Source organism: Salinivibrio sp. MA351 (assembly GCF_001996065.1).
In the GTDB taxonomy this organism is placed as follows: domain Bacteria; phylum Pseudomonadota; class Gammaproteobacteria; order Enterobacterales; family Vibrionaceae; genus Salinivibrio; species Salinivibrio costicola.
In genome coordinates this window covers 115,343-230,685 of the sequence record NZ_MUFG01000001.1, presented here as the reverse complement: position 1 = coordinate 230,685, position 115,343 = coordinate 115,343, and the positions used below count along the sequence as shown (strand labels likewise).

Here is a 115,343-nt window from a genome sequence, read left to right as displayed (position 1 = left end):
CTTTTCTAGCTCCCTTTTCATATTTTTTTGTTGTTTGAGATCGCGCGTGGTCAGACGGGCAATAAAAAAGCCCACCGCGATACCGATGACGAGAAAGATCAGGCTATTAATCCAGGCCATAACTGCTCCTTGTGCTCTCACATTGACTGAACACCCTGGGTATCCGGGAGTCAGTCAGGGCAAGCGAAATCACTTGCCTACGTATAATAATATCGTACATCTGCTGGTGGCTTAGCAAGATGAAACGTGTGTTCACTATACATGCCAGATCGCGAACGTGGTACTCCTATACGCGCGTATTTCTCTTTCTCGCTCGCGTGTTACTATGAAAACGATGGCGATAACCAACGAGGCTTTCAAGGAATGACGCCCTTAGAACATTATAATAACGATCTGACCCACCACCATTTTATCGAAGACCCCGCGCAACGTATGGCGGTCGAGAAACTCGATGAGCTCTACCACCGTTTACTCGCTCATCCCATCACCTCCACTACGCCGGAAAAGCGCAGCTGGTTGCCTTGGCGAAAGCGCGAACCGGCCTCTGTAACCCCAGTAAAAGGCCTATACTTTTGGGGCGGTGTGGGACGCGGGAAAACCTATTTAATGGATACGTTTTTTCATGCACTCCCTTTTGATAACAAAATGCGCATGCACTTTCATCGCTTTATGCATCGGGTACATCAAGAGCTAAGAATACTGGATGGCGAAGCGGATCCATTGCCGCAAATCGCCGATAAGTTTGCACAAGAAACCCGCGTGCTGTGTTTTGACGAATTCTTTGTCTCGGACATTACCGATGCCATGATCTTAGGGACCCTGATGGAAGCGCTATTTGCCCGCGGGATCACCTTGGTCGCGACCTCAAATATCGTGCCTGATGAACTGTATTGGAACGGGTTACAGCGCGCACGCTTTATGCCCGCCATTGATTTAATCAACCAGCACTGTGAGGTAGTCAATGTTGACTCAGGCGTTGATTATCGCCTGCGTACTCTGACCCAAGCGGCTATTTTTTATCACCCGCTTGGCGATACTGCTACCGAGACGATGCAGGCGTATTTCAAAAAACTCAATGGGGAAGGGGGGCAGCGCGACCAAGTGATAGACGTAAATAACCGCCCGCTACATACCATTGAAAATGGCGATGGCGTGGCGCATTTTAGTTTTGCTGAGCTGTGTCAGTCCGCTCGCAGTCAAACCGACTACATGGAAATTGCGCGGCTTTATCACACGGTATTAGTCGCTGACATGCCGCAATTACACAGTACACAAGACGATGCTGCGCGTCGGTTTATTGCGCTGGTAGACGAGTTTTATGAGCGTAGCGTCAAACTCATTATTTCAGCGGCGGTGCCACTCGATAGCCTCTATGATGGCGACCGTTTAGCGTTTGAGTTTAAGCGTTGCCAGTCACGCCTGATTGAAATGCAAAGCCATGACTATCTCGCATTGCCTCATTTGCCCTAAGGCTGTCTGCTGGCGAACAGTCAAACAATAACCAACTGAGAAAAACGGCGGAATTTTTTTGCGAAAAGGAGGTGATTTTTTCTCCACTCTTCCCTATAATCTCGCGACCCACCGTTACTGTTGAAAGGCTTTGGCCGGGTGTACCACCACTCGAAGGGGTGATGTATGGACGCTTAACAGTGGGAGCTTAGGCTCCTGAAGTGAAACTTATTAATCGGGTAATTATTAGCATGAAAACTTTCGTTGCTAAACCAGAAACTGTAAAACGCGACTGGTTCGTTGTAGACGCTGAAGGCAAAACGCTAGGCCGTCTGGCCACTGAAATTGCAACGCGTCTGCGTGGCAAGCACAAGCCAGAGTACACGCCTCACGTTGACACTGGTGACTACATTGTTGTTATCAACGCTGAAAAAGTGGCTGTAACTGGCCGCAAAAAATCTGACAAGATGTACTACAGCCACACTGGCTACATTGGTGGCATCAAGTCAATCAGCTTTGAAAAACTGATCGCGCAAAAACCTGAGCTGGTGATTGAAAAAGCCGTTAAAGGTATGTTGCCACGCGGTCCTCTAGGTCGTGCTATGTACCGTAAACTGAAAGTTTACGCAGGTTCTGAGCACAAGCACGCGGCACAACAACCGCAAGTACTAGACATCTAAGAGGAATAAAGCAATGGCAGAACAATACTACGGCACCGGCCGTCGCAAAAGCTCCGCAGCTCGTGTCTTCATCAAGCCGGGTAGCGGCAACATCGAGATCAACAAGCGTTCTCTCGACACTTACTTCGGTCGTGAAACCGCTCGCATGGTTGTTCGTCAGCCACTTGAGCTGGTAGAAATGACTGAGAAGCTTGACCTGTACATCACCGTTTCTGGTGGTGGTATCTCTGGTCAAGCAGGCGCAATCCGTCACGGCATTACTCGTGCCTTGATGGAGTATGACGAGTCACTACGTCCTGCACTACGTGCAGCTGGCTTTGTGACGCGTGATGCGCGTAAAGTTGAGCGTAAGAAAGTGGGTCTTCGTAAAGCACGTCGTAGCCCGCAGTTCTCGAAGCGTTAATCGACGTTATCGTCAGATTTGCTACAAAAAGCCTGGTGTTCACGCCAGGCTTTTTTTATGCAATTTTTTCTGATGTAAAAAGGTAGGGCATTACCTCTTTATTCCCTTTTAAAACAGTGTATAAGCGCGCACTTTCCAACATTTTTATTACCCTTTACATAATTCTGTGCACACCGCTCACATTTGTTACAAAAAGGTAGCTTTATCTTGTCAAAAAGTAGGGTTTTCTCTATCATCTAGCCGACGTAATAGCAGCTAAGATTTAATCGAACTGATCCCAGTCAGCCGTTATTACATATTCGTTTTTAAGTAAGCCGTACGCTCCATGGACGCAAAGGACAAAATAAAAATCCAAGCGGGAGCACATGGGAGAATGTTGGATGAGCAATGCGCCAGTGAATACCGGCCGACGCCGCTTCCTGACTGCGACGACGTCAGTTGTTGGCGGTTTAGGGGCCGTAGCAGTTGCCGTGCCTTTTATTAAGTCATGGAACCCAAGCGCGAAAGCCAAAGCGGCGGGCGCGCCGGTCGAAGTCGATATCAGTAAGCTGCAAGACGGACAAATGATCCGTGTCGAGTGGCGAGGAAAACCTGTGTGGATTGTGCGCCGTAGCGACGCCGTGGTTGAGGAGCTTTCAAGCTTTGAAGACCAATTGCGCGATCCGCAATCAGCACAGCCGCAACAACCGGAATATGCAACCAACCAGCTCCGCTCTATTAAACCTGAAATTTTTGTCGCGGTTGGTATATGCACCCATCTTGGTTGTTCACCAACCTATCTACCAGACAGCTTCAGTGAGCAAGTGAGTGGAGTGAAAGCCGGGTTCTTTTGTCCGTGTCATGGGTCAAAATTTGACATGGCTGGACGTGTCTTTCAAGGCGTACCTGCACCACTTAACCTGGTCGTTCCACCTTATATGTACTTGGACGACAAGCGAGTGCTGGTGGGACAAGATGAGGGGGCTGCGTAATGGAAAGTTTTGCTAACTGGATTGAGAAACGCCTTCCCGCGATGAATGCGTATCGCAAGCACATGACCGAGTACCCAATGCCGAAGAACTTTAACTTCTGGTATATGTTTGGTGTGCTCGCGATGATTGTTCTGGTTAACCAAATTGTTACCGGGATTTGGCTAACCATGAACTACAACCCTTCAGCGGAAGGTGCGTTTGCCTCTGTTGAATACATCATGCGTGATGTCGAGTACGGTTGGCTGCTCCGATATATGCACTCCACTGGGGCCTCGGCGTTCTTCGTGGTGGTGTACCTGCACATGTTCCGCGGCCTCATTTATGGCTCGTACCAGAAGCCGCGTGAGCTACTGTGGCTGTTTGGGATGCTGATCTTCTTGGTGTTAATGGCAGAAGCCTTTATGGGCTACCTGCTGCCATGGGGACAGATGTCTTACTGGGGGGCACAGGTTATCATCTCCTTGTTTGGTGCGATTCCTGTGATTGGTGATGACTTAACGCTTTGGATCCGCGGTGATTACGTGGTATCAGGCGCAACCTTGAACCGCTTCTTTGCGCTTCACGTGGTAGCCTTGCCGATTGTCTTGCTGTTGTTAGTCGCGTTGCACGTGCTAGCGTTGCACGAAGTGGGCTCTAACAACCCAGATGGTATCGACACCAAACTGCCTAAAGGCGAAGCGGATGACGATGGCCAGCAGTCACAGTTTACGTTCCACCCTGATTACACCAAAAAATATAAGATCATCGACTCGATTCCTTTCCATCCATACGGCACGGTGAAAGATCTCATTGGCGTGGGTGTGTTTGGTATCTTGTTCGCGTATGTGATTTTCTTTAACCCTGAGATGGGCGGTTACTTCCTTGAGCCACCGAACTTTGAGGCCGCGAACCCGCTGAAGACCCCTGAGCATATTGCTCCGGTTTGGTACTTCACGCCCTTCTATGCAATTTTGCGTGCGATTCCTGACAAGCTGATTGGTGTTATCGCCATGGGTGCGTCGATTGTGGTGCTGTTCTTGTTGCCATGGTTAGATCGTTGTCGCGTGCGTTCGTATCGCTACCGTAGCAAACTGCACTTGGCAAACATTGTGCAATTTGTGATTGCGTTTGTAGCTCTCGGCATTCTGGGCGCGTTGCCAGCGACTCCAACGTACACCTTGCTGGCGCAGATCTTCAGCTTCTGTTACTTCATGTTCTTTGTGCTGTTGTTCTTCTACAGCAAAAATGAGGCAACAAAACCGCTACCAGAGAGGGTGACATTCAAATGAGAAAATGGATTGTAATCTTGTGCGCGCTGTTGCCCTCTTTGGCAATGGCCGCGGGCGGTAACGTTCACTTGGACGACGCCAACAACGATTTAACGGATAAAGCCTCATTGCAACGTGGCGCAAAAATGTTCATGAACTACTGCTTCGGCTGTCATGCCACGCAGTATCAGCGCTATCAGCGTGTCGCAGAAGATCTGAACATTCCACAAGACTTGATGGAAGAACACCTGATTGTCGACAAGAATGCGGACTATGGTGAGTTAATGACTAACGCCATGAGTCAAGAGTCGGGTGCACAGTACTTCGGTGCGCCAGCGCCTGACTTGACGCTGGTCGCGCGTGTACGTGGTACTGACTGGATCTATACCTATCTGCGTTCATTCTATGTTGACCCATCGCGTCCGTTTGGCGTGAACAATACGGTATTCCCTAACGTGGGCATGCCGCATGTGCTTGAAGAGCTTCAAGGCACGCCTCGTAAGGTTTACGAAACACGCATGGTGGATGGTGAGCCGGTTGAGGAATTTGTCGGTCTGAAGTCTGACGGTAACGGCGAGCTGAGTAAGGGCGAGTATGATAATGCCGTCCGAGACTTGGTCAATTTCCTCGAGTATTCCGGTGAGCCGGTGAAGCTTGAGCGCCAGCAACTCGGTTGGTGGGTGATCGGTTTCTTCGTGGTATTCTTGATTTTGGCTTACTTCCTCAAGAAAGAATATTGGCGCGATGTGCACTGATCGGTTAATCTAGTGTGTTGCTAATCCGCAATGGGGACTTGTAGTCCCCATTGCTTTCTATTGATATTGAACATCCTGGAGGGGTTGATGGCTGTTGCTGCCAATAAACGCTCGGTGATGACGTTATTCTCTGACGCATCTGATTTATATAGTCATCAGGTACGCATCGTCCTCGCAGAGAAAGGTGTCAGTGTAGAAATCGAGCTGGTGGATCCGAATAATCTGCCAGAAGATCTGGTTGACTTAAATCCTTATAACTCTGTTCCAACCTTGATTGACCGTGAGTTAGCGCTGTATAACGCAGACATCATCATGGAATACTTGGATGAGCGTTTCCCTCACCCGCCATTGATGCCGGTTTATCCTGTCGCGCGTGCACAAAGCCGCTTGATGATGTATCGCATTAAGCGTAACTGGTATACCTTGGTGGATCAGATCATGCAGGGCAGTGCGGATGAGGCGGATAAAGCCCGTAAGCAATTACGTGAAGAGCTCCTGGCTCTGGCGCCTGTCTTTGCCGAAGATCCTTACTTCTTAAGTGAAGAATTTAGCCTTGTTGATTGCTACTTAGCGCCACTTTTATGGCGTTTACCTGCACTGGGTATCGAACTGACCGGTCAGGGCTCGAAGCAAGTCAAAGACTACATGACGCGTCTGTTTGAGCGTGATTCGTTTCTCGCCTCACTGACAGAAGCTGAACGTGAAATGCGACTAACAGGTCAATAATGTCTACATCTGAATTTGCCATGACACCGCGCCGTCCTTATTTGGTTCGGGCGTTTTACGACTGGTTACTGGACAACGATCTCACGCCACACATTGTGGTCGATGCGACCTTACCAGGAACGCAAGTACCGTTTGATTACGTTAAAGACGGGCAAATTGTACTGAACATCGCCCCGCGAGCAGTCGGTAATCTTGAACTCAGTAACGAGCATGTGTGTTTTAACGCGCGCTTTGGCGGTAAACCGCAGCAAGTGATGGTGCCAATGGCAGCCGTGCTTGCACTGTATGCGCGTGAAAATGGCGCCGGGACCATGTTTGAAATGGAGCCTGCCTACGCCAACGCTGATGACGAGATGTTCGAGGACGAGACGTTCGAGCCGGCACCGACCGAAGAGGACGAGCCATCGCTTGTCTCTGTTGACAGTGTTGACGATCCAGACGCACTGCCACAGGCCGATGACGAACCAGAAGCGCCAGCGGCGCCGAGTAAAAAAGGCAAGCCGACGCTTACCGTGGTGAAATAACCACTTGGCAGGTTAAACGATGACAAAAAACCAGCACCTCGATGCTGGTTTTTTTTATGTGTTACGCGCGCGGCAGGCGCAGTGCAAGCGCGCCCGCAACCGAGCACCCTCGCACTAGGGCTAGACAGCGAGGACTAGTGACGCTCGGTCATGATCTCGCGTGAGAATACCTTCTCACAGTACTTGCAGCAGAGCTTCACATCGTCGGCCTCCGTGAGCACTCGGAATGAGCTATCGACAGCCGGCTCGCCATGGGTAATGCAGTTAGAGTTTGGGCAGCTAAACACCCCTTGAATTACCTCAGGCAATGTCAGCGGCAGCTTGGCGACCACTTGATAATCTTCAATTTGATTCACCGTTGCCTGTGGCGCGTACAGGGCAAGCTGACTGGCTTGATCTTCGCTGATCACCACGTTCTCGATTTTGATCAAATCTTTACTGCCGAGCGCCGACGAAGGCAGATTCAAACCAATGGTGATCCGCTGATCGCTACCATGCATTTGAAACAGGTTTAAGATCTTAAAGCCAATGTGCGCGGGGATATGATCAATCACAGTGCCGTGGCAGATCGCTTCGACTTGTAGTTTATTATCCGTGCTCATTTTGCAACTCCTTCAACCTGTTCATTTAACACCAGCGCGAGTAGAGCCTCTCGGGCATACACCCCATTTTCTGCTTGCTCAAAGTAATACGCGTGCGGGGTTTTATCGACATCAACGGTAATTTCATCCACGCGTGGCAGCGGATGCATCACCTTCATATTCGGCTTGGCATCACGCAGCATGCCGGCACTTAAAATAAACGCTGATTTAATGTGGGCGTATTCTGACTCATCAAAGCGCTCTTTTTGCACCCGTGTCATGTAAAGTACATCTAACTCAGGCACCACATCGCTAATGCTACTGTGTAGGCTATAAGGGTGGCCGCCCGCGGCAAGCTCATCAAGCAGGTGCTCTGGCATGGCGAGTGCATCCGGGGCGATGTAAAAGAAGCGGTTGCCCTCAAACTTTGATAACGCCTGGGTCAGCGAATGCACGGTACGGCCATATTTGAGATCCCCCACCATGGCGATATTTAAGTTATCCAAGCGGCCCTGGGTTTCGTAAATCGAGAACAAATCGAGCAAGGTTTGGGTCGGGTGCTGATTCGCGCCGTCGCCACCGTTCACCACCGGCACGCCTTCAGAAAACTCAGACGCTAATCGCGCAGCGCCTTCTTTTGGGTGACGCATGACAAAGCCATCAACGTAAGAAGAAATCACACGGACCGAATCGGCCAAGGTTTCGCCTTTTTTGCCTGACGAGGTATTGCCGCCGTCGGGAAAGCCAATTACCGAGCCGCCAAGGCGCTGAATCGCGGTTTCAAAGGACAACCGCGTGCGGGTTGACGCTTCAAAAAAGCAGCTAGCAATCACTTTATTTTTTAACAGCGTCGGGTTCGGGCGGGCTTTAAGTTCGCCCGCCGTGGCAACGATTAACTCTAGCTCGTCGCGGCTGAGCTCGGGAATGGAAATAATATGTTTGTGATAAAGCGTATTGGCCATAACGCGAGTCCCTTTCTTTGCAGTGTGCTACAGGCAAAAAAAAACCTCCGAAACGGAGGCTTTTACGATCACGACCAATGCGAATGCCGTCCCGCGATGGGGCGGATAAATCGCTGTTTGTGGGTGGAATAACCAACATAACTTCTGGCCGTGTAGTGAAATCTGGCCGAATTATACGCCCCTATTTGTGCTGTGCAAGCAAAAGTGCAATCGTTTACGCGCTTGCTTTGACGAGTGTGGCAATCATCACAGCCTTGATGGTATGGAGGCGGTTCTCGGCTTGATCAAAGACGATCGATTGCGCTGATTCAAATACCGCGTCGGTCACTTCCAGGCCATTGAGCCCGTATTGATCGGCAATTTGTTTACCCACGCCGGTCTCGTCATTATGAAACGCGGGCAAGCAGTGCATGAACTTGGCATCTGAGTTCTCGGTAGCGGCCATCAAATCGGGGTTGACTTGATAAGGCGTGAGATCTGCCACCCGCTGCGCCCAAACCGATTCTGGCTCGCCCATCGACACCCAGATATCGGTATAAATAAAATCACAGCCTTTCACCGCCGCCGTATCTTCCGTGAGTGTGATCGTTGCTCCAGTACTGGCGGCAATATCTTGGCAGGTGGCAATCAAATCCGCCTCAGGCCAATAGGCTTTAGGACCAATCAAGCGTAAATCCATCCCCATTTTGGCCGCGCCCACCATCAACGAATTGCCCATGTTATTGCGCGCATCACCCAAATACGCAAAGGCGATTTGATTGAGCGGCTTGTCACTGTGCGCTTGCATGGTGAGTAAATCCGCCAGCACTTGAGTGGGGTGAAAGTCATCGGTAAGGCCATTCCACACCGGCACACCAGCATGGGCGGCTAAGGTTTCCACCACCTCTTGACCAAACCCACGATACTGAATGCCATCGTACATTCTCCCTAACACCCGCGCGGTGTCCTTCATGGTCTCTTTATGGCCAATTTGGCTGCCGCTGGGGCCGAGATACGTGACTTGTGCGCCTTGATCAAACGCCGCCACTTCAAACGCACAGCGGGTGCGGGTTGAGGTTTTCTCAAAAATCAGGGCAATGTTTTTGCCCGTCAGCTGTGGGGTTTCCTCACCACGGGCTTTGGCCGCTTTAAGGGCGGCGGCATCATCAATCAGATCGTGGATTTGCTGAGGTGACAAGTCGAGTAAGGTGAGCAGTGATTGCTGGTAGAGGTCGCTTTTCATATTTATTCCTAAATTACCCGCCTAATTGAATATTAAATCGATATTTGTGTTTAATTATTCTTTTATGGTAAAGCGCGTGTCAGCAAGATGCAAGCGACAAATCCGAGCGTAAAGGCCATCAATTAACCATTAACACACCGTTTTGAAGGTTTTCTGACCGCAGGAGGGGGATTTAATCAAGGACTGACAATGCTGATAAATTGGCGACAAACGACACAATCCTTTTACCGCCTTATAGCGAGGGAATGACAGGGCAGTGCGGCGAGTGCGAGATAGTGTTTCTGTCCTCAAGGGCAACGACACTATTAGGAAGGAGAACACCATGAAAACACACAACCAAGCACTGACTCTGAGCGCACTGATGATGATAGTTGGCCTAGCGGGCCCGGCAATGGCGAATGACGAGCCGATGCAGCCTGCAGACGGCCAGCCAGCGGTGACTTGCCCTGAAGGTGGCACGGATTGCGACACCCAGCCAATACCAGAAGACGACAACAGCGCCTGGCCACCGGAAGAAGAAACCTGGCCCGCCGATGACAACAGCGAAGACCCCGCCATGCAGTAAGTGGTGTCACACAACTCAGTAAGCAAAGCATGAGTGCCGTCACACTGGCGGCGCTTGTTTTGCCACCACTGCGCTAAGTGCTCAAAAACCATACTGAATTGACCCCCCTTACAACTAGACACCCTGTTTGCCTTCCCCTATAATCCCAATCCACTCGGCCCCTTAGCTCAGTGGTTAGAGCAGTCGACTCATAATCGATTGGTCCCCAGTTCAAGTCTGGGAGGGGCCACCAGATTCTAGAAGGTTAGTAAGCGTAGTGTTTACTAACCTTTTTTTGTACCTGACGATTTTGGGTCAGGTAATGGGTCAGGTAAGCCCCGATCACGCACTCTTCCCTATCTTCTCCCAATACTAATTCGAATACTACGCTGTTGCCAAATGTGTCCTTCTGGCGGATAAATCTCTCCCATAGAGCACAAAGATAGATTGAACTCGCAAACCAAACATAAGTAACTTAAATTACACTTTTAGATAAGTTCTTATACATTCACGACAAAAGTGAGTTATAGTGAACTTATATGATGAGGCGAACTTAAAAGTGACAAAAGTACACTAAAAGGCACTTATGAAAAAAGGCAAGATGGTAAAGGCACAACCTATGCCTGATTTGAATACCGAGTTCAGTATGGAAACGCTGGGGAGCGCTATTCGCTCAAAGCGCACCGATAGAGGCTGGCGTATTGATGATCTCGCTTCAAAAGCCAATTTATCTCGCAGAACAGTCATGAAGATAGAAAAAGGCGATACCAGTGTCACCTTTGCCAATGTACTTGTCCTCATGGACATCTTAGGGTTGTCTTTACGCCTTATCGACCTAAACCTATTTGCTCGTCCACATAGCCAAATAATCTCCCAAGCGGAAAACAGCGTGATAAGCAGTGAGGACGGTTGGTATGAGTAAGTTACAACAGTTAGATGTATTTATCGGTACGAATACCAAAATTGGCCGTTTGATTCTCCCCGTCGGAACAGAAACAGAGTTCTCATTCATCTATGAATATGAATGGAAACACACGGGGTTCCCGATTTCACAACACATCCCTTTCGTTGATCAGGCTTCGCCACGCAGTATCGAGAACTATCTTAGAAACCTCCTTCCTGAAGGAGAAGCCTTTGAGGAAATGATACAAAACACCACCATCTCCAAAAGCAACACGTTCGGACTAATTCGTAAGCTTGGTGCGGAAACATCTGGTGCATTATCTTTTCGAGTGCCAGGTTCGGAGCCTCAAGAAACCAGCTTTAGACCTGTACCTAATGAGGCGTTGGTAGACCGATTAGAGCGTAACTTAGCGCCATTGGTTTATTGGGATGGCAAGGTTCGCCTTTCGGTTGCAGGTGTGCAAAATAAGTTAAACGTACTTAAGCGCGGCGATGAATGGGGGTTTGGGGAAGGCAAATTAAGTTCAAACTACATTCTGAAGTTTGAAAGCGGTAAAGCACAGTGTATTGCTGTTAATGAGTTCTTCTGCATGACATTAGCCAAGCTAGCTGGTTTGGACGTCGCTAATGTTGAGTTAACTCGCATTGGGAAGACGAGGACACTGAGCATAGAGCGGTTCGATCGAGCCTATATCGCGACTCGTGATGTCGTTCAACGAAAGCATGTGATTGATGGTTGTCAGGCAACTGACTTACCTCCAGGCTACAAATACGAGCGTCAGAATGGGGATGAAGGCGATGGCGTGTATATGCGTGATGGCGTTTCTTTCCCGCGTCTACTGAGCGTCAAAACCATAGACACGGTAACCACCAATCTAAAACTTACCCAATGGATGCTCTTTAATCTCGCAACGCTAAACTATGATGCTCATGGTAAAAATATTAGCTTCTTCGTCACCCCTAAAGGCCTAGAGCTGACTCCTTTTTATGATTTAGTGAACATAGAAGCTATTGCTCAAGAGGGAGCAAAGCGCAATTCGCGAAGCGGTAAATTGTCTGCTGATGAGGGGCGGGCCGCCAGTATCCCTCAATATTTTGCAATGTCGATTGGCGATTGGGAAAGTGAAGACTTTCAAAATCCGCCGAAAGGCAACTTCCAACGTCCTATCACCAGCTATGATTTAGCTGAATTCGGCGCTCTGCTGGGTTATTCAGGCACCAAAATGGCGGCCATAATGGTAGAAACCGTTGGTGCTATAAAAAATGCGCTGAAGGAAGCGGTTGACCTTACCGAAGCTCAAGGAATCGACGATGGGGAACGTGAACACATAAAGCTGTGTGTGTCACTCATCCAAACAGAGTGTGCATACTTGCTAACGCAAGCCGACGGTGTGCCAGAAATGAGCAAGCTTCTTTAATGGCAAATGCAGAGTAACCAAACTCGACAAGTGCGGCCTGATGATTTTGTCACGACTTCTGTTCAGGGGTCGAGCTCAGTATGCATTCCCACGCAGGAGCGTGGGAACGAGTAATAGAGATCCAGGGCAGTAAAGTCACAGTGAAAAAACGCAGCCCCACGGCTGCGTTTTGTTTATCTCACTCAATGAAACCAAGCCTGTGTTATTGAGTCGGCTCAATGGTCAGTGGCTCCCAGGTCGCCATGGCATTGCCGCCGGCGCCGTATTGGTCTGGGTATGCACGGCCTTTAAGCAGGGTGTAGTACACATCAACAAAGTCATCATCGTTGGTCAGCCAGCCGTCGGGGATGGCTTCGATGATTTTTCCGGTGATTTGCGTGACCACGCCATAGGCTTGCGCTTCCAAGTCGGGGATCGCGGCTAGGATATCACTCGCCACCTCGTTAAGTTTCAGCGCCAGCTCTTTGTAGTTGGTGCCGTCGTCTTGCTCCATTAAGATCACGTCTGCCGCGCCCCAGCGATAACGATCCCAATGGATCATCACTTGGTTGGGGTAATAGGTGGTTTTGTCGTAATCCAAATACGGCATATCGACAATGTCGAGCGTCGGTTCATCGCGGCTGGGGTTCACGCCGGTGACAATGGCATACACTTCCGCCGCGCCTGAGATCCAAGGTTCTTGGTCATCTTCAAGGCGAATCGTTTTCAGCACTGTGGTGTGAATGGGTTGTGGCTCCGCCGCCATCATTGGGGCGCTGCGACGGACACGTGGCGCAGGATTTTGCTCCGCGAGGGTGCGGCGCATCACTTCTAGGCCAGCTTTGAGGGAGGCTTTGCCATTGGTATCGACAACCAAAACAGGACGGTCAGGCATTTGATAGACGTCTAGCCAGAGGGTGTTGCCCTCGGTGTCAAAGGCCTCAATTTGGGTCCAGCTTTTTTCATCACCGGCCGGCTCAAAGGCAAACAAAGGCGCTTGGCCGGCTTGCCAACGCGCGAGCATGCTTGGGTCGGCTAAGCGTACTTCGAGCAGTTGGTCGGCGACGTCTTCGACCCCTTGCGCCTCACGCAATGCACGGTCAGCGCTGTGCAGCTGAGTATCCAGGCTGCGTTTACTGCGTGAGCTGTGCGCTTGAGGCTGTGTCAGTGCCGATAAGGGGGCATTTAAGCCATAACTATTAATATTGCGCTGTAGCGTTGGGGCAATTTGCGCATAGTCTTGGCTGAGCTGTTTGGCGGTGTCGCGTTTTATCTCTACCACGTTGTTATCTGCGCTACCGGCAAAAGCGGGGGTGAAAACCTGAGAAAGGCCGGCGAATAGCAGCGAGATCAGTATTTTTTTATTCATCGCATGTCCTCTTGTGTACTTCAACTGACGTTAGCTAGGGCTAACGCTTTGTATCTTGCGATGCTTGTCTTTAAACACGCTATCTCAAATAAAAAGAGCTGTGAGTACAGTTCACAAAAAAACTGAAACTCTAATTCGAAATTAGTCATTTTTGGAATTGGAGTAAATACTCACTAATGAAAAAGAATGAGATTTCCAGTAATCAGTCGGTATGAATGTTGGCAGTTTTAACCGTAACTGATTGATTGGTGAAATGAAGCGATGAGAGGGAGTGGGAAAAGAACCATCAATGTTGTAGGCCGTGCGGGTAAGCCATAAACACGATAGCAGACGGTAAAAGGTGGGAGAGAAGAGCGTGGGGAGAGAACCGCCAGCATTGCACTGGCGGTGTTGAGTGCTTAAATGCCGTCGCGTTCTAGCGGACAGCTCATGCAGCGTGCACCGCCTCGGCCTCGACCGAGTTGGTCGCCGGGAATAGAGAGCACTTTAATGCCGGCTTTATCATATTTTTCATTAGTGTAGGTATTGCCTTCGTAGCCAATCACGACGCCTGGACGCACGGTCAGCACGTTGTTGGCATCGTTCCATTGCTCACGCTCGGCGGCATAGCTGTCGCCGCCGGTAGTAATGATGTTTAACGGGCCGACATCCAGCGCTTTTTCAATCGCGGTGAGGTAGCAAGACTGTGCTTCCACGTTAAGGCTGTCTTCCCCTTTACGGGTTAAGCGCCAGCAAGGCAAATCAGGGCGCATCACCGTGGGGTAGACTGAGAAAGTATGGATATCCATGTGGGTCATCACGGTATCCAGGTGCATGCATGAGCGGTTTTTCGGTAATTGCACCGCAATCACTTCTTTGGCTTGACCGCTAAACAGTAGGCTACGCGCTAGCTGTTCAACCCCTTGAGGCGTGGTGCGCTCGGACATGCCAATCAAAACCGCGCCGCGGCCAATGACCAGCACGTCGCCACCTTCAATCGCGGCGTTGTCGTAATCGCGGACCTCATCACCGAGGTAATTGACAAATTGGCTTTGCGCGAACTCAGGATGCCAGCGGTAAATGGCGCGCAAGTGATTGGTCTCTCGCTGGCGGGCGGATTTCGCCATTGGGTTGAGTGAGACGCCGCCATACACCCAGCAGGAGGTATCGCGGGTAAACAGATGGTTGGGCAGCGGCTCAATCACGAAGTCGGTTTTGTCGTGCATCGCTTGCATCATCGAGGATGATTGCACGGGTAAATCGATATAGCTTAAGCCACCGAGCAGAATGTCCGCGAGCGTGTTGTGGTCGATATCGGCCATGTAGGCGCGCACATCGTTGGCAAATTGATAGCCAAGACGGTATTGGTTGAGCTGGGTGTCGAGCAGCCATTGCTTGGCATCAGGTTCGGCTAATGTCTCAACCAGTAAGTCGTGCAGTAAGTGCACCTGCACGCCTTGATCCGTGAGTGTGCGGGCGAACATATCATGCTCTTCGCCGGCACGCTCTACCGCCAGAACATCATCAAACAACAAATCGTGGCAGTTAGATGGCGTTAGGTGGTTTAACGCTCGTTCAGGGCGATGAAGCAGAACGCGCTTCAGTTGCCCAACTTCGGATCCAACGTAAAACTCACTCATGGTAGGTCCTCTTTTTCCTTAATACGGGCCAGGCAATGAGACAAACAGCGCCTTGCACATCCGGGATGTGTGCTCACCGATAAGGTGGGAATGCGGGCCGTTTGCACAGGGTGGGCGTGTCTCATGTCCTCCTTGGATGGTCGAATAATGACAACCTTCCGAGGGGAGATCAATGTTACAAATCACTAACAATCTCGCCAAACTAGCAAGGTCACAGAAAATTCATCAACTTGGCGGTTTTATCGTCAGCTTTGCGGTGAGCGAACGTGGCATTTTTGCCGAAACCGTGCCATATTGCGCCCGTATTCATTTTCTGGAGTCGCGCTTATGTCACAGGCTGAACTGATTGAACAACAACACCAAGAAACGCGCATGATTATCGAGGAGCTTCTTGCCGACGGCAGTGATCCGGATGCGTTATATACCATTGAGCACCATTTATGCGCCGATACCTTTGCGGCGCTGGAAGATGCGGCGGTCGAGGCCTTTAAAATGGGCTTTGAGGTAGCAGAGGCTGAAGAGCTCGAGCTGGAAGAGGGCGGCACGATTGTTTGCTTTGATGCGGTCATGGAAACCGCCTTGAATGCCGAACGTATTGATGAGCAGGTAGAAAAGTTGGTGGCGTTGGCCGATAAGCACAACATTGATTACGACGGCTGGGGTACCTATTTCGAGTCGGATGAAGACGAAGAAAGCCCAGAAAGCGAGTAAATTTACTCGCACCAGTAAGCCTCAAAAAGCCACGTTCGCGTGGCTTTTTATTTGCCTGAACTTGTTTACAGCACCTTTATCATGGTGACTTCACAGCTGTCGTGACCGGTGTTTCCCATCCTAGGACACGGCACAAAACCGAGTGACTGATACAAGGTAATGGCGGCGGTGAGGTTGGCGGTGGTCTCGAGGTAGCAGCGCTGATAGCCCCATTCTCGCGCCGTATCCATCGCCTTGACGGCTAACCGCTTTGCGATGCCTTTGCCGCGTAATGCTGGCAGAAAGTACATCTTCTGTAGTTCACACACACCATCGTGCCCAGGCAAAGGGGCGACACCGCCACCGCCGAGGATCACTCTATCTGCTTCAATCACCCAATAGGCGGCATGCGGGTGCGTATATTGTTCGCTGAGATAATCGAGGGTGGGATCGGCCACGCTAAATCCGGCATCGGCACTAAGACCATGTTCGGCCGAAACGCGACGAATGACATCGGCAATGGCAGGGTTATCGCTCGGCGCAATTAAGCGCACGTCGAGGGACGCAGGGGCGTGTGAGTCAGCCTTGCGTAAATTTTGGGGGCAATCCTTAGCCATTAATACACTCCGGATAATAGATTTATCGACAATCTATCTCACTGAGATGGCTTTCACAACTCAATCGCGATACAGGCAAGGCGGCGATCATTGCGCGTTGTTCGGCGTCACTATCCCCGGTGTGGTTTTAGTGGTGGTGGCCAAGGTGCACCGGCGCGGGTTTTACCCCATGACGGCGCTGCCAGATTTTTTCATGGAAAAAGTAAGCCAATGTATTGATGCTTGGCTCAACCAGCGCTAATGCACCACCGACTAACCAATCACCGCTGATCAAATAGCCGACCAAGAAAGCGACGTTAAAGTGGATCACCGCAAAGCTGGCGGTTTTAATCACCGGACGCGCTTGACGGCTTAGTTTCCAGATTTTTTCATGAAGGTAAAAGGCACCCGTGTTGACCGTTGGCTCGGTCATGGCAATTAAGCTACCTAAAATGATATCGCCGGTGAGCACATACGCGACCGTAAAGGCGATCGAAAAGTGGATAGCGGCAAAACTGAGTGTCTTTTTCATGGTGTAGCTCCTTCGCGGCAACACGCGTTTAATCAACAATGACAGTATGTACGGTTCATGTCGATAAATAAAAACGGTTCTCACTATCTTTTAGATAGAGAAGGGCTATCAAAGGCGATCAGTGCTGGTACAACAACCGTTGAGAAAGTGACCAAGCCAATTGTGTGCTGGTGTTGGGCATAAAAAAAGCCACGCCGATTGGCGTGGCTTATCACAGGGTATCGGTAAGACCGATGAACTATAACGCAGCGATGGTGACCTTTTGCTCACCGAGCTTGGTTAAGGTGTCACGATAGCCATCGAGCTTTTCACGCTCTTTCGCTACCACGGCTTCGGGCGCTTTAGCGACAAAGCCTTCATTGCCAAGCTTACCTTCAACACGCTTGATCTCACCTTCGATTTTGGCGATCTCTTTGTCCAGACGCGCCAGTTCGGCATCTTTATCAATCAAGCCCGCCATTGGGATCAAGATCTCAGCGCTGCCAACCAAGGCAGACGCACAGGCCGGTAGCGTTTCGCTGCCGTCCAGTACCTTGAAACTGCCCAGTTTGGCCAGTGCGTTTAAGGTGGTGCTGTTGCTGCTCGCACGATCAGCATCACGTGAATCGGCGGCTTTTAGCATTACGTCAAGCGGTTGGCTTGGCGCAATATCGTACTCAGCACGTAGGTTACGGATGCTGACGATAAACTGCTTCACCCACTCAATGTCTTCTGACGCTTGGGTGTTCACGTGGCTTTGATCAAATTGCGGCAGAGGCTGCTGCATAATGGTGTCGCCTTCCACGCCGTTTACCAGCGGTTTAACGCTCTGCCAGATCGCTTCGGTGATGTAAGGGATCACAGGGTGCGCCAGACGCAAGGTTTTTTCCAGCACGGTGATCAAGGTATAACGGGTGGCACGCTGTTGTGCGTCGTCACCTTTCCACAGCACCGGCTTGGTCAGCTCCAAGTACCAATCGCAGAATTGATGCCAGATAAACTCATACAAGACGCCCGCCGCCATATCGAGACGGTAGTTGTCGAGGTGGGTGTTAAAGTCTTTGGCCGCTTGTTGGAACTGAGACTCGATCCACTGATCGGCATTTGAGAAGGTCATCTCGCCGCCGTTCATGCCGCAATCTTGCGCTTCGGTGTTCATCAGCACGTAACGGCTGGCGTTCCAAAGTTTGTTACAGAAGTTGCGGTAACCTTCCAGACGCTTCATGTCCCAGTTGATGTCACGGCCGGTAGAGGCCAGTGCCGCCAAGGTAAAGCGCAAGGCATCGGTGCCGTGGGCGTCGATGCCGTTTTCGAAGGTTTTGCGGGTCGCCTTCTCGATTTTTTCAGCCAGCTTAGGCTGCATCATGTTACCGGTGCGCTTGGCAACCAGATCATCAATACCAATGCCGTCAATCATGTCGAGTGGGTCAAGCACGTTGCCTTTCGACTTCGACATCTTGGCGCCACTTTCATCGCGAATCAGGCCGGTCATGTAGATGGTTTTGAACGGGACTTGTGGCTTGCCGTTTTCATCTTTGATGAAGTGCATGGTCATCATGATCATGCGCGCCACCCAGAAGAAGATAATATCGAAGCCTGACACCAATACATCGGTAGGATGGAAGGTTTTCAGTGCATCGGTATTTTCTGGCCAGCCGAGGGTGCCGAATGTCCAAAGCGCCGATGAGAACCAGGTATCGAGCACGTCTTCGTCTTGGCGCAGCGCGACGTCGTCGCCAATCTGGTTGTCACGACGGACTTCGTCTTCATCGCGGCCCACATAGACGTTGCCTTGGTCGTCATACCAGGCAGGAATGCGGTGACCCCACCAAAGCTGACGCGAAATACACCAGTCTTGTACATCGCGCATCCAGGCAAAGTACATGTTTTCGTATTGCTTGGGCACAAACTGAATGTCGCCATCTTCTACCGCTTTGACTGCCGGCTCGGCGAGCGGCGCGGTGCGCACGTACCATTGGTCGGTCAGCATCGGCTCAATGACCACGCCACCGCGGTCGCCATAAGGGACGGTCAGATCGTGATCTTTGATTTCACCCAGCAAGCCGAGCGTGTCAAACTCGGCGACGATCGCTTTACGCGCCGCAAAACGTTCCAAACCTTGGTAGGCGGCTGGAATGTCGCTCGCGTAGGCGGTGCTTGGCTGGCCTTTGTGATCAAACACTTCTGCGTGCTCGCGGATATCCGCGTTCAGGGTCAAAATGTTGATCATTGGCAGCTGGTGGCGCTGGCCGACTTCGTAGTCATTAAAGTCGTGCGCGGGAGTGATTTTTACACACCCGGTGCCTTTTTCCATGTCGGCGTGTTCGTCGCCCACGATCGGGATACGACGATTCACCACTGGCAGTAACACGTGCTGACCAATCAGATCTTTGTAGCGCGGATCGTCTGGGTTTACCGCAACACCGGTATCGCCCAGCATGGTTTCTGGACGGGTGGTGGCAACGACAATGTAGTCTTTACCGTCTGCGGTTTTGGCACCATCAGCCAGTGGATAACGGAAATGCCACATGTGGCCTTTCTTGTCTTTGTTTTCCACTTCCAAGTCCGAAATCGCCGTGTGCAGTTTCGGATCCCAGTTCACCAAGCGTTTGCCGCGATAAATCAAGTCTTCTTTGTGCAGGCGCACAAACACTTCTTTTACCGCATTGGAGAATCCTTCGTCCATGGTGAAACGTTCGCGATCCCAGTCGACAGAAGCTCCCAAGCGGCGCAGCTGTTGGGTAATGGTACCACCGGATTCGCCTTTCCATTGCCAAATTTTGTCAATAAACGCGTCACGGCCGTAGTCGTGCTTGGTTTTGTTTTCTTCGGCTGCGATCTTACGTTCCACCACCATCTGCGTGGCAATACCGGCGTGGTCGGTCCCCACTTGCCAAAGGGTATTTTTACCTTTCATGCGCGCGGCACGGGTCAGGGTATCCATGATGGTATCCTGAAACGCGTGGCCCATATGCAGGCTACCGGTTACATTCGGAGGTGGGATCATGATGCTAAAGGCATCTTTGCTGGTATTACCATGAGGTCGGAAATAGCCCGCCTCTTCCCAGCGCTGATACAGCGCTTTTTCAATTGATTGTGGATTATATGTCTTTTCCATAGCGCTCTTGAAAGATCGTCAAGGGTTGGGCGATTGGTCGATGGCCAAGGTATGAAGTTGCAGGCCTGCCAGTCGGTATGCTTTATATCGGTGACGCGCGTGCTGTTTAAGCGTCTCATCGCAAGGGACGAAGTCTACCACTTGTGCAAACGAAGGCGCAAAATTTGATGCCTCTGTCGCCAAATTGATTAACACACTGCGATGACCTGTATGGCGCACACCTGGCCAGCCTATTTCCACCGGTGCGCCGCCTCGCGGCCCTTCACCGACCAGATTATGGGGCACGAAGGTATCTGGGTCACGTTGCCATAAAGCGTCATCCAATTGATGCGCTTGGGCTTGGTCCTGTGCAGCCAGATAAATGCGTTGCCCTTGTTGATAGTAGTAAAAAGCCAAATCAATGGCCGTGTCTATCAGTATTTGTTGTTCACGCGCTTGCTGCTCAGGTGTCAGCCCCAGGCTGTTGCTGTCGTCTGCCGGCTCGGGCGGCGACAAAAGATAAAAGGTGGCGGTGGGCATATACGCTCCTAAATGTGAGAAACGGCCTCCGTCCCAAAAGCGGGGTGTCCGGGTAGCGCGGAGCCATCAACATAGCCGATTGTGCGTGCAGACACCAGTGCCGGATAAAGTTTCAACAAAAAAGGAGGCCGGTGGGCCTCCTGTTCGTGGTTACTCTTCCAATTCAAGCCCGGAGCGGTTGAGTAAAAATTGCACCAGCAGAGGAACGGGACGGCCGGTGGAACCTTTTTCTTTGCCGCCGCTTTTCCAAGCAGTCCCAGCGATGTCTAAGTGTGCCCAGTTGTACTTTTTGGCAAACCGAGACAAGAAGCAGCCCGCGGTGATGGTGCCACCGCCTTTACCACCAATATTGGCCATATCGGCAAAGGGGCTATCGAGTTGCTCTTGGAACTCATCCGTCATTGGCAAGCGCCATGCGCGATCACCCGCTTGCTCTGAGGCACTAATAATATCGTGCGCCAAGGGGTTCTGGTTAGCAATCAGGGCGCTGATGTGATGGCTCAGTGCCATAATGCACGCGCCGGTGAGGGTTGCCACATCAATCACACACTCTGGCTCATAACGCTCTACATAGGTGAGGGCATCACAAAGTACTAAGCGACCTTCGGCGTCGGTATTGAGCACCTCGACCGTTTGCCCTGACATGGTCGTCAGGATGTCACCTGGACGGTACGCTTGGCCGTCTGGCATGTTTTCACAACCGGCGAGCACACCCACGACATTGATAGGTAGGTTGAGCTCGGCCAAGGCACGCATCACCCCAAATACCGATGCGGCACCGCCCATGTCGTACTTCATCTCATCCATACCGGCACCGGGCTTAATGGAAATACCGCCCGAGTCAAAGGTGAGGCCTTTGCCGACGAGCACAATCGGTTTTGCCTCTGGATCAGGGCTGCCCTTGTACTCCATGATCGACATCATCGATTCATTTTTTGAGCCACGGCCAACCGCAAGATAGGAATGCATGCCCAGCTTGTCCATTTCTTCTTCACCGATAATACGGGTGGTGACCGCATCATAGTCATCGGCTAAACGGCGCGCTTGCGAGGCAAGATAGGCAGGGTTCGCCACGTTCGGTGGCATATTACCCAAATCTTTACAGGCATTCACACCAGAAGCGATCGCTAAGCCATGCGCGATGGCACGCTCACCCAGGTTTAATTCACGACGCGTTGGGACGTTGAACACCATTTTGCGTAATGGGCGACGAATTTCTGGCTTAACACTTTTAAACTGGTTAAAGGTGTACAGACTGTCTTTGGTGCTTTCAACCGCTTGACGTACCTTCCAGTATGTATCACGGCCTTTAACATGTAGCTCGGTTAAAAAGCAGACCGCTTCCATCGAGCCGGTTTCATTGAGGGTGTTGATGGTTTTTTTGATGATTTCTTTGTATTGGCGCTCGCCGAGCTCGCGCTCTTTACCACAACCCACCAGTAATACGCGCTCAGATAACACGTTCGGAACATGGTGTAGCAGGAGCACTTGGCCGGGTTTACCTTCAAGATCACCGCGGCGCAGCAGGGCGCTGATGTAGCCGTCGCTGATTTTGTCGAGTTGCTCGGCCACGGGGGACAGGCGGCGAGGCTCAAACACGCCAACGACAATACAGGCACTGCGTTGCTTTTCGGGGCTACCGCTCTTTACACTGAACTCCATTTGTACTCCTAGATCCTAAAGACAATTGAGACCAAATGTTGGATAATGCCGCCACTATATGTTGTTGAACGCGCGTTGATGCGTCCAGATCAGCCGGCGGTCAACAAATGGCCGAAAGATTAGAAAACAACTAATTAACCCAGAAACTATAGTTATTCGAGTAAAAAAACAAGTTTTCCATAGGTGCCTTCGCTTTGATAATTGTTCGATATTTGATCCGGGAGACAGTTAAAACACAAGTTGCCGTTTTATTTGTGTTGTTTCTGGTCTTTTTCAGCCAAAAATTTATCCGTGTGCTCGCCAGTGCCACGGAAGGATCGATCCCGGGGAATCAGATCATTACCTTAGTCGGTTTATATATGCCGTCGATGGCAATGCTGATGTTACCTTTGAGCTTGTATATCGGCATTTTGATTACATTCGGGCGGCTCTATGCTGAGAGTGAGATCACGGTCATGAACGCCACTGGGATTGGCAATGAGTTTCTGATCCGCGCTGCGCTGTATCTCGCGATTATCACCGGATCCGTGGCGGCGTTTAACTCGCTTTGGCTAACGCCATGGGCCAATAACCAAGAGCTCGAGGTGATGGAGCAATTAGAGGCCAAATCCGGTTTAGAATTGTTGGTGCAAGGGCAGTTTCAAAGTGCGCCATCGGGTGAGGCGGTGATTTTCGTCGATAATATCGAAGATGATGGTAAAACGCTCAAACAGGTATTTGTCGCTCAGCCCGTCCCCCAAGGCTCTTTACTGCCGAATGTGGTGGTGGCCGATAAAGGCTATGTGTCTGAGCTGCCTGACGGTCGACAAGTCTTGGATTTGTTAGAGGGAACCCGTACCGAGGGCGTACCGACTCAGCTTAACTATGGTGTAACGACCTATAAAAACTATCAGGTATTGATTGGTCAGCGCGAAGTGCGTGAAAAAAGTCGTGACTGGGATGCGATGCCAACCTTGCAGTTGGTTGGTGAATCAAGTTTGAAGGCGCGCGCCGAACTGCAGTGGCGTATTTCCTTGGTATTGTGTATCCCCTTGATGACCATGATTGTGGTGCCGTTATCGGCGGTGAACCCGCGTCAGGGACGCTTTGCCAAACTCTTCCCCGCGATAATGATTTATCTGGCCTATTTTTTATCGATCAGCGCGGCGAAATCCGCGGTAGAAGATGGCGATCTGCCCGCACAAATTGGCCTGTGGAGTATCAATGTGGCCGCCTTATTACTGGCCGTGATCCTCGCCAGCTGGGATTCGCTACCGGTGAGAAAACTCAAAGCTAGCTTAAAAGGATCTGCCTGATGTTTCGCATTCTTGATTGGTATATTGGCCGGACTCTGATAGGCACCTCGTCACTGTGTTTGGCGACCTTGGTGGGATTGTCTGCGATCATCAAGTTTGTCGAGCAGTTACGCTCGGTCGGTGATGGTACCTACACCATGGGCAAAGCGATTTTGTATGTGTTGCTCAGCATGCCGCGCGATATTGAAATGTTCTTCCCCATGGCGGTTTTGCTGGGGGCATTGATTGGCTTGGGAATGCTGGCCTCAAGCTCAGAGCTGGTGGTGATGCAGGCCGCTGGGGTGTCGAAACTCCAAATTGGCTTATCAGTGCTTAAAACGGCCATACCGTTAATGTTGATTGTGATGGTGCTGGGCCAGTGGGGCGCACCGGATGCACAAAAAGCCGCTCGTGAGCTGCGTGCCATTGCCAAATCAGGCGGAAACGTGATGTCGGTGCGGCGTGGGGTTTGGGCGAAAGATGGCGACGACTTTATTTATATCGCCCGCGCAGATGAGCAAGATACGCTGACCGGTGTGAGCATTTGGAAGTTTGATGGCCAGCAAACCATGACCAATGTGGTGTTTGCTGAGCGTGCTGATTACCTCAATAAAGACAGTTGGATGCTTAAAGATGTGACCATTACGCGCATGCAAAATCAAACCGCGCTGAGCAATGTAGAGCAGGATGAATTGGTTTGGAATACCACACTGACGCCTGACAAATTAGCGGTGGTGACGGTGAAACCCGAAGAGCTACCGCTATCGGGTTTGTATAGTTATGTGTCGTACCTTAAAGCGTCACAGCAAGATGCGTCACGTTATGAGCTGGCTCTGTGGCGCAAAGCGGTACAGCCGCTGTCGATCGCGGTGATGATGCTGTTGGCGCTGAGTTTTGTCTTTGGCCCTTTGCGAAGTGTCACCATGGGTGCGCGGGTGCTATCAGGGGTGATTTTTGGCTTTGGCTTTTATATCGCCAACGAAGTCTTTGGGCCGATGAGTTTGGTGTATCATCTCCCTCCGGCCATTGGTGCTATCACCCCAAGTGTCATTTTTCTGGTGATCACCTTGCTGTTACTGAGACGCAAGCTGTAGCGCTGAAAGTAAACGCTTAGCGACAAGGTAAGGTGATGACATCAGTGCTTTGGCAAATCAATCGCGAGCGTGAAGAGATTAAAAAAGGGCCGATAACATATCGGCCCTTAGTTTATTTGATCATTCTCTAAGTGTAGTTTAGAAGCTGTAGCTCATACCTAAACGAACATCGCGCCCAGGCTCAGGCATGCTACTGCCGCTGTTTAAGGTGAACGAGCTGTGCTCGCTGTATTCCTTGTCGAGCAGGTTGTTGACCGCCAATGAAACCGTGAGCCCTTGGTAGGCCGCTGGTTGCCACTGTGCGCGCACATCATGCACTACATAGCCAGGCTTCTCGTGTTTACCTTCTGGCACATCGGTCAGCCTTTCCACTCCGGTAAGGGTATATCCTAAGCTCACATCGGTATCGACTAGCTGATATTGCGTATCCCACACCCAAGTGTTACCGACTGACGCGCCAATTGCCATGGCGTCGCCTAAAGGATCGCCATTTTCATCTTCCATGTCGACGTAGCTATAGCTCAAACGGGTATCGAGTTGCTTGAGCATCCAGTTAACACTGGCTTCGACGCCTTGGCTCGTTACATCACCCTCTAGGTTGTAAAGGTAATTCGGGTCACTGTGGCGATCATACGCTTGGTAGTTTTCTATTTGGGTATTGAATCCTGTCAAGGCAAGGTTGAGCGTATCTTGCTCGGCTAGCATCCCATAACCTTGCCATTCAACCCCGATTTCAGCTTGTTTAGCGTGCTCGGGTTTTAAGTCTTTATCTACTGCAACGGCACCGCCAGTCAGCAACACTTCACGTGTTTTGGCACCGCGTACGGCTTCACCGTAACCGGCATGGAGACGCAGGTTGTCAGTGGCTTGATAGCTCAGTTGTAGGTTCGGTGATACTTCACTGCCATCGATCTCACCTGCTTGGCCATAATCGGTGTGGTAATCATCAAAACGGGCACCCCAAGCAATGCCAAGGTCGCTGATTGTCATTCGATCTTGCAAGAAAACACCAATGTTTCTGGCTTTGTCTTGGCTGTTAGGACCATTCGCTTCTTCATAATCGATATTGTCGGTTTTTTGCTCGAACATATCGATGCCAGCGGTGAGGTCATGCTGCAAAGCACCGGTATTGAAACGCATACGATTACGAATATCACCGCCAATATTGCGTGAACGGCTGAATGTCTGGCTCTCAATGCGATCAAGGTCGAGGGTGTTTTGATAGAGCTTGGTGGTCAGTTCAATCCAGTTAGAATCCGGCGCCCAGCGATGTTGGAAAGAGAAGGTTTCGCGCTCGGTTTCTTGATAGCTCTGTGACTGACGGCTGAATTCAGGCATGTGCGCACGGATAAAGTAATCGCCCTCATCCGTCCGACGTTCGGCGCTAACACGAACATCATGATCACCGTGCTCAAGAAGCGAAAGCTTGACCAAGTAGCTTCGCTGTTGGCTGGCAGTAGCAGGTTGTAAATCACCACCACCGTGACGATAGTCGTCACTATTGCGACCTTTCATGTAGGCAAGAATGCCCAGTGATTCGCCAAGGCGACCATACACAGCGGAACTGCCCGAGGTCGCATTTGCCGCGCTTTCGTGGCCGGCGGAAAAACGGGCACCGATATCTTGCCCTGCGCGAAGCATGTCTTGCGCATCTTTGGTTTCAAAGCGGACGCTACCTCCTAATGCGCCAGGGCCACTATCAGCGCTAGCAGGTCCGGACTCTACGCCAACACGTTTGAGCAATTCAGGCTCAATATTTAAACGCCCTTGGTGATGGAACAGGTAGCCACCTTGAGCTGCACCATCAACGGTAATGTTGAGGTTGGTATCTTCAACACCGCGCAGATAGACCTTTTGTCCGGTGCCAATCCCGCCGCCGACGTTAATGCTGGCGGTATCGCGGAACATGTCTTCTAGATCTTGTGCCTGACGTGCTTCAAGCGCTTCGGCATTAACCGCTATTTTGCCTTGTAGGCTGTCAGCGGTGACAGTCACTGTCTCGACCGGCTTTGGGTCTTGAGCATGAGCGGGCAGACTGAGCGTTCCCGCGGCGATAAGAGCAAGGGTGAGCGGTCTTAAACGTAAATGCATGTCATACTCCTATGCAAATAGTTCTCATTTGATTGTGGGGGGCGGAACTATATCAAGGCGAGATCAAAATAACCAATAAAATCACATTAAAAATGCGTATTGTTACGATTATCATCTGCCTATGTTGCTAAATGGATAGACTATGTGACGTGTTTGTTTTTAATAAGAAAATAGAGAGGCAATCAGAAAGCTAATGCAGGTGCTATGCGGTGGAAACGGACGAGAAAAGAATGAAGACGGAAAATAAGAGGGCCAGCAATCATGCCGGCCCACGCAAAAGAATACGTCTTTTAACGTTAATCTTTTTTAGATTGAGGCGCATCTAGGTATTCAAACGCCTTAACCACGCCTTCTACACCGCGTATATTGCGCGCTATCTCAACCGCTTGGTCCGCTTGTGATTGGGTGACGGCGCCCATTAAAAACACTTCGCGGGCTTCAGTGACCACCTTGATATTTACCGCGCGTAACTGGTCATCGGCGATAAAGGCTGCTTTGACTCGGGTCGTTAGCCAGCTATCCGTACTGATATCGGCCAAGCCAACCATTGGCGTTTCACGGACTTCGTTATAGACAACATCGACGTTATCCAGGGCTCGGACCCGTTCAACCAGTTGCTGGGTGAGGGCCTGGTCGGTGCTTTGCCCGACTAACAGAACTTGCCCTTGAAACGATGCCGCTTTAACGCGAAGCTTATTTTTGAACGGGGCTTTGTTCACGATCCCGGCGGTATTGAGACCAATTTGGGTATCGTGCCACTCTTCTCCGGTCGTACGAGGATCGGAGGAATAAATGGCGGAACACGCTTGCAGCGTCAGTGCCAATATCAAGGTCATGATAACGCGCATGAATTATTCTCCGTGAGAAGGAAAGAGGACTTGGTCAATCAGGTCACACAAGCAATGGACAGTGAGTAGGTGTCCTTCTTGAATGCGCGCGGTACGTTGCGAGGGGATACGGACTTCGACATCACGCTGGCCAAGCAACCCGGCCATTTCGCCGCCGTCTTTCCCGGTTAACGCAATAATGGTCATATCACGGGTCACGGCAGCTTCCATCGCTTTGATGATGTCTTTACTGTTGCCGCTGGTGGATATAGCCAGAAGCACATCGCCCGCTTGCCCTAGCGCTCGTACTTGTTTGGAGAAGACTTCATCGTGGCTGTAGTCGTTGGCCACTGCGGTTAAGGTGGTGGTGTCTGTAGTGAGTGCCAAAGCCGGTAAGCTGGGACGCTCAGTCTCAAAGCGATTTAACAGGCAAGACGCAAAATGCTGGGCATTCGCGGCGGAACCGCCATTACCACAACACAAGATTTTGTTGCCGTTAAGTAGGCTTTGCACCATTACTTGTGCCGATTGTGATAGATACTCGGGAATCGCTTCTGCGGCCGCGATTTGGGTTTGAATACTTTCGGTAAAGCTCTCTTTAATGCTCTCTAGCATGACTTACCCTTGAACAATGTTTTGAATCCAGTTGACCGCCTCAACGCTGCCATCAAAGGTGACAGCGTCAAAGCGAAATTCGGTTTGCATACTTTTGATGCCGCGGCATTGCATCCAACGCTCAGCGGCGAGAATTAAACGACGTTGTTTGGTGGCGGTAATGCTCGCCGCCGCACCACCAAAGCCGTGCCCGCGCCGGAAACGCACCTCGACAAACACCAAGCAACTGCCATCGCGCATCACAAGATCAATCTCGCCGCGACGACTATGTGCGTTTTTATCAAGCAGACTCAGCCCGTGGCGCATCAGGTATTGGCAAGCGTGTGCTTCGTAAGCCTGTCCTGTTGCTTTGGACTGAGGCTGTTTCACTGCGCCTCTCCGCGAGATTCCGTCTCAACAGGCTCAATGGCGGTTTGACCAAATCGCGCCCAGTCTAGCTGACGGTGGATAATACACTGATCGGCGAGTGAGAGTTGCCCCGTTTGACCATTTAGCTGATAACCCGGCTGGGCTTGCATTTGTGGTAGCCCCTTCAGCAGCTGGTACGCATCCATTCCCAAGGCATGTAAGCGCGTGATGTTGTTACTTGGCGATGGATGACGCTGTTGATAGCTTTTATACGCATCGCTTTGGGCGTGCACTAATAAAGGAATATCACTGAATTCGATGCCTTCAAGCTCGGCTAATTGGCCCATGCCATCGGCGCGGTTATTGCTGCGCGAGCTTGCATAGAGTTTCGGCGGTAAGACATCGGGATTAATCGTGACTTCAATAAAGGGTTTTAATAAGGTCAGCTCAGCGGCACCGGCCACCATATAAACGGCGTCGATATCGCGACGGCTGCGGGCTTGCGATTGTAAGGGTAAGTCGGTGAGTTTTTTTAGTTGTGAAATGCGGCGCTGACTGGCGTCTAAGCCAAAGATATCACGAATGCGTGCTTGCATTTTATCACGATCGCCGAGAGGCGCTTGCTCAACGTCTGTACCGGTGAGTGACTGCCAGCGGGCGGAAAATGCATCACGGATCCGTTGACCAAAGGCGGAGTTAGGGTAGAGCGCTAAGGGGAACTGATACCCCTGCTGGTGAAAACGGTCGGCGGCTTGCGCGGCTTCTTGCTCGGGTGACAAGGTGAAGTAGCACACACCTTGCGTATAATTATCATCAGTGGGCTGGTTAAGCGCCAATAAAGGCACTTGGCCGGCGAGCGCGTCACTGACTGCGGCGACTTTATGTTTCTGCAGTGGCCCCACCACGAAGTCGATGCCGTCATCACGGATACGTTGCGTGAGCGCATCGACATCCATGGCGTTGGTATCGTAAAAGCGCACACGAGGGCGTTGATCTGTTTTCGCATCAAGCATGGCTTCAATAAAGCCATCACGAATGGCATCCCCTTGATCAGCAAATTTATCCGTCAGTGGTAGCATGACCCCTACATTAGTGGGTTGTGTGATGGTCAGTGCTTGGATATCGGCCAAATTATCGGGTAAATACTGGTTCGCGGGGTGCGTAGGGTGCGACGCCAAGTAGGCATCTAATTGGCTTTGCATCTCGGCCAGATCGCGGGTGTAGCGGCGCGCGATGTCCAACAAGGTGACCCAACCGGCAAGGATGTCATCATCACTGGATTGAAGCTGTTTGATCTCGCGCTGGTTGAGCGATTGTAAATCTTGCCACAGCGTGTTCCATGCTTGCTGAGCTTGGTCGGATTCAATATAGCTGGCTAACCGGTGCTGATTGTTGACCGCGTCCAGGGCATTGCCTTGCTGACGCGCAATTTTGGCTTTTTGCTGATAAAAGCGGACATATTGCCCCTCGGTGAGCTGCCAATCAGGGGATAAGGCCAACGCTTGATCGGCTTGGGTTAGCTTGCCGGTTTGTGCCAAAAAGCGCCCACGCGCGAGTGTCCATTCAATACGCTGGTCCGTATTAAGATTGCGCTCAGCCAAGCGCTGCAGCAGCACATCCGCTTGGTTCAATTGTTGCTCGTTAATCAGCGCTTTTATCGCCAGTAAAAACCAGTCATTCTGCTTTTCACCTTGGCTGGTTTCTGCCTGCAACAAATAAAATGTCGAATTTTCCGTTGCCGGTTGACTGATGACATCACGCGCAGTTGGCGTGGTGGACGGCGCACTACAAGCCGCTAAAGCCAATGCTAAGGCTACAGGGGTAATAAGTCGTGTTACACTTTGACGCTTCTGGGTAAGTTTAACCATGAACATATTTCAACCGTGACAACGTTGCCCCTATCTTAATCGCCGAAGGGTTGTTAAACAAATGACTGATGCAAATCTATCCGACCATGCTCACCCCACGCTGTATATTGTGCCAACACCGATTGGCAATTTGGCTGATATTACCCAGCGTGCTCTTGATGTTTTAGCCAGTGTCGACGTGGTCGCGGCCGAAGATACGCGTCATACGGCTCGGTTGCTATCGCATTTTTCGATTAGTGCGAAAACTTTTGCGTTGCATGAGCACAATGAACAGCAGAAAGCCGCTGCATTGTTAACGCGCCTGCAACAAGGCCAGTCGATTGCATTAGTCTCTGATGCTGGCACCCCCTTGATTAGCGATCCGGGATATCACCTGGTCACCCAATGCCGTGAGGCGGGTGTCAGAGTGGTCCCATTGCCTGGCGCCTGCGCGGTAGTCACCGCATTAAGTGCATCGGGTTTGCCTTCAGACCGTTTTAGTTTTGAAGGGTTCCTGCCTCCTAAGACAAAAGCGCGACAAGATACGTTCCGTGAATTGGCCGATGATCCGCGTACCTTAATTTTCTATGAGTCACCGCACCGTATTCGTGACAGCTTGGCGGATATGCGCGAGGTACTGGGCGACGCGCGTCGTGTGGTGTTGGCGCGCGAACTAACGAAAACCTTTGAAACCATCCATGGGGCACCGTTGGGTGAACTCATTGAGTGGTTGAGTGAAGATCCTAACCGCTTACGCGGAGAAATGGTGTTATTAGTCGCCGGCCATCGCGCAGATAAAACGGCTTTGCCAACCGCGGCGTGTCATGCGCTGGGTCTATTGGCGGCCGAGTTACCGTTAAAAAAAGCAGCCGCGTTAGTCGCGGAATTATATGCGGTGAAAAAAAACGCACTCTATAAATGGGGCCTAGAGAATTTATAGCTGAGCGTGATTTACGCTGGCTTGCGTGAATATTCTTCTATATACTCCCCCGCTCGAGTTGGCCGGGTAATCGCTGCTTTATTGATGTCCTTTGGGAGACTGATAAAGGGGAGGAAAGTCCGGGCTCCTCAGGGCAGGGTGCCAGGTAACGCCTGGGAGGCGCGAGCCTACGACCAGTGCAGCAGAGAGTATACCGCCGATGGCTCTTCGGAGCACAGGTAAGGGTGAAAGGGTGCGGTAAGAGCGCACCGCGCGACTGGCAACAGTTCGTGGCACGGTAAACTCCACCCGGAGCAAGACCAAATAGGTCCCTATTGGCGCGGCCCGCGTTTGGGGACGGGTAGGTTGCTGGAGCCTGTGAGCGATTGCAGGCCTAGACGAATGGTTACCACCGTTTTTACGGTACAGAACCCGGCTTACAGGCCAACTCACCTCCTTTTAGGGCGAGCCATTTTGGCTCGCCCTCTCTTTTTCAGCGTTTGAGTCAGACGATTTGGTTATAACCGAATGTCATCGGCTTGTTTATGTATTGATTAAGCCGCTGAAAACCTTCTTTAATCTTCCCAGGTGTGATCTTGCTCACTGTCATGGCTTGCTTGACTTTCTTTTTACCTGCTACGTACACTTCTGGGTGGGAAAATGTGGTGTAAAGTGGATAATCTTGGTGAAAAAGGGAAAATAACGTCATGTTACGTGGCGTCAGCGCCATTTCGGTCGATAAAAAAGGGCGACTTGCTCTGCCAACGCGCTATCGCGATGGGTTAATTCACCATTGTGATGGCCAGTTTGTGTGCACGATCGATCACCAACTTCCTTGCTTGGCGCTGTACCCGGTCCCGGAATGGGAAGTGATTGAGGCGAAGTTATCGCAGTTATCCAGCTTTCAACCTGCAGAGCGACGCCTGCAGCGTTTATTACTTGGCCATGCGTTTGACTGTGAAATGGACGGACAAGGTCGCTTATTACTGCCTGCGACCTTGCGCCAATATGCCGGGTTAGACGGCAAAGCGATGCTGGTTGGCCAACTCAACAAATTTGAGATTTGGGACGAGCAGACGTGGCAGGCACAAATTCGCCAGGATATGGACACACAGGCGGAATCAACCCCGATGCTCAGTGAGCGGTTAGCAGACCTCTCATTGTAAATAATGAAGTGAATGTATGTCAGAACAATATACCCATGTTTCCGTCCTATTAAATGAATCAGTGGACGGCCTTGCGATTAAACCCGATGGCATCTATGTCGATGGTACTTTTGGTCGCGGCGGTCACTCGCGCCATATCTTGTCGCAATTGGGTGATAACGGTCGCCTGTATGCTATCGATCGCGATCCACGCGCGATCGAAGAGGCAAATTCCATCGATGATCCGCGTTTCCAGATTATTCATGGCCCGTTTTCTGAGATAGCGTCGTACCTCAGTGAGCGTGGGCTATCTGAAAAGGTCGATGGGATCCTCCTTGATTTGGGCGTGTCTTCGCCCCAGCTTGACGACCCTAGCCGTGGCTTCAGTTTTATGCATGATGGCCCGCTTGATATGCGTATGGATCCGAGCACCGGCCAGTCGGCCGCACAGTGGTTAGAAACCGCCAGTGTCGATGATATTGTTTGGGTATTAAAAGTGTTCGGCGAAGAGCGTTTTGCGCGCCGGATTGCTAATGCCATTGTTCGTCACCGTGAAGATGAAGAAGCACCTGCGCTGACCACGACCAATCAGCTTGCCAAGCTGATTGATCACGCGGTGCCGTTTAGAGAGAAGAAAAAGCACCCTGCGACACGTAGCTTTCAAGCGATTCGGATTTACATCAACAGTGAGCTGGATGAAATCGAGCAAGCACTGCAAGGCGCGCTCGCCAGTTTAGCCCCGAGTGGACGCTTATCAGTGATTAGCTTTCACTCGTTAGAAGATCGCATGGTCAAGCGCTTTATCCGTAAGCAAAGTAAAGGACCGGATGTGCCCAAAGGGGTGCCTTTGACCGAAGCACAGATTGCCGAGCTCGGTTCGGCGGCAATGAAGCCGATTGGCAAGGCGATTAAACCGTCCGCGGAAGAAGTGGCGCATAACGCCCGGGCGCGAAGCTCGGTATTACGCGTGGCGGAAAAGTTAGGATAACGCATGAAACCGCGCCCAAGCCTCGCTAAGCAGATAGGCCAGGATGTATTGGCAATCGGGAAGTTGCCATTAGGGTTACTGCTGGCGGTATTGGTTTCGGCGATTGCCGTGGTATCGATGACCCAATCAACGCGTAATTTGATTGCCAAACAGGACGCGCTATTAGAGCAACGTGAAACCCTTGAAGTGGAGTGGCGCAATCAATTGTTAGAGGAAAATGCGTTGTCTGAACATAGCCATGTGGAATCCGTGGCGCGTCAGTCTTTTGACATGATTCGTCCCACCAGTGAGAACGAAGTGATTGTAACGCGACCTTTGAGTAACGACCGGTGAAAAAACGTTCTACCAAGTCAACTAATCGCCGTACACCCAAAGCGCCACCGGTATTGATTCAGTGGCGCTTTGGTCTTGTCTGCGTATTTATTGGCTTAGCCTTGGCTGCCTTGGTGGCGCGCGCCGCTTATATCCAAGTGATTGAGCCCGATCGATTACGCCACGAAGGGGATCTGCGTTCGATACGAACAGAGCAGGTTCCTTCCGCGCGAGGCATGATCACGGACCGTCAAGGTGAGGCACTCGCGATCAGTGTGCCCGTTCAAGCCGTGTGGGCGGATCCGGTGACGGTATTCAAACACCAAGGATTAAAAAACGTCGATCGCTGGCATGCGCTTGCGGATGTTTTGGGGTTAGATCGGCAAGCCTTGATTGATAAAATTCAGGCTAATCGGCAGCGGCGTTTTATTTATCTGCAACGTCAAGTGCGCCCAGCCATGGCAGCGTACGTTGATAAGCTTGAGTTACCTGGCATAGGGTTAAAAGCTGAGTCACGCCGCTTTTATCCCAGTGCGGAAGTCAGTGCACACCTTGTTGGGATGACTGGGATTGACGGCCATGGTTTAGAAGGGATCGAACGCCGATTTGATGATTGGTTGGCGGGTGAGCATGGTAAACGCACGGTGCGTAAAGACCGATTTGGCCGTGTCGTGGAGCATATTGCCACCGAAGATAAAAAAGAAGGCCAGTCGCTGACGCTGACCATCGATCAGCGTCTTCAAGCCATTGCGTATCGTGCTATCAAACAAGCCGTCGCCGATTACCGCGCCACCTCGGGCTCTTTGGTGATGGTGGACGTGAAGACCGGTGAAGTGATGGCCATGGTCAACGCCCCTTCCTATAACCCCAATAATCGTAGCTCACTCAAAAGCTTTAACATGCGTAATCGCGCGATTACTGATGTGTTTGAACCGGGCTCAACCATGAAGCCTTTTGTGGTACTCACTGCGTTAGAAAACGGTGTTGCCGATATGGACACCGTAATAGATACCGGCAACGGCATTATGCAAATCGGTGGCAGTCGAGTGCGTGATGTTTCTAAAGTCGGCAAAGCTAACCTTGCGCGTATTCTCAAAAAATCCAGTAATATCGGTGTGAGTAAACTCTCATTAGCCATGCCTGTAGAGACCTTGTTGGGTGAGTACGGTAGCTTTGGCTTGGGGGAAAGTACCGGCGTCGAGTTGGTGGGTGAATCGGTAGGGCACTTCCCCTCACGCCGCCGCTGGTCAGACTTTGAACGGGCGACGCTAGCCTTTGGCTATGGATTGTCGGTGACACCGACTCAGCTTGTGCGTGCTTATGCCACGCTAGGGTCGCTGGGCATTAATCGACCACTGAGCATTTTAAAGCGCGAGGGAGTGACTGAAGGGAAACAAGTCGCCTCGCGTGAGAACGTTTATAAAGTGCTGCAAATGTTAGAGGGCGTCGCGCAAGAAAATGGCAGCGCTCATCGTGCCGCGGTTGATGGCTATCGCGTTGGCGCCAAAACCGGGACCGCGAAAGTCGCTGTCGCCGGTGGCTATGGCGACGAATATATTGGTTACACCGCGGGACTGGCACCCATTAGCGATCCTAAGCTGGCCATGGTGGTGGTGATCAACGAGCCGCAAGGCGACAAATATTATGGGGGGCAGGTCGCGGCACCTGTGTTTTCGAGCGTGATGAAAAGCGCACTCCAGATTTTAAACATTGCACCGGATGCCGGTACGGGTCCGGCGTTGCAAGTGGCAAAGCATGCGAATGAAGTGAATGGCGATGAATGATTTAAACCAATGGCTGAGCCCTTGGCTGGCGGGTGTGCCCTCGATGCCGGTACGGAACCTATCCTTGGATAGCCGCAAAATCCGTCAAGGTGATGTATTCGTGGCGATAAAAGGCCACCAAGTTGATGGTCGCCAGTTTATCGATACCGCGATTCAGGCCGGTGCTGTGGCTGTGGTGCAGCAAGGTGAACACGACCAGATAGCCTGGCGCGATCAGGTGCCAGTGATCAGCTTGCGCGCGTTACCTCATGCGCTCTCTGCGATGGCGGCGCGCTTTTACCAGGATCCTCAGCAACACCTCGGGTTAATAGGTGTAACCGGAACCAATGGCAAAACCACGGTGTCGCAACTTATCGCTCAGTGGCTTGAATCGCTAGACAAGCGCACCGCGGTGATGGGTACCACGGGCAACGGCTTTATTGGCGCGCTGAAAACCGCTGACAACACCACTGGGGACGCGATTAGTATTCAAGCGCAATTAGCCGATTTCGTTCAGCAAGGTACCCGTCATGTCGCGATGGAAGTGTCCTCGCATGGATTGGTGCAAGGCCGCGTTGCGAGCTTGGCATTTGATGCGGTGGTATTCACTAATCTCAGCCACGACCACCTTGATTATCACGGCACCTTAGCGGCATACGCTGAGGCGAAAAAGCAGATTTTCTCATTGGGTAACCCGCTCAAGGTGATTAATGCTGATGATAAGGTGGGACGCCAATGGCTGCGCGAGTGGCCCGAGGCGATTGCGGTCGCGCTGCACGCTGATTCTTTGCAACACCACGCCGGTCCTTATGTGCGTGCCACCCAGATTGATTTTGCCACCGATGGCGTGCGTGTGATGGTCGAAACCAGTTGGGGGCAAGGGGAGTTGAATGCCGCCTTGGTGGGTGACTTTAACGTCAGCAATCTCTTGGTCAGTTTGGCGACCCTATTAGGCTTAGGCTATTCGCTGGATGCCCTGTTAGCCACTAGCGATCAATTAAACGCCGTCATTGGCCGGATGGAGGTTTTTCTTGCGCCTGACAAACCGACCGTGGTGGTTGACTATGCTCACACGCCCGATGCGCTTGAGAAAGCACTACTGGCCTTACGACGTCATTGCCACGGCGCACTTTGGTGTGTATTTGGCTGTGGCGGCGATCGTGATACGCGTAAACGCCCGGTGATGGCCCGAGTGGCTGAGCAGCATGCCGACAAGGTGGTGTTGACCAATGATAACCCTCGCGGTGAGGCCCCTGAGTCGATCACGCAAGATATGCTCGCGGGGCTGCAAAACCCCGAACGTGTATGGGTAGAGCATGACCGCGCTCAAGCGGTGACGCAGGTCATCGAGCAAGCGCAAGCCGACGACATTATCTTGGTGGCGGGCAAGGGCCATGAAGATTATCAAGTGCTCGCGCATGGCAAGGTGCATTACTCTGACCGCGAGACGGTCGCGGCGCGACTCAAGGAGTTATCATGATTCGGACAACCCTCAGCACATTGGCGAATGCGATAGGGGCCACTGTGTATTATGCCGATCACGCGTCGGGTACGCCGCCGATCGATGCCATTACCACCGATACGCGTGAGCTGCGCGCGGGGGCACTGTTTGTCGCGCTGAGAGGTGACCGTTTTGATGGCCACGATTTTGCTGAGCAGGCAAAAGCATCAGGCGCCGCCGCGATGGTGGTTTCGCGCCAGTTGGACATTGATATACCCCAATTGCTGGTGGACGATACACGCCTTGCCCTGGGTCAGTTAGGCGCTTGGGTCAAACAGCAATGCCAAGTGCCGACCATTGCGATCACGGGGAGCTGCGGTAAGACCACAGTCAAACAAATGCTGGCGGCGATCTTGGCACAGAAAGGACCCACGTTATCGACTGCCGGTAACTTCAATAATGATATCGGTGTCCCGCTGACGTTGTTTCGACTCACCCCTGCACACCACTATGCGGTGATTGAACTCGGTGCTAACCATATTGGTGAAATTGCCTATACCACATCATTGGTCAAGCCTGATATTGCCATGGTCACTAACTTAGCCGCGGCCCACCTCGAAGGGTTCGGCTCATTAGAGGGCGTGGCTGTTGCCAAAGGCGAAATTTATCAAGGGCTGCCCGAAGGCGGGATAGCGCTGGTGAATCAGGGTAGCCACGGTGGTGATACATGGGGTGACGTCCTGGCAGATAAGCAGGTGATTGCGGTAACAGACACGCAAGCCGCCCCCCTGACCTTGATTGATAGTGCCCTGACAACCGCGGGCTGTTATCAGCTCACGCTGAGTGACGGACAGAGCCAACAGTCGGTGATGCTGCCGCTACCGGGCAAGCACAATATTATCAATGCGTTAATGGCCGGTTGTGCGGCGATGCAGTTACCCGGCGTGAGTCTGGCGGATGTCGTGACTGGGCTTGAGTCGGTAGAAAACGTCGCAGGACGCACGCAAGTGAGTGAGCCTCGTCCAGGGTTACGGCTGATTGATGATACCTATAACGCCAGTGTCCCAGCGATGAAGTCTGCCATTGATGTTTTAGCCAGCTATCCAGGTGAGCGTTGGCTGATCGTCGGTGATATGGCAGAGCTGGGTGAATACAGTGAGCAAATGCACCGTGAAGTTGGAGAGCATGCGGCGCAAGCTGCCGTTAACCGAGTCTTCACGACCGGACGCGATAGCCGTGTGATCAGCGAACGCTGTGGCGGCGATCATTTTGACAGTAAAGAGGCGCTGATTGCGCACGTAGTAGCCATGATAAAAACACAAACACCTGACACGATACTGATTAAAGGCGCCCGAGGGATGGCGATGGAAGCGGTTGTCACCGCAATCAAGGAGGCTTGCTAATGCTTTTATGGCTAGCGGAAGTACTACAAAACCTTTTACCCTCAATGCGCTTGTTTGAATACCTGACATTTCGCGCCATTGTTAGTGCACTGACGGCATTGGTTTTCTCGCTTTGGGCCGGCCCACGTCTGATTCGACGTTTACAGTCGATGCAGATTGGTCAAGTTGTTCGCGAGGAGGGCCCCGAATCTCACTTTAGCAAACGCGGTACGCCGACGATGGGCGGGGTCTTAATTGTTGCTGCCATTAGTTTAACCGTTTTGTTGTGGGCCGATTTATCCAACCCCTATGTGTGGGCTGTGATGGTCGTGCTACTGGGATACGGTGCGATTGGTTTTGTTGATGACTACCGCAAGGTAGTGCGTAAAAATACCGATGGATTAGTCGCCCGCTGGAAGTACTTTTGGCAATCTGCGATCGCACTCGGGGTGGCGTTCGCGCTCTACGCCCATGGCAATGACACCGCGGCGACACAACTGGTGGTGCCTTTCTTTAAAGACGTGATGCCCCAGCTTGGTCTGTTTTATATTGTCTTCACTTACTTTGTCATCGTGGGAACCAGCAATGCGGTGAACCTCACTGATGGCTTAGATGGCTTGGCTATTTTGCCAACCGTGATGGTTGCCGGCGGCTTCGCCTTTATTGCTTGGGCGACCGGTAACGTCAATTTCGCCAGCTACCTGCATATTCCGTATATCGAATACAGCAGTGAACTGGTTGTGGTTTGCGCGGCCATTGTTGGCGCGGGGCTGGGCTTTTTGTGGTTCAACACCTATCCGGCGCAAGTTTTTATGGGCGATGTGGGCTCACTGGCGTTGGGCGGTGCATTGGGCACGATCGCCGTGCTGGTCCGTCAAGAATTGCTATTGATCATCATGGGCGGGGTGTTCGTGATGGAAACCATCTCAGTGATCTTGCAGGTAGGCTCGTACAAACTGCGGGGACAACGGATTTTCCGTATGGCGCCGATTCATCACCATTATGAATTGAAAGGCTGGCCAGAGCCTCGGGTGATCGTACGGTTTTGGATTATTTCTTTGATGCTGGTGTTGATTGCCCTCGCCACCTTGAAGGTCCGTTAACCATGACGCAACCAGGCCACCGCACATTAACCGAGTTTAAGCATATCGTGGTGATGGGGCTGGGGATCACCGGCCTCTCAGTGGTGAACTTTATTGCTCGCCATCATCCTGACGCCATGATCCGCGTGATGGATTCGCGCCAATCCCCTCCTGGAGAGGCGCAGCTGCCAGAGACGGTCGCACGACATACGGGAAGCTGGCATTCGGCATGGCTGGCGTCAGCTGACTTGGTGGTGATTAATCCTGGTATCTCGCTTGCCACCCCCGTCTTGGCGCCTGTTCATGCCGCGGGCACGCCCATTGTTGGTGATATTGAACTCTTCGCTTGGTACTGCGATAAGCCCGCAGTGGCGATTACCGGCTCAAATGGCAAAAGTACGGTCACGGCGCTGGTGGGAGAAATGGCGAACGCTGACGGCATTAATGTGGGCGTGGGCGGTAATATCGGCGTGGCGGCACTGGATTTGCTCGACAAAGGCCACGACCTCTATGTGTTAGAGCTGTCCAGCTTTCAATTGGAAACCACTGAGTCATTGACCCTTCAAGGCGCCGCCTTCTTGAACTTCTCAGAAGATCACATGGACAGGTATCAAAGCTTGGCGGATTATCAGGCGGCGAAATGTCGTATTTTTACCCATGCAACTACCTTGATCGGCAATGCAGATGATGCACAGACACAGATTGATGCCGACATGTGTTTGTTTGGCTTTAGCCAGGGCGATTACTGTTTGTGCACTGACGATGGGCAAGCGTGGTTATCGGCGCAAGGAAAGCCTGTGCTACCGGTGTCCTCACTGAGCCTTGTTGGTCGCCATAATGTAGCAAACAGCCTCGCGGCCATGGCATTGGCTGATAGTGTCGGGATGAGCCAGCCCGCTCAAATCACCGCGCTGCGCACATACACTGGACTGGCACATCGTTGTCAAAAAGTCGCTGAGCACCAAGGTGTGATCTGGGTGAATGACTCCAAAGCCACCAATGTTGCCAGTACGTTAGCGGCGCTTGATGGTCTTGAAGTGAGCGGTTACTTACACTTGTTAGTAGGCGGAGAGGGTAAAGGCGCCGACTTTAGTGTGTTGCAGCCTGCACTCGCCAAGTTACCTGTCAGGCTTTACTGTTTTGGTAAAGATCAAGCCCAATTGGCCGCACTGGACGCGTCGGCACAGTGCTTTGATACCCTGCAACAAGCCATCGATGCCGCGGCAACGGCTGCAACGAAAGGCGACATGGTATTGCTGTCGCCAGCGTGTGCAAGTTTGGATCAATTTACTAACTTTGCCGCTCGTGGTCAGGCGTTTGTTGCCGGCGTAGAATCTGTTATCGCGAGGCCGTTATGACAGCAGTGCGTGCATTCCCCAAATATTGTTGGCAGTGGCTCCGAACGCCATCGCCGGGGGGACTGTACGATCGCCAATTGGTGTGGACGTCTCTGCTCCTAATGGTTATTGGCCTTGTCATGGTCACCTCAGCCTCGCTCCCGGTTGGATTACGACTGGCGGATGCCCCCTTTTTGTTTGCCAAACGCCATGCCTTTTATTTGCTGGTTGCCATGTTGGCGGCGGTGGCGGTGATGTATATCCCTGTCAAACTTTGGCAGCGCTACAGTGGCTACATGTTATTGATCTCATCGATTCTCTTGCTGGCGGTGTTGGTGGTGGGTCGCTCGGTCAATGGCGCGGTACGATGGATTTCTATCGCGGGGATCAATATCCAACCGGCAGAGATTGCCAAGTTATCTTTATTTGTCTTTTTAGCCGGGTATCTGGTGCGCCGCCATGGTGAAGTCCGTGAACATTTCCGTGGTTTTGCCAAGCCGCTGGCTGTGTTGCTGCTGTTTGCAGGGTTGTTGCTGATTCAACCGGATTTAGGCTCAGTGGTGGTGATGTTTGTGACCACCGTGGGCATGTTGTTTATGGCTGGGGCAAAATTGTGGCAGTTTATCGCCTTGTTGATGACGGGTCTGACCTTGGTCGCGGGCTTAATCATTGCTGAACCCTATCGAGTGCGGCGAGTCACTGCGTTTTTAGATCCTTGGCAAGACCCGTTTGGCAGTGGCTACCAGCTGACGCAATCACTGATGGCATTTGGACGTGGCGGCTGGTTTGGCCAAGGGCTAGGGAATTCGATTCAAAAGTTAGAGTATTTACCGGAGGCGCACACTGACTTTGTCTTTGCGGTCATTGCCGAGGAACTCGGACTCGTGGGTGTAAGTGTGATTCTGTGTCTTATTTTTTTCCTCGTATTCAAAGCGCTTTTTATTGGAAAGCACTGTCTGGCGCAAAACCAGTTATTCGGTGGTTTTTTAGCCTTTGGCATTGGCATTTGGTTTGCCTTTCAAACCCTGGTGAATGTCGGTGCGGCGGCGGGCATGTTGCCGACCAAAGGGTTAACCTTGCCACTGATCAGCTACGGGGGATCGAGCTTGGTGATTATGGCAGTCGCGGTGGCCTTGTTACTGCGCATTGATCACGAATACCGCTTAGCGACGTCTCAAGCGCACCAAAAAACCCCTTATCAAGGTAAAGATCATAAACATGACTAAAAAACGATTATTAGTGATGGCAGGCGGGACCGGTGGTCATGTATTTCCCGGCCTTGCGGTCGCCAAGTTTTTAGAAAAGCAGGGATGGGAAATCTGTTGGCTCGGTACCGCTGATCGCATGGAAGCCGAACTCGTTCCCAAATATGGTATCGAGATCGCATTTATTCGTGTCAAAGGCTTGATTGGATCCGGACTGATGCGCAAGCTACGAGCCCCTTGGATGATTGTCAGTGCCATTTGGCAGGCACGCCAAGTGATTAAACGTGTCAAACCCGATGCGGTGTTGGGCATGGGCGGTTATGTCAGTGGCCCAGGCGGAATCGCCGCTTGGTTAAGTGGTGTGCCAGTGATCCTCCATGAGCAAAATGCCGTGGCGGGGCTGACCAATCAGTGGTTAGCCAAAGTTGCCAAGCAAGTGTTGCAAGCCTTCCCGGGCGCGTTTGATGGGCAGCCGGTGGTTGGGAATCCAGTACGTCGAGACGTGTGTGACCTCCCGGATCCCGCGCAACGATTCGCAGACCGTCAAGGTGCACTACGTATTTTGGTGATGGGGGGCAGTCAAGGCGCACGTATCCTCAATCAAACGGTGCCTGAGGCAATGCCACGGCTAGAACAGTCGGTGACGGTGCGTCATCAAGCCGGAAAAAATAATGCGGAAAAGACGCTTTCCGCTTATCAACACGCCGGAATGGTCGATGTTGATGTGAGCGAATTTATTGATGACGTGGCCGAGGCTTACGCTTGGGCCGATGTGGTAATTTGTCGAAGCGGCGCGCTTACCGTGTCTGAATTAGCGGCGGCTGGCGTTGGGGCGATTTTCGTCCCTTTTATGCATGCAGATAGGCAACAAGCACTCAACGGTGATTACTTAGTCTCTCGTGGTGCGGCTTTAATGATTGAGCAGCCATCACTGACCGCCCAGTCACTGGCGGAAACAATCAATCGGTTAGACCGCCACCGCCTGTTAGCGATGGCGACGGCGGCGCGTGACGCTGCCATTATTGATGCAGATGCCCGCGTTGCGGATGCTATTACCGCACACGCAAACACATAGAGAATAGATAATGGGTAAATTGGATAATCAGCAGCTGGAAAAACTTCGCGCCATGATCCCGGAAATGCGCCGGGTCAAGCGGATCCATTTTGTCGGGATTGGCGGTGCAGGCATGTGCGGTATTGCTGAGGTGCTGATTAATGAAGGTTACCAAATAACTGGCTCGGATCTTGCACAGAATATCGTCACGGAGCGATTGGCATCCATGGGGGCGCAGATCTTTATCGGTCATCAAGCGAGCCATATAGAACAAGCCAGTGTGGTGGTGGTATCAACAGCGATTAAAGCTGACAACCCGGAAGTTGAAGCGGCAAAAGCTTTACGGATCCCGGTGGTCAGACGGGCAGAAATGCTTGCCGAATTAATGCGCTACCGGCATGGTATTGCCGTTGCCGGTACCCACGGCAAAACCACCACGACCGCGATGGTGACGCAGATCTTTTCTGAGGCAGGCCTGGATCCCACTTTCGTGAATGGCGGGTTAGTAAAAAGTGCGGGCACCAATGCACGTTTGGGAAGCAGTCGTTATTTGATTGCAGAGGCGGATGAGAGCGACGCGTCGTTTTTACACTTGCAGCCTATGGTCGCCATTGTGACCAATATTGAAGCGGATCACATGGATACCTATGGCGGTAGTTTCGCAAAACTGCAACAGACGTTTATCGACTTTCTCCATAATCTGCCGTTCTATGGTTTAGCGGTGGTGTGCATTGATGATCCCGTGGTTCGCGAGTTAATTCCGTCGATTGGTCGTCAAGTGATCACCTATGGGTTCTCGCAGGATGCGGATGTATGTTTACATGATTACCAGCAACATGGGCAATGTGGCATTTTTAAAGTGACACGCCCTGGCCGCGAAACCTTGACCATTCGCTTGAATACGCCAGGCCAGCACAACGCCCTGAATGCGGCAGCAGCGATTGCGGTAGCAACCGAAGACGGGGTGGACGACGACGCTATTTTACGTGCCCTCGCTAATTTTGCCGGGACGGGACGCCGTTTTGATCAACTTGGCGAGTTCCCGGTCGATGACGGCACTGCCTTGCTGGTGGACGATTACGGCCATCACCCTAGCGAAGTGGATGTTACGATTAAAGCCGCACGCGGTGGCTGGCAAAACCATCGCTTGGTTATGATTTTTCAGCCACATCGTTATAGTCGTACGCGCGATCTTTATGATGATTTTGCCAATGTGTTGGAAAAAGTCGACGTGTTGCTGATGCTAGATGTGTATGCGGCTGGTGAAACCCCGATTGCGGGAGCCGATGGGAGAAGTCTTTGTCGTAGCATTCGCGCTCGCGGTAAGCTGGACCCGATTTTTGTGCCGAACGCCGATGCCTTACCCTCCGCGCTCGCTAATGTTATTCAAGCGAATGACTTGGTTTTAACACAAGGGGCGGGAGATATTGGTAAAGTAGCGAAAAACTTAGCGGCAAAACAGCTAGACAAGGCTGAAATGGCACAATAAAACACAAGTTGGCAACGTAAAAACGGCGCGCAATTGCGCTCTTGGTGACCAAAAAATAGATTTTTATCGCGTTCAGGAGCCAAAATGCGCGCAATAGATCCCAGCTTATGTATGAAAATGCATATCTGTGTTGGAGTGCTTGGCGCGGGATCGCTATAATCAGTCGGTTTTTTCGCGATGAGTGTCAAGTAGCATCGACACAAGGCGATAAGATAGGTATGAGCATGGTTAATGCCCTTACACGAGTGCAAGGAATGGTGCAGCTGGATCGCCAAAAAAGCGCATCACTCGCGTTTTTAATTGGGGTTATTATCCTGATGCTCTTTGGTCTAGCTCGTGTGATTGATTGGATGAGTGATGAGCAGCAGCTCCCCTTATCGCAACTGATGCTCGAAGGCGACCAGACTTACGTGACAGCGACGCAAGTCCGAGAGGCGGTGTTGTTAGTGGGCGAGTTAAAGAGCTTTATGCTGCAGGATGTGGATAGCATCCAGCGCAGCATTGAGGCTCTGCCTTGGGTGAAGCATGTGGCCGTGAGAAAGCAATGGCCGGATACCTTGAAGGTGCACATCACTGAATATCGCGCGAGTGCGATTTGGAACGGGCAAAAGTTGCTCACACCAAGCGGTGAGGTTTTTGATGGTTCACCCAGTGATGTGGCTGACAAATCGTTAATTTCGCTACATGGCACACCCGGCTCAGCTGAAGAAGTGCTGGCGACGAGTCGTGAACTGGAAAAGAAACTGCGGAAAATTGGTTTATCGATACAAGCGCTGTCACTGAATAAACGTCGGTCTTGGCGTATCGTGACACGAGATGGCGTACGGATTGAGTTAGGGCGGACAGCCCGGCAAGAACGGCTTGCTCGCTTGGTCGCGTTATACCCGCGGATCAGTGCGCAAGATAAAACAATTGCCTATGTAGATTTGCGTTATGACACGGGCGCGGCCGTTGGCTGGAAAAGCGAAACAGGCCCCGCGAATAGCCAAGATTAAGAGATGGTGTGAATGAATAAAACGACAGATAAGTCACTGATAGTTGGGCTCGATATTGGGACGTCCAAAGTGTCTACTCTGGTCAGTGAAGTACTGCCAGACGGCACCATCAACGTACTGGGTGTGGGCAGCAGCCCATCACGCGGCATGGATAAGGGTGGCGTTAACGACTTAGAATCTGTGGTTAAATCTGTTCAGCGTGCGGTGAATGAAGCAGAGATGATGGCCGATTGCCAAATCAGTTCTGTCTATCTTTCTTTGTCAGGAAAGCACATTCACTGCCAAACTGAGAGAGGCATGGGGACAATTTCGGATGAAGAGGTTACCCAAGACGATATAGACAACGTGATTCATACCGCAAAGTCGGTCAAAATCAGTGATGAGCAGCGCGTGCTGCATGTGATTCCGCAAGAATACAAAATCGATTACCAAGAAGGGATCAAAAATCCGCTCGGCCTATCTGGCGTAAGGATGGAAGCCAGTGTGCACCTCATCACATGTCACAATGATACCGCGAAAAATATTGAGAAAGCCGTGGAGCGTTGTGGTCTTAGAGTCGATCAATTGATTTTCTCCGGGCTATCAGCGAGCCATGCGGTGATCACGCCGGATGAACGAGAGCTCGGCGTGTGCGTGGTCGATATTGGCGGCGGCACCATGGATCTTGCAGTTTGGACCGGCGGCGCACTTCGGCATGCTGAGGTCATTCCTTATGCGGGCAATGTGATCACCAGCGATATAGCCTATGCCTTTGGCACCCCACTGGCGGATGCAGAAGACATTAAAGTGAAATATGGCTGTGCATTGAGTGAGCTGGTGAATAAGGATGCAAAAGTCAATGTGCCGAGCGTGGGTGGACGCCCGTCGCGGACGTTACAGCGACAAACCTTGTCTGAAGTGATTGAGCCGCGTTGTTCAGAATTGTTGGGGCTGGTGAATCAAAAATTAGTCGCCATTCAAGAAAAACTGCGTAGCGATGGTGTGAAACATCAAATGGCAGCTGGAATAGTGCTTACTGGCGGGGCATCACAAATGCACGGGCTGGTTGAATGCGCGGAACGCGTGTTCCAAAACCAAGTGCGTGTTGGACAGCCAGCCAATGTCACGGGACTGACTGATTATGTACAAGCGCCTTGCTATGCAACCGCGGTTGGGCTTTTACACTACGGTAAAGAAAGCTTGCTGACAGAAACGAGTGAACCAGAACAAAAGCGGGCTGTGGCTAGCTGGATTAAGACGCTGAGTAGCTGGTTTAAGAAAGAATTTTAACCCTGATGCGAACAGGAAGGACGGAGAGAACTCATGTTTGAACCGATGATGGAAATGTCTGACGATGCGGTGATTAAGGTCGTCGGCATTGGCGGTGGCGGTGGTAACGCCGTTGAACATATGGTGCGTGAGTCAATCGAAGGGGTTGACTTTATTAGCATTAATACGGATGCCCAAGCACTACGGAAAAGCAGTGTCGGCACGGTCATTCAAATTGGCGGTGATATCACCAAAGGACTTGGCGCGGGGGCAAATCCGCAAGTTGGGCGTGATTCCGCACTCGAAGATCGCGATGCGATTAAAGCTGAGCTCGAAGGTGCCGATATGGTATTTATCGCAGCCGGAATGGGCGGTGGTACCGGCACCGGGGGAGCGCCTGTTATCGCGGAAATCGCGAAAGAAATGGGGATTCTGACCGTTGCTGTGGTCACCAAACCTTTCAGCTTCGAAGGTAAAAAGCGACTGGCGTTTGCCGAGCAAGGAATCGAAGAGCTGTCAAAGCAAGTTGACTCGCTGATTACGATTCCCAACGAAAAATTGCTTAAGGTGCTAGGTCGCGGCATTACCTTGCTGGATGCCTTTGCGAAGGCGAACGATGTGTTACGCAATGCCGTACAAGGGATTGCAGAACTGATCACACGCCCTGGCCATATTAACGTCGACTTTGCTGACGTACGCACTGTGATGTCAGAAATGGGACACGCAATGATGGGCAGTGGTGTTGCAACGGGCGAAGATCGTGCTGAAGAAGCGGCAGAGATGGCAATTTCTAGCCCACTTCTTGAAGACATCGACTTGGCGGGTGCGCGTGGTGTGCTAGTCAACATTACAGCAGGCTTTGATATGCGTCTTGATGAGTTCGAGACCGTGGGTAACACCGTCAAAGCATTTGCATCAGACAATGCCACTGTGGTGATCGGAACGTCGATGGATCCAGAAATGAGCGACGAGCTGCGAGTGACTGTGGTGGCGACCGGGATTGGCAACGAACGTAAGCCAGACATTACCTTGGTCACCAATGCACAGTCTGGGCAAGCAAAAGCCGAGCCTAAAAAGGCACAGCCTTTGCAGGATAAACCTCAGGCGGCAAGTTCAAATCCAGCGGCGAAAGAGCAGCCAGCTGCTTCATCGAATGCAGCACCAAAATCGCAGACTGAGCATGATTATCTCGATATTCCTGCGTTTTTGCGTAAACAAGCTGACTGATCGCAATTGCTTGGTTTGTAGCCAGTGATGTGCTACCATCTCGCTCCCCTTGTCTAAGGTGACAGGGTAATGAGTGACGCAGAGCACACTTTTTTGAGAAAAAGTTGAGATAAGCCGATGATTAGACAGCGAACATTGAAAAGTATGGTCCAAACGACTGGTGTGGGTCTCCACTCTGGGCGTAAGGTTACGCTTACTCTGCGTCCGGCTCCTGCCAACACCGGTGTGATTTATCGTCGCACTGACATGGAGCCGCCGGTTGATTTTCCGGCCAACCCTGAGGATGTGCGCGATACCATGCTGTGCACCGCCTTAGTGAATGACGCGGGTGTTCGCATCTCAACCGTTGAGCATCTCAGTGCTGCAATAGCAGGAATGGGTATCGATAACATCATTATCGAAGTGAATGCGCCAGAAATCCCGATTATGGATGGCAGTTCAAGCCCGTTTATTTTCTTGCTGCAGTCTGCGGGTATCGATGTCCAAAATGCGCCAAAACGATTCATTCGTATCAAAAAGCCTGTTCGCATTGAAGACGATGATAAGTGGGCGGAACTGTTGCCTTATAATGGCTTCCGTCTCGACTTTGCCATCGAATTCGACCATCCGGCGATTGAATCGGAGCAACAAAACTTGGTGCTCGACTTCTCAAGTCAATCTTTTATTAAAGACTTGAGCCGCGCGCGAACCTTCGGTTTTATGCGTGATATCGAATACTTGCAGTCACAAAACTTGTGTCTGGGTGGCAGCTTTGACTGCGCGATTGTTCTGGATGATTATCGCATCTTGAACGAAGACGGCCTACGTTTTGACAATGAACTGGTTAAGCACAAAGTCCTGGATGCCATTGGTGACTTGTACATGTGTGGACACAGTATTCTTGGTGAAATGCGCGCCTATAAATCAGGCCATGCGTTAAACAACAAGCTGTTACGCGCGGTGTTAGCCGATCAAGAAGCGTGGGAGTGGGTCACATTTGAAGAGACTGAAACCTCTCCTGTGGCATTTGCTGAACCGGGAATGGTATTGGCCTAAGCGATATCCTTGCGCATAAGCTACTACTTGCGTATAAGCTACTAACTAGTATAAGCCACAAGATGGTGTGACCGCTGACAGAAAGCGGTATGAAGCCTAACCGCTAGGCATCGTAACCAAATACGAGATTAAGATAAAAAAGCCGGAGTTTACTCTGGCTTTTTTTGATCATGGGCCAGGTTAGCTAATGCTTCAAATCGTGCTTTTAATGTTGGGGAAGCGCCTTCCCCTAACGCGCGAAGCAACTCGCCAGAGGCTTGGCTAAGATGACGAGAAGGGGCCTTATCGTGGTCTGTTCTGTCCGCGGCAGCTAATGCTGGATTAATATTCACCTCAATGGTCGTCAAGCTAGCGAGGCCTTTGGTGCGTAACACCGAGAGCAGGTGCTGACGCTCATAGTTAAGCCGCATGGCCCAAGCGGCGCTACCTACTTCAATCACTAATACGCCATCACGATAATTGGCAACGCGACATGCCTTTGAGGTTTCACCGGGCAACAATGCCAAAATAAGTTTATTTAACTTCGCAAGCTCAACCGCGCGTTGGGCAATGTTGTTGGAGTCGCTCTCTAGCAGGTGTAGCGTTGAGCGAGGACGATGGTCTCTCATAGCACAATAACTGCCTTTTTTGTCATCAATTCGGTGTGGGAACGGGCGCACAGCGTCTAATTTTCGCTAATTGATCCCTTGAGTCCTAGATTTGTCATAGGATGTGAGACTATTTTACCTTATCATACATGCGTGACCCCAGCATGTAAGCTAACCCATTTGATCAATTAGGGATTGCTGGGGGAGTACAATATACAGTGCGCGAATCATTCACAGGTAAGTGTCGCATGGGTACGGCGATAAGGGAGAGCCTTTTCCCCTTCCGTCTATCACATTATCAGTTACGTGGAAATTGTTGTGAAGCGGCGTGATCGCCCTTGAATTCTGTCCGATTTGGCTCCACTTAAAAGAGATAAGCCTTGTTATCTCATGTTGAATCGATGAGCTTAAGCCAACCCGCGTTGAACTGAAACACGCCAACAGAGTGGCAGTGTAGCGGCCGCCCATGTGGGAAGACCATTAAAAAGAGTACCGGCAACGCCATGTTATCGAAAGTCCTGACTAAAGTTATCGGAAGCCGAAATGACCGCACCTTGCGTCGGCTGCGAAAAGTTGTTGATGAAATCAACAAACTCGAACCCCAATTTGAAGCGTTGAACGACGATGCGCTAAAAGCTAAAACCGTTGAGTTCCGCGAGCGCTTAGATCAAGGCGCTGAACTGGATGATCTTATTCCAGAAGCCTTTGCAACAGTACGAGAAGCCTCGAAGCGTGTCTTCGGTCTGCGCCATTTTGATGTGCAGATGATTGGTGGGATTGTGCTGCATAACGGCAAAATTGCCGAGATGCGTACCGGTGAGGGTAAAACGCTCACGGCGACCCTGCCTTCCTACCTGAACGCGTTAACCGGCAAGTCGGTTCACATTATCACCGTCAATGATTACTTGGCCGAGCGTGATGCTGAAACCAACCGTCCTTTGTTCGAGTTTCTAGGGATGACGGTTGGCGTCAATGTACCGAATATGCCGCCAGAGGCCAAAAAAGCCGCCTATGCGTGCGATGTGCTGTACGGCACGAATAACGAATTCGGTTTTGATTATTTGCGTGACAATATGGCGTTTCGCGCCGAAGACCGCGTTCAGCGTGATCGCTACTTCTCTATCGTCGATGAGGTCGATTCCATCTTAATTGATGAAGCGCGAACGCCATTAATTATCTCGGGGCCGGCAGAAGATAGCTCCGAAATGTATCAGCGCATTAATGCCTTGATTCCGAGCTTAAAGCAGCAAGCAGAAGAAGACACCGAAGATTATCAAGGTGATGGCCATTTCACGGTCGATGAAAAGGCGAAGCAGGTTTACATGACCGAAAACGGTCAAGAGTTTGTTGAAGACTTGCTGAAGAAAAACGGCTTGATGGGAGAGGATGATACCCTTTACTCGCCCGCCAACATCAGCCTTATCCATCACATTAATGCCGCCCTGCGTGCGCATGTTTTGTTTGAGCGTGATGTTGATTACATCATTAAAGACGACGAGATCATCATTGTTGATGAGCACACTGGCCGTACTATGCCAGGTCGTCGCTGGTCTGAAGGCTTACACCAAGCCGTAGAAGCCAAGGAAGGGGTGAAAATCCAAAACGAGAACCAAACACTGGCCTCGATTACCTTCCAGAACTTTTTCCGTCTCTACGATAAGCTTTCAGGTATGACCGGGACCGCTGATACCGAAGCGTTCGAGTTCCAGTCGATTTATGGACTCGATACCGTTGTGATCCCCACCAACCGTCCGATGGTGCGAAAAGACCATGCGGATCAGGTTTATATGACCGAGAAAGAAAAGTTTGTCGCGATTGCTGAAGACATCAAAGCACGTGCAAAAGCCGGTCAGCCTGTATTGGTGGGCACGGTATCGATTGAAAAGTCTGAGCTGTTGTCTGATGCGCTTAACAAAGATGGCATTAAGCACCAGGTACTGAATGCGAAGTTCCACGCGCACGAAGCGGATATTGTGGAACAAGCCGGTTATCCAGGCGCAGTCACCATTGCGACCAACATGGCGGGCCGTGGCACGGATATTGTTCTGGGCGGAAGCTGGAAACAGGTTCTCGGTGATGTCGAAAACCCCACCGATGCCCAAGTGGAAGCGGCGAAAGAAAAATGGCAACAGCTGCACGACCAAGTGGTCGAAGCCGGGGGCTTACACATCATTGGTACCGAACGTCACGAATCGCGTCGTATTGATAACCAATTACGTGGTCGTGCGGGACGTCAAGGTGATCCGGGCTCAACCCGTTTTTACCTATCCATGGACGACTCACTGATGCGCATTTTTGCATCAGAGAAGGTGTCCAATATGATGAAGCGCCTCGGGATGGCTGAAGGGGAAGCGATTGAACACCCCTGGGTTAACAAAGCCATTGAGAATGCGCAGCGCAAAGTTGAAGGCCGTAACTTTGATATTCGTAAGCAGCTGCTTGAGTTCGATGATGTTGCCAACGATCAACGTAAAGTGGTTTATGAATTGCGTGATGCATTGCTCGTCTCAAATGACATCAGTGAGATGATTGAGCACAACCGCGAAGACGTGGTTAATACCATTGTTAACCAATATATCCCGCCACAGTCGTTAGAAGAAATGTGGGATATTGCTGGGCTTGAGAAGCGCTTAAAAGCCGATTTTGATATCGAGCTGCCGATTCAACAATGGTTGGATGAAGATGACAAGCTCTACGAAGAGTTGCTGCGTGAACGTATTCTGACTGCCTTAATTGAGGTGTACAAAGGTAAAGAAGAAGCCGTTGGCGCGGAAACGCTGCGTAACTTTGAAAAGGCGGTCATGCTACAAACGCTCGACACCCTTTGGAAAGAGCACTTGGCGGCGATGGATCATCTGCGTCAAGGCATTCATTTGCGTGGCTATGCCCAGAAAAACCCGAAACAAGAGTATAAGCGCGAGTCGTTTGAGCTGTTTGAAGGCATGTTAGATGCACTAAAAACCGATGTCGTGACCGCTTTGAGTCGTGTTCGTGTTCAGCAGCCTGACGACGTTGAGCGCATGGAAGCTGAACGTCAAGCACGTGCTGAGAAAGCGGCGCGTCAGCAACAGATTAATCATGCGCAGGCTGAAAACCAGTTTGATGATGGTGAAAGCGCTGAACGTGACGACAGCGGCAACGAAACCGTGGTACGTGATGGGCGAAAAGTTGGCCGAAATGAGCCTTGTCCTTGCGGATCAGGGAAGAAATTTAAACAGTGTCACGGTAGAATCTAGCCCCTGACCCTGTGTTAGCAAAAAGGCCGTTTTCGCGGCCTTTTTTTATTATTAGGAGAGTGCATGAAACGGGTAAGTATTGCCGCGGGCATTATTGTCAATTCGGCACAAGATCAGGTGTTTATTACACGTCGTCACGATCAGGCCCACCAAGGAGGAAAGTGGGAGTTTCCGGGCGGGAAAATTGAAGGCAGTGAAACGCCTAAACGCGCTCTGCTCCGTGAACTCAAAGAAGAAGTGGGTATTGATGCCACCGAGGTCAGTCCGTTTATTTCGTTAGACTTTGATTTTCCAGACAAAGCCTTGAGCTTAGATTTTTTCTTAGTGTGTCGTTTTGATGGTGAGCCGGCTGGTTGTGAAGGCCAAGAGGGGGTTTGGGCGCCTATCGCTGAGCTGGATAACTATACGTTTCCAGAGGCGAATGACGCCGTACTTGAGAAAATTCACGCCCGATTTTGACTCGGTTGCACTAGCACTAGCACTAGCATTAACACCAAGACTAACACGCGAACGGGGCGAAGGACGCTCGCTATTGTGTTAATACAGTTTGCTACGCGAAGTGAGCGCAGCCTGCTCAGTGAAGTGAATGCAGCCTGCTCAGTCGGGCTGCTCTTCTGACCACAAGTCATCATCCGAGATATCAGGTGCGCCGGGGATGGCTTTTTCTTCACTGGCCCACTCACCTAAATCGATCAGTTGACAGCGTTTACTACAAAATGGACGGTGTGGACTCACCTCTCCCCAAACCACAGGCTGTTGACAGGTCGGGCATTTCACCACAGTGGGGGTATTACTCACGTACTTCTCCTTAACAGACACTGATATGAACAGGCATATTGTCGGCGACCTCATGATCATCGTCAAATGGCATAAACCGGATGGCGAAGCGGTTTTTATGGCCTGATACCAAAGGATACACGCCCAGATCCGGTGCCAGTTTTAGCCGAATTAAACAAGCGCCATCGGCTTCTTGTTGATAAAACCCTTGTTTTACTGTTGCGGTGCCGCCGTGTGCGCTTTCGCGTGTTAGTTGCAGCCAAAAAGCGAGTGCATCACGCAGCGGCGATAGGGTAGCCATCCAAGTTTGAATCGCATTTTGCCGGGCCGCGAGCGGCTGATGCAACCAATAATGGAAAACGGGTAAATCAAAACTGCAACTGCCACCGGGAATCGAGAAGCGTTGCTTGATGCTGGTTAAGAAGCGATCTTCCCGCAGAGGCTGACCAAAGCGTTTGGCCTGGAGCACCGAACGTTGGTGCGCGGCCACCTGATCGAGTAGCTGATTCAGCTGGGTTTGATCCACTTGCGGTACGTTTGCCCATGCGTTGAGCTTTTTCTTCAGTTTATCCAAATCCTTGGCTAAGTCTGCTTTTACTTGCACCTGCTCTAAAATTTCCAATAAATCGAATAAACTGCGGAAAAATTGAATATGGTGGCAGGGTGCTGAAAGGCCGCTCACTTCGTCCAGTTGGTCGAGCAGGTACTCCAGGCGCAAATAAATACGCACCTGTTCATTGAGTGGGTGTTCATACACAGTGAGGCTGGTCATAAGCGTTGAGCTATCCTGTCCGGCTATACACCGGCGTTTGCCTGGGTTGCCAAGGTTAAATACGTGTGGTGTAAGGCATCAACTTGTCGATCAAGTTCCGCCTCCGTGTGGGTATTGTCGATCACGTCATCAGCCACGTCGAGGCGTTGTTGACGACTGGCTTGCGCGGCCAAGATTGCCTGAACTTGTTGTTGGCTGACCTGATCGCGCGCCAAGGTTCGGGTTATCTGGGTGGCCGGGTCAACATCCACCACAAGGATGCGATCGGCTAATGTCATCAGGTTATTTTCTACTAATAAGGGCACGACAAGCAAACAATACTGAGATTGCGCGTCGGCGCAAGCTTGAATCATGCGGGTACGAATCAACGGGTGGAGTAAATCGTCAAGCCATTGCTTGTCGTCTGGTTGGCTAAATACACGCTCACGAAGCCACGCCCGCGCCAGGCTACCATCATGATTTAATGCCAACGCACCAAAGCGCGCCACAATCGCATCCAGTCCTTGGCTGCCAGGTTTTACTACCTCACGTGCAATCACGTCAGCATCGACAATATCGATCCCTTTTGCGGCAAACCGGTCCGCTACTGTGGTTTTACCGCTACCAATCCCGCCGGTTAATCCGACTACCCATGCCATTAGATGACTCCTAAAATGTGTGACAGATACCAGTGTAACAGGCTATCGCCCCAAAGCAGACTTAGCCAGCCAGCCGTGGCAATGAAAGGGCCAAAGGCAAACGCATGTTGCATACCTTGCCGCTGAGAACGAAGCCATAGCGCGCCGACAACGGCCCCGCTCATGGAGGCCATTAAAATTAACAGGGGTAACGCTTGCCAGCCCACCCAAGCGCCCAAGGCAGCAAAAAGCTTAAAATCACCGTAGCCCATGCCTTCTTTGCCAGTGATCAGTTTGAATGTCCAAAATAAGCTCCAGAGGCTGAGGTAGCCAATCATGGCGCCTGTTACGCTGTCTGCCAATGATACTGGGCTGACGCCGATGAGTGCGAGTGCGATCCCGGCCCAAAGAAGCGGCAACGTGATTTGATCGGGGAGCAGCATGGTGTCCCAGTCGATCATCGTCAGCGCAAGTAATGTCAGGCTTGCGCCCATCACTGCGATGGCCCAACCAGGTGAGGTGATGAGCCAAGCGGGCAGTATGCAGACGAGGGCACCCATCAGCTCAATTAACGGATACCGCTTACTGATCCGGGTTTGACAATGCCGGCAGTGGCCTTTTAACGCGAGCCAGCTAATCAGCGGGATATTGTCGTACCAAGCAATCGCTGTGTGGCAATGTGGGCAATGCGAAGCGGGTAAGCTTAAATCAAAGCGCGTGTCGTCTGGCGCATCGATATTGGCGTCAGGAAAGCTAAGCCGGCATTCTTGGCGCCACTGGCGTTCCATCATTGTCGGTAAACGGGCGATCACCACGTTTAAAAAGCTGCCAAAAACCAGACCCAGCAGGCCGGCTATCACGATAAAAAACGGGGAGGAGAACACCAACATGACACCTGCTTATTACTTGTTGCTTGTTGTGCGCGAATCATAGCGCGTTACGTATCGAGACTCTATCTTGGCTTAGCCGAGAACGGACATCAGATTAAAAATAGGAAGGTACATGGCAACCACCAAGCCACCAATGAGTAATCCGAGTACTAAAATCAGCAGTGGCTCAATGATCTTACCCAGATTATCGACGGTGTTATCAACCTCTTCCTCGTAAATCACTGCCACCCGATTAAGCATGGTGTCTAACGCGCCAGACTCTTCACCAATCATGATCATTTGCGTCATCATATTGGGAAAGCGGCCACTTTCACGTAACGCTTGATAGAGCGGGATCCCGGTAGCTGTGTGTGCAGACACTCGAATGAGTCCGTGTGCATAATAGTCGTTGGTGAGAATATTGGTTGCCGATTTAAGTCCGGAGATCAGTGGGATCCCAGCGCTAAAGGTTGTGGCCAGTGTGCGGGAAAACTTCGCGATACAGGCTTTGCTCAGCACCTCACCGATGATAGGCAGTTTAAGTAGCCAGCGGTGATAGTGGTACCGATAGCGCGGGCGATGCTGTTGTAGCCATTTATGCGATAACATCAGGACAATCAAGATAGCGGCAATGGTCGGCGCATGGGTGGTCATCCAATCAGACAATGCCAGCACTTGCCGTGTGAGCCAAGGTAGGGGCGCACCAAAAGAGTCAAAAATCTGCTTAAATTTTGGGATCACGAACAAAAGTAAGTAAGTGCTAACACCGAGCGCAACACTGACGACGATGGTGGGATAAATCATGGCTTTCATCACCTTACTGCGCAGCAAGGCTTGTTTTTCCCGATAGAGTGCAAGGCGAGCAAATACCAAAGGAAGTTGACCGGTTTGTTCGCCGGTGGCGACCAGATCACAGTAAAAGCGATCAAATAGGGGGCTGGCTTGCGCCAAGGCCGTGCTTAAGCTGGTGCCAGCTTCTAGTTGTTGACGAAGGTAGCGAACCACTAAGCGCATTTCTGCTTTGACTTGATTCTCTTCTATCAGGTTGAGTGCCTGAACAATCGGGATGCCAGACTCTAACAAGGTAGTGAGTTCGCGTGAAAACTGGGTAATATCGGCCGCTTTGGCTTTGTGCTGGCGTTGTTGCCAGCTAGAAAGGCGTCGACGTATTAAGCGTGTTGGCAAGATAGCTTGGCCGGCGAGTTGCTGGCGGGCATCGTGCTCAGAATACGCAAATACTTGGCCTTTCTGGTGTCGCCCAAACGGCACGGCTTGACGCCAATGAAAGACGAATAACGTTTGCTTGGCCATGATCATTCCTTATGCCAGTTGGATCACGCGACTGAGTTCTTGCACACTGGTGATCCCTTGATTGAGTTTGGCAATGCCGGACTCTGCCAGCCGCCACATGCCTTGTTGGCAAGCGAGTTGGGTGAGCTCGCTAGCACTGGCATGGCGATAAATCGCGTCAGTAATGGTGTCGTCGATAGGCAGCACCTCATAAATGCCGGTTCGACCTTGATAACCTTGGTCACAGCGGTAACAGCCGCGAGGATTGGCTTGATAGATTTGAGTGGGGTCGCAGCGCGGATAAAGGCGCATCAGCTGGGTCAAGCTTGGGTCATCACGCGGGTGAGGCTGCTTACAGACGGGACAGAGCCGGCGCACCAGCCTTTGCGCCACTACCAAGGTCAATGAGCTGGCGAGGTTGTATGGCGCGATCCCCATATGTGCTAAACGCGTGATGCTCTCTGCGGCAGAGTTGGTATGTAAGGTTGAGAGCACCAAATGGCCAGTTTGTGCGGCTTTAATACTGATCTCTGCGGTGTCGGTATCGCGTACTTCTCCCACCATGACTACGTCGGGATCTTGGCGTAAAAAGGCGCGGAGGGCGGTCGCAAAATCGAGTCCGATCCGCGTATTGACATTAACTTGGTTGATCCCATTAAGCTGGATCTCGACCGGATCTTCAACGGTGGCAATGTTTCGCTGCGGCTGATTGAGATAGTGCAAACCGCTGTATAATGAGACAGTTTTACCGCTCCCGGTTGGCCCGGTGAATAAAATCATTCCTTGTGGTTGATCGAGCGCTGCTTGATAGTGCTGGCGCTGCCACTCGGTTAAGCCTAAATCATGCAGCGTCAGTTGCTGCTGATCATTATTCAATAAGCGAACCACCACTTTTTCACCCCAGACCGTTGGTAAGGTCGATACCCGCATATCGACCGTATGCTCGGCAGTAAGGGTCAATTTGATTCGCCCATCTTGCGGTAAGCGTCGTTCGGCAATATTGAGTTGGGCTAAGATCTTGAGTCGCGTGGATAACCGCCGCGAGACGCCCGCGGGCGGATGGGCATAGGTTTGCAGTAAACCGTCTTGGCGAAACCGTATTTGGAAGTGATCCTCAAACGGTTCAAAATGCACGTCGGACGCTTTTTTTCGTACCGCATCAACTAATATTTGCTGGATATAGCGGCTAATGGGTGCCTGATCGCTTTGCAGTTCCGCGCTATCTTCTTGCGGACTATCGGTGACGGTCAGGGCCGCTAAATCCTGATCACTGATGGTGATGCCATCGCCGGTGCCCTCAATATCTGCGCCGTATAAATGGCGCAGAGCCGCGTCTAAATCCGGCTGGCTTAACACCACCAAACGGACATTGAGTCCGGTTGAAAAGCGAAAATCAGCCACCGCCTCTGTGTTATCTGGGTCACTGACGCCGAGCAACAGCCCTTTGCCTTGCTGGGCAAGCGGCAACACTTGATGGCGCTGAATCAAATCGCGCCGGTCGAGGGCATAGCAGGTAGCTTTAAACGGATACTGATGGCTTTCCGAAAAAGGCAGGTGATGCTGACTCGCGAGGGTGTGGGCGAGCGCGGTGGGGTCAACCCCGGCATCGAGCAAACGGGAGACGCTAAGCGGTGTGCCATCGCCAATGCCCAACGCATGGCGCTGGACATCGGTCAATAAGCCGGCTTGATACAACTGAGCAGTTGGGATCATTGTTGGTGCGAGTAAAAATTATGCTAGATATATTTAATACAGCGGGTTAGGCGTTTCCGCCGCTGCCTTCTTCTTTTTCGCAACCATTGACATCGAGTTTAGCGGGGTGCGTGCAAGACCATCCACCGAACTCATTACGTTTTAGAACAACTTTATCGCTGCCATCGTCACCCGGTAGCCCCTCAACGCTGATGGATAGTTTGCCCTCGACTTCATTATCTCTTTCGAGTTTGACATTGTCGGGGATGCCTAGGGCCTCTTCGATCGTTTTTGATTCGCCATTTATCTCGATCGTGTCTGAGTTCTCAGGGAACTTGCCTTCTTCCATTATCGACGCTTCGATGACCGAGCGCATATTGGTTAATGTGGCAATTGCGGCAGTAACTTTGGCTTTATCTTGATATTTTTGGTATTGCGGAATGGCGATGGCAGTCAGGGCGCCAATAATGCCAATGACCACGAGTAACTCAATCAAGCTAAACCCTTGTTGCTTTTGCATCTTATGTCTCTCCTCTCAATGATGGTCGGCCGCCAACGCGGTGGCCGCGAGTGCAGCGACTTTACGCTTGTGAGCGTGGCGCAAAAAAGAGGGGCAACATGACTTTGAGAGTGAAGAGTAAAAGCTGGATGTAAGATTTTGTTTTTTCTGTTGTAGTGTTCGACTCACCACAAATTTTTTGTCACGAAAGCGCGATAAAAAGGCCGCCCATCGTGGGCGGCCTGGTCGACTCTGGGTGAGCGTACGTGTTATTGAAAGTACGTGTTATTGAAAACGCATGGATAAATCGAGCGCGGTCACGTGCTTGGTAAGCGCGCCCACAGAAATATAATCTACGCCTGTGGACGCGTATTCAGACAGAGTATCCAAGGTGACATTGCCCGAGACTTCAAGCGCCACACGGCCTTGGTTGAGTGCAACCGCTTCGCGCATCATCGGCACGCTAAAATTATCTAACATCACAATGTCGGCGCCGGCCTCAATGGCTTGTTTTAGCTCATCCAGATTTTCTGTCTCTACTTCCACCGGTTTATCTGGATTCAGACGACGAGCCTCTTGCACCGCATTGGCAATCCCGCCGCAGGCAAGAATGTGGTTTTCTTTAATGAGATACGCATCGAACACACCAATACGGTGATTGTGTCCGCCACCACAAGCGACTGCATATTTGAGTGCACTACGCAGGCCTGGCACGGTTTTGCGGGTATCCAATAGCTTGGTCTCCGTCCCTTGTAACTGTGCCACATAGGTTGCCGTTTTACTGGCGCAGCCTGACAAGGTCTGGATAAAGTTCATCGCATTGCGCTCACCCGTTAATAACACGCGTGACGGTCCTTTTAAGGTGCACAAGGTTTGATTGGCAGTGATCGCGTCGCCATCGGTCACATGCCAGGTTAAGGAGACCTCGCCACCCAGTTGTTTGAATACTTCGTTAGCATAATCTTGGCCACAAAATACGCCATCTTCACGTGTAATCAGTACCGCGGTCGACACCGAATCGGCCGGAATCAGGCTGGCGGTAATATCTTTACGCGCGTCAAGATCGCCCCCTAAATCTTCACGCAATGCGTCGCTGACGGCACGGGGCACATCCGTTTTTAGATGAGAGGTGAGATAGGCAAGACGGCTTTTGCTGTCATGAACAGCATGAAAAGGAGTCGATGTCATTATGGCTTACCGCGGTGATGAAAAAACGTGGCGAAATGATAACGCTGGTTGGGGGGAAATGCAGCTTTTCTCTCCGGTTTCCGCGTCGGCGTCCATTTTATTATCGACACCCTGACTAGAAAATTCCCCATGCATTGCCTGCTCATTTGTCTACACTTTGATCAGTTTTAGTAAAGAGGTAGCGTCATGAAACGCGGATTGGCACTGATGACGATGATATTCGCTGCACTGGCAGGTTTTAGTGTCTGGCAGCACCTACGTTTACCCGCGTCTACCTCATTGTCACCATTGACGATTGCGGTTTCATTAACGCCGTTGTCAGCGCCTATCATCGTTGCCAAAGAACAAGGTTTATTTAAAAAACATGGCATCGACATGACGCTAAAACCGGTTCATGGCGGAGTGAAAAGTTTTCAAGCACTGGTTGCGGGAGAGGCGGACTTAGCCACTACGTCAGAAACAGTGGCGATGTTTAATAGCTTTGAAAGAGAGGATTTTAACATTCTGACTAGCTTTGTTGAGTCAGACAATGATGTGAAACTGTGGTCTATCCATCGTGCAATTGGTCACTCGCTCCCTGATGCGCTTCGGAGCGCACGTGTTGGAGTGGTCGCGTCAAGCGCGAGTGAGTACTTCTTCGACTCATTGCTCCAGCTGTATGATATGCCAACTGAGACAATAGAGAAGGTTTATTACTCGCCTGAGGCGTTGCCGTCGGCACTGCTCGACAATGAAGTTGATGCGATTGCTATTTGGGAACCTTACGGCTATCAACTAGTAAAACGAGCCCATGAGTCAGTACAAGCACTCGATAGTAAAGGCTTACATAGCTTATCTTTTTTATTGGTAAGTGATCGTTTAGTTGCGAAAAAGCAGCACCAAGATATGCGTCGCGTCATTCGAGCCTTGGATGAATCGGTAGATGTTATTCATCAACGGCCTGAGCAAGCGAAAGCCCAGGTCGCTGCGTATCTTTCAATGTCCGACGACAAGCTCGGCTGGCTTTGGCAGGACTATTTATTTCGCCTGTCGTTAAACGACTCTTTACTGTTGCGTTTAAAAAACCAAGCTCGGTGGGCGCAACGCGCGGGATTGGTTACGGGACCAACACCATCGTATCGTCATTTACTTAACCCTGGCCCCTTGGTTGAAGCAACTCAAAAAGTGAGTCTATTAGAATGAAAATCGGTCAGCAGTTAAACATCGTTGTTTACGCATGTGCGGCATTGACGCTGGTAACACTATTGATCACGGTAGAGCTTTTTCAGAAACAAAGTCAGACGCAAGTACGCTTAAATAGAATTGTTGCGGTGCATTCTCAAATCGACAGTTTACGCGGTCGTTTGTGGCTATATCGTCAATACCCCAGTGCGCAAACCCGCCAAGATGTATATCAATCAACCAATGCGTTGCGGGCTCAGCTATCCAGTGACCAGCATGCGATTCCTCCCCAGTCAGTGCAGTCTATGACGCAAGCGGCGGACAGTATTGACCGTTTGCTGGATACCACAACAGGCCAATTTGGTCGGGAGCAGAGCGTTGATGAAGGGCGGCTGATGCTTTTTTCACGATTTAATATTTTACTACAAGCCATGAGCGAGGCGGCATTTTCTGTGCGTCAGCAAGCGATGCATGATGCATCTAAACAGCAGAAAATGTTGCTTGTTGTCCATGGTGGTATTTTGGTGCTGTTGGCCTTATTAGTAACGATTTTTGCGACCCGTTTACGACGACGTTTAAGACAACGCTTAAAAACATTACACAGCACGGTTACTCAGATTAAAAAAGGTGATTTAACCACTGAATTAATCATGACCGATAAAGATGAACTGACCGAACTGGCGGATCATGTCAATGAAATGAAGCATGCGCTTAGCCATACCATGGTGGATAAAAACCAACTGAGTGAAGAAGTCGCACGGCAAACACAACAGCTTCGCGAGCAACAACACCAGCTTAAATTTTTAGCGGAGCATGATGAATTAACAGGTTTATTTAACCGACGTGCGTTTGAATCGCATGTCGATGTGGCTTTGATGCGGGCCAACCGAGCACAAACGAATGCTGCGTTACTGTTTATCGACTTGAATAACTTTAAACAAGTCAATGATACCTACGGCCACGGGGTCGGGGATGAGTTGCTCAGGGTTGTGAGCCAACGTCTAAAGCACGCCGTCCGTCGTTCTGATTTAGTCGGGCGTTTAGGCGGTGACGAATTTATTGTGTGGTTGGATCTATTGACAGATAAAGATGCATTGAATGAAGTTATTCGCCGTATTCAAGATGATGTCCATGCACCTATATTAACCGAGAAAGCAGAGTTATCACTGGTGAGTAGTATTGGCGTCAGTTGCTTTCCTACCGACGGATTGGAGTTGCAACAAATGATGAATCAAGCCGATGCGGCCATGTATTACGCGAAAACACATGCTAACGAGCGGCACTGCTTATATTCCAATCTGCCTGCCGAGCGGATACAGTAACGAATTTTGCGACACGAGTAGCTTGCATGTCTTTTTCCCGCATCGACGATCATTGGCTAGCGGGCGCGCGCGCCTGTCCTTCTCCCCATTATAACTCACGCCCGGATAGCGAGGATATTTCCTTGCTGGTGGTTCACAATATCAGCCTGCCCCCCGGCCAGTTCGACGGTCCCTATATTGAGCAATTTTTTCAGGGCAACCTCGACGCTGACGCGCACCCTTATTTTGCCCAGATCCGTGATCTTCGCGTGTCCGCACACCTACTGATCCGACGAGATGGAAGTGTGATCCAGTTTGTACCATTCAACGAACGCGCATGGCATGCTGGCATCTCGTGTTTTGACGGTCGGCAGCAATGTAACGATTTTTCTATCGGTATTGAGCTTGAGGGCACGGACACACTTCCATACACCGACCAGCAGTATCAATCGTTAGCGGCGATCACGCAGACGCTGATGCAGTACTATCCAGCCATCACTCGTGATCGGATCACAGGACATCAACATATTGCGCCCGGACGGAAGACCGATCCTGGCCATGTGTTTGACTGGGAAAGATTACACCTACTGCTCTATACTGCCTGACAAAGCAGTCATTCTGTTTGGTCTGACCAATTTTAGAGCGCCGTGAAAAAACAACTGTCAGGTGACGAATACAGGGGTTTCCATGATGTCAATCAAAGTTCAGGTGGACAGAATACCCGCTGTCTGGTAACTTTAGAGAATAATAAAGTAATTGGTCTTACCAATTTACAATCAGTCAGTTTCTGCAGCTAAGCGCCAAGCTTGGGGGGCAGATGGTCAATAAATACAATGGCATATCAGCGAATTCGTCAACCCAAACTCTCAGATGTTATCGAGAAAGAGCTCGAAGGTTTAATTCTGGAAGGGACATTGTCTCCAGGCCAGAAGCTACCGCCTGAGCGAGAGTTAGCGGTCCAGTTTGATGTGTCTCGTCCATCAGTCCGTGAGGCGATTCAGCGACTTGAAGTAAAAAAGCTGCTCACTCGCAAACAAGGTGGTGGCACCTTTGTCAGTCAACGACTGTGGCAGCGATTTTCTGAACCCCTGCTAGAGTTATTGGCGGACCATCCGGAAACCCAGCTTGATTTGTTGGAATCACGGCATGCGCTCGAAGGTATTTCTTCTTATTTCGCCGCTTTACGGGGCACGGAAGAGGATTTTTCTCGGATTGAAGATTGCCATGATGCGATTCGACAAGCGCAGAAAGATGGGGACTTAAAGGCAGAAGCTTCCGCCGTCATGCAATATCTCGTTGCCGTAACGGAAGCGGCGCACAATGTGGTGCTACTGCATATCATGCGTAGCCTCGCACCGTTACTGGAACAGAATATTTACCAAAACTTTGAGCTACTTTATCGCCGTCAAGAGACGGTGGAAAATGTCAGCCGACACCGAGCTGAGATCGTGGATGCAATCACCGCTGGCGAGCCAGAAAAAGCGAGACAGGCGTCGCATGCACACTTAGCTTACATTGAGGAAACTCTGTTGGATCTTGGCCGAGAAGAAAGCCGTCGAGAACGGTCTCTACGTCGAATTCAACAACGCAAGGACGAGCTGGAGTAATCCCTATTCGCCGCCAAAATAAAGGCGAGGGGCCACTGCAGCTGCGACAACGTTTGTTTTGTACGAGTCAATCAACGAAAGGATAGATCGCCATGTCTGAAGTCATGAAAAATGACGTGGACGCACTTGAGACCCAAGAGTGGTTGCAAGCTCTTGAGTCAGTCGTTCGTGAAGAAGGTGTAGAACGTGCCCAGTTCCTTCTGGAGCAAGTCTTAGGGCAAGCACGTTTAGACGGTGTTGACATGCCAACTGGCGTGACCACCAACTATGTAAATACCATCCCTGCAGATCAAGAACCTGCTTATCCAGGTGATGTGAACTTGGAACGTCGTATCCGTTCTATCATTCGTTGGAACGCAATCATGATCGTGTTGCGCGCGTCCAAGAAAGATTTAGAGCTGGGTGGCCACATGGCTTCATTCCAGTCATCGGCTGCGTTCTATGAAACTTGCTTTAACCACTTCTTCCGTGCGCCAAACGAGAAAGATGGTGGCGATCTGGTTTATTATCAAGGTCATATCTCTCCAGGCATCTACGCGCGTGCGTTTGTGGAAGGTCGTCTCACTGCTGAGCAGCTCGACAACTTCCGCCAAGAAGTTGACGGTAACGGTATTTCCTCTTACCCGCACCCGAAACTGATGCCTGAGTTCTGGCAGTTCCCAACCGTATCTATGGGTCTGGGTCCTATTGCGTCTATCTACCAAGCGCGTTTCCTTAAGTATCTGAACGGTCGTGGCTTGAAAGACACCTCAGAGCAGCGTGTTTACGCGTTCTTAGGCGACGGTGAAATGGATGAGCCAGAATCACGTGGTGCGCTGTCGTTTGCCGCCCGTGAAAAACTGGATAACCTGTGCTTTTTGATCAACTGTAACCTGCAGCGCCTTGATGGTCCTGTAATGGGTAACGGTAAAATCGTTCAAGAGCTCGAAGGCCTATTTAAAGGCGCTGGCTGGAACGTGATCAAAGTGGTTTGGGGCTCTGGCTGGGATAAACTACTGGCCAAAGACACCTCCGGTAAACTGCTGCAGTTGATGAACGAAACCATCGACGGCGATTACCAAACCTTCAAATCAAAAGACGGCGCCTACGTGCGTGAACACTTCTTCGGTAAATATCCTGAAACTGCAGCCCTGGTTGCCGATATGACCGACGAAGAAATCTTTGCGCTCAAACGTGGTGGTCATGAACCATCAAAACTGTTTGCTGCGTTCAAAGCGGCACAAGAGTGCAACGACCGTCCAACCGTGATCCTGGCGAAAACCGTTAAAGGTTACGGCATGGGTGAAGCGGCTGAAGGTAAAAACATCGCGCACCAAGTGAAGAAAATGGACATGACCCATGTTCACGCGATGCGTGATCGTCTTGGCCTACAAGACTTGCTGTCTGACGATGATGTGCAAAACCTGACTTACCTAAAACTGGAAGAAGGATCTGCGGAACACGAATACCTGCATGCGCGCCGTAAAGCCCTGCACGGTTACACTCCGCAGCGCTTACCTAAGTTCACTGAAGAACTGACGCTGCCAAAACTGGATGATTTCTCTGCTCTGCTGTCTGAGCAGAAGCGTGATATCTCTACCACCATGGCGTTTGTACGCTCATTGAACGTATTGCTGAAAGACAAGAGCATTGGCAAGAACGTAGTGCCAATCATTGCTGACGAAGCCCGTACCTTTGGTATGGAAGGTCTGTTCCGTCAGGTGGGTATCTATAACCCGCAAGGACAAACCTATACCCCAGAAGATCGTGGCGTGGTGTCTTACTACAAAGAAGACCAAGGCGGCCAAGTACTGCAAGAAGGGATCAACGAGCTAGGCGCGATGTCATCGTGGGTAGCGGCGGCGACCTCTTACAGCACCAATGATCTGCCAATGATCCCATTCTACATCTACTACTCCATGTTCGGCTTCCAACGTGTTGGCGACATGGCGTGGATGGCGGGTGACCAACAAGCACGTGGTTTCCTATTGGGTGCCACCGCAGGCCGTACTACCCTGAACGGTGAAGGTCTGCAACACGAAGACGGTCACAGCCATATTCTGGCAAGCACTGTACCTAACTGTGTGTCTTACGACCCAACCTTCGCGTACGAAGTGGCGGTGATCATGCAAGACGGTATCCGTCGTATGTACGGTCCTGACCAAGAAAACATCTACTACTACCTGACGCTGATGAACGAAAACTATCATCAGCCAGCCATGCCTGAGGGCGCGGAAGACGGTATCCGTAAAGGTATCTATAAACTAGAAACCTACACGGGCGACAAAGCCAAAGTTCAGTTAATGGGCTCGGGCACCATCATGACCGAAGTGCGCAAGGCAGCGAAACTGCTCAGCGATGAATTCGGCGTAGCGTCTGACGTTTACAGCGTGACCTCGTTCAACGAGTTGGCACGCGACGGTCAGGATGTGGATCGTTTCAACATGCTGAACCCAGATGCAGAAAGCAAAGTGCCTTATATCCAAACAGTCATGGGATCTGAGCCTGCGATTGCTGCGACTGATTACATGAAAAACTACGCTGACCAAGTTCGTGCGTTTATCCCAGCTGAGTCTTATAAAGTGCTGGGTACAGACGGCTTTGGTCGTTCTGACAGCCGCGAAAACCTACGTCGTCACTTTGAAGTGAACGCAGGCTATGTGGTGGTCGCGGCACTGAACGAGCTGGCTAAGCGTGGTGATGTTGATAAGAAAGTCGTGTCAGAAGCGATTAAGAAATTCGACATCGATACCAACAAAGTAAACCCGCTGTTCGCGTAAGAGGCTGAAACAATGTCAATCGAGATTAATGTACCTGACATCGGTGCGGATGAAGTAGAAGTGACTGAGATCCTTGTTAGCGTTGGCGACAAGGTAGAAGAAGAACAGTCGTTAATCACCGTTGAAGGTGATAAAGCATCCATGGAAGTCCCTGCGTCACAAGCGGGTGTGGTCAAGGAAATCAAAATTGCCGAGGGTGATAAAGTCACCACTGGCTCTTTGATTATGATCTTCGAAGCCGATGCGCCAGCGCAAAGCGCCCCAGCTCAAGAGGCGGCGCCAGCCGCTCCTGCTGCAGCACCAGCGGCCGCATCAGAAATCAAAGAAGTGCACGTCCCTGATATCGGTGGGGATGAAGTTGAAGTCACCGAGATCATGGTCGCGGTTGGCGATACCATTGAAGAAGAGCAGTCACTGATCACTGTTGAAGGCGATAAAGCCTCAATGGAAGTGCCTGCACCGTTCGCGGGTACCGTTAAAGAAATCAAGATCGCGGCAGGTGACAAGGTGTCAACTGGCTCACTGATCATGATGTTCGAAGTGGGTGGCAGTGCTCCTGCTGCAGACGCCCCAGCAGCAGCCGAAGCACCAGCGGCGCCGGCAGCAGCACAAGCCAAAGACGTTCACGTCCCTGATATCGGTGGCGATGAAGTTGAAGTGACTGACATTATGGTTGCCGTTGGCGATACCATTGAAGAAGAGCAGTCACTGATCACCGTTGAAGGCGACAAAGCGTCAATGGAAGTACCGGCACCGTTTGCGGGTACAGTGAAAGAAATCAAAGTGGCCGCGGGCGATAAAGTCTCGACGGGCTCGTTGATCATGGCCTTCGAGGTTGCCGGTAGCGCACCTGCAGCGTCTGCACCTGCAGCGGCACCTGCTGCTGAAAAGGCGGCACCCGCACCTGCGGCTAAGGCCGACGCCCCAGCGGCTAAAGCTGACGCCGGCAAAGACGAGTTTGTAGAGAACAAAGAATACGCGCATGCGTCGCCTGTTGTTCGTCGTCTTGCCCGCGAATTTGGCGTGAACCTTGCGAAGGTGAAAGGAACGGGTCGTAAAGGACGTGTACTGAAAGAAGACGTTCAGAGCTTTGTCAAAGACGCGCTAAAACGCCTTGAATCGGGTGCAGCATCTGGCTCAGGCGACGGCAGTGCACTTGGCTTGCTCCCTTGGCCTAAAGTGGACTTCAGCAAATTCGGTGAAACTGAAGTCAAACCACTGTCACGCATTAAGAAGATCTCGGGTGCGAACCTGGCACGTAACTGGGTGATGATCCCGCACGTGACGCAGTGGGATAACGCTGATATCACTGAAGTGGAAGCGTTCCGTAAAGAGCAAAACGCGATTGAGAAGAAGAAAGAGTCTGGCATGAAGATCACCCCATTGGTGTTCATCATGAAAGCCGCTGCTAAAGCGCTGGAAGCTTTCCCTTCATTCAACGCATCACTGTCGGAAGACGGTGAAAGCCTGATCATGAAAAAATATGTCAACATCGGCATTGCGGTTGATACGCCAAATGGTCTGGTTGTGCCTGTCTTTAAGGACGTGAACAAAAAAGGCATCTACGAGTTATCTGAAGAGCTGATGGCAGTCTCGAAGAAAGCGCGTGCGGGCAAGCTCACTGCTTCTGATATGCAGGGCGGTTGCTTTACCATCTCAAGCCTAGGTGGTTTGGGCGGTACTGCGTTTACGCCAATCGTTAATGCACCAGAAGTCTCAATCTTGGGTGTCTCTAAGTCAGAAATGAAGCCAGTATGGAACGGTAAGGACTTTGAACCTCGCCTGATGCTGCCACTGTCTCTGTCTTATGACCACCGTGTGATTGACGGTGCTGAGGGTGCGCGCTTTATCAGCTACCTCAACGGTCTAATGTCCGATATCCGCCGTTTGGTACTGTAATCGCAACATCGACAACCCAACCGGTCCGTGAAGGGTCGGTTGGGAATTGTTGTGCAGCTCACAGGCTATGGGTTTTTATTTTTCAGCCCATTAACATGGCTGTAAACTGTGGCACCAAACACCCACAACAATAAAAACTACCGCTCTTAGCCTGTCAGGGAATAAGACTACAACGAGGTCAGAATGAGTAAAGAAATCAAAGCGCAAGTCGTCGTTCTTGGCGCTGGTCCTGCTGGATACTCCGCCGCTTTCCGCTGTGCCGACCTAGGTTTGGAAACAGTGCTGGTTGAACGTTACAACACCCTAGGGGGTGTGTGTCTAAACGTTGGCTGTATTCCTTCTAAAGCCCTACTACACGTTGCCAAAGTGATCGAAGAAGCCAAAGCGATGGCTGATCATGGCGTGGTTTTCGGCGAGCCACAAACCGATATCGATAAAATTCGCTCTTGGAAAGACAAGGTGATCGGTCAGTTGACCGGTGGCTTAGGTGGCATGGCCAAGCAGCGTAAAGTGACCGTGGTTAACGGTACCGGCCGTTTCACTGGCGCCAACACCCTGTTGGTCGAGGGTGAAGAAAGCACCACCATTAATTTTGACAACGCGATCATCGCGGCCGGCTCTCGTCCTATCGAGCTGCCATTTATCCCGCATGATGATCCACGTATCTGGGACTCTACTGACGCGCTCGAGCTCAAAGAAGTACCAGAGAAAATGCTGCTGATGGGCGGTGGTATCATTGGTCTAGAAATGGGTACTGTCTATCACGCATTGGGCTCACAGGTCGATGTGGTCGAAATGTGTGATCAGGTGATCCCGGCGGCCGATAAAGACGTGATTAAAGTCTTTACCAAGCGTATCAGCAAGAAAATGAACCTGATGCTGGAAACCAAAGTCACCGCAGTAGAAGCCAAAGAAGATGGTATTTACGTGACGATGGAAGGCAAAAAAGCGCCAGCAGAGCCAGTACGTTATGATGCTGTATTGGTTGCGATTGGCCGTAGCCCGAATGGCAAACTGCTTGACGCCGGCCAAGCCGGGGTTGAAGTTGACGATCGCGGCTTCATCAATGTTGATAAACAAATGCGCACTAACGTGCCACACATCTATGCGATCGGCGATATTGTTGGTCAGCCAATGCTTGCGCATAAAGGTGTGCATGAAGGCCATGTGGCTGCGGAAGTCATTTCTGGTAAGAAACATTACTTTGATCCGAAAGTGATCCCATCGATTGCTTATACTGAGCCAGAAGTAGCATGGGTCGGTAAAACCGAGAAAGAATGTAAGGAAGAGGGCATCAACTACGAAGCCTCTACCTTCCCATGGGCGGCTTCTGGTCGTGCGATTGCGTCTGACTGCGCTGACGGTATGACCAAGCTTATCTTCGATAAAGATACGCACCGTGTCATCGGGGGTGCCGTTGTCGGTACCAACGGTGGTGAGCTGTTGGGCGAAATCGGTCTTGCGATTGAAATGGGCTGTGATGCCGAAGACATCGCGTTGACTGTTCACGCTCACCCAACACTCCATGAGTCTGTTGGCTTGGCCGCTGAAGTGTTTGAAGGCTCAATCACGGATATGCCGAATCCAAAAGCGAAGAAAAAGAAATAAACTGCGCGTTTATATGTTTCTTCTTAAGCCCTGCATTGCGGGGCTTTTTTATATCGGTGATATATCGATTGAGAAGAAAAAAGCGGGCCTCGGCCCGCTTAGTCAGTATGATGGTCAAGCGTTAACGCTTAAAGCTTAAAGCTTAAAGCTTAAAGCTTAAAGCTGCCCACCAAGGTATCGAGACGTTTAGACAGATCACGCAGTGACTCGCTGGCTTCAGCCATGGTATTGGCGGTATCCGCGGTCTGTTGCGAGCTGTGATTAATCTCTTCAATATTCTGATTGATGTCATTGACCACCGTTGATTGCTCTTCTGTCGCGGTCGCTACTTGTGTATTCATGTCTGAGATTTGGATAATCTGCTCATTAATCGCGTTCAGTGACAGCGACGCCTCATCCGATGCGTTGACCCCTTCGGCTGTCATGGTGCGGCTTTGCTCCATTGCGTTGACAGCATTATGGGCCTCTTGCTGCAGGCGGTTGATCATGGTCTGGATTTCATCGGTTGAATCGGAGGTACGGCTAGCCAGGTTACGCACCTCGTCGGCAACGACCGCAAAGCCTCGTCCTTGTTCGCCCGCACGTGCCGCTTCAATGGCGGCGTTCAAGGCGAGCAGGTTGGTTTGCTCTGAAATACCACGAATCACATCCAAAATGCCGCCAATCGAGTCGGTGTTTTCAGCCAGCGCACTGATCACTTTTGACATATTCTCCATATCGTCGGCAAGGCTGGCGATGGTGTCTCGCGCTTGGGTTACCACACCTTGGCCATTGGCTGCATCATCAGACGCTTGGTTAGCGGCACTGGCGGCATTAGCGGCATTACCGGCAATTTCATTCACCGTCGCGCCCATTTCATTAATCGCCGTCACCACTTGTACGGTGCGATCACGCTGATACTCACTCTGAGATTGGGTGGCGCTAGCTTGTGACGAGACTTGCTCTGCAGCATGACGAAGCTCACCACCGGTACTGGCAACGTCTGAGACTAGACGATGGATTTTCTCCACAAAACTATTGAAACCAGAGGCGAGTTGGCCAATTTCGTCTTGGCTATCGATGTCGACACGTTGGCGTAAATCGCCTTCACCTTCGCCGATCTCACGGAACACATTCGCCACGTATTGAATCGGTTTGGTAATGGTCGTCGCAAGCCAAACGGCCACTACAATAAACACTAACCCAACGACCACAGACACCATTAGGATCTGATTGCGGGTTTGATTGAGTGGTGCAAAGACTTCTTCTGCTGGAACATCTGCGATGACATACCAGTCCATGGAGGGAACATAACTTGAGGCGAGCAGGACTTCCTTGCCATTAATGTGTGTATCGAGGAGGTTAAAGTCACCTTTTTGGAGCAAGCTCCGTGCCTGTGCTCCATACACATCACTCAATGTTTTTTCGCCCATGAGATCGGTGTCACGGTGCAATTGGACCATGCCATCGGCATTGACTAAGAAAACAAAGCCCGACTGTTCGATTTTGAATTGATTCAAAAAGCGGGTCATGTCTTCGAGTGAACGCGAAAACCCAGCCAAGCCTTTGCCGTTAAGCTGTTGAAAGTTGACGAACAGTTTGAGCTCGCCATTATCCTCTTGGAATACCTGCGCCATGGTGGCATTGCCACTGTCGAGAAAGTTATAAAACCAACCGTCTTTTTCTCGCGTGAGGACGCGTAAAAAACCATCTTGGTTCCAATACTGGCCGGTCTCTCGGTTAGCGATAGAGGCATCATTGAGATCGTATTGGTCACGTAGCACGTTAAGCTGCTTGACCACGCGGGCTTCTTCGCTCGGGGTGATCCCTTGGTTGAGAATATCGAGTGTCACCGGGTTTGACGCGAGCTGACGCGCGGCAGATTGCAGCTGGTTAACTTCACTATCAATGGTATCTCTAAACTGAGTGAGGGTGGTCGGAAGCTCATTCTCTAACAGGCGCTTTTCCATAATATCGCGCGCTTGGCTTAAGCTCATATAGCTGACGATCGCTGTCGATGCGATCACGGCTGAGACAAATGCCAACACGAGCTTTTGTTTAATCGTGAGTTGTTTTAGCTTCATGCCTTTCTCTCTATGTGGTCTATCACGCGCTATTTTGTAATCATCGATAAGTTGACAAATTAGCGTGACAAAAAAGTGACGATGTGTATGGCACCAACGTCTAAGTTAGCAGAATTACATTTACCGTTCCTAATGTATCGGCGATGAAATGATAAAATTGAAGCCCTTGCCCATAATTATTGATGAAAATGACACTTAGCTCGCGCTTTCAACACAAACCGATAAAAAGGGGCGGAGAGCGCACCGCCTGATCGATATCGCGTTATCTTTTATGGGTAACTGTATCGTGATAAAAAACAGTATAGAATCAAACAGAACGCGACAATCACGGTTAATTGGATCGTGAGAATGAGGGAATAGAGGGCTGCGTCACTAAGACCTTGGTCGTATGTTTCATAAAACGGGTAGATTTTAATTTTAAGTTAAAAATGCTATCCTCACGCAGCGGTTACGTGCTCGAACCCTCGTCTTGCTGGAAAATTTTAATAAACTTCGCCGGATAAGCGTGATACGAGTACTAACACTTTCCAAGGATGTTGGGCCACAGGGCCTGACCGAGATAAGAGGAAATAGTCGTGCTTGAAGCCTACCGTAAACACGTCGAAGAACGTGCCGCTCAGGGTATTGTGCCTAAACCGCTGAACGCTGAGCAAACCGCCAGTCTGATAGAACTGTTGAAAAACCCGCCCGCTGGCGAAGAAGAAACCCTTGTTTATTTGCTGGAAAACCGAATTCCACCCGGCGTGGATGAAGCCGCCTATGTAAAAGCAGGCTTTTTAGCTGCGTTGGCAAATGGTGAGGCGCAATCGCCGTTAATCAGCCCTGAGCGCGCCACAGAGCTACTCGGTACCATGCAAGGCGGTTATAACATCCAGCCTCTGATCGCGTTGTTAGAGGATGAAAAACTGGCGCCAATTGCAGCCAAAGCCCTGTCACATACCCTGCTCATGTTTGATGCTTTCTATGACGTGGAAGACAAAATGAAAGCAGGGAATGCTTACGCTGAACAAGTGATGGAATCGTGGGCCAACGCAGATTGGTATCTGGAAAAACCGCAGATTCCTGAAAAAGTGACACTGACAGTGTTCAAAGTATCGGGTGAAACCAACACCGATGACTTGTCTCCCGCCCCTGATGCATGGTCACGTCCAGATATTCCCTTACATGCCCTTGCGATGCTTAAAAACGAGCGCGAAGGTATTCAACCGGATAAACCCGGTGACATTGGCCCCATTGAGCAAATGAAGGCGCTGGAAGAAAAAGGCCACCCACTGGTTTATGTCGGTGATGTGGTTGGCACTGGCTCGTCACGTAAATCAGCGACCAACTCGGTGTTGTGGTTTATGGGCCAAGACATTCCGAATGTGCCGAACAAGCGTTTCGGCGGTTTCTGTTTAGGCGGGAAAATCGCCCCTATTTTCTTTAATACCATGGAAGACGCGGGCGCATTGCCGATTGAGCTCGATGTGACTTCGCTCAATATGGGCGATGTGATTGACCTGTACCCCGCTGACGGTAAAGTGTGCAAGCATGGCACCGATGACGTGCTGTCGACCTTCCAGCTCAAAACCGACATTTTGTATGATGAAGTACGTGCCGGTGGCCGCATCCCATTGATTATCGGTCGCGGCTTGACCGATCGAGCCCGTGAATGTCTCGGCCTTGAGCCATCTGACGTATTCCGCCGTCCCCGTCCAGTGGCTGAATCCACCAAAGGCTTTACGCTGGCACAAAAAATGGTCGGTAAAGCCTGTGGCGTCGAAGGTGTGCGTCCGAATACCTATTGTGAGCCTAAAATGACCACGGTAGGGTCACAAGACACCACCGGACCCATGACCCGTGATGAGCTCAAAGACTTGGCGTGTCTTGGTTTTACCGCCGATTTGACCATGCAGTCTTTCTGTCATACGTCAGCATATCCAAAGCCGGTTGACGTGGAAACACACCATACCTTGCCCGATTTCATCATGAATCGTGGTGGCGTGGCACTGCGTCCAGGCGATGGGGTGATTCACTCTTGGCTCAATCGTATGCTGCTGCCTGATACCGTGGGTACCGGTGGCGACTCACATACGCGTTTCCCACTGGGAATTTCTTTCCCTGCCGGCTCGGGTCTGGTGGCCTTTGCTGCAGCAACCGGGGTGATGCCGCTGGATATGCCTGAGTCGGTCTTGGTGCGCTTTAAAGGCGAAATGCAGCCCGGTGTTACCTTGCGTGACTTAGTCCATGCCATTCCGTATTTCGGCATCAAACAAGGTCTGTTAACGGTTGAGAAATCAGGAAAAATTAACGAATTTTCCGGTCGTGTTCTCGAAATCGAAGGGGTTGAACACCTCACGGTTGAACAGGCGTTTGAGCTATCAGATGCATCCGCAGAGCGCTCTGCGGCTGGTTGTACCGTGAAGCTGTCACAAGACTCAGTGGCCGAATACCTTGAGTCCAACATTGTGATGTTGAAGTGGATGATTGCCGAAGGCTATGGCGACCGCCGTACCATTGAGCGCCGTATTCAAGCGATGCAGCAATGGCTAGACAGCCCAAGCTTGATGGAAGCGGACAAAGATGCCGAATATGCCCACGTGCTTGAAATCGATCTGGCCGAGATCAAAGAGCCTATCTTGTGTGCGCCGAACGATCCGGATGATGCGCGTACTTTGTCGGACGTGGCAGGCGACAGTGTCGATGAAGTCTTTATCGGAAGCTGTATGACCAACATTGGTCACTTCCGAGCAGCCGGTAAATTGCTGGATAAATTCGGTGGCAGCTTATCGACTCGGATGTGGGTGGCACCACCGACGAAGATGGATAGAGATCAGCTGACCGCTGAAGGTTATTACGGTATCTACGGTCGTGCTGGGGTGCGGATCGAAACGCCGGGATGTTCCTTGTGCATGGGTAACCAAGCTCGTGTGGCGGAAAAATCGACTGTGTTGTCGACCTCGACACGTAATTTCCCAAACCGTCTCGGTACGGGCGCGAATGTGTATCTGGCGTCGGCTGAGCTGTCGGCAGTCGGTGCGATTCTCGGCCGGATCCCGACTCAAAAGGAATATCTAGAGTACGCTGAGCAAATCAATGCGACGGCAAGTGATACTTATCGTTATCTTAACTTCCATCAAATGGATGCCTACACCAACATCGCCAATGATGTGATTGTTAAAACCGCAGTGTAGGACGCGCTGATGGCCGATAGCGTTCGGCATGGCGCGAAGAAAAGCGCCTTCCATCTTTATGGGAGGCGCTTTTTTTCGTGTGCGTGACCGAGTGAGGGAGCGCCAACTGGCTTCGTGTTATGGTTGATTAATTAATCGGGTTATCCATTAATCGCGCAATATTCTCAGCCGTGCGCGTGACGTTGCTTGCCGTGTTGACCAGCGCCTCAGACAATGAGCAGGGCCCTGGCTGAATGGGGAAAATCGCTTTGACGCCGTGTTGATAAAGCGTATCACAGTTGTCACCGACACTGCCGGCGATCACCACCACGGGAATGTGATGTGATTGGCCAATCCGGGCGAGCGCCATGGGGACTTTTCCGTGCTGAGTTTGACCATCGACCCGTCCCTCACCGGTAATAATCCAATCTGCTTGTGCCAGGGTCGAATACGCGTGGGTCCGTGTTAGTAGCAACTCCACCCCGGGTACGAGCTGGGCATTGAGTAAACCGCCTAAAGCGGCACCGATTCCGCCTGCTGCGCCTGCCCCTGGAAAGTGCGCAATGGCATGGCCAAGTTGATAGTGACAAATACGGGCAAAACGGTGAAGGTGTTGCTCTAAACTGCGAATGTGGCTGACCGTGGCGCCTTTTTGCGGGCCAAATACGGTAGCAGCGCCATCGGGTCCACATAGCGGGTTATCGACATCACAGGCCGCGGTGAGTGTGACAGCGCGCAAGCGTGAATCGAGCGTGCTGAGATCCAGTGTCATCAATGCACCTAATCCGTGTCCAGTCGGAATAATTGGTTTGCCTGCACCGTCAAGCAGGCGCGCGCCTAAGGCGGTCAGGATCCCGGCACCCGCGTCATTGGTGGCACTGCCACCTAAACCAATAATGATTTCATCGATGTCATGATCAAGAGCTGCACGGATCAGCTCACCGGTGCCTAAGCTGGTGGTATGGAGCGGATTTTTTGCGGTGCTTGGCATTAATGGTAAACCTGAGGCACTGGCGACATCCAACACGGCCAGTCGTTGCTCACGATTAATCACAAAACTGGCCGTAACCGGGCGAAAATCTGGCCCCGTGACGTCACAGTGAAAACGTTCTCCACCCAGTCGTTCGAGCATACTTTGTGCAAACCCCTCACCACCATCTGCCATGGGCAACAGTGAAAACGTGGCATTAGGCAGTGCGGCTGCCATGCCTGTTTGAATAGCGTTAGCGACTTGTGGGGCGCTGAGGCTTTCTTTGAATGAGTCCGGTGCGATCACAATATGCATGGCTTGTCCTTGGCGATATGACGGTCGTCCATTAAGTCGAACTGAAGTAAACAGTATGAGCGAAGTGCTACCTTGATAACAGCTTGGGCTTGGCAATTCGTGGCAAAAGCCGGACAATGCCGCGCGAAGATTGGAGGTGGATGTGGATTACGAATTTTCTCGCAATAGTTTTGATGACAGTTATCGCATTGTGTTCTCAATGGGCCATGAAGCGATTGGTCGCTGGTTGTTCGATGAAGTAGGCACTGAGCTTAGCCACGTTGAGCAATATGTCGAGGCCCTCGCTCAGCTGGAAAACGAACAGCAATGGCGCGGGCATACTTTTACCTTAACAGCCAATAAAGATGAAGTGGTGGTGATGGCGAATGCCATGCTACAAACACCATCGGATGAGGCGCAAGCAACCCTCAGTGCGCAGGCATTGACGTTTTATGATCAAGAAAGCTGTGCCGCGTGTGGCTATGATGACTTTATGGAAATGTTATCGGCCTATCGCGACTTTATTATCCGTTATGGTCGACGATAACTCGAGATAAACGCGGAGCGGGGAATCGGCCCGCGTTTTTTCGATGATCGCTGATGGTGCAGTTGAGCGATAACACATTGCCGATGCGCTGTCTTGGTGAATACCTCGCACTTTTATAGTGCAAACTCCTCGAATTACCCCTCCTTATTTTCTAAATACATGATTTTAAAGCCATCAAATATTGGCACGGCTCTTGATACCTACAGTGTGAAGCAAACACAAGGACTCAGGAGAAGGATATGAAACTGATTAGCGCCATTATCAAGCCATTTAAGCTTGATGACGTTCGTGAAGCGTTGGCGGATGCCGGTATTGATGGCATGACGGTCTCGGAAGTCAAAGGCTTTGGCCGCCAAAAAGGGCACACAGAATTATATCGTGGCGCCGAATACCAAGTCGATTTTTTACCCAAAGTGAAACTTGAAATCGCGGTACAGAGCGAGAATGTGGATTCTGTCGTTGAAGCGATTTCTAATGCTGCACAGACCGGAAAAATCGGCGATGGCAAAATCTTTGTCTTCGATCTTCAGCAGGCGGTGCGTATTCGTACCGGTGAAATGGATTTGGAAGCAATTTAATACAGGGAGTATAGACAATGGAACTGGTTAATACGGTGACAGAATTGCGCTACGCGCTCGACACCTTTTTCTTTCTTTTATCCGGCGCGTTGGTGATGTGGATGGCCGCGGGCTTTGCGATGTTAGAAGCCGGCTTGGTGCGATCTAAAAATACCACGGAGATCCTGACCAAAAATATCTGCTTATATGCCATTGCGTGCACCATGTATTTACTGGTCGGTTACAACATCATGTATGTCGACAATGCGGGTGGGGGTTTTATACCTTCATTTGGCACCTTGATTGGCACACAGGGCGCAGAGGCTGATCATTCATTGGAATCAGACTTCTTTTTCCAAGTCGTGTTTGTTGCTACCGCTATGTCAGTAGTGTCTGGTGCCGTCGCGGAACGAATGAAACTGTGGGCGTTCCTGGTTTTCTCTGTCATCTTGACGGCGGTGATCTATCCAGTTGAAGGATATTGGACTTGGGGCGGCGGCTTCCTATCTGAGGCCGGTTTCAGTGACTTTGCCGGCTCAGGAATTGTTCACATGGCCGGTGCTTCCGCGGCATTAGCCGGTGTGCTCTTGTTAGGTGCGCGTAAAGGCAAGTACAGCAAAAACGGTAAAATCAACCCGATTCCTGGCTCTAACTTGCCGTTAGCGACCTTGGGGACGTTTATCCTTTGGTTCGGCTGGTTTGGTTTCAATGGCGGCTCGCAGTTGATGGTCTCAGATTTTGAGAATGCGACAGCGGTGGGACAAATCTTCCTCAACACGAATGCGGCGGCGGCGGCCGGTGCTATTGCAGCCTTACTGGTATGCAAAACCCTATGGGGGAAAGCGGATTTGACCATGGTTTTAAATGGCGCGTTGGCTGGCTTGGTGGCAATTACCGCCGATCCGCTGTCACCCTCACCAGTGGCGGCACTGATCATTGGTGTGGTATCTGGGGCCATCGTCGTGTTCAGTATTATCGGTCTCGACAAGATAAAAATTGACGATCCTGTCGGTGCGATTTCCGTCCACGGTGTGTGTGGTTTCTTTGGCCTCATGGTTGTGCCTTTAAGTAACAAAGCAGCGACCTTTGGTGCCCAGCTTCTGGGAGCGGCCGTTATTTTTGCCTGGGTATTCGGTGCAAGCTGCGTGGTTTGGTGGATATTGAAGAAAACCATGGGTATTCGCGTGACCGAAGAAGAAGAGATGTCGGGTATGGACTTACACGATTGCGGTATTGATGCGTATCCCGAATTTGTCAGCGTAAAATAGCCACGCGTATAAGACATCGTTAAACTCTGAAACGAAACCTTACATTTTTACAGTAGGGTTTCGTTTTTTTTTGATTCTATCGATATTGAGCATTCAGTCATTCTCTGTATACTAACGAAAGTGAGATTCGTTATCATTTATCATCATATTTAAGGACTGTTACGATGAAAAAACTGCTGATTGCCTCGGCTGTGACGGCTAGCCTGCTAGGAACAAGTACTGCGTTCGCGGCTGAAGAAGTGAATGTCTACTCGTATCGCCAACCGTTTTTGATTGAACCCATGTTTGATGCGTTTACTGAAGAGACTGGCATCAAGGTAAACGTTAAGTTTGCTAAAAAAGGCATGGCAGAAAAGGTCAAGCAGGAAGGCGAATATAGCCCAGCAGATGTCCTTCTTACGGTTGATATTTCACGCCTTAAAGAGCTGTTAAACCAAGATGTGGTGCAAGCGGTTCAAAGCGATGTGATTGATAGCAATGTGCCTGAACAGTTTCGTGATAGTGAAGATAAGTGGGTAGCGCTGACAACGCGTGCACGTGCGGTATACTCTTCTCGGGAGCGAGTTGGCGAGTTAGGTGACGATTTTGACTATCTTGACTTGGCAAAACCCGAATGGAAAGGCAAGATTTGTACCCGTTCAGGCAAACACCCTTATAATGTCTCTCTTGTGTCCGCTATCATTGAAAACCATGGTGAAGCGAAAGCCAAAGAATGGCTAGAAGGGGTTAAAGACAACCTCGCGCGTAAACCACAAGGTAACGATCGCGCGCAAGTAAAAGCGATTAAAGAAGGGCTCTGTGATGTGTCGCTAGGGAATAGCTATTACCTAGGTAAGATGCTAAACGATGAAGAGCAAACAGCGTGGGCGGAAGCGGTTTATCTAAATTATCCGGGCCAGAATACTCATGGGACACATGTCAATGTGAGTGGTATGGCGATGGCGAAGTACGCACCGAACCAAGAAAACGCGCTTAAACTTATGGAATTTTTAACGTCAGACAAAGCGCAGCATATGTATGCTGAGGTTAACTTCGAAGAGCCGGTGAAAGCGGGTGTCGAGAAGTCTGAGCTAGTGGCATCTTGGGGGGATTATAAGCACGACCCAATGCCGTTAGAGGCGATTGCTGATAACTATGCCCAATCAGTGAAGCTGTTGGATGAAGTTCAGTTCGACCTGTAAACCATCGCATAGGGGCGACGACCGCCCCTGTTGTCTTTCTCTGACGCCTTAATGTAGTAGGCCATGCGAGATAGATTACCCATTATAAAAACCAGCAGCTGGGGCCTAGCCCTGTTGCTGGTTTTGCCGATCTTAGCGATCTTTTACACCGCGGTTGGTGATACAGGTGATATTTTTCCTCACCTGTTCCAGACCGTGCTCCCTACCTATACCCTAAATACCAGTCTGTTAGTGGTTGGTGTGGTCGCGATTGCGATGATACTGGGTGTCCCGACAGCGTGGATGCTGGCGATGTATCAGGTCCCTGGCAGCCGACAATTGCAATGGGCGATGGTCCTACCGCTGGCGATGCCCGGGTATATTATCGGTTATATCTATACGGACTGGTTTGATTATGCTGGGCCGTTGCAGCGCGCTTTACGGTATGCCTTTGAATGGCAAAGCGTGACCGATTATTGGTTCCCCGATATGCGCACGCTAACGGGGGCTTGCTTTGTCTTAGCGCTGGTGCTGTACCCTTATATTTACTTATTAACACGCGCTGCTTTTATGGAGCAAAGTGTGACCTTGACCCATTCTGCCCGCCTGTTGGGTTGCTCGCCACTTCAGAGTTTTCGCCGAATTTCTTTGCCGCTAGCCCGGCCCGCTATTGCCGTTGGCGCGTCGCTGGTGGCGATGGAGGCGTTGGGCGACTTTGGTACGGTCAATTATTTTGCCGTTAGCACACTGACCACGGCGGTCTATGATACTTGGTTGAGTTATTCAAGCTTAACGGCAGCAGCTAAAATATCCTCGATAATGCTGATGGCGATTTTTCTTTTAATCAGTGCCGAGCGTTATGGACGACGTAAACAAGCCCAATTTAGTCCAAGCTCAAGCAGTGACGCAATCGAGAAAACGCCTTTGCGAGGCTGGCGTAAAGTAGGCGTAGTAGTCTGGTGCTGGAGCCTATTATCATTGGCTTTTATCTTACCGCTTTTACAGTTGGTAATGTACGCATGGCACTACTATGAAAAAAATGCCATCAGTGATTTCGCCGCGTTTAGCTATAACAGCTTTTATACCTCGACGTTGGCAGCTGTTATTGCGGTGGCTATTGCGTGGACGGTGAATGTCTATCGTCGCTTACGTGGTGATGGCATGAGTGTTGCGCCAATGCGTCTGGCATCTATGGGCTATGCGGTACCCGGCACCGTGCTCGCTATCGGGGTAATGTTGGTGCTTACGCGCGGTGATCATGTCATTAATGATGTTGCCACCGCCTACGAATGGGGTCGGCCAGGGCTGGTACTGTCAGGGACCATGATCGCCTTGCTGGCAGCATTTGTAGTGCGCTTTAGTGCCGTTGCCATTGGTAGTATCGAATCAAGCATGGCCAAAATCCCCCCTTCGCTCGATATGGCGGCGCGAACCATGGGCTGCACCACCACGGGGGTCATTCGCCGCGTGCACCTGCCTTTAATTCGTCGTGGTACGCTTATTGCGATGTTGCTGGTGTTTATTGAGTCGATGAAAGAGCTTAATGCGGCTATTTTACTGCGTCCATTTAACTTTGAAACACTGGCCACCTATGTGTACAACTTTACCTCTGATGAACACTTAGAGTACGCCGCATTACCGGCAATTTTACTGGTAGTGGTTGGCTTAATTCCGCTTATCTTGATTAACCGGTCATTGGAGCAGAAATATCAATGAAGTGCGCCTTGTCGATTAAAAACCTGACCTGCAGCTATAATGGCACGCCTGTCTTAAAAGATTTATCGCTGCAAGTGGCTCCTGGAGAGATTGTTTGCCTACTCGGCGCCAGTGGCTGCGGAAAAACCACCTTGTTAAAAGCAATGGCAGGTTTAATGCCGCTATCGGCAGGGACGCTATCGATTGGCTGTAAAGTCATGGATAATGAGCATTACTCTGTGCCACCTGAGCAGCGTAATATCGGTATGATCTTTCAAGATTATGCGCTTTTTCCGCACCTAACCGTTGCAGAGAATATCGGGTTTGGACTTTCACAGTTGGCCGCTCAAGCGCGAGCGGGCAAAGTGGCTGACATGCTTAAATTGGTCCATTTAACTGACCTTGGGGATCGTTATCCGCATCAATTATCCGGTGGTCAACAGCAACGGGTAGCGATTGCCCGTGCGCTTGCCTATGAACCCGATCTATTATTACTGGACGAGCCTTTTTCTAACATTGACACCCAGGTACGCCACGACTTGATTGAAGAGATCCGGCGTATTTTTAAATCACAGGGTGTGACAGCGATTTTGGTGACTCACAGTCGCGAAGAAGCCTTTGCCTTTGCCGATAAATTGGCCGTAATGAATCAAGGCCTTATAGAACAGTTCGGTGATACCACAGAGGTCTATTATCAGCCTGCAAGCCGCTTTGTGGCAGATTTTCTTGGTCAAGGGTCTTATGTTCCTGTAACCGTGTCTGAGCAAGAGCAAATGCAGACGCCACTTGGCCCTTGGCCGCGTCCTGTACATTGTCATCCCGGCCCGCATTGGTGGTTACTCCGGCCACAATTTTTAAGTATTCGGGCAGACGATCAGGGCGAGGGACAGGTCTTGTCACAGCAGTTTATGGGAGATAGCAGCCGCTACACCATTGATATTTATGGGCAGAAGTTGTCGGTTCACGCTCGAGAGCCGCTGTCGGTCGGAGAAAAAGTGCGTTTAAATATTCGTTCTCATGAGCCCGTTTTGTTCAATGATGGACCGAGTTTTATCGATCCCTAACGCGCATGGATGACGCATTAAAAAGCCAACGTGACGTTGGCTTTCTATCGTGCCATGGCGTTTAGCCATGCTGGCATAATACATCAATGTAATGCTGGGCCATGGCATTAAGCGCCGCTTTATCGGGCTGTTGGTGGGCTTGTAAAAATAGCACATAGCAGACCCCTGCTAGCATGCTGGCGAGCTCTCTGGGTTGATGGCGATCTGTCATTTCGCCTTTTTCGATGCCACGTTTAAATACGTTCTCGAACTGATCAACCGCATCTCGACTGCCTTTGACAAAACGTGGCCAAATATCCTCGCGAATCGACGTACTCCACTCAAACCAGACTTTCATCCACGCTTTATCGGCGAGTGCGGTATCAATTATCTGTGATGTGATACAGTTTAATGCGCCGCGCATCGATTGATCTTGCTCGGTACACTCATTAATCAACGCAATAAAGTGCTTTTCGGTTTGTGCAAGGATTTCTTCCACAAGGTCTTCGCGCGTGGGAAAGTAGTTAAAGACGGTCGCGACGGAAACGTCCGCCATGTCTGCGATATCCGCGTGCCCAGCGCGGCCAATACCGCGTTTCGCAAAAACATCTAAACCACAAGTTAATAACTGCTCTTTACGTCTTTCCGGCGACAGTCGCGTCCTTGTTCTTTCATTTGATTGAGCCATCCTAAAACCTGCCAACTTATTTTTGGTTTGTACAAATTAATTATTGTTTGTGCTAACAATTTTCTTATTAGCGATATTGAGTTTATACCAGCTATTTATCGTCTGACAACGGGCGTAAAGCTGATCTGGGCCGTAAAACGGTAATTTTGTCTGCAAAAAAAGTCATTCATTATTAAAAAGACAGGCATGGATTATTTTTTCTTATCAATCAGTGTGATAGTTAACTAGTGTGCGGGTGCAAATGGCTGACAACCGGCGTGACTGGGATCCGCAATCGATTTAGTGCTAGACTATGCCACCTTTGTTAGTGACCCCCGCGATCGTGGGGACAAACCATCGGGGCAGATATGAAACACACCGTTGAAGTGATGATTTCAGAACAGGACGTACAGGCGCGAGTAAAAGCCCTGGGCGCCGAGATCAATGAGCATTATAAAGACTCAAACGACCTTGTTTTGGTCGGGTTGCTGCGCGGCTCGTTCGTCTTTATGGCTGATTTATGTCGCGCGATTGACTTGCCACATTCGGTCGACTTTATGACCGCATCAAGCTATGGCAATAGCATGGAAAGCACGCGTGACGTGCGCATTCTTAAAGATTTGGATGACGACATCAAAGGAAAAGACATTCTTTTGGTTGAAGATATCATTGATACTGGCAACACGCTCAGTAAAGTCTGCGAAATCTTATCGCTGCGTGAGCCAAACTCGGTACGTATTTGTACCCTGCTCGATAAACCCGAGCGCCGCGAAGTGAATGTGACAGTCGATTGGCTTGGCTTTACCATCCCGGATGAATTTGTTGTCGGGGTTGGGATTGATTACGCTCAGAAATATCGCCATTTGCCGTATATCGGTAAAGTGATCCCATTGGATTAATCTCCGCAGCGACGCGTAACGCCTGTCATCACAGAGTGGCCGGTGGTTATTACGATAAATGAAAAAACCGAGCGCTTGCTCGGTTTTTTTGTAGCGACTTTTGTAGGAAACATAGCGGGTTCGGTGGGTTAGCACGTCCCCTCATGCTCTGGCGCACGCTGATAATGCGAAGCCGATAGCCCCAGTATTTATTGTAGGCAAGATGCGACGGCGACCGATGACCAAGTTCCAGTGAGCACCCCCACAAACAGCGTTAGGGCAAAGCCATATAGCGCATCGCCACCCAGTATCAACAAGCATCCGATGGTAAACAGCGTCGTCCCGGCAGTGATCAAGGTACGCGAGAAGGTCTCGCAGACCGCAATATTGGTGCTGATATAAACACATTGGCTCGGTTTGGCCCTTAGGACATCGCGCAGCCGGTCACCGATCACAATCGAGTCATTGAGCGAGTAACCGATTACAGCTAGCAACCCGGCAATCACATTGAGATCCATGGGCACGGCGAGAATGGCGAGTAGCCCCAAGGTGAGGGTGACATCGTGTACCAGCGCGCCTATGGCTGCTAGGGCGAGTCGCCACTCAAAGCGAATCGCCAAATAAAGCATGATCGCCAACGAGGCAACCAGTAGGGCTAAGCCACCTTGTTCAAACAGGACCTGACCGACCTGAGGGCCGACTACGTCAGCTTGAATCAAACTCACTGGCATCGATAACGCAGTACTGATTTGTACCATCACCTGTTGAGGATCTTGCCATTGAGAGGAGTGGGGCAACACTAACTGCCACTGTCCCTGCGTGGTACTTGCCTTGAGCGTGGCCAGATCGCCAAACTGACTGTGCAGGGCTGGGATCAGCGTATCACTGCCAGCCAAGCTTGGTAGCGCGAAGTCAATCACGATACCGCCGGTAAAGTCGATGCCTAGGTTCAGGCCATAATAAGTAATCGCCCAGATGCTCATGGTTATTAGCAGCGCGGAGAGAGCGAAGCTGGTATAGCGGGCTTGGGTTAAGTTCATGGTATTCATTCCTTAAATGGTCACCGCGCGGCGGCGATCACGCCCCCAAATCGGATTGATGATGGCTCGGGTGCCAATAATGCCGGTTATCATGCTGGCGCACAGCCCCAGAATAAGAGTGGTGGCAAACCCTTGTAAGGGGCCAGAGCCGACGGCGTACAAACAGGCCGCAGAAATCAAGGTGGTGATATTGGCGTCAAAAATTGTGCTAAACGCCGCGCGATAGCCGGTATCAATGGCATTGGCTAGGCTTGCGCCCGCTCGCAAGCGATCGCGAATACGCTCAAAAATAAGCACATTGGTATCGACCGCCATGCCTACCGTGAGTACAAGGCCCGCGATGCCTGGCAACGTCAGCACAGCACCGGGCAGTAGCGCGAGAAGACCGACTTGCATCATGAGGTTGGCAGTAAGCGACACAATCGCCACCCAGCCAAAACGGCGATACCAAAGCACCATAAAGATAGCCATGCCGATCATGCCGACAGCCAGTGCGGAAAAGCCTGCTTTAATATTCTCAGCACCTAAGGTGGGACCAATGGCGCGCTCTTCGACGATTTTAATGGGGGCGGTTAATGCGCCGGCACGCAATAGCATCGAGAGGTTACGCGCTTCTTCTGGGCTCGATAGCCCCGTGATCCGAAAGCGATCACTGAGCGCACTTTGGATGGTCGCTACGTTGATCACGCGCTCGTGAGCCACCAGATCGCCCTGCGCATTGGTTTGGTACTCGCGATAAACGGTCGCCATTGGATCGCCCAAGTGCCGACGAGTAAACGCGAGCATGGTCTCGCCACCTTGTTTATCCAGGCGAATGTCGACTTGAGGACGGCGCATTTCATCGACACTGGTGCGCGCATCAATAATATGTTCACCGCCTAAAATGGCGTGGCGCGCGAGCGGGACGGCATTGTGCTGCGCATCGTATAGTGGTTTAGGGCTGGTAGGATCGAGGGCATAGAATGCGAGTGAGGCGGTGGCACCAATCACGCTTTTGGCTTGCTTAGGATCATGCACGCCAGGTAGTTCGATACGAATATAGTCTTTGCCTTGACGCTGCACACTGGCTTCGGCCACGCCTAACGCGTCGATACGCTTGCGCAGAATATCGATATTCTGACGTACGGCTTGATGACGCATGGCCTCACGCTCGGTGTCTGTCATTTGCCAGCGATGGGTGGCACTGCTAAAGCGCCATTGCGGATAATGCTCAGTAAACCAACCGCTCACTTTGGTACGAACAGCGGCATTTAACATCGGCAATTGCACCGTGGTTTTATCCTGCTGGTTGAGGCTCGCGGTCGGCGGCAAGCGCTGACTGTCTAACCAAAGGTTGAGGCTTTGGAGCAAGGCGTCTGCTTGATGGGTCAGTGCTTGGTCGGTGTCGACCCACAGTAATAATTGGACGCCACCGCGCAGATCTAGCCCTAGCTTAACCGGCTCGGCGCCTAGGCGGGATAGCCACGCGGGCGCTGCGGATAAATAATCGAGAGTGATCTCCGCATCGGCACCTAGGGCGCCTTTTAATTGCTGTTGTACGTTCTGTTGCTGGCTAATATCGGGCGTGATTAAGGTGACATTCCCTTGCGAGTCATAACGTACCTCACTGACGGCCTCTGAATGGGCGTTTAGCCAGCCTTGCAGCGCGTGGTGAGAGTGATGAGACACGCTCACTACAGGATGATCGCCAAAAAAGCTCGGTAATGCCTGCATGGTGAGTACGATTAGCATCAGCACCAATACAGCATAGTGCCACAACGCATACCGATTAACGGGAGTTGCTTTATTCATTTTTTCTCCTTGGCTGTGCATCGTGCACAGCAAACCTCACATCGAGTGTGAACTCGATGTCGCTACTGGGGGATTAAGGCGCACAGGCCTTCAGGAAAGCGAACGATTAACGCGAATGAATAAAGCGATATTGCAGATTGTGTTCTCGCCAGCCTCCGAGGCGGGGGAACGAAAATGCAAGATATTGGCGGGAGAGATACACCCCAAGCACGCACAAAAAGGCGATGAGGTGCCAAGCAAGGCTAACGTGCGTGGGAGGAAAAAGGGTGGCTAAATGTGGCGGTTGGGGATCGTCATCCAATAAAGGGGCTGGCAGTGCAACGCTGGCTCTTGCGGTCGACAGTAGGGCCGGTGTGTGTTGTAGCGTATGAATTTGCTGATTTGGCTGCCACGGTGAAACATGAGATTTCGCCACGGCATTAGCGATCACCGCAAACAGCATCAGGCTCGCCATCAGCCACAAGAGTAGCGGAGAGCGATGCGTAGCGTGGGATGAAGGTGTGATCGGAGTCATGGTCGTGTTGTACGACGATTCATCACCGCGCACAAGCATTATAGCGTCAGCATTGTGTTAATTTTCATAGAGAGGATGTGTGGCCGCGCCGGGGACCAAATGGCTCATCGCCGCTTGATAGTGTATCTCTAACGATTCACGGCTGTTCGCTGTCATACCGAGATCGCGTAAGATCCCGTCAGTAGTGTCGTAAAACCAGCCATGGATATTGACATCTTGGCCTCGTTCCCAGGCGGCGCGTAAAATGGTGGAGTTGCCTAAATGATAAACCTGCTCAGCGACATTGATTTCACATAAACGATTACCACGCGCTTGGGGCGGCAATTGGCTCAGATAGCTTTTATGCTTAAGGTAAAGGTCGCGAATATGTAATAGCCAATTATTGATAAGACCCAGCTCGGGATTTTCAATCGCGGCATGCACCCCGCCACATCCGTAATGACCACAGACAATAATATGCTTGATTTGCAGCACATCAACGGCATATTGCACTACCGACAAGCAGTTTAAATCCGTGTGGATCACTTGGTTGGCGACATTGCGATGCACAAACAGCTCGCCAGAGTCTAATCCTGTTAGTCGCTCAGCAGGCACACGGCTATCGGCACAACCAATCCACAAATATTCCGGATGCTGCTCTTTCGCTAGGTCGGCAAAAAACTGGGGATCCGTATCACGAATGTCTTTTGACCAGGCTTTATTGTTGGCAAATAACGCTTTTATCTGGGCCATGCTCACTCAGTCTGTTGGCAAAGTTATCAATCGTCACTATACCGCACTCTTGAGGTGTGAAATATACTGAGATCAATATTCACATTTTTTTACATCGGTCGCGTCCAGCGGATCACGCTGTGACGCTTTCAACCACTGCTCGGATAGGTTAATACGAGAAAATTCGTATACTGTTCGCTCTATCATAATCTTAACGGTAGTCGAGGTAGTGCGTGTTTGATAAAGGACGATTTGCGCAGTTGTCATTAAAGGGGGATTTATTCGGCGGGGTGACCACCGCGATTATCTCATTACCACTGGCGCTCGCCTTTGGTGTTGCCTCCGGTGCTGGCGCTGAGGCCGGGTTATGGGGAGCGATTTTGGTGGGGCTGTTCGCGTCGCTATTTGGTGGCTCTTCGACGCTGATATCAGAGCCTACGGGGCCGATGACAGTCATTATGACCGCGGTACTCACCGCCATGATGTCGCGTTATCCCGAAGATGGCCTTGCCATGGGCTTTACTGTGGTGATGATGGCGGGCGCGTTTCAAGTGCTGATTGGCAGTTTGCGGCTGGGCAAATACGTAACCTTAATGCCGTATAGCGTGGTGTCCGGTTTTATGTCGGGGATTGGCGTGATCTTGATTTTGCTCCAACTCGCGCCATTATTAGGGCAAGCGGCACCGTCCGGCGGCGTCTTAGGCACCCTGACAGCGATACCGGATTTAGTGATCAATGCCGATATTAAAGAAGTTTTTCTTGGTGCGCTCACCTTGGGTATTTTGTTTTACTTTCCGGCCAAATATCGTCGTTTTATCCCGGCTCAGCTTGTCGCCTTAGTCAGTATTACCTTGGTGTCGGTACTGCTTTTTGATGCCGAGAGCATCCGCCGTATTGGTGAGATCCCGACCGGTTTACCCTCGCTGGTAGTGCCTCATATCACCGCCGAGCATTTTACCACCATGGTCATTGATGCCTTGGTGCTGGGGACGTTAGGATGCATAGACACCTTACTGACCGCAGTGATTGCCGACTCGCTGACTCGCCAAGAACATAATTCCGACCGTGAATTGCGCGGCCAGGGCGTCGCCAATATGATTGCAGGCCTGTTTGGCGCACTGCCGGGGGCCGGTGCTACCATGGGCACTGTGGTCAATGTACAAGTCGGGGCGCGTTCACCGTTATCGGGGATATTACGTGCCGCTATTTTAGCCGCAGTCGTGTTAGTGGCGGGGGCATTAACGGCGCCGATCCCAATGGCTGTGCTTGCCGGTATTGCGCTTTATGTCGGTTTTAATATTCTCGATTGGAGCTTTCTACATCGCGCGCACAAAATCAGCTTGCAGCAAACCGGTATCATGTACGGTGTGATGGCGTTGACTGTATTTGTTGATCTGATTGTCGCGGTGGGCCTGGGTGTCTTTATTGCTAACTTACTGGTGATCGAGCGATTAAGTCGCGAGCAGGCAAAACAGGTACGGGCCATCAGTGATGCGGAAGACGATGAGGTGCCGTTAAATGATGAAGAGCGTGCGCTTTTAGATGCCAGTAATGGCCACGTACTCTTTTTCTACTTGTCTGGCCCGATGATTTTCAGTGTCTCAAAGGCCATTGCCCGTCAGCACGCTCATATCAATGAGTTTCGGGTGATGATCCTCGACTTAAGTGATGTGCCTATGCTGGACATGACGGTAGGGCTGGCATTGGAAAACGCAATCAAAGATGCGCGTGAAGCGAATTGCACGGTATTTTTACTTTGCCCGCATGATGAAACGCGAGAGCAACTTCAGCGCCTGCATATTGGCGATTGGGTGCGTGACGCGCACATCTTCACTTCGCGTAAGCCTGCACTCGAAGCGGCCAATCGATTAGTCGAAGTCATGCCTGCGTAAGCGTATTGACTGCCAAAGCGTATTTATTCTCAACGCGTATTTATTTCCAAAAGGCAAAGTCGCGATAGCATGGATCGTGGTTAATCGCCGCCCTCGGTGCGATTAACCCTTTTTTTGTGGCGGTGTTTCTCAGACCAATACCGGTTACCATAGCAACATTGATGCGTCAGACAGCATGATGCTGATTTTATCTTAACGGGAGCTTATGAAAGCAATTGAAATCAAGGATCTCGTCAAAACGTACGGGTCCAATGTGAAGGCATTGAAAGGCGTATCGCTCTCGGTCGAGGAGGGCGATTTTTATGCGCTACTCGGGCCAAATGGCGCGGGGAAATCCACGACTATTGGCATACTGAGTTCGCTGGTCAATAAAACCCAAGGGCAGGTCAGTATTTTTGGCTATGACTTAGACACCCAAAAGGTGGAGGCGAAAAAGCAAATTGGTCTGGTGCCACAAGAGTTCAACTTTAATCAGTTTGAGAAAGTGCAGCAGATTGTGGTGAACCAAGCTGGCTACTATGGGGTGCCGCGAGCGCAAGCTAAAGAGCGTGCGAAGAAATATCTCTCACAACTGGATTTGTGGGACAAGCGCCATGAGCCCGCGCGTAATTTATCGGGTGGAATGAAACGGCGGTTGATGATAGCCCGTGCCTTGATGCACGAGCCGCGTTTGCTGATCCTGGACGAGCCAACCGCAGGCGTCGATATTGAGCTGCGCCGTTCTATGTGGGACTTTTTAAGCCAGATTAATCGTCAAGGGATCACTATTATTCTCACCACCCATTATCTGGAAGAAGCCGAAACCCTGTGCCGTAATATTGGCATTATCAATCGGGGGCAGCTGGTCGAAGATACCTCGATGAAGGCGCTGTTATCGAAGTTAGATGCTGAGACTTTTATTCTCGACCTCCAACCTGGGCATCAGCTCAATGCGCTTGAGGGCGTGAACTGGCAGACCACTGACACCAATACCTTGGAGGTGGAAGTCAGCAAGTCAATGGGATTAACCCCGGTCTTTGAGCAGTTGTCACAACAGGGAGTGCAAGTATTATCCATGCGTAATAAGGCCAACCGTTTAGAAGAGTTGTTTGTCACCTTAATTCAGAAAAATGGGGAGGAGCACGCATGAATGCCTTGTATTGGATTGCATTTCGTACCCTCATTTATAAAGAAGTGGCGCGTTTTACTCGGATCTGGGTGCAAACCTTGGTCCCGCCCGCGATTACCATGAGCTTGTACTTTGTCATTTTCGGTAATTTGATTGGGTCGCGTATCGGCCAGATGGAAGGTTTCAGTTACATGGAGTATATCGTTCCTGGCTTAATCATGATGTCAGTGATTACTAACTCCTACTCCAATGTGGCGTCTTCCTTTTTTAGTGCCAAGTTTCAGCATAATATCGAGGAGCTGTTAGTCGCGCCTATCCCTAACTATGTGATTATTGCCGGTTATATTGGTGGAGGCATGTGCCGTGGCTTAGCGGTGGGGGCTTTAGTGACAATGACGTCCTTGTTCTTCGTGGATTTGCAAATCGCGCATCCATTTATCGTGGTCACCACGGTGACGCTGACCTCTGCCGTGTTTGCGTTAGGAGGCCTGATTAACGCCATTTTTGCCAAAACGTTTGACGATATCAGCCTGATCCCGACCTTTATACTGACCCCGCTAACGTATCTCGGTGGTGTGTTTTATTCGCTGTCGCTGTTGCCTGAGTTTTGGCAAGGGGTGTCTAAACTGAACCCTATCGTGTATATGGTTAACGCGTTTCGCTATGGCTTTTTAGGGGTATCCGATGTGGGGATCATGACATCATTTGGGGTGCTGTTACTGTTTATTATCGGCTTATACGCGCTGGCTTGGCGCTTGATTTCTAAAGGCACCGGCTTGCGTAGCTAAATACCACACCGCCCCAGTCAGTATGGCTGGGGCGTTTTTTTGCTCGCTGTTTGGTATACAAACGCGTATCGAGTGGACAAGGTGTCAATTAAATAAACCTTTAAGCCAACCGACGGGATCCGGCTGGCGACATCGCTTGGCAAACTGGCCGTTTATGTCCCATACGGGGAGCGACGTCTCACCGCGACAATTTAGCGCGTATTGGCTACCTTGTTGGCTGACCGCCACGGTGGTGATGTCGGCAGGCCAAGGGAGTGCCAAGGGTGTCGCGCCTCGACGATTTAAATAATCATCATAAACACGTAAAGCACCAGAGGCCCCGGTGAGCCCTGTCGATTGATTATCATCGCGGCCCAACCACACCGTGGTGACTTCTTTGTCGTCGATACCGACGAACCAGCTATCACGGTTATCATCTGTTGTCCCCGTTTTGCCTGCGAGTGCTGCATGGCGATGACGTTGCTGCAAGAAACGCCCTGTTCCCTGTTTCACCACTTGCTTCATCGCATACAAGGTCAGCCAACCGGCTTGCTCAGGCACAACACGTTCCGCTTTGGGCCAGTTTTGATACAATCCTTGACCTTCTTTGGTAGTAACGGCCCTCAGAGCCGTTAATGGGGCCCTTTGCCCTGCATTGCCCAGTGTTTGGTAGACTTGAGTGACCTCAAATGGACTCATGCTAAATGCCCCCAGAAGCAGAGAGGGAACGCGTGGAATGGTGTCAGTTTTTGCCCCCAATTGACCAAAGGTGTTAACCACATTTTCTAACCCCAGTTGCATGCCGAGGTTGACCGTTGGCACGTTATAGGATTTTGCCAAGGCGGTCAGTAACGACACGGTGCCGCGGTATTGGCGATCATAATTGCGAGGTTGCCAACTGCTCCCTTGACTGCCTTCTAAACGAATGGGCTTATCGTCAATATTACTGGTGAGCTGAAAGCGTTCAGGCTGATTTAATGCAGTCAAATAAACCGCAGGTTTGGCGAGTGAACCGATAGCGCGTTTCGCATTTAAGGCACGGTTAAAGCCTGCAAAGCCCGGGCGAGCGCCACCCACCATGGCACGGACCTCGCCACTTCGTCTGTCTGCGATCACGGCGGCGGCTTCTAGTTGATTTCCTGCGCGATGTGTAAGCGCCTTCACCTTTTCGGTCACCGCCCGCTCAATCGCTTGTTGTGACACAGGATCAAGGGTGGTGAAAATACGTAACCCAGCGCCAGCGGCATATTTATCACCGACTTTATGACGGATTTCTTCTTTGAGTTGATCAAAGTAAGCCGGTTGAGGACGCGATAGGGTAGGCGTTTTTTGAATATCAAGCGGACGGCTGGCTGCCGCTTGGTAATCGGCGCTTGACAGTCGATTTTGCTCTAGCATCAGTCGTAGCACCAGATCGCGACGACTTTTCGCGCGTTCAGGGTGGCGGAACGGGTTGTAGTAGGAAGGCCCTTTTACCATCCCCACGAGCAGCGCCAGTTGGTCTACCCGTAACTCGCTAATCGGACGTCCAAAATAGAGTCGCGCGCCTAACGGAAAACCATGTACGGGTTCGCCGCGATTTTGTCCCAGATAGACTTCGTTAAAGTAGGCTTCTAACAGTTTATCCTTGCTGTAGCGAAAATCGAGGATCAATGCCATGTAGGCTTCTTGTGCTTTTCGCCACAAGGTGCGATCGCGGGTGAGAAAGAGGTTTTTAGCCAGCTGTTGCGTTAAGGTAGAGCCGCCTTGTACGGTACGACCGGCGCGAATATTAGCCACGAGTGCGCGTAAGATCCCCGAGGGTGAAACGCCTTCATGGTGATAAAAATCTCGATCTTCTGTGGTGAGTAACGCCTCGACTAAAAACTCTGGGAAACGCTCTCGGGGTAAAAATAGGCGTTGCTCATTGATGCCAGACTCCATCATGCCCAGTAATTTCGGCTCGATGCGTAAAAGCCCTAGCGGTTGGTTGGCGCTAACGTCAGTAATCTGGTTGACTTGATTATCGCCAAAGCTCAGCATCGCATGTCGTGCGGGCGCCGGGCCATCTTCAAAATCAAACGGACGACGAATGATTTCAAGCCGTGTTTGTGAGGCCGAATACTCACCAGGACGCTTCGGCGTGCGTACTTTTTGGTAATTCAGCGCATCCAATTGCTGACGCAGTTGAAGGAGTGATACATCGCTACCTGGTGAGAGGTTAATCACTCGGCCATATACCACGCCCGGAAGCTGCCAAATTTGGCCGCTACTAAAACGGTCTTGTATCTTACCATCCAGATAAATACCGAGCATGACAACGGCGGCGATTCCCACCAGGCTGCACTTCAATCCGAGGCTTAACAAGCGTTTGCTCCAGCTCGGTTTGGCGGCGGCTTTGTTCGGCTGACGCTTCGGTGATGAACGTTTTTTATTGCTCGCGTGTGAACGTGTTTTTTTATCGGCCATACAATCGATTAACTCTGGTTAAAACGGCGTTTGGTTTGACGAGTTGGCGCATGGTTAGCCGGATCATCCGGCCAAAGGTGCTTAGGGTAGCGCCCTTTCATTTCCTTTTGCACCTCTTTATAACTCCCTTGCCAAAAGCCGGCGAGATCTTGGGTAATTTGTAATGGACGTCCGGCGGGTGAGAGCAGCTCAACTTGCACGGCAACGTGGCCGTTGGCGAGCATTGGAGTTTGTGCCTGTCCATACATTTCTTGCATTTTCACGGCCAGTACCGGTGCACTGTCCGGGGTATAACGCAGTGGATAACGCGACCCGGTTGGCACTGTTATATGTGTGGGCAGTGCCGCATTTAATTGCTTGGTCACCGCAAAGCCGAACCAGGCTTCCAATACGGGTTTGAGATCCAATTGCTGGAGCGCTTGCCAGCGTGACATGTCATGAATAAAAGGGGCCAGCCAGGTATCGAGCGAAGCGAGTAAGTCTGCATCGCTGAGTGACGGCAGCGCAATATCCAATCCCCATGCTTGGGCGCAGCGTGCACGTATCAATAAGGACTGGCTGGCGCTTTGCCAATTCAATGCATCTATGCCTTTTTGGCGAACGGCATCCAATAGCCCTTGCGTTTGCTGCTCGGCACTCAGCGTGTCGAGCGGTTCGCAAGCGAGGACTAATTCGCCCAAACATTGCTGCTTTTCTGCTTTCAGTGTGCCACGTTTATCATCCCATGCGACCACATCGCGATGGCTAAATAAATCGGGACGCGCATTTTGAAGCGCAGTCAGTGAGAGAGCAATCGCACTATAGGCCCGACAGTCCCCTTGATCACCGGCCATTACATCACAGATGACGATGGCGTCGGCACGGCTGAGTGGGTCTTGGCTGTCCAAGATGACGCCGTGGCCATTGGCCATCATAAAGCGGCCCGATTTTCCGCGTGCCAGTGCGATTCTATCTGGCCAAATGTTAGCGGCCAGTAGCGGCAGCAGGGTATCATCGAACTGAGGTTGCAAGGCAATGCCAACACTACGGGCTAGTGACTGTGCGCGGTGCTGATAGTCTTTGTAGGACATCGCTACGCGCAATTGGTCGATAAGTGCCAGTGAGGCCCCCGAGGTCATGGGTTTTTCGGCCCACGCCGCCAGCCAGCACGCGGTGGATAGCGTCGAGGTATCGGCTTTTTCAACGCGTGCCAACATGGCGGCAGTACGAGGGCTGGCTGCCAAGTGGCTTGCGCGTTGCCCCAAGGTGGTTAATCCGTGGCGTGCATCAATCAGCCCTAATTGTGTCAGTCTTAGAAAGGCGGCTTGCCAATGTTTGGTGGGCGGTACGTCAAGCCAATGTAAATCTTTGACTCCGCAGCCCCACTGGATCACATTGAGGGCAAGATCGGTTAAATCTTCACGCAAAATAGGCGCAGTCGGTGCAACTGGTAAGCGCTGAAATTGCTCTTCACTATAAAGCCGTAAGCAGTGTCCATGTGCGAGGCGACCTGCGCGGCCCGCTCGTTGGATCGCAGCACTGCGCGTGACTTGTCTTGTCACCAGCTTATCAAGGCCTGTTTGCGCCTGATGCATGATCATGCGCTCAAGCCCCGCATCGATCACCAGCTGGATCCCTTCAATGGTTAAGCTGGTCTCAGCAATGTTGGTGGTGAGTACTAACTTGCGCATGCCAGCCGGTGCGGGATAAATAGCCGCTTGCTGGGCTGAAATATCAAGGCTGCCGTGGAGTAAGTGGAGATCTATGTCACTAGGAAGGCGCCCTTTAATGGCGTCATGAACCTGTCGAATTGCGCCCATACCGGGAAGAAAAAGCAGTGCCGAGCCGCTGTGCTGAGCCATAAAATCCAAGCTCGCACTGGCAACAGCACTTGCCCACGATGTGTGCCGTGAAAGCGGGTGATACTGATAATGAATCGGGAAACTGCGCCCCTCAGTGGCGAGTGTGAGTGCGTTGGGCAAATACTGACATAAGGCTTGATTATCTAAGGTGGCGGACATGACGACCAAGCGCAGATCGTCACGTAATCCTGCTTGGCAATCTAAGCTTAATGCGAGGGCAAGATCAGCATGTAAACTGCGTTCGTGAAACTCGTCGAATAAAATCAGGTTCACACCGTCGAGCATGGGGTCAGTTTGCAGTAAGCGGGTCATCACCCCCTCGGTCACGACTTCTAATCGTGTGTTAGCACTGACTTTTGTCTCGCCACGCATTCTTAACCCGACCGTTTGGCCGATAGGCTCATTCAAATGATGGGCGAGGAAGCGGGCAATATTGCGCGCCGCAAGCCGACGCGGCTCCAGCAACACGATTTTTCCCTCTCGCGTTGTCTGCTCAAGCAGCGCGAGTGGCAAGCGTGTTGACTTCCCGGCCCCCGGTGGCGCGGAGACGATGATCTGTGGATGCGTTGATAGCCCGGCGATAAGGTCAGGAATCACGGTATCAATCGGAAGCTGAGACAAGAATTTGCCCTTTGTGTCAGAATCAAAGCCGCTATTTTAACGGACTGAGTGTAAAAGGAGAGCCCATGCGACTATTTTTCGCATTAGGTTTGGACGAGAAAACCAATCAAGCCGCTTGGGAGCAACTTGTTCGCTACAACCATCATCTTTGTGGTGAGGCGCGCGCGGTGCCCGATCAGAACTTACATCTCACCTTGGCGTTTTTGGGTGAGGTCCCTGATACTAAGCTCCCTGCGCTCCAAACCGCGGCAAGTAACCTGGCTCTGCCTGCGTTTTCTCTCACTACCTCAGGTGTTGAAGTATGGGAGCAGCCGAAAATTGCGTGTGTGACGTTCAACCAACCCCCGCCGGAATTGTTTGATCTAGCCCATCACTTACAAACCTTACCTGTTTGGCACGCTAAAGCGGACAGTCATGCGTTTACTCCGCATATTACCTTGCGTCGTGGCGTTAAGCATCAACAAGCCTTACACCTGCCACCTTTGCCAACACAGACATTTGCCTGTCAACGCTTTGGCTTATATGCTTCGTCTTCCTCCGCGTCGGATGAATCGATACCGCGAGACAATGAGGGGCGGGCGTTATACCAATGCCTGCATCAATTCAGCCTTTGTTAATCATCAGCAGGAACGGCAGATGCAGTTTTCCCCACCACTAGCGTCGGCAACCTTAGTACGTCGTTATAAACGGTTTTTGACCGATGTGACCTTAGACAATGGCGAGCGCCTGACCATCCATTGTGCCAATACTGGCGCAATGACCGGGTGTGCAACGCCCGGAGATACTGTGTGGTACTCGACGTCAAATAATCCGAAGCGTAAGTATCCACACAGTTGGGAGCTCAATCATACTCAGCAGGGAGATTGGATTTGCGTGAACACCACGCGTGCCAATACCTTGGCCGTTGAAGCGGTGCAAGCTGACCGTATCCCTGAACTAGCCGGTTATGCACAATTACAGACAGAAGTACGCTATGGCAGCGAAAATAGCCGTATTGATTTGCTGTTACGTGACGATGACAAATCCGACTGCTATATAGAAGTGAAGAGTGTCACTTTATTAGAGGGTGATGGTTGGGGCGCATTCCCTGATGCTGTCTCGACGCGAGGACAAAAACACCTCCGTGAGCTGATTGCGATGGTCGAACAAGGACACCGCGCGGTTTTATTGTTTGTTGTTTTGCACTCGGGGATTGAAAAAGTCACAGGAGCCCCCCATATCGACCCGGATTATAACCAGCTGCTCAATTATGCGCTGGCCTCGGGGGTTGAAGTCATTTGCTATCAAGCTCAGGTGTCAGCGAGTGAGCTAAATCTGGTTAATTCCGTACCTTTTGTTGCTCACACAACAAAAGTGTAAGCATGTTCACATTGGGCGTTGCGGGGCGTAAATCAAAGATTGCCACCCTAAAGGCTTTCTGCTATAGATAGCGCCCTCATTTGACAGACACGTGTCATGTCAAGGTTTTTTAGGAGAAGCTGAATGCCAGAAAGCAAAGAAAAGAAATCGCTGGGCATCCTGGCCTTAGCTGGATTAGAGCCATACCAGGAGAAACCTGGAGAGGAATATATGGGCGAGCCACAGCTCGAGCATTTCCGTAAAATCCTCAATGCATGGCGTAATCAGCTCAGGGAAGAAGTCGACCGCACCATGAATCATATGAAAGATGAGGCGGCAAATTTCCCCGATCCTGTCGATCGTGCAGCGCAGGAAGAGGAATTTAACCTAGAGTTACGTAACCGAGATCGTGAGCGTAAGCTGATCAAGAAAATTGATAAGACACTCCAGCGTATCGAAGACGATGATTTTGGCTTTTGCGACTCATGTGGCATCGAGATTGGCGTTCGTCGCTTAGAAGCGCGTCCAACCGCCGAGCTATGTATTGATTGTAAAACACTCGCTGAGCTGAAAGAAAAGCAAATGGCGGGATAATCATCACTGAGGGAGTCGCGCGCAAAAATATCGCGGGCGGCTATCATCCCACAAAATAGTAATCACCCCATAAAATAAAAGGGAGCTTCGGCTCCCTTTTTGTGTTTGTAGACGCTTGTGTTCATGCAAGATCCCCGTACAATTTGCGCTATTCATTATCCGCCCATGGCGCTGAGACCCGAGTTCATTCGTTTATCATGACATCGCACGCTGCTTATATCGGTCGTTTTGCGCCGTCGCCATCAGGACCTTTACACTTTGGCTCATTGGTGGCTGCGCTGGGCTCTTATTTAGATGCTCGTGCCCATCATGGCCGATGGCTGGTACGGATTGAAGATATCGATCCGCCACGAGAAAAGCCGGGCGCGGCCAGTGAGATTCTGCGCACGCTTGAGGCGTACGGCCTATATTGGGATGGTGCGGTTCGTTATCAAAGCCAGCATCTAGGTGACTATCAGGCGCAAATTGATGCTTGGCTAGCGTCAGGGCGCGCGTATTATTGCACGTGTACACGGCGTCAAATTAAACAGGCAGGTGGCGTCTATCCAGGTTGGTGCCGAGATAAAAACAAAGCGGCTGAACACGCTGCGGTGAGGCTAAAAAGTCCGGTTGAAGTGTTAGCGTTTAACGATCGACTGCATGGTTCGTTGCCTCTTGATCAGCAATTGGCTAACGAAGACTTTATCATTAAGCGCCGAGATGGGCTCTATGCGTATAATCTTGCCGTCGTGTTAGACGATATTGACCAAGGGGTCACAGACATTGTCCGAGGAGCGGATTTAATTGTTCCAACGGGACGCCATATTGGATTATATCGTCTGTTAGGCGCGCGACTGCCGCACTACCTGCACCTCCCGTTGGCATTAAATGCGGAGGGGCAAAAACTATCGAAACAAAATCGTGCGCCAGCTATTGATAATCAAGCCCCGCTGCCCGCGTTACGTGCAGCGATGCGGTTTCTTGGTTTACACGCAGTCGCAGAGGAAAAGGTGGCAACGCCTACTGAATTACTGAATCTTGCGGTCAATACGTGGTCGTTGACGCACTTACCCAAACAAACGGAAGTGACGACAGCATTCTAAAATGGCCCACCCTGATATATTATATGCCGCTGTTTCATGGCCCGAACAATCAAATATGAGGTGAGCTATCTTTAATCGAGTGACCAGCTTTTGCCGTAAGGTTCTGAATCGTGATGGTAAAACACGAGCAATTGAGGATCTTAAGTTGGAAGTTATCCCCCGCAAAGCACACGGCATTTCGCGCAAAGGTATCAGCGAAAATGCGCTGAAAGTGCTCTATCGCCTGCATAAAGCGGGCTATGAAGCGTACCTCGTTGGCGGAGGGGTGCGCGATCTGCTATTGGATCGCGAACCTAAAGACTTTGATATCGCCACCAATGCCACACCGGATGAGGTGCGAAAGTTATTCCGTAATTGTCGTCTGATTGGCCGCCGTTTTCGCCTTGCCCATATTTTGTTTGGACGAGATGTGATTGAAGTGGCAACTTTTCGAGGTCATCACGGCAAAAGCGAGCCAGACAAAAAAGACAAGCAAACAGCACGTTCTGAAGACGGTATGCTGCTGCGCGATAATGTCTACGGCACCATTGATGAAGATGCGCAGCGCCGCGACTTCACCATTAATGGACTGTATTACAACATTGCTGACTTCTCTATTCGTGATTATGCCCTTGGACTGGACGATCTAAACAATCGCATTGTTCGCCTGATCGGGGACCCAGAAACGCGCTATCGAGAAGATCCGGTACGTATGCTTCGAGCCGTGCGTTTTGCGGTGAAGCTGGACATGACCATTAATGATGCAACCGCGGCACCGATGGTTGAGTTGGCGCCCTTATTACAAGATATTCCCGCGGCACGTATGTTTGAAGAAAGCTTAAAGCTGCTGCAAGCGGGGCAGGGACTTGCAACCTACCAAATGCTGCGTGAGTACAACTTATTTCAGCAGCTTTTCCCTGCGGTCGCGGCCCACTTTACTGAAGCGCAAACCAGTCAAACTGAACAAATGCTTGAGCAGGTGTTACGTTCAACGGATAAACGCGTTGCTAACGAGCAGCGCATCAATCCCGCTTTCTTATTTGCGGCGATGCTTTGGTATCCCTTGGTGACACGTGCTGAAGAAATGGCGTTTGAAAGTGGTTTAAGTTACTACGATGCCTTTATGGTAGCGGCGAGTGATATTGTTGACGAACAAGTGAAAACCGTCGCCATCCCTCGCCGTTTTACCGCGATGGTGCGAGAAGTCTGGCAATTACAAATGCGCATGACCCGTCGTACGGGAGCGCGCGCATTCAAAACGTTGGAAGAGAAAAAATTCCGCGCGGCGTTTGATTTGCTAGAAATGCGCGGTGCGGTAGAAGGTGATGACACGGAAGCATTGTGTGCGTGGTGGCGAGACTTTCAACGCGCCGATCAGGGAGGGCGTCAAAAAATGGTGCGTGCGATCAACAAGGTTAGCAACACGCGCTCCCCTAAATCACGCCGCCGTAAAGGGCCGCCGCGTCGGCGCAAACCGCAGTCGAACTCAGACGCATGAACCGAGTGTATATAGCGATTGGCAGCAACCTAGGTGAGCCGATAAAAAAAGCACAACAGGCGATTGCGGCACTAAAAACACTGCCGCAAAGTTCTTGGGTAGCCGTGTCTTCTCTTTATACCAGTCGGCCAATGGGGCCAGCGGATCAGCCTGATTATGTCAATGCAGTAGCTGCGCTGGACACCCACCTTGACCCTCTGACACTATTGGATGCCACGCAAGCGATTGAGCTTGATTATGGCAGGGAACGCAAAGCAGAACGTTGGGGCCCAAGAACCTTAGATCTCGACATTTTGCTTTATGGTGACCGTGTTATCGAGCATCCACGACTGACGGTGCCACATTACGGCATGAAAGTACGTGAGTTCGTGCTTTATCCACTTGCCGACATCGCCCCCGACTTGTGCTTGCCGGATGGCAGTACGCTCGCCGCGTGCCTGACGCGCGTGGATCGTAACGGTTTAACCCGTATCTGCGATCACGCTTAATCGGTGGGCCCCAGTTTCAGGCTTTGGGAGACACAATGAAAAAAATCACAATTACTGATCTGATCACATGGAAGCAACAAGGACAAAAGTTTGCATCCCTTACCGCCTATGATGCGAGCTTTGCTCAGCTGTTTGAGCAACAGGATGTCCCTGTTTTGCTGGTGGGCGACTCCTTAGGTATGGTGCTACAAGGGAAAAGCGATACCTTATCCGTATCCGTTGCCGATTTGGCCTATCATACGCGTTGCGTGCGTGCAGGCAGCCCGAATAGCTTGTTAATGGCCGATATGCCATTTATGAGCTGTACAACCCCCGAGCAGGCGTGTACGAATGCCGCTGAATTGATGAAAGCGGGCGCCAACATGGTCAAAATTGAGGGCGGTGCCTGGTTAGCACCAACCGTAAAAATGTTGACTGAGCGTGCGGTACCGGTTTGCGCGCACCTGGGCCTGACACCGCAATCGGTGAATATCTTCGGCGGCTTTCGCGTGCAAGGGCGTGACGATGAAAAAGCCGAACAGATGGTGGCCGACGCCGTTGCACTAGAGCAGGCAGGTGCACAAATCATCCTACTTGAGTGCGTGCCAGCGTCACTCGCCAAGCGGATTACCGACACCGTCTCGGTACCTGTCATCGGTATTGGAGCCGGCAGTGACACAGATGGTCAGATTTTGGTCATGCACGATATGCTTGGCGTATCGGCTAACTATATGCCCAAATTCTCGAAAAACTATTTGGCAGAAACAGGTGATGCCCGCGAAGCGGTGGCCAAGTACGTGCAAGAAGTGGCGAGCGGCGAATTTCCCGGTCCCGCCCACACGTTTAAATAGAGAGACCGAGTATGCAGATAATTTCTGAGGTTGCGCCACTGCGCGATCACGTCGGCCAGTGGCAAAAAGCGGCCAAGCGTATTGCGTTTGTGCCCACCATGGGAAACTTACATCAAGGCCACTTAACCTTAGTCCGTAAAGCCCGAGAGCAGGGAGATGTGGTGGTGGTTAGTATATTTGTTAATCCCATGCAATTTGATCGCGCTGACGATCTGGCTAACTACCCGCGCACCTTGGATGATGACTTAACCAAGTTGCGTGAAGAAGGTGTCGATCTTGTCTTTACGCCAAGCGTTGATACCCTCTATCCTCACGGCCTTGAGGCACATACAGCGGTTGAGGTACCAAAACTCTCATCCATGCTAGAGGGCGCGTCTCGTCCGGGCCATTTTCGTGGTGTCGCGACCGTGGTGACTAAGTTATTCAACCTCGTGCAGCCTAATGTAGCGTGTTTTGGGGAAAAAGATTTCCAGCAGCTTGCTGTCATCCGCAAAATGGTTACAGATATGGCGATGCCGATTGATATTATTGGTGTGCCAACCGTGCGTGAAAGCGATGGTTTAGCCATGAGCTCTCGCAATAACAATTTAACCGTGGATGAGCGCCAGCGTGCCCCTGTGCTTGCAAAAACGATGCGTTGGATGAGTGCGCAAATGCGTAATGGACGGCGTGATCTGGATGATCTGATTGAGGATGCGCACGATCAGCTGCGTGCTGCGGGTCTTCAGCCCGACGAGTTCTACATCCGCGATGCTGACTCGCTAGGGACGATCACTGATAATAGCCGCCAAGCGGTTATTTTGGTGGCGGCCTACCTCGGTACCACACGCTTGATTGATAACTTCATGGTCGATTTACAGCGTGCGACGGAAAAAGCGGACAAGACAGAGACCGCGAACCACTAACTGTCTGCATCCATAAAGTACGAAATACGTGTCCTTGGTTTTAAGTACGCTTTCACCTCCTCAGGGAGTTTAGAGATAGGCACGGCCGTGTCTATCTCTAGTTCACTATCACGCATGTCAATAATGGTCGCTTGATCCGACGGAATGTCGGGATCATAAATCATCACATTTGGTTTGAGCAGTGCGGTGCTGTTAACCGAAATAATAATACCGACTTCCTCATTAGAGAGTTTAACCACTGTACCGGGCGGGTAGACGCCCATCATCTTGACGAATAACGCTAGCAGACGCGGATTAAACTTTGCTTTATTCTCTTTAAACAAGTGAGACAAAGCCGCAAAGGGCATACGAGCGGGCGCACCAAACTGTGGGCGGCATAAGCGATCGAAAAAGTTAACCATGCCAACAATCTGCGCAGGCTCCTCAATCTCATCACCATTCAGACCTTTTGGAAACCCACTGCCATCAGCAAATTCATGATGTTGAGTAATGATAGCCTCTACTTCGGGCGTGCATTCGTCCATTTCTGCTACTAATTCCGCGCCATAGTTCACGTGCTGACGGTAGTAGTTCATTTCAGGGTCGGTTAAACGCTCTTTTTTACGGACAATCGCAGAGGGGACTTTTTTGGTCCCAATGTCATGCAATATCGCGCCTGTCATGAGGGAGCGAATCTGATCGTTGTTATAGCCATGACTGCGTGCCACCATTAAAGCTAAGACGGCAACGTTTAGCGAGTGCGCATACATATCTTCCGCCAATGTCGGATCATCCATCAGATGCAAGGTGACATTCGATTCACTGCCAAATAGCATCATACTATCAACCAGCATACGAACATCCTCGTTGGCTGCCTGAGGGCGGTTTGAGGCTTTCATATTGATAGCACGTAGTTGTGCCATTGAACGCTGATAGTGTTTCTGTACTTTTTGGATCCGAGCATGAAAGCGACGCTGTTCTTCTATGCGCTGTTGTTTTTCTCGCTCCATTGCCTCTTTGTCTCGGCTGACCGCGTTTGGGTCAATTTCATCTGGATTTTCTTTTTTTTCTGCCAGCGCAGGCAAGGGCACGGCGGTACTTTTATCTGGATAGTAATAAACAAAGCTCGTGGGTAGAGAGCGTATCAGCTTAGCTTGGGCGTCACTCTCGATTTGAAAGCGGTTGAGCATAAAAGGGTGCTCACGCCACTTTAAAGGGAGTTTGATATAAATACCGGCTTGGAGTCTGTCTGTAGACAGTTTGATGCTAGCTGACATGTGGATACGGCACTCGTTCCATGAGATGAGAAATCATGAGAAGAAAGAATTAGCACATAGATTAGCATAAAAAAAGCCCCACTCGAGAGAGTAGGGCTATTTCTAATATGGTGCCCGGAGGCGGAATAGATCGCGGCCTGCAAGGTGCGGCCTGCAAGGTCACCGGCACGGGTGTCGGTGCAAGCATAAAAAAAGCCCCACTCGAGAGAGTAGGGCTATTTCTAATATGGTGCCCGGAGGCGGAATAGATCGCGGCCTGCAAGGTCACCGGCACGGGTGTCGGTGCAAGCATAAAAAAAAGCCCCACTCGAGAGAGTAGGGCTATTTCTAATATGGTGCCCGGAGGCGGAATCGAACCACCGACACGGGGATTTTCAATCCCCTGCTCTACCGACTGAGCTATCCGGGCGTTTTACATGTTATAACATGAAAACTTCAAAAAAGCGCTAGCCTTCGGACTAGCGCTTTCTTTAAAAGTGGCTCCCCCAACTGGACTCGAACCAGTGACATACGGATTAACAGTCCGCCGTTCTACCAACTGAACTATGGGGGAATAATGGTGCCTCGAGGCGGAATCGAACCACCGACACGGGGATTTTCAATCCCCTGCTCTACCAACTGAGCTATCGAGGCAATGGTGCCGGCTGCCGGAGTCGAACTGGCGACCTACTGATTACAAGTCAGTTGCTCTACCAACTGAGCTAAGCCGGCACACAAATCGCGAAATACTGTGTGTCACACCATTATTTCATTATATGGTGCCCGGAGGCGGAATCGAACCACCGACACGGGGATTTTCAATCCCCTGCTCTACCGACTGAGCTATCCGGGCTAACGGGGCGCTATTAAACGGATTTTCGGTCTCACCGTCAACTGTTTTTTTGAAAAAAGTCCGGATATCGCATTGTTTGGATAAAAAGACAGCGAAGTGCGATAAAAACACGCAAAAATTCGACCCTTATCGCGGTTTACTGGGGAAGTTGCGCGAAGTCTTTTTGATAGCGTGTGACCTTTTGTAAGTAGCGTCTTGACTCCGAAGAGGGGTGGCGATGGGTTAGCGCCCAGTAGACTTGGTTAGGTTTTAAACGGTTCAGGTCTTGCATTGCACGCTCGCGGTTATTATCAAAGGTCAGTAGCACATTACCGGTGCCGCCGTTATAAGCGGAAATCATACTGTAGTGCAAAGAAAGTGGGTCTCGCACCGCTTTGAGATAGCGATTTTTGAGAATATAGAAATAGGCGGTTCCCATATCAATGTTCTTTTCTGGATCAAAAAGGTACTCAGGTGTGGGCTGGCCACGACGTTTTTTTACCAGTTTGAATACATCGCGTCCCGCCGTTTTCGGGACCACTTGCATCAATCCATAGGCGTTGGCCCAGCTCACAGCATACGGGTTAAAGCTACTCTCGGTTTTAATAATGGCATAAATCAGCTTTTCAGAGATGCCATAACGTTCAGAGGCACGACGGACAATATCCGCATATTGATAGCTGCGTTGTGCGGCGTGATCCGTCACCATAGGAATAGTGACAAAATACATGTTTTGAAAACGGACCTGTTTTTTCTTTAGCCGCCGGTCAATAAGATAGTCAGCAAAGCGATTGGCGCGCCATTGCCAGGTGATGGCTTTACCTTCGTGATCAACCACTTGCCCTTCGAGAAATGGGCGTCCCGTCAGCGGAACTTTTGCTGCAGAGTAAAGATCCACAGAAGCAGGATCGCGCGGGGTTAATAGGGTGGTGACAATGGCTTGTCTGAGGTGATCTTTCGGATCGTCAGTTGCGACGGTTTCCACTTGGATCACACCGCGTTCAAAGTCGATTCGTGCGCGACTTTTGTAATTATCCGTGTATTTGACGTAGTCACGTTTTCCGGAAACAAAGACTTGATCTTCGCCCCAGCGGACTTCGATTTTGCCAGTAAATTGGCTGATAAGCTGATTCAGGGCGTCGATATCTTTTTCGAATTGCCCTGGAATAGGCGCTAGATTTTTCGCAAACCGGTTAGTCGTTTGGTAATCCACGCCCACATATTTTTCGACGCTCTCTCGGCTGCAGCCGGAAAGCAACGCGCCATAACAGCACACTAACAAACAGAGTATTCGTGTCATTTTTGATTGCATTAGGATAAAAAAACACCCGCATTGAGCGTAACACAATGCGGGTGCGTTGCTGTGGTCAAGCCGCCTAGCTGTGGGCGACACCACGGAATTTACGCTTCGGGTGGCACATAGCCATCGATTTGCACGTCTTTTCCTTCAAACAAAAAATTGACCATTTCTTGTTCAATGATCTTACGATGTTCAGGATCCATCATATTGAGCTTCTTTTCATTGATAAGCATGGTTTGCTTCTTTTGCCATTCCGCCCAGGCTTCTTTGCAAATATTGTCATAAATGCGTTTGCCCAACTCTCCCGGGTAGAGTTGAAAATCGAGTCCATCGGCTTCTTTTTGGAGGCGTTGGCAAAATACGGTACGGCTCATAATCTAGGCTCCTTGTCATCGCCGGTTAGAGATTGTTGGCGCTCATGTTCAAGCAAGGTTAACAGCTTTTTCACTGGGGCCGCTAATCCTACTTTTGCAGGTTGTGATAAGTTATACCAAAGCCCTTGGTTGGCTTCCATGATGATTTGCGGTCGCTCAGCCACCGAGACTTTAATCGGTACAATATCTAAGTGAAAGTGACTGAAGGTATGTCTAAACGCGGTTAAGACCTCAGTTTTGACCGGTTTGATATTATGTAGCTTATCGGCAATATCGGCCTTGAGCGTGTGCTCAACCGCTTCAGGCAAGCACCATAACCCGCCCCAAAGGCCGCTTGGTGGTCGTTGCTCTAACCAGATTTCATCTTGATGCTGGATCAGCAAAAAACTGGTTTGTTTGACCGGTAAGGTTTTTTTCGGTTTTTTGCCAGGAAAATCCATTTGCCGACCTTGTGCACGTGCCTCGCAGCGGTCGGCAACAGGGCAAAGATCACATTTAGGCTTGCTTCGTGTACAAACCATCGCGCCCATATCCATCATGGCTTGGTTGTACTTGTCGGTATCTGTGGTGGGCGTGAGTGTTTCGGCAATCTCCCATAACTTGTTTTCTACCGGCTTTTTACCCGGCCAACCTTCGACGGCAAAACAGCGCGCTAAGGTGCGTTTGACGTTGCCGTCTAAAATGGGGTGCGGTTGACTGAGCGACAAAGAAAGCACGGCGCCGGCGGTTGAGCGGCCGACACCTGGGAGCGCCATGACCTCATCGAGCGTGGTAGGAAATACGCCATCATGGTGGTTGGCAATCACTTGTGCCGCTTTGTGAAGGTTGCGGGCACGGGCGTAATATCCTAACCCCGTCCATAAATGAAGAACTTCATCCTGATCGGCATTCGCTAAGTCGATAACGGTCGGAAACCGTGCCATAAACCGTTCAAAATAAGGGATTACTGTGCTTACTTGGGTCTGTTGCAGCATAATCTCACTGAGCCAGACTTTATATGGCGTTTTGTTTTGCTGCCAAGGTAAGGTTTTACGGCCATATTGCTCATACCAGTTTAAGATGGCATCGGAAAATGATTGACTCACTGTGTTCTCTCTTATTGTTTTGCTCACACGTGCACAAAGGCAGGCCACAGGGTACACTAACGGCAGGGCGTACTAATAGGATCAGCGCGTCCACCTTGCGCTATCGCAAAAACTTTGCATAATGCGCAGTCCGTTTAGATTTCCAACAATCGATGGTGACGGCTACCGGCATCATTACTACTGCATCACAGGCACCCAATCATGACTGAAGTCACTAAAACCGAACTCACCGAGGATGGCAAAGTTATTCGTAAAGTACGCAGTTTTGTGCGTCGCGAAGGCCGTTTAACGAAAGGGCAAGAGCAAGCGCTAAACGAATCCTGGCCTACCATGGGGATTGACTTTGACGCCACCGAGCTTGATTGGCAGCAGGTGTTTGGTAATGATAATCCTGTGGTGTTAGAAATCGGTTTTGGCATGGGCGCCTCTTTGGTTGAAATGGCAAAAAATGCCCCTGAGAAGAACTTTGTGGGTATTGAAGTGCATACCCCTGGTGTGGGCGCCTGTTTAATGGCAGCGCGTGAAGCCGGTGTCACCAATCTGCGTGTGATGTGCCACGATGCGGTCGAAGTGTTTGAGCAAATGTTGCCGAAAGAAAGCTTGGACACGGTGCAACTTTTCTTCCCTGACCCATGGCATAAAAAACGTCACCATAAACGCCGTATTGTGCAGTTACCGTTCGCTGAAATGGTAAGAGACAAGCTAAAAATGGGTGGCGTATTCCACATGGCGACTGACTGGGAAAACTATGCTGAGCACATGATCGAAGTGATGGAAGCGGCGCCTCACTATCAAAATATCGCAAAAGAGGGCTATTATGTTCCTCGTCCTGAAGAGCGCCCGCTGACTAAATTTGAGCAGCGCGGGCAGCGCCTGGGTCATGGTGTATGGGATATCAAATACACACGCACAGCCTAATGTGCTAAGGCGCGACGGCGCAGATAAGTGAAAGCGGAAAGCCAACCTCAGGTTGGCTTTTTTGTCCCCTGTTGTAAAAGGATCCTGTTGGTGAAACCAAGCTCTCAACTGTTAGCGCAAATCCTGGAGGATGTCCGTCCTTTAATGGGTAGCGGTAAGGTGGCTGATTACATTCCAGCCCTTGCGGATGTGCCGAATCATAAACTCGGTATTGCGGTTTGCTACAACGATGGCGACCTGATCACCGCCGGTGACGCGGACGAAGCCTTTTCTATCCAGTCGATTTCTAAAGCGTTAAGCCTGACATTGGCAATGCAAAATTATCGCGCGGAAGAAATATGGACACGGGTTGGTAAAGAGCCCTCTGGTCAGGCTTTTAACTCATTAATCCAGCTTGAGATGGAGCAGGGGATCCCGCGTAATCCGTTTATCAACGCTGGCGCCTTAGTCGTCAGTGATATGCTGCATACGCGTCAATCAGCCCCTCGCCAGCGGATGTTAGAGTTTGTGCGTCAGTTAGCGGGCAACCCCCATCTTTGTTATGACAAGGTGGTTGCGGATTCAGAAATGCAGCATAGTGATCGCAATGCGGCAATTGCTTATCTGATGCGCGCGTTTGGCAATTTTGACAATGAGGTGGTGCCGGTTTTAACTAATTATTTCCACTATTGTGCATTAGAAATGAGTTGTGTTGATTTGGCCAAAGCCTTTTTCTACCTGGCGAATCAAGGAACGCCTTTATCGGGAAAAACGCGGATTTTAACGCCGACGCAAAGCAAGCAAATGAATGCGCTCTTAGCGACATGTGGCTTGTATGATGGTGCGGGTGAGTTTGCCTACCGTGTCGGTATGCCTGGCAAGTCTGGCGTTGGCGGTGGGATTATTGCAATTGTGCCAGGCGAAATGTCGATTGCCGTTTGGTCGCCAGAACTGGATCCATCGGGTAACTCGTTAGCAGGCACCGCCGCTTTAGAGCTGTTATCTGCTCGGATTGGGCGGTCTATTTTCTGATCCTAGCCCACGATTCCGGTGAATAAAAAGCCCCGCATGCACGATGAGCGGGGCTTTTTGTTATTAGGCGTAACGGTTATGACTGGGCTATACGCCCTTGGTTAGCCTTGTGCCGCGAGCGTAGCGAAGGCGTGGTCAGCCGCTGCCAGTGTCGCATCAATTTCCTTTTGGCCGTGCGCCAAGCAGGTAAAGCAGGCTTCAAACGCAGACGGTGCGAGATAGATACCTTGTTCGAGCATTAAGTGGAAGAAACGCTTAAAGCGCTCAGTATCGCACTGCTGCACGTCTTTGAAGCAAGTGACTGTGTCTTGGTCCGTAAAGAAAAAACCAAACATTGCACCGGCTCGGTTGGTCGCTAATGGAATACCGTGTTTGTCGGCCAAGGCTTTAAAACCCTCAGCAAGTTGCTTGGTGACACTATTGAGGTAATCATGATTGCCTGGTTGACGTAGTTCACTAAGACACGCGAAACCAGCTGCCATGGCGACCGGGTTACCGGCCAAGGTGCCCGCCTGATAAACCGGACCGGTCGGTGCTAAGTATTCCATCACATCGCGACGACCACCAAATGCACCTACAGGCATGCCACCACCGACGATTTTACCTAGGGTAGTCAAGTCAGGTTTGACGTCGTAATAGGCTTGTGCGCCGCCAAGTGCCACGCGAAAGCCCGTCATCACCTCATCAAAAATTAGCAGGGCACCAAATTCATCGCATAGCGCGCGTAAACCTTGTAAGAAACCTGGCTGTGGTGGCACACAGTTCATGTTACCGGACACTGGCTCGACAATAATACAAGCCACCTCGTCAGGGTAAGTCTCGAACGTTTGGCGTACCGAGTCTAGATCGTTATAGGTGCAGGTCAGCGTGTGTTTGGCAAAATCTGCCGGTACCCCGGGGGAGTTTGGCTCGCCGAGCGTGAGTGCGCCTGAGCCTGCTTTCACGAGTAAGCAGTCACCATGGCCATGATAGTTGCCTTCAAATTTGATGAACTTATCGCGTTTGCTATAGCCGCGCGCGAGACGAATGGCACTCATGGTCGCTTCGGTGCCAGAGTTCACCATACGCACCATTTCCATGGATGGAACAAGCTCAGCAACCAGTTCTGATAAAGTGGTTTCACTTTCGGTGGGTGCACCAAAGCTCAGTCCACGCTGGGCGGCATCAACCACAGCTTCTCGAATGGAGGCGTGGTTATGGCCGAGAATCATTGGGCCCCACGAGCCAACGTAGTCGATGTAAGCTTTGCCGTCGGCATCAAAGATGTACGCGCCGTCAGCACGCTCCATAAAGACAGGGTCACCGCCGACACCGGCAAATGCACGCACGGGAGAATTCACGCCACCGGGAATGGTGCGTCTAGCTTGTTGAAAAAGTTGTGCTGATTTGGTCATGACATATCCTGTTAGGTAAGGCTTCGCCTAAATTGCGTCGGTGTATTTTAACCAAAGATACAGAACACTGGCGAGGTAGAGTATGATTTCATTGCAACAAGTTTGGCAATTAATACGTACTGATCACAATTGCGATCAAGCGCGCAATACTTGAACACTTTACTCAGGTATTAGATAATCCAATACTAAGCACCAAGAGCATGTGAGGTAACAATGAGCGAAGCACCTTTGCCGTTAGAGTTTTCTGAGGCCGCGGCGACCAAGGTAAAGACGCTGATTCAGGAAGAAGAAAACCCAAACCTGAAACTACGCGTCTACATTACCGGTGGTGGCTGTAGCGGCTTCCAGTATGGTTTTACCTTTGACGAAAACGTCAATGAAGGCGATATGGAGATCGAGAAAAGCGGCGTGATGTTGGTAGTGGACCCCATGAGTTTACAGTATTTAATGGGTGGGAAAGTCGACTATACCGAGGGGCTGGAAGGATCGCGCTTTTTCATTGATAACCCGAATGCCACCACCACGTGTGGCTGTGGCGCATCATTTAGCGTCTAATTTTTCGGCTGCGATAAAACGTACGACTTTTCGTTCCATCACAAAAACGGCGCCCTGTAGCGCCGTTTTTTGTCGCAATAGCCTGTTTAACCGCCACGGTTATAATGGTTTAAGTTGCCTACTGTCGCCAGTAGCTGGTTAAATTTGCTCAACTGTGCCATACGAGATTCAGCCAAGCGAACGAATTCTCGCTTGTCTTTACCTTGCAGGGATTTCGCTTCTGGCAATGCGACGGTGCGTGGGTTCTTATGCACACCATTGACCAAGAACTCGTAATGTAAGTGCGCCCCCGTAACACGCCCTGTTGATCCAAGCGTGCCGACGATATCGCCTTGTTTGACGCGCTGGCCGGTTTTCACTTTGCGTTTGGTCAAGTGCAAATACTTAGTGATGTATGTCGAGCTATGGCGGATAAAGACATAATTGCCGTTAAAGCGATTATAAGACGCTTTCATCACGATACCGTCACCAGCCGCTTTGATAGGCGTACCAACCGGTGCGACATAATCGGTGCCGCGATGCGGTTTGACCCGACCCGTCACTGGGTGCAGACGGCGTGGATTAAAGTTTGAACTGACATATCTAAAGTTCACCGGCGAGCGCAAGAAGGCTTTTTTCATCGCTTTACCGGTTGGTGTGTAGTATTTGCCACTCTCTGCTCGCACGGCGGTAAAGGTTTCACCACGGTTGGTGAACGTGGCTGCCAGAATATTACCGCTGCCAATATGTTCACCTTCGACAAACTCCTCTTCATACAAGACGGAAAAACTGTCTCCGTTACGAATATCGAGGGCAAAATCGACATCCCAGCCGAAAATCCCCGCCAGTTGCATGATTTGGTTTGGAGTGAGGCCTGCGCCTGACGCGGCTTGCCAAAAGCTCGATTGAATGGTCGCTCGAGCAAAATTTATCTGGGTATCAACGTGTTTGGTTTCAATGCGAGATTGATAGGTGTCATCGATCTTATTGACGATGAGGGTTTCATTGCTACCGCGTGGCTGAATCAGCTGCACCAGCTCGCCGCTGTCATCAACGCCTAAACGTACTTCATCACCAGGATTCAGATACGCCAAACGCTGGGTATGCTCATCGGCATTCACGAGGCGATAGAGATCGGTTGGGCTCAGGCCAGCGCGGTTAAACAGCAACGCCATACTTTCACCCGGTTGCACCTCATAGGTGGACCAATGGATAGTGCGGCTAAACTGTGCGGGCATTTCATCTTGTGGTGGCAGTAACGAGACGGCATCCACAGGGACAGGGTAGTGCTTACCCGGTTCAAAATTGGGTTGAGGGCGCGGGGTGCTTGGGCCATCAGGCACCAACATTAATAAGACTACGAATGCACTTAATGCACCGATAATGAGTTTATGTAACTTGGGTAAGGCTGCGAGTTTATTTAACGGCATGAAGACTATGTTGAATCACTACGAATAAAGTTATGACAGTCAGACACCCAATCGGTTTTATTGGGGATGATGCCCTGAAGTAGATTTGACACGGCTGACACAAAGACCACACACATTTTTTGATGGCAGCCACTGCGCACACCCTGTATACACTCTATCAGTTTAACTGGTTTCAAAAACTGTCGCTATTCGAGTAATATGTCTGTTTATCACATTTTTGCCTATTAGGTAGGAGCAACAGACTATGGCGAGCCTTGAAGCCGCGCTAGCAGAACTAAAACGTGGCGTTGATGAAGTAATCCCGGAAGACGAGCTGGTGGCAAAGCTGAAAGAGGATCGTCCTCTTCGCATTAAGCTCGGTGCGGACCCTACTGCGCCGGATATCCACCTCGGTCACACAGTGATCTTAAATAAGCTCCGAGCTTTTCAAGCGCTTGGCCATGAAGTGATTTTTTTGATTG

103 protein-coding genes, 6 tRNA genes and 1 other RNA gene (2 of these 110 running past the window's edge) are annotated in these 115,343 nt (G+C 50.9%); 64 read left to right on the top strand and 46 right to left on the bottom strand.

Annotated elements, in window-relative coordinates; translation table 11 throughout:
- Positions 1 to 120, bottom strand: partial view of a Z-ring associated protein ZapG gene (gene zapG, locus BZG78_RS01070; RefSeq protein WP_077660139.1) — the start only. It extends 285 nt beyond the left edge of the window; only the first 120 of its 405 coding nucleotides appear in the window; it begins with the start codon at positions 118 to 120; its stop codon lies off the left edge, out of view.
- A 243-nt stretch (positions 121 to 363) separates the two neighbouring features.
- Between zapG and zapE the strand changes: the two genes are divergently transcribed.
- The 8 genes from zapE (at position 364) to sspB (ending at position 6,755) form a co-directional block, all read left to right on the top strand.
- A complete protein-coding gene (gene zapE, locus BZG78_RS01065; protein ID WP_077660169.1) occupies positions 364 to 1,470 on the top strand; it encodes a cell division protein ZapE in 1,107 nt (368 codons plus the stop codon).
- Between the two features lie 230 nt (positions 1,471 to 1,700).
- Positions 1,701 to 2,129 carry a 50S ribosomal protein L13 gene (gene rplM, locus BZG78_RS01060; protein ID WP_025674468.1) on the top strand — a complete coding sequence of 143 codons (429 nt, stop codon included), beginning with the start codon at positions 1,701 to 1,703 and terminating at the stop codon, positions 2,127 to 2,129.
- Between the two features lie 13 nt (positions 2,130 to 2,142).
- Complete coding sequence (rpsI, locus tag BZG78_RS01055) at positions 2,143 to 2,532, top strand: 30S ribosomal protein S9 (RefSeq protein ID WP_021022657.1); 390 nt, start codon at positions 2,143 to 2,145, stop codon at positions 2,530 to 2,532.
- A gap of 380 nt (positions 2,533 to 2,912) precedes the next feature.
- Positions 2,913 to 3,503, top strand: coding sequence for a ubiquinol-cytochrome c reductase iron-sulfur subunit (petA, locus tag BZG78_RS01050; protein ID WP_021022656.1), 591 nt, complete (start codon positions 2,913 to 2,915; stop codon positions 3,501 to 3,503).
- Positions 3,503 to 4,771 carry a cytochrome bc complex cytochrome b subunit gene (locus tag BZG78_RS01045; RefSeq protein ID WP_021022655.1) on the top strand — a complete coding sequence of 423 codons (1,269 nt, stop codon included), beginning with the start codon at positions 3,503 to 3,505 and terminating at the stop codon, positions 4,769 to 4,771. The genes petA and BZG78_RS01045 overlap by 1 nt, the downstream gene beginning before the upstream one ends.
- Positions 4,768 to 5,505: a cytochrome c1 gene (locus BZG78_RS01040; protein ID WP_077660138.1), complete on the top strand. Its 738-nt coding sequence runs from the start codon at positions 4,768 to 4,770 to the stop codon at positions 5,503 to 5,505. The genes BZG78_RS01045 and BZG78_RS01040 overlap by 4 nt, the downstream gene beginning before the upstream one ends.
- Before the next feature lie 87 nt (positions 5,506 to 5,592).
- Positions 5,593 to 6,231, top strand: coding sequence for a stringent starvation protein SspA (gene sspA / locus BZG78_RS01035; RefSeq protein ID WP_021022653.1), 639 nt, complete (start codon positions 5,593 to 5,595; stop codon positions 6,229 to 6,231).
- A complete protein-coding gene (sspB, locus tag BZG78_RS01030) occupies positions 6,231 to 6,755 on the top strand; it encodes a ClpXP protease specificity-enhancing factor (RefSeq protein ID WP_077459889.1) in 525 nt (174 codons plus the stop codon). Before sspA ends, sspB begins: the two co-directional genes overlap by 1 nt.
- A gap of 134 nt (positions 6,756 to 6,889) precedes the next feature.
- Here sspB and pyrI read toward each other — a convergent pair whose 3' ends face one another.
- The 3 genes from pyrI to argF all read right to left on the bottom strand — a co-directional run bounded on the left by pyrI (position 6,890) and on the right by argF (position 9,520).
- Positions 6,890 to 7,357 (bottom strand): aspartate carbamoyltransferase regulatory subunit, encoded by a 468-nt coding sequence (gene pyrI / locus BZG78_RS01025; RefSeq protein ID WP_021022651.1) that lies wholly within the window; start codon positions 7,355 to 7,357, stop codon positions 6,890 to 6,892.
- Positions 7,354 to 8,298, bottom strand: coding sequence for an aspartate carbamoyltransferase (gene pyrB, locus BZG78_RS01020; RefSeq protein ID WP_021022650.1), 945 nt, complete (start codon positions 8,296 to 8,298; stop codon positions 7,354 to 7,356). Before pyrB ends, pyrI begins: the two co-directional genes overlap by 4 nt.
- A 214-nt stretch (positions 8,299 to 8,512) precedes the next feature.
- Positions 8,513 to 9,520: an ornithine carbamoyltransferase gene (argF, locus tag BZG78_RS01015; RefSeq protein ID WP_077660137.1), complete on the bottom strand. Its 1,008-nt coding sequence runs from the start codon at positions 9,518 to 9,520 to the stop codon at positions 8,513 to 8,515.
- A 322-nt stretch (positions 9,521 to 9,842) separates the two neighbouring features.
- Here argF and BZG78_RS01010 point away from each other — a divergent pair, with 322 nt between their 5' ends.
- The 4 genes from BZG78_RS01010 (at position 9,843) to BZG78_RS00995 (ending at position 12,385) form a co-directional block, all read left to right on the top strand.
- Complete coding sequence (locus BZG78_RS01010; RefSeq protein ID WP_021022648.1) at positions 9,843 to 10,085, top strand: hypothetical protein; 243 nt, start codon at positions 9,843 to 9,845, stop codon at positions 10,083 to 10,085.
- Positions 10,086 to 10,241: 156 nt separating this feature from the next.
- Positions 10,242 to 10,317, top strand: a tRNA-Ile gene (locus tag BZG78_RS01005).
- A gap of 333 nt (positions 10,318 to 10,650) precedes the next feature.
- The gene (locus tag BZG78_RS01000; RefSeq protein WP_077660136.1) at positions 10,651 to 10,986 is read left to right on the top strand and encodes a helix-turn-helix domain-containing protein; all 336 of its coding nucleotides are present in this window, start codon (positions 10,651 to 10,653) and stop codon (positions 10,984 to 10,986) included.
- The gene (locus BZG78_RS00995) at positions 10,979 to 12,385 is read left to right on the top strand and encodes a HipA domain-containing protein (protein ID WP_077660135.1); all 1,407 of its coding nucleotides are present in this window, start codon (positions 10,979 to 10,981) and stop codon (positions 12,383 to 12,385) included. Before BZG78_RS01000 ends, BZG78_RS00995 begins: the two co-directional genes overlap by 8 nt.
- Positions 12,386 to 12,587: 202 nt before the next feature.
- Here the strand turns inward: BZG78_RS00995 and BZG78_RS00990 are convergent, their stop codons facing one another.
- Both BZG78_RS00990 and arcA read right to left on the bottom strand, forming a co-directional pair.
- Entirely contained in the window at positions 12,588 to 13,733 is a 1,146-nt protein-coding gene (locus BZG78_RS00990; RefSeq protein ID WP_077660134.1) for a DUF3103 family protein, read from the bottom strand.
- A gap of 398 nt (positions 13,734 to 14,131) precedes the next feature.
- Positions 14,132 to 15,352 carry an arginine deiminase gene (gene arcA, locus BZG78_RS00985; protein WP_021022643.1) on the bottom strand — a complete coding sequence of 407 codons (1,221 nt, stop codon included), beginning with the start codon at positions 15,350 to 15,352 and terminating at the stop codon, positions 14,132 to 14,134.
- 327 nt (positions 15,353 to 15,679) lie between these two features.
- On the opposite strand from arcA, the gene rraB reads away from it, so the two are divergent.
- Positions 15,680 to 16,063 (top strand): ribonuclease E inhibitor RraB, encoded by a 384-nt coding sequence (gene rraB / locus BZG78_RS00980; RefSeq protein WP_021022642.1) that lies wholly within the window; start codon positions 15,680 to 15,682, stop codon positions 16,061 to 16,063.
- Positions 16,064 to 16,128: 65 nt separating this feature from the next.
- Here the strand turns inward: rraB and BZG78_RS00975 are convergent, their stop codons facing one another.
- From BZG78_RS00975 to pepA, 5 genes are all read right to left on the bottom strand, one after another.
- The gene (locus BZG78_RS00975) at positions 16,129 to 16,659 is read right to left on the bottom strand and encodes a GNAT family N-acetyltransferase (RefSeq protein ID WP_077660133.1); all 531 of its coding nucleotides are present in this window, start codon (positions 16,657 to 16,659) and stop codon (positions 16,129 to 16,131) included.
- 127 nt (positions 16,660 to 16,786) lie between these two features.
- Complete coding sequence (locus tag BZG78_RS00970; RefSeq protein ID WP_021022640.1) at positions 16,787 to 17,170, bottom strand: DUF2061 domain-containing protein; 384 nt, start codon at positions 17,168 to 17,170, stop codon at positions 16,787 to 16,789.
- Positions 17,171 to 17,408: 238 nt separating this feature from the next.
- A complete protein-coding gene (locus BZG78_RS00965) occupies positions 17,409 to 20,267 on the bottom strand; it encodes a valine--tRNA ligase (RefSeq protein WP_077660132.1) in 2,859 nt (952 codons plus the stop codon).
- 18 nt (positions 20,268 to 20,285) lie between these two features.
- Entirely contained in the window at positions 20,286 to 20,786 is a 501-nt protein-coding gene (locus BZG78_RS00960; protein ID WP_021022638.1) for a DNA polymerase III subunit chi, read from the bottom strand.
- A gap of 150 nt (positions 20,787 to 20,936) precedes the next feature.
- Positions 20,937 to 22,448, bottom strand: coding sequence for a leucyl aminopeptidase (gene pepA / locus BZG78_RS00955; RefSeq protein WP_021022637.1), 1,512 nt, complete (start codon positions 22,446 to 22,448; stop codon positions 20,937 to 20,939).
- Positions 22,449 to 22,642: 194 nt separating this feature from the next.
- Here pepA and lptF point away from each other — a divergent pair, with 194 nt between their 5' ends.
- Both lptF and lptG read left to right on the top strand, forming a co-directional pair.
- A complete protein-coding gene (lptF, locus tag BZG78_RS00950) occupies positions 22,643 to 23,743 on the top strand; it encodes an LPS export ABC transporter permease LptF (RefSeq protein WP_021022636.1) in 1,101 nt (366 codons plus the stop codon).
- Entirely contained in the window at positions 23,743 to 24,816 is a 1,074-nt protein-coding gene (gene lptG / locus BZG78_RS00945; RefSeq protein WP_077660131.1) for an LPS export ABC transporter permease LptG, read from the top strand. Before lptF ends, lptG begins: the two co-directional genes overlap by 1 nt.
- Positions 24,817 to 24,954: 138 nt before the next feature.
- Here the strand turns inward: lptG and BZG78_RS00940 are convergent, their stop codons facing one another.
- From BZG78_RS00940 to BZG78_RS00920, 5 genes are all read right to left on the bottom strand, one after another.
- Positions 24,955 to 26,907 (bottom strand): TonB-dependent receptor, encoded by a 1,953-nt coding sequence (locus BZG78_RS00940; RefSeq protein WP_077660130.1) that lies wholly within the window; start codon positions 26,905 to 26,907, stop codon positions 24,955 to 24,957.
- A 296-nt stretch (positions 26,908 to 27,203) separates the two neighbouring features.
- Positions 27,204 to 27,755: a BON domain-containing protein gene (locus BZG78_RS00935; RefSeq protein ID WP_077660129.1), complete on the bottom strand. Its 552-nt coding sequence runs from the start codon at positions 27,753 to 27,755 to the stop codon at positions 27,204 to 27,206.
- 3 nt (positions 27,756 to 27,758) lie between these two features.
- Complete coding sequence (locus tag BZG78_RS00930; protein ID WP_021022633.1) at positions 27,759 to 28,349, bottom strand: phosphoheptose isomerase; 591 nt, start codon at positions 28,347 to 28,349, stop codon at positions 27,759 to 27,761.
- A 3-nt stretch (positions 28,350 to 28,352) separates the two neighbouring features.
- Positions 28,353 to 28,718 carry a YraN family protein gene (locus BZG78_RS00925; RefSeq protein WP_077660128.1) on the bottom strand — a complete coding sequence of 122 codons (366 nt, stop codon included), beginning with the start codon at positions 28,716 to 28,718 and terminating at the stop codon, positions 28,353 to 28,355.
- Positions 28,715 to 30,565, bottom strand: a complete 1,851-nt coding sequence (locus BZG78_RS00920) for a penicillin-binding protein activator (protein ID WP_158011774.1) — start codon at positions 30,563 to 30,565, stop codon at positions 28,715 to 28,717. Before BZG78_RS00920 ends, BZG78_RS00925 begins: the two co-directional genes overlap by 4 nt.
- 61 nt (positions 30,566 to 30,626) lie before the next feature.
- On the opposite strand from BZG78_RS00920, the gene rsmI reads away from it, so the two are divergent.
- Entirely contained in the window at positions 30,627 to 31,484 is an 858-nt protein-coding gene (gene rsmI, locus BZG78_RS00915) for a 16S rRNA (cytidine(1402)-2'-O)-methyltransferase (RefSeq protein WP_021022630.1), read from the top strand.
- A gap of 54 nt (positions 31,485 to 31,538) precedes the next feature.
- Positions 31,539 to 31,919: RNase P RNA component class A (rnpB, locus tag BZG78_RS00910), an RNA gene on the top strand.
- Positions 31,920 to 31,968: 49 nt separating this feature from the next.
- Here rnpB and BZG78_RS00905 read toward each other — a convergent pair.
- Entirely contained in the window at positions 31,969 to 32,172 is a 204-nt protein-coding gene (locus BZG78_RS00905; protein WP_077459867.1) for a hypothetical protein, read from the bottom strand.
- Between BZG78_RS00905 and mraZ the strand changes: the two genes are divergently transcribed.
- The 15 genes from mraZ (at position 32,171) to lpxC (ending at position 49,166) form a co-directional block, all read left to right on the top strand.
- The gene (gene mraZ, locus BZG78_RS00900; RefSeq protein ID WP_021022628.1) at positions 32,171 to 32,629 is read left to right on the top strand and encodes a division/cell wall cluster transcriptional repressor MraZ; all 459 of its coding nucleotides are present in this window, start codon (positions 32,171 to 32,173) and stop codon (positions 32,627 to 32,629) included. The two genes, BZG78_RS00905 and mraZ, sit on opposite strands and share 2 nt — an antisense overlap.
- A 16-nt stretch (positions 32,630 to 32,645) precedes the next feature.
- A complete protein-coding gene (rsmH, locus tag BZG78_RS00895) occupies positions 32,646 to 33,596 on the top strand; it encodes a 16S rRNA (cytosine(1402)-N(4))-methyltransferase RsmH (protein WP_077660126.1) in 951 nt (316 codons plus the stop codon).
- 3 nt (positions 33,597 to 33,599) lie between these two features.
- Positions 33,600 to 33,929, top strand: coding sequence for a cell division protein FtsL (gene ftsL, locus BZG78_RS00890; RefSeq protein ID WP_077459866.1), 330 nt, complete (start codon positions 33,600 to 33,602; stop codon positions 33,927 to 33,929).
- Positions 33,926 to 35,692, top strand: coding sequence for a penicillin-binding transpeptidase domain-containing protein (locus tag BZG78_RS00885; protein ID WP_077660125.1), 1,767 nt, complete (start codon positions 33,926 to 33,928; stop codon positions 35,690 to 35,692). Before ftsL ends, BZG78_RS00885 begins: the two co-directional genes overlap by 4 nt.
- Positions 35,685 to 37,151 carry a UDP-N-acetylmuramoyl-L-alanyl-D-glutamate--2,6-diaminopimelate ligase gene (murE, locus tag BZG78_RS00880; protein WP_199877147.1) on the top strand — a complete coding sequence of 489 codons (1,467 nt, stop codon included), beginning with the start codon at positions 35,685 to 35,687 and terminating at the stop codon, positions 37,149 to 37,151. Before BZG78_RS00885 ends, murE begins: the two co-directional genes overlap by 8 nt.
- Positions 37,148 to 38,515 (top strand): UDP-N-acetylmuramoyl-tripeptide--D-alanyl-D-alanine ligase, encoded by a 1,368-nt coding sequence (gene murF / locus BZG78_RS00875; RefSeq protein ID WP_077660123.1) that lies wholly within the window; start codon positions 37,148 to 37,150, stop codon positions 38,513 to 38,515. Before murE ends, murF begins: the two co-directional genes overlap by 4 nt.
- Positions 38,515 to 39,597 (top strand): phospho-N-acetylmuramoyl-pentapeptide-transferase, encoded by a 1,083-nt coding sequence (gene mraY, locus BZG78_RS00870; RefSeq protein WP_077459863.1) that lies wholly within the window; start codon positions 38,515 to 38,517, stop codon positions 39,595 to 39,597. Before murF ends, mraY begins: the two co-directional genes overlap by 1 nt.
- Positions 39,598 to 39,599: 2 nt before the next feature.
- Positions 39,600 to 40,934, top strand: coding sequence for a UDP-N-acetylmuramoyl-L-alanine--D-glutamate ligase (gene murD / locus BZG78_RS00865; protein WP_077660122.1), 1,335 nt, complete (start codon positions 39,600 to 39,602; stop codon positions 40,932 to 40,934).
- Positions 40,931 to 42,139 carry a cell division protein FtsW gene (gene ftsW, locus BZG78_RS00860; RefSeq protein WP_077660121.1) on the top strand — a complete coding sequence of 403 codons (1,209 nt, stop codon included), beginning with the start codon at positions 40,931 to 40,933 and terminating at the stop codon, positions 42,137 to 42,139. Before murD ends, ftsW begins: the two co-directional genes overlap by 4 nt.
- Entirely contained in the window at positions 42,132 to 43,193 is a 1,062-nt protein-coding gene (gene murG, locus BZG78_RS00855) for an undecaprenyldiphospho-muramoylpentapeptide beta-N-acetylglucosaminyltransferase (protein WP_021022619.1), read from the top strand. The genes ftsW and murG overlap by 8 nt, the downstream gene beginning before the upstream one ends.
- 10 nt (positions 43,194 to 43,203) lie before the next feature.
- Entirely contained in the window at positions 43,204 to 44,661 is a 1,458-nt protein-coding gene (gene murC, locus BZG78_RS00850) for a UDP-N-acetylmuramate--L-alanine ligase (protein ID WP_077459859.1), read from the top strand.
- Positions 44,662 to 44,885: 224 nt separating this feature from the next.
- On the top strand, positions 44,886 to 45,656 hold the full coding sequence (locus tag BZG78_RS00845) for a cell division protein FtsQ/DivIB (protein WP_199877146.1): 771 nt from the start codon (positions 44,886 to 44,888) through the stop codon (positions 45,654 to 45,656).
- Positions 45,657 to 45,668: 12 nt separating this feature from the next.
- The gene (gene ftsA, locus BZG78_RS00840) at positions 45,669 to 46,925 is read left to right on the top strand and encodes a cell division protein FtsA (RefSeq protein ID WP_077459858.1); all 1,257 of its coding nucleotides are present in this window, start codon (positions 45,669 to 45,671) and stop codon (positions 46,923 to 46,925) included.
- Positions 46,926 to 46,958: 33 nt separating this feature from the next.
- Positions 46,959 to 48,131 (top strand): cell division protein FtsZ, encoded by a 1,173-nt coding sequence (ftsZ, locus tag BZG78_RS00835; RefSeq protein ID WP_021022615.1) that lies wholly within the window; start codon positions 46,959 to 46,961, stop codon positions 48,129 to 48,131.
- Positions 48,132 to 48,248: 117 nt separating this feature from the next.
- Entirely contained in the window at positions 48,249 to 49,166 is a 918-nt protein-coding gene (lpxC, locus tag BZG78_RS00830; protein WP_025744297.1) for a UDP-3-O-acyl-N-acetylglucosamine deacetylase, read from the top strand.
- A 149-nt stretch (positions 49,167 to 49,315) separates the two neighbouring features.
- Here the strand turns inward: lpxC and BZG78_RS00825 are convergent, their stop codons facing one another.
- Positions 49,316 to 49,774 (bottom strand): DciA family protein, encoded by a 459-nt coding sequence (locus BZG78_RS00825; protein WP_077660120.1) that lies wholly within the window; start codon positions 49,772 to 49,774, stop codon positions 49,316 to 49,318.
- 482 nt (positions 49,775 to 50,256) lie between these two features.
- On the opposite strand from BZG78_RS00825, the gene secA reads away from it, so the two are divergent.
- Both secA and mutT read left to right on the top strand, forming a co-directional pair.
- Positions 50,257 to 52,989: a preprotein translocase subunit SecA gene (secA, locus tag BZG78_RS00820; RefSeq protein ID WP_077660119.1), complete on the top strand. Its 2,733-nt coding sequence runs from the start codon at positions 50,257 to 50,259 to the stop codon at positions 52,987 to 52,989.
- 63 nt (positions 52,990 to 53,052) lie between these two features.
- Complete coding sequence (gene mutT / locus BZG78_RS00815; RefSeq protein ID WP_077660118.1) at positions 53,053 to 53,448, top strand: 8-oxo-dGTP diphosphatase MutT; 396 nt, start codon at positions 53,053 to 53,055, stop codon at positions 53,446 to 53,448.
- 138 nt (positions 53,449 to 53,586) lie between these two features.
- On the opposite strand, the gene yacG is transcribed toward mutT, so the two are convergent.
- From yacG to nadC, 8 genes are all read right to left on the bottom strand, one after another.
- Complete coding sequence (gene yacG, locus BZG78_RS00810) at positions 53,587 to 53,787, bottom strand: DNA gyrase inhibitor YacG (protein ID WP_021022610.1); 201 nt, start codon at positions 53,785 to 53,787, stop codon at positions 53,587 to 53,589.
- Between the two features lie 10 nt (positions 53,788 to 53,797).
- Positions 53,798 to 54,538, bottom strand: coding sequence for a cell division protein ZapD (gene zapD / locus BZG78_RS00805; RefSeq protein ID WP_021022609.1), 741 nt, complete (start codon positions 54,536 to 54,538; stop codon positions 53,798 to 53,800).
- A gap of 23 nt (positions 54,539 to 54,561) precedes the next feature.
- Positions 54,562 to 55,176 carry a dephospho-CoA kinase gene (coaE, locus tag BZG78_RS00800; RefSeq protein ID WP_077660117.1) on the bottom strand — a complete coding sequence of 205 codons (615 nt, stop codon included), beginning with the start codon at positions 55,174 to 55,176 and terminating at the stop codon, positions 54,562 to 54,564.
- Positions 55,176 to 56,045 carry an A24 family peptidase gene (locus tag BZG78_RS00795; protein ID WP_077459854.1) on the bottom strand — a complete coding sequence of 290 codons (870 nt, stop codon included), beginning with the start codon at positions 56,043 to 56,045 and terminating at the stop codon, positions 55,176 to 55,178. Before BZG78_RS00795 ends, coaE begins: the two co-directional genes overlap by 1 nt.
- A 72-nt stretch (positions 56,046 to 56,117) precedes the next feature.
- The gene (locus BZG78_RS00790) at positions 56,118 to 57,335 is read right to left on the bottom strand and encodes a type II secretion system F family protein (RefSeq protein ID WP_108743334.1); all 1,218 of its coding nucleotides are present in this window, start codon (positions 57,333 to 57,335) and stop codon (positions 56,118 to 56,120) included.
- Between the two features lie 9 nt (positions 57,336 to 57,344).
- On the bottom strand, positions 57,345 to 59,027 hold the full coding sequence (locus BZG78_RS00785; RefSeq protein WP_077660115.1) for an ATPase, T2SS/T4P/T4SS family: 1,683 nt from the start codon (positions 59,025 to 59,027) through the stop codon (positions 57,345 to 57,347).
- 46 nt (positions 59,028 to 59,073) lie between these two features.
- Positions 59,074 to 59,526, bottom strand: a complete 453-nt coding sequence (locus tag BZG78_RS00780; RefSeq protein ID WP_077660167.1) for a pilin — start codon at positions 59,524 to 59,526, stop codon at positions 59,074 to 59,076.
- A gap of 264 nt (positions 59,527 to 59,790) precedes the next feature.
- Positions 59,791 to 60,693 (bottom strand): carboxylating nicotinate-nucleotide diphosphorylase, encoded by a 903-nt coding sequence (nadC, locus tag BZG78_RS00775; RefSeq protein WP_077660114.1) that lies wholly within the window; start codon positions 60,691 to 60,693, stop codon positions 59,791 to 59,793.
- A gap of 186 nt (positions 60,694 to 60,879) precedes the next feature.
- Between nadC and BZG78_RS00770 the strand changes: the two genes are divergently transcribed.
- From BZG78_RS00770 to lpdA, 7 genes are all read left to right on the top strand, one after another.
- Positions 60,880 to 61,875, top strand: a complete 996-nt coding sequence (locus tag BZG78_RS00770) for an ABC transporter substrate-binding protein (protein ID WP_077660113.1) — start codon at positions 60,880 to 60,882, stop codon at positions 61,873 to 61,875.
- Positions 61,872 to 63,176, top strand: a complete 1,305-nt coding sequence (locus tag BZG78_RS00765) for a diguanylate cyclase (RefSeq protein ID WP_077660112.1) — start codon at positions 61,872 to 61,874, stop codon at positions 63,174 to 63,176. The genes BZG78_RS00770 and BZG78_RS00765 overlap by 4 nt, the downstream gene beginning before the upstream one ends.
- Positions 63,177 to 63,202: 26 nt before the next feature.
- Positions 63,203 to 63,760: a 1,6-anhydro-N-acetylmuramyl-L-alanine amidase AmpD gene (ampD, locus tag BZG78_RS00760; RefSeq protein ID WP_021022599.1), complete on the top strand. Its 558-nt coding sequence runs from the start codon at positions 63,203 to 63,205 to the stop codon at positions 63,758 to 63,760.
- Positions 63,761 to 63,988: 228 nt separating this feature from the next.
- The gene (gene pdhR, locus BZG78_RS00755; protein ID WP_021022598.1) at positions 63,989 to 64,762 is read left to right on the top strand and encodes a pyruvate dehydrogenase complex transcriptional repressor PdhR; all 774 of its coding nucleotides are present in this window, start codon (positions 63,989 to 63,991) and stop codon (positions 64,760 to 64,762) included.
- Between the two features lie 92 nt (positions 64,763 to 64,854).
- Entirely contained in the window at positions 64,855 to 67,521 is a 2,667-nt protein-coding gene (aceE, locus tag BZG78_RS00750; protein WP_077660111.1) for a pyruvate dehydrogenase (acetyl-transferring), homodimeric type, read from the top strand.
- Positions 67,522 to 67,533: 12 nt separating this feature from the next.
- Positions 67,534 to 69,420, top strand: a complete 1,887-nt coding sequence (gene aceF, locus BZG78_RS00745) for a pyruvate dehydrogenase complex dihydrolipoyllysine-residue acetyltransferase (protein ID WP_077660110.1) — start codon at positions 67,534 to 67,536, stop codon at positions 69,418 to 69,420.
- Between the two features lie 183 nt (positions 69,421 to 69,603).
- Positions 69,604 to 71,028, top strand: coding sequence for a dihydrolipoyl dehydrogenase (gene lpdA / locus BZG78_RS00740; RefSeq protein ID WP_077660109.1), 1,425 nt, complete (start codon positions 69,604 to 69,606; stop codon positions 71,026 to 71,028).
- A 149-nt stretch (positions 71,029 to 71,177) separates the two neighbouring features.
- Here the strand turns inward: lpdA and BZG78_RS00735 are convergent, their stop codons facing one another.
- Positions 71,178 to 73,091, bottom strand: coding sequence for a methyl-accepting chemotaxis protein (locus BZG78_RS00735; RefSeq protein ID WP_077660108.1), 1,914 nt, complete (start codon positions 73,089 to 73,091; stop codon positions 71,178 to 71,180).
- Between the two features lie 575 nt (positions 73,092 to 73,666).
- On the opposite strand from BZG78_RS00735, the gene acnB reads away from it, so the two are divergent.
- Entirely contained in the window at positions 73,667 to 76,264 is a 2,598-nt protein-coding gene (gene acnB, locus BZG78_RS00730; protein WP_077660107.1) for a bifunctional aconitate hydratase 2/2-methylisocitrate dehydratase, read from the top strand.
- A 127-nt stretch (positions 76,265 to 76,391) separates the two neighbouring features.
- Here the strand turns inward: acnB and BZG78_RS00725 are convergent, their stop codons facing one another.
- Positions 76,392 to 77,528: a glycerate kinase gene (locus tag BZG78_RS00725; protein ID WP_077660106.1), complete on the bottom strand. Its 1,137-nt coding sequence runs from the start codon at positions 77,526 to 77,528 to the stop codon at positions 76,392 to 76,394.
- 142 nt (positions 77,529 to 77,670) lie between these two features.
- On the opposite strand from BZG78_RS00725, the gene BZG78_RS00720 reads away from it, so the two are divergent.
- The 6 genes from BZG78_RS00720 (at position 77,671) to BZG78_RS00695 (ending at position 83,798) form a co-directional block, all read left to right on the top strand.
- Positions 77,671 to 78,054: a YacL family protein gene (locus BZG78_RS00720; protein WP_158009957.1), complete on the top strand. Its 384-nt coding sequence runs from the start codon at positions 77,671 to 77,673 to the stop codon at positions 78,052 to 78,054.
- 239 nt (positions 78,055 to 78,293) lie between these two features.
- Complete coding sequence (locus tag BZG78_RS00715) at positions 78,294 to 78,632, top strand: P-II family nitrogen regulator (protein ID WP_025673127.1); 339 nt, start codon at positions 78,294 to 78,296, stop codon at positions 78,630 to 78,632.
- A gap of 17 nt (positions 78,633 to 78,649) precedes the next feature.
- A complete protein-coding gene (locus BZG78_RS00710; RefSeq protein ID WP_077660105.1) occupies positions 78,650 to 79,879 on the top strand; it encodes an ammonium transporter in 1,230 nt (409 codons plus the stop codon).
- A 164-nt stretch (positions 79,880 to 80,043) separates the two neighbouring features.
- Positions 80,044 to 81,060, top strand: a complete 1,017-nt coding sequence (locus tag BZG78_RS00705; RefSeq protein ID WP_021024179.1) for a Fe(3+) ABC transporter substrate-binding protein — start codon at positions 80,044 to 80,046, stop codon at positions 81,058 to 81,060.
- Positions 81,061 to 81,123: 63 nt separating this feature from the next.
- Positions 81,124 to 82,755 carry an iron ABC transporter permease gene (locus tag BZG78_RS00700; RefSeq protein ID WP_077660104.1) on the top strand — a complete coding sequence of 544 codons (1,632 nt, stop codon included), beginning with the start codon at positions 81,124 to 81,126 and terminating at the stop codon, positions 82,753 to 82,755.
- Positions 82,752 to 83,798 (top strand): ABC transporter ATP-binding protein, encoded by a 1,047-nt coding sequence (locus BZG78_RS00695; RefSeq protein ID WP_077660103.1) that lies wholly within the window; start codon positions 82,752 to 82,754, stop codon positions 83,796 to 83,798. Before BZG78_RS00700 ends, BZG78_RS00695 begins: the two co-directional genes overlap by 4 nt.
- A gap of 61 nt (positions 83,799 to 83,859) precedes the next feature.
- Here BZG78_RS00695 and BZG78_RS00690 read toward each other — a convergent pair whose 3' ends face one another.
- Complete coding sequence (locus tag BZG78_RS00690) at positions 83,860 to 84,465, bottom strand: TetR/AcrR family transcriptional regulator (protein WP_077459838.1); 606 nt, start codon at positions 84,463 to 84,465, stop codon at positions 83,860 to 83,862.
- 347 nt (positions 84,466 to 84,812) lie between these two features.
- Here BZG78_RS00690 and hpt point away from each other — a divergent pair, with 347 nt between their 5' ends.
- On the top strand, positions 84,813 to 85,343 hold the full coding sequence (gene hpt, locus BZG78_RS00685) for a hypoxanthine phosphoribosyltransferase (RefSeq protein WP_021024183.1): 531 nt from the start codon (positions 84,813 to 84,815) through the stop codon (positions 85,341 to 85,343).
- Between the two features lie 188 nt (positions 85,344 to 85,531).
- Here hpt and secF read toward each other — a convergent pair whose 3' ends face one another.
- From secF to can, 4 genes are all read right to left on the bottom strand, one after another.
- The gene (gene secF, locus BZG78_RS00680; protein ID WP_158011773.1) at positions 85,532 to 86,362 is read right to left on the bottom strand and encodes a protein translocase subunit SecF; all 831 of its coding nucleotides are present in this window, start codon (positions 86,360 to 86,362) and stop codon (positions 85,532 to 85,534) included.
- Between the two features lie 12 nt (positions 86,363 to 86,374).
- Positions 86,375 to 88,153: a protein translocase subunit SecD gene (secD, locus tag BZG78_RS00675; protein WP_108743333.1), complete on the bottom strand. Its 1,779-nt coding sequence runs from the start codon at positions 88,151 to 88,153 to the stop codon at positions 86,375 to 86,377.
- Positions 88,154 to 88,259: 106 nt separating this feature from the next.
- On the bottom strand, positions 88,260 to 88,667 hold the full coding sequence (locus BZG78_RS00670) for a hypothetical protein (RefSeq protein ID WP_131826061.1): 408 nt from the start codon (positions 88,665 to 88,667) through the stop codon (positions 88,260 to 88,262).
- Between the two features lie 57 nt (positions 88,668 to 88,724).
- A complete protein-coding gene (can, locus tag BZG78_RS00665; protein WP_077459835.1) occupies positions 88,725 to 89,399 on the bottom strand; it encodes a carbonate dehydratase in 675 nt (224 codons plus the stop codon).
- A gap of 212 nt (positions 89,400 to 89,611) precedes the next feature.
- Here can and BZG78_RS00660 point away from each other — a divergent pair, with 212 nt between their 5' ends.
- The 3 genes from BZG78_RS00660 (at position 89,612) to BZG78_RS00650 (ending at position 93,166) form a co-directional block, all read left to right on the top strand.
- Positions 89,612 to 91,270 carry a SulP family inorganic anion transporter gene (locus BZG78_RS00660; RefSeq protein WP_077660099.1) on the top strand — a complete coding sequence of 553 codons (1,659 nt, stop codon included), beginning with the start codon at positions 89,612 to 89,614 and terminating at the stop codon, positions 91,268 to 91,270.
- A gap of 205 nt (positions 91,271 to 91,475) precedes the next feature.
- The gene (locus BZG78_RS00655) at positions 91,476 to 92,399 is read left to right on the top strand and encodes an ABC transporter ATP-binding protein (RefSeq protein WP_021024189.1); all 924 of its coding nucleotides are present in this window, start codon (positions 91,476 to 91,478) and stop codon (positions 92,397 to 92,399) included.
- Entirely contained in the window at positions 92,396 to 93,166 is a 771-nt protein-coding gene (locus BZG78_RS00650) for an ABC transporter permease (RefSeq protein WP_077459834.1), read from the top strand. Before BZG78_RS00655 ends, BZG78_RS00650 begins: the two co-directional genes overlap by 4 nt.
- Positions 93,167 to 93,250: 84 nt before the next feature.
- On the opposite strand, the gene mrcB is transcribed toward BZG78_RS00650, so the two are convergent.
- On the bottom strand, positions 93,251 to 95,593 hold the full coding sequence (mrcB, locus tag BZG78_RS00645; RefSeq protein ID WP_077660098.1) for a penicillin-binding protein 1B: 2,343 nt from the start codon (positions 95,591 to 95,593) through the stop codon (positions 93,251 to 93,253).
- A gap of 8 nt (positions 95,594 to 95,601) precedes the next feature.
- On the bottom strand, positions 95,602 to 98,055 hold the full coding sequence (gene hrpB / locus BZG78_RS00640; protein WP_077660097.1) for an ATP-dependent helicase HrpB: 2,454 nt from the start codon (positions 98,053 to 98,055) through the stop codon (positions 95,602 to 95,604).
- Between the two features lie 65 nt (positions 98,056 to 98,120).
- Between hrpB and thpR the strand changes: the two genes are divergently transcribed.
- The 8 genes from thpR to panC all read left to right on the top strand — a co-directional run bounded on the left by thpR (position 98,121) and on the right by panC (position 104,769).
- Entirely contained in the window at positions 98,121 to 98,672 is a 552-nt protein-coding gene (gene thpR / locus BZG78_RS00635; RefSeq protein ID WP_077660096.1) for an RNA 2',3'-cyclic phosphodiesterase, read from the top strand.
- Positions 98,673 to 98,691: 19 nt separating this feature from the next.
- Positions 98,692 to 99,414 (top strand): DNA/RNA nuclease SfsA, encoded by a 723-nt coding sequence (gene sfsA, locus BZG78_RS00630; protein WP_077660095.1) that lies wholly within the window; start codon positions 98,692 to 98,694, stop codon positions 99,412 to 99,414.
- Positions 99,415 to 99,537: 123 nt separating this feature from the next.
- Complete coding sequence (gene dksA / locus BZG78_RS00625) at positions 99,538 to 99,987, top strand: RNA polymerase-binding protein DksA (protein ID WP_021024195.1); 450 nt, start codon at positions 99,538 to 99,540, stop codon at positions 99,985 to 99,987.
- Between the two features lie 197 nt (positions 99,988 to 100,184).
- The gene (gene gluQRS / locus BZG78_RS00620) at positions 100,185 to 101,069 is read left to right on the top strand and encodes a tRNA glutamyl-Q(34) synthetase GluQRS (protein ID WP_021024196.1); all 885 of its coding nucleotides are present in this window, start codon (positions 100,185 to 100,187) and stop codon (positions 101,067 to 101,069) included.
- 103 nt (positions 101,070 to 101,172) lie between these two features.
- Entirely contained in the window at positions 101,173 to 102,546 is a 1,374-nt protein-coding gene (gene pcnB / locus BZG78_RS00615; RefSeq protein ID WP_206779561.1) for a polynucleotide adenylyltransferase PcnB, read from the top strand.
- Positions 102,543 to 103,034, top strand: coding sequence for a 2-amino-4-hydroxy-6-hydroxymethyldihydropteridine diphosphokinase (folK, locus tag BZG78_RS00610; RefSeq protein ID WP_021024198.1), 492 nt, complete (start codon positions 102,543 to 102,545; stop codon positions 103,032 to 103,034). The genes pcnB and folK overlap by 4 nt, the downstream gene beginning before the upstream one ends.
- A 35-nt stretch (positions 103,035 to 103,069) precedes the next feature.
- A complete protein-coding gene (gene panB / locus BZG78_RS00605; protein WP_021024199.1) occupies positions 103,070 to 103,864 on the top strand; it encodes a 3-methyl-2-oxobutanoate hydroxymethyltransferase in 795 nt (264 codons plus the stop codon).
- A gap of 11 nt (positions 103,865 to 103,875) precedes the next feature.
- Positions 103,876 to 104,769 carry a pantoate--beta-alanine ligase gene (gene panC / locus BZG78_RS00600; RefSeq protein ID WP_077660093.1) on the top strand — a complete coding sequence of 298 codons (894 nt, stop codon included), beginning with the start codon at positions 103,876 to 103,878 and terminating at the stop codon, positions 104,767 to 104,769.
- On the opposite strand, the gene BZG78_RS00595 is transcribed toward panC, so the two are convergent.
- The 9 genes from BZG78_RS00595 to mutY all read right to left on the bottom strand — a co-directional run bounded on the left by BZG78_RS00595 (position 104,766) and on the right by mutY (position 109,595).
- Positions 104,766 to 106,025 (bottom strand): HD-GYP domain-containing protein, encoded by a 1,260-nt coding sequence (locus tag BZG78_RS00595; RefSeq protein ID WP_077660092.1) that lies wholly within the window; start codon positions 106,023 to 106,025, stop codon positions 104,766 to 104,768. The genes panC and BZG78_RS00595 overlap by 4 nt on opposite strands.
- Positions 106,026 to 106,358: 333 nt before the next feature.
- Positions 106,359 to 106,434 (bottom strand) — tRNA-Phe (locus tag BZG78_RS00590).
- Positions 106,435 to 106,502: 68 nt separating this feature from the next.
- Positions 106,503 to 106,578: transfer RNA gene (locus BZG78_RS00585), tRNA-Asn, on the bottom strand.
- A gap of 4 nt (positions 106,579 to 106,582) precedes the next feature.
- Positions 106,583 to 106,658: transfer RNA gene (locus BZG78_RS00580), tRNA-Phe, on the bottom strand.
- Positions 106,659 to 106,660: 2 nt separating this feature from the next.
- Positions 106,661 to 106,736 (bottom strand) — tRNA-Thr (locus tag BZG78_RS00575).
- A gap of 45 nt (positions 106,737 to 106,781) precedes the next feature.
- Positions 106,782 to 106,857, bottom strand: a tRNA-Phe gene (locus BZG78_RS00570).
- A gap of 136 nt (positions 106,858 to 106,993) precedes the next feature.
- Positions 106,994 to 108,136 (bottom strand): membrane-bound lytic murein transglycosylase MltC, encoded by a 1,143-nt coding sequence (mltC, locus tag BZG78_RS00565; RefSeq protein WP_028569759.1) that lies wholly within the window; start codon positions 108,134 to 108,136, stop codon positions 106,994 to 106,996.
- Positions 108,137 to 108,237: 101 nt separating this feature from the next.
- A complete protein-coding gene (locus BZG78_RS00560) occupies positions 108,238 to 108,510 on the bottom strand; it encodes an oxidative damage protection protein (RefSeq protein ID WP_021024203.1) in 273 nt (90 codons plus the stop codon).
- Positions 108,507 to 109,595 (bottom strand): A/G-specific adenine glycosylase, encoded by a 1,089-nt coding sequence (mutY, locus tag BZG78_RS00555; protein ID WP_077660091.1) that lies wholly within the window; start codon positions 109,593 to 109,595, stop codon positions 108,507 to 108,509. Before mutY ends, BZG78_RS00560 begins: the two co-directional genes overlap by 4 nt.
- 201 nt (positions 109,596 to 109,796) lie before the next feature.
- Between mutY and trmB the strand changes: the two genes are divergently transcribed.
- Entirely contained in the window at positions 109,797 to 110,513 is a 717-nt protein-coding gene (trmB, locus tag BZG78_RS00550) for a tRNA (guanosine(46)-N7)-methyltransferase TrmB (RefSeq protein ID WP_021024205.1), read from the top strand.
- A gap of 90 nt (positions 110,514 to 110,603) precedes the next feature.
- Positions 110,604 to 111,524: a glutaminase B gene (gene glsB / locus BZG78_RS00545; RefSeq protein WP_077660090.1), complete on the top strand. Its 921-nt coding sequence runs from the start codon at positions 110,604 to 110,606 to the stop codon at positions 111,522 to 111,524.
- Positions 111,525 to 111,625: 101 nt separating this feature from the next.
- On the opposite strand, the gene hemL is transcribed toward glsB, so the two are convergent.
- Entirely contained in the window at positions 111,626 to 112,918 is a 1,293-nt protein-coding gene (hemL, locus tag BZG78_RS00540) for a glutamate-1-semialdehyde 2,1-aminomutase (RefSeq protein ID WP_021022146.1), read from the bottom strand.
- A 213-nt stretch (positions 112,919 to 113,131) separates the two neighbouring features.
- On the opposite strand from hemL, the gene erpA reads away from it, so the two are divergent.
- Positions 113,132 to 113,473 carry an iron-sulfur cluster insertion protein ErpA gene (gene erpA, locus BZG78_RS00535; RefSeq protein ID WP_021022145.1) on the top strand — a complete coding sequence of 114 codons (342 nt, stop codon included), beginning with the start codon at positions 113,132 to 113,134 and terminating at the stop codon, positions 113,471 to 113,473.
- Between the two features lie 86 nt (positions 113,474 to 113,559).
- Here erpA and BZG78_RS00530 read toward each other — a convergent pair whose 3' ends face one another.
- Positions 113,560 to 114,882 (bottom strand): peptidoglycan DD-metalloendopeptidase family protein, encoded by a 1,323-nt coding sequence (locus BZG78_RS00530; protein WP_021022144.1) that lies wholly within the window; start codon positions 114,880 to 114,882, stop codon positions 113,560 to 113,562.
- 244 nt (positions 114,883 to 115,126) lie between these two features.
- Between BZG78_RS00530 and tyrS the strand changes: the two genes are divergently transcribed.
- On the top strand, positions 115,127 to 115,343 hold the 5' portion of the coding sequence (gene tyrS, locus BZG78_RS00525) for a tyrosine--tRNA ligase (RefSeq protein ID WP_077660089.1). 971 nt of this gene lie beyond the right edge of the window; 217 of the gene's 1,188 nt are visible here — the first part of the coding sequence; its start codon is at positions 115,127 to 115,129; the stop codon falls past the right edge of the window.

Excerpts from the sequence above, each read along its gene's own strand:
- zapE (WP_077660169.1), top strand. The coding sequence starts at position 364 with ATGACGCCCTTAGAACATTATAATAACGATCTGACCCACCACCATTTT.
- rplM (WP_025674468.1), top strand. The coding sequence starts at position 1,701 with ATGAAAACTTTCGTTGCTAAACCAGAAACTGTAAAACGCGACTGGTTC.
- rpsI (WP_021022657.1), top strand. The coding sequence starts at position 2,143 with ATGGCAGAACAATACTACGGCACCGGCCGTCGCAAAAGCTCCGCAGCT.
- petA (WP_021022656.1), top strand. The coding sequence starts at position 2,913 with ATGAGCAATGCGCCAGTGAATACCGGCCGACGCCGCTTCCTGACTGCG.
- BZG78_RS01045 (WP_021022655.1), top strand. The coding sequence starts at position 3,503 with ATGGAAAGTTTTGCTAACTGGATTGAGAAACGCCTTCCCGCGATGAAT.
- BZG78_RS01040 (WP_077660138.1), top strand. The coding sequence starts at position 4,768 with ATGAGAAAATGGATTGTAATCTTGTGCGCGCTGTTGCCCTCTTTGGCA.
- sspA (WP_021022653.1), top strand. The coding sequence starts at position 5,593 with ATGGCTGTTGCTGCCAATAAACGCTCGGTGATGACGTTATTCTCTGAC.
- sspB (WP_077459889.1), top strand. The coding sequence starts at position 6,231 with ATGTCTACATCTGAATTTGCCATGACACCGCGCCGTCCTTATTTGGTT.
- pyrI (WP_021022651.1), bottom strand. The coding sequence starts at position 7,357 with ATGAGCACGGATAATAAACTACAAGTCGAAGCGATCTGCCACGGCACT.
- pyrB (WP_021022650.1), bottom strand. The coding sequence starts at position 8,298 with ATGGCCAATACGCTTTATCACAAACATATTATTTCCATTCCCGAGCTC.
- argF (WP_077660137.1), bottom strand. The coding sequence starts at position 9,520 with ATGAAAAGCGACCTCTACCAGCAATCACTGCTCACCTTACTCGACTTG.
- BZG78_RS01010 (WP_021022648.1), top strand. The coding sequence starts at position 9,843 with ATGAAAACACACAACCAAGCACTGACTCTGAGCGCACTGATGATGATA.
- BZG78_RS01000 (WP_077660136.1), top strand. The coding sequence starts at position 10,651 with ATGAAAAAAGGCAAGATGGTAAAGGCACAACCTATGCCTGATTTGAAT.
- BZG78_RS00995 (WP_077660135.1), top strand. The coding sequence starts at position 10,979 with ATGAGTAAGTTACAACAGTTAGATGTATTTATCGGTACGAATACCAAA.
- BZG78_RS00990 (WP_077660134.1), bottom strand. The coding sequence starts at position 13,733 with ATGAATAAAAAAATACTGATCTCGCTGCTATTCGCCGGCCTTTCTCAG.
- arcA (WP_021022643.1), bottom strand. The coding sequence starts at position 15,352 with ATGAGTGAGTTTTACGTTGGATCCGAAGTTGGGCAACTGAAGCGCGTT.
- rraB (WP_021022642.1), top strand. The coding sequence starts at position 15,680 with ATGTCACAGGCTGAACTGATTGAACAACAACACCAAGAAACGCGCATG.
- BZG78_RS00975 (WP_077660133.1), bottom strand. The coding sequence starts at position 16,659 with ATGGCTAAGGATTGCCCCCAAAATTTACGCAAGGCTGACTCACACGCC.
- BZG78_RS00970 (WP_021022640.1), bottom strand. The coding sequence starts at position 17,170 with ATGAAAAAGACACTCAGTTTTGCCGCTATCCACTTTTCGATCGCCTTT.
- BZG78_RS00965 (WP_077660132.1), bottom strand. The coding sequence starts at position 20,267 with ATGGAAAAGACATATAATCCACAATCAATTGAAAAAGCGCTGTATCAG.
- BZG78_RS00960 (WP_021022638.1), bottom strand. The coding sequence starts at position 20,786 with ATGCCCACCGCCACCTTTTATCTTTTGTCGCCGCCCGAGCCGGCAGAC.
- pepA (WP_021022637.1), bottom strand. The coding sequence starts at position 22,448 with ATGGAGTTCAGTGTAAAGAGCGGTAGCCCCGAAAAGCAACGCAGTGCC.
- lptG (WP_077660131.1), top strand. The coding sequence starts at position 23,743 with ATGTTTCGCATTCTTGATTGGTATATTGGCCGGACTCTGATAGGCACC.
- BZG78_RS00940 (WP_077660130.1), bottom strand. The coding sequence starts at position 26,907 with ATGCATTTACGTTTAAGACCGCTCACCCTTGCTCTTATCGCCGCGGGA.
- BZG78_RS00935 (WP_077660129.1), bottom strand. The coding sequence starts at position 27,755 with ATGCGCGTTATCATGACCTTGATATTGGCACTGACGCTGCAAGCGTGT.
- BZG78_RS00930 (WP_021022633.1), bottom strand. The coding sequence starts at position 28,349 with ATGCTAGAGAGCATTAAAGAGAGCTTTACCGAAAGTATTCAAACCCAA.
- BZG78_RS00920 (WP_158011774.1), bottom strand. The coding sequence starts at position 30,565 with ATGGTTAAACTTACCCAGAAGCGTCAAAGTGTAACACGACTTATTACC.
- rsmI (WP_021022630.1), top strand. The coding sequence starts at position 30,627 with ATGACTGATGCAAATCTATCCGACCATGCTCACCCCACGCTGTATATT.
- mraZ (WP_021022628.1), top strand. The coding sequence starts at position 32,171 with ATGTTACGTGGCGTCAGCGCCATTTCGGTCGATAAAAAAGGGCGACTT.
- BZG78_RS00905 (WP_077459867.1), bottom strand. The coding sequence starts at position 32,172 with ATGACGTTATTTTCCCTTTTTCACCAAGATTATCCACTTTACACCACA.
- rsmH (WP_077660126.1), top strand. The coding sequence starts at position 32,646 with ATGTCAGAACAATATACCCATGTTTCCGTCCTATTAAATGAATCAGTG.
- ftsL (WP_077459866.1), top strand. The coding sequence starts at position 33,600 with ATGAAACCGCGCCCAAGCCTCGCTAAGCAGATAGGCCAGGATGTATTG.
- murE (WP_199877147.1), top strand. The coding sequence starts at position 35,685 with ATGAATGATTTAAACCAATGGCTGAGCCCTTGGCTGGCGGGTGTGCCC.
- murF (WP_077660123.1), top strand. The coding sequence starts at position 37,148 with ATGATTCGGACAACCCTCAGCACATTGGCGAATGCGATAGGGGCCACT.
- mraY (WP_077459863.1), top strand. The coding sequence starts at position 38,515 with ATGCTTTTATGGCTAGCGGAAGTACTACAAAACCTTTTACCCTCAATG.
- murD (WP_077660122.1), top strand. The coding sequence starts at position 39,600 with ATGACGCAACCAGGCCACCGCACATTAACCGAGTTTAAGCATATCGTG.
- ftsW (WP_077660121.1), top strand. The coding sequence starts at position 40,931 with ATGACAGCAGTGCGTGCATTCCCCAAATATTGTTGGCAGTGGCTCCGA.
- murG (WP_021022619.1), top strand. The coding sequence starts at position 42,132 with ATGACTAAAAAACGATTATTAGTGATGGCAGGCGGGACCGGTGGTCAT.
- murC (WP_077459859.1), top strand. The coding sequence starts at position 43,204 with ATGGGTAAATTGGATAATCAGCAGCTGGAAAAACTTCGCGCCATGATC.
- BZG78_RS00845 (WP_199877146.1), top strand. The coding sequence starts at position 44,886 with ATGGTTAATGCCCTTACACGAGTGCAAGGAATGGTGCAGCTGGATCGC.
- ftsA (WP_077459858.1), top strand. The coding sequence starts at position 45,669 with ATGAATAAAACGACAGATAAGTCACTGATAGTTGGGCTCGATATTGGG.
- ftsZ (WP_021022615.1), top strand. The coding sequence starts at position 46,959 with ATGTTTGAACCGATGATGGAAATGTCTGACGATGCGGTGATTAAGGTC.
- lpxC (WP_025744297.1), top strand. The coding sequence starts at position 48,249 with ATGATTAGACAGCGAACATTGAAAAGTATGGTCCAAACGACTGGTGTG.
- BZG78_RS00825 (WP_077660120.1), bottom strand. The coding sequence starts at position 49,774 with ATGAGAGACCATCGTCCTCGCTCAACGCTACACCTGCTAGAGAGCGAC.
- secA (WP_077660119.1), top strand. The coding sequence starts at position 50,257 with ATGTTATCGAAAGTCCTGACTAAAGTTATCGGAAGCCGAAATGACCGC.
- mutT (WP_077660118.1), top strand. The coding sequence starts at position 53,053 with ATGAAACGGGTAAGTATTGCCGCGGGCATTATTGTCAATTCGGCACAA.
- zapD (WP_021022609.1), bottom strand. The coding sequence starts at position 54,538 with ATGACCAGCCTCACTGTGTATGAACACCCACTCAATGAACAGGTGCGT.
- coaE (WP_077660117.1), bottom strand. The coding sequence starts at position 55,176 with ATGGCATGGGTAGTCGGATTAACCGGCGGGATTGGTAGCGGTAAAACC.
- BZG78_RS00795 (WP_077459854.1), bottom strand. The coding sequence starts at position 56,045 with ATGTTGGTGTTCTCCTCCCCGTTTTTTATCGTGATAGCCGGCCTGCTG.
- BZG78_RS00790 (WP_108743334.1), bottom strand. The coding sequence starts at position 57,335 with ATGGCCAAGCAAACGTTATTCGTCTTTCATTGGCGTCAAGCCGTGCCG.
- BZG78_RS00785 (WP_077660115.1), bottom strand. The coding sequence starts at position 59,027 with ATGATCCCAACTGCTCAGTTGTATCAAGCCGGCTTATTGACCGATGTC.
- BZG78_RS00780 (WP_077660167.1), bottom strand. The coding sequence starts at position 59,526 with ATGCAAAAGCAACAAGGGTTTAGCTTGATTGAGTTACTCGTGGTCATT.
- nadC (WP_077660114.1), bottom strand. The coding sequence starts at position 60,693 with ATGACATCGACTCCTTTTCATGCTGTTCATGACAGCAAAAGCCGTCTT.
- BZG78_RS00770 (WP_077660113.1), top strand. The coding sequence starts at position 60,880 with ATGAAACGCGGATTGGCACTGATGACGATGATATTCGCTGCACTGGCA.
- BZG78_RS00765 (WP_077660112.1), top strand. The coding sequence starts at position 61,872 with ATGAAAATCGGTCAGCAGTTAAACATCGTTGTTTACGCATGTGCGGCA.
- ampD (WP_021022599.1), top strand. The coding sequence starts at position 63,203 with ATGTCTTTTTCCCGCATCGACGATCATTGGCTAGCGGGCGCGCGCGCC.
- pdhR (WP_021022598.1), top strand. The coding sequence starts at position 63,989 with ATGGCATATCAGCGAATTCGTCAACCCAAACTCTCAGATGTTATCGAG.
- aceE (WP_077660111.1), top strand. The coding sequence starts at position 64,855 with ATGTCTGAAGTCATGAAAAATGACGTGGACGCACTTGAGACCCAAGAG.
- aceF (WP_077660110.1), top strand. The coding sequence starts at position 67,534 with ATGTCAATCGAGATTAATGTACCTGACATCGGTGCGGATGAAGTAGAA.
- lpdA (WP_077660109.1), top strand. The coding sequence starts at position 69,604 with ATGAGTAAAGAAATCAAAGCGCAAGTCGTCGTTCTTGGCGCTGGTCCT.
- BZG78_RS00735 (WP_077660108.1), bottom strand. The coding sequence starts at position 73,091 with ATGAAGCTAAAACAACTCACGATTAAACAAAAGCTCGTGTTGGCATTT.
- BZG78_RS00725 (WP_077660106.1), bottom strand. The coding sequence starts at position 77,528 with ATGCATATTGTGATCGCACCGGACTCATTCAAAGAAAGCCTCAGCGCC.
- BZG78_RS00715 (WP_025673127.1), top strand. The coding sequence starts at position 78,294 with ATGAAACTGATTAGCGCCATTATCAAGCCATTTAAGCTTGATGACGTT.
- BZG78_RS00710 (WP_077660105.1), top strand. The coding sequence starts at position 78,650 with ATGGAACTGGTTAATACGGTGACAGAATTGCGCTACGCGCTCGACACC.
- BZG78_RS00705 (WP_021024179.1), top strand. The coding sequence starts at position 80,044 with ATGAAAAAACTGCTGATTGCCTCGGCTGTGACGGCTAGCCTGCTAGGA.
- BZG78_RS00700 (WP_077660104.1), top strand. The coding sequence starts at position 81,124 with ATGCGAGATAGATTACCCATTATAAAAACCAGCAGCTGGGGCCTAGCC.
- BZG78_RS00695 (WP_077660103.1), top strand. The coding sequence starts at position 82,752 with ATGAAGTGCGCCTTGTCGATTAAAAACCTGACCTGCAGCTATAATGGC.
- BZG78_RS00690 (WP_077459838.1), bottom strand. The coding sequence starts at position 84,465 with ATGGCTCAATCAAATGAAAGAACAAGGACGCGACTGTCGCCGGAAAGA.
- hpt (WP_021024183.1), top strand. The coding sequence starts at position 84,813 with ATGAAACACACCGTTGAAGTGATGATTTCAGAACAGGACGTACAGGCG.
- secF (WP_158011773.1), bottom strand. The coding sequence starts at position 86,362 with ATGAACTTAACCCAAGCCCGCTATACCAGCTTCGCTCTCTCCGCGCTG.
- secD (WP_108743333.1), bottom strand. The coding sequence starts at position 88,153 with ATGAATAAAGCAACTCCCGTTAATCGGTATGCGTTGTGGCACTATGCT.
- BZG78_RS00670 (WP_131826061.1), bottom strand. The coding sequence starts at position 88,667 with ATGACTCCGATCACACCTTCATCCCACGCTACGCATCGCTCTCCGCTA.
- can (WP_077459835.1), bottom strand. The coding sequence starts at position 89,399 with ATGGCCCAGATAAAAGCGTTATTTGCCAACAATAAAGCCTGGTCAAAA.
- BZG78_RS00655 (WP_021024189.1), top strand. The coding sequence starts at position 91,476 with ATGAAAGCAATTGAAATCAAGGATCTCGTCAAAACGTACGGGTCCAAT.
- BZG78_RS00650 (WP_077459834.1), top strand. The coding sequence starts at position 92,396 with ATGAATGCCTTGTATTGGATTGCATTTCGTACCCTCATTTATAAAGAA.
- mrcB (WP_077660098.1), bottom strand. The coding sequence starts at position 95,593 with ATGGCCGATAAAAAAACACGTTCACACGCGAGCAATAAAAAACGTTCA.
- thpR (WP_077660096.1), top strand. The coding sequence starts at position 98,121 with ATGCGACTATTTTTCGCATTAGGTTTGGACGAGAAAACCAATCAAGCC.
- sfsA (WP_077660095.1), top strand. The coding sequence starts at position 98,692 with ATGCAGTTTTCCCCACCACTAGCGTCGGCAACCTTAGTACGTCGTTAT.
- dksA (WP_021024195.1), top strand. The coding sequence starts at position 99,538 with ATGCCAGAAAGCAAAGAAAAGAAATCGCTGGGCATCCTGGCCTTAGCT.
- gluQRS (WP_021024196.1), top strand. The coding sequence starts at position 100,185 with ATGACATCGCACGCTGCTTATATCGGTCGTTTTGCGCCGTCGCCATCA.
- folK (WP_021024198.1), top strand. The coding sequence starts at position 102,543 with ATGAACCGAGTGTATATAGCGATTGGCAGCAACCTAGGTGAGCCGATA.
- panB (WP_021024199.1), top strand. The coding sequence starts at position 103,070 with ATGAAAAAAATCACAATTACTGATCTGATCACATGGAAGCAACAAGGA.
- panC (WP_077660093.1), top strand. The coding sequence starts at position 103,876 with ATGCAGATAATTTCTGAGGTTGCGCCACTGCGCGATCACGTCGGCCAG.
- BZG78_RS00595 (WP_077660092.1), bottom strand. The coding sequence starts at position 106,025 with ATGTCAGCTAGCATCAAACTGTCTACAGACAGACTCCAAGCCGGTATT.
- mltC (WP_028569759.1), bottom strand. The coding sequence starts at position 108,136 with ATGACACGAATACTCTGTTTGTTAGTGTGCTGTTATGGCGCGTTGCTT.
- BZG78_RS00560 (WP_021024203.1), bottom strand. The coding sequence starts at position 108,510 with ATGAGCCGTACCGTATTTTGCCAACGCCTCCAAAAAGAAGCCGATGGA.
- trmB (WP_021024205.1), top strand. The coding sequence starts at position 109,797 with ATGACTGAAGTCACTAAAACCGAACTCACCGAGGATGGCAAAGTTATT.
- hemL (WP_021022146.1), bottom strand. The coding sequence starts at position 112,918 with ATGACCAAATCAGCACAACTTTTTCAACAAGCTAGACGCACCATTCCC.
- erpA (WP_021022145.1), top strand. The coding sequence starts at position 113,132 with ATGAGCGAAGCACCTTTGCCGTTAGAGTTTTCTGAGGCCGCGGCGACC.
- BZG78_RS00530 (WP_021022144.1), bottom strand. The coding sequence starts at position 114,882 with ATGCCGTTAAATAAACTCGCAGCCTTACCCAAGTTACATAAACTCATT.